The sequence below is a fragment of the Methanothrix harundinacea 6Ac genome (assembly GCF_000235565.1).
Classification (GTDB): domain Archaea; phylum Halobacteriota; class Methanosarcinia; order Methanotrichales; family Methanotrichaceae; genus Methanocrinis; species Methanocrinis harundinaceus.
In genome coordinates, this window is record NC_017527.1 from 336,790 (window position 1) to 447,011 (window position 110,222).

General features: G+C 62.7%; 117 protein-coding genes and 3 tRNA genes (2 of these 120 only partly in view). 60 read left to right on the forward strand and 60 right to left on the reverse strand.

The window, feature by feature from the left end:
* The 3 genes from MHAR_RS01640 to mutL form a co-directional block, all read left to right on the forward strand.
* Window positions 1-285, forward strand: the 3' portion of a protein-coding gene (locus tag MHAR_RS01640) for a hypothetical protein (protein WP_048144239.1). 87 nt of this gene lie to the left of the window's left edge; only the last 285 of its 372 coding nucleotides appear in the window; the start codon falls outside the window, past its left edge; the stop codon is at window positions 283-285.
* A 103-nt stretch (window positions 286-388) separates the two neighbouring features.
* Window positions 389-3,070, forward strand: coding sequence for a DNA mismatch repair protein MutS (mutS, locus tag MHAR_RS01645; protein ID WP_014585894.1), 2,682 nt, complete (start codon window positions 389-391; stop codon window positions 3,068-3,070).
* Complete coding sequence (mutL, locus tag MHAR_RS01650; RefSeq protein WP_014585895.1) at window positions 3,057-4,844, forward strand: DNA mismatch repair endonuclease MutL; 1,788 nt, start codon at window positions 3,057-3,059, stop codon at window positions 4,842-4,844. The genes mutS and mutL overlap by 14 nt, the downstream gene beginning before the upstream one ends.
* A gap of 79 nt (window positions 4,845-4,923) precedes the next feature.
* Here mutL and MHAR_RS01655 read toward each other — a convergent pair whose 3' ends face one another.
* Both MHAR_RS01655 and fdhF read right to left on the reverse strand, forming a co-directional pair.
* Window positions 4,924-6,084, reverse strand: a complete 1,161-nt coding sequence (locus MHAR_RS01655) for a Coenzyme F420 hydrogenase/dehydrogenase, beta subunit C-terminal domain (protein WP_014585896.1) — start codon at window positions 6,082-6,084, stop codon at window positions 4,924-4,926.
* Window positions 6,085-6,097: 13 nt separating this feature from the next.
* Window positions 6,098-8,173 (reverse strand): formate dehydrogenase subunit alpha, encoded by a 2,076-nt coding sequence (fdhF, locus tag MHAR_RS01660; RefSeq protein ID WP_048144240.1) that lies wholly within the window; start codon window positions 8,171-8,173, stop codon window positions 6,098-6,100.
* A gap of 194 nt (window positions 8,174-8,367) precedes the next feature.
* Here fdhF and MHAR_RS01665 point away from each other — a divergent pair, with 194 nt between their 5' ends.
* Window positions 8,368-9,696, forward strand: a complete 1,329-nt coding sequence (locus MHAR_RS01665; RefSeq protein ID WP_014585898.1) for an AIR synthase-related protein — start codon at window positions 8,368-8,370, stop codon at window positions 9,694-9,696.
* 210 nt (window positions 9,697-9,906) lie between these two features.
* Window positions 9,907-10,368: a transcription factor gene (locus MHAR_RS01670; protein ID WP_228369590.1), complete on the forward strand. Its 462-nt coding sequence runs from the start codon at window positions 9,907-9,909 to the stop codon at window positions 10,366-10,368.
* A 16-nt stretch (window positions 10,369-10,384) separates the two neighbouring features.
* Here the strand turns inward: MHAR_RS01670 and MHAR_RS01675 are convergent, their stop codons facing one another.
* Together MHAR_RS01675 and MHAR_RS01680 are read right to left on the reverse strand one after the other, a co-directional pair.
* Window positions 10,385-10,786 carry a hypothetical protein gene (locus MHAR_RS01675; RefSeq protein ID WP_014585900.1) on the reverse strand — a complete coding sequence of 134 codons (402 nt, stop codon included), beginning with the start codon at window positions 10,784-10,786 and terminating at the stop codon, window positions 10,385-10,387.
* Window positions 10,783-11,109, reverse strand: coding sequence for a DUF2551 domain-containing protein (locus tag MHAR_RS01680; RefSeq protein ID WP_014585901.1), 327 nt, complete (start codon window positions 11,107-11,109; stop codon window positions 10,783-10,785). The genes MHAR_RS01675 and MHAR_RS01680 overlap by 4 nt, the downstream gene beginning before the upstream one ends.
* A 318-nt stretch (window positions 11,110-11,427) precedes the next feature.
* Between MHAR_RS01680 and MHAR_RS01685 the strand changes: the two genes are divergently transcribed.
* Together MHAR_RS01685 and MHAR_RS01690 are read left to right on the forward strand one after the other, a co-directional pair.
* Window positions 11,428-12,066: a restriction endonuclease gene (locus tag MHAR_RS01685; RefSeq protein ID WP_187287838.1), complete on the forward strand. Its 639-nt coding sequence runs from the start codon at window positions 11,428-11,430 to the stop codon at window positions 12,064-12,066.
* 101 nt (window positions 12,067-12,167) lie between these two features.
* A complete protein-coding gene (locus MHAR_RS01690) occupies window positions 12,168-12,899 on the forward strand; it encodes a tetratricopeptide repeat protein (protein ID WP_187287839.1) in 732 nt (243 codons plus the stop codon).
* A gap of 21 nt (window positions 12,900-12,920) precedes the next feature.
* Here the strand turns inward: MHAR_RS01690 and MHAR_RS01695 are convergent, their stop codons facing one another.
* The 4 genes from MHAR_RS01695 to MHAR_RS01710 are packed head-to-tail and all read right to left on the reverse strand — an operon-like array spanning window position 12,921 to window position 16,616.
* Window positions 12,921-13,904, reverse strand: coding sequence for a lamin tail domain-containing protein (locus MHAR_RS01695; RefSeq protein WP_014585904.1), 984 nt, complete (start codon window positions 13,902-13,904; stop codon window positions 12,921-12,923).
* The gene (locus MHAR_RS12340; protein WP_014585905.1) at window positions 13,901-14,956 is read right to left on the reverse strand and encodes a tetratricopeptide repeat protein; all 1,056 of its coding nucleotides are present in this window, start codon (window positions 14,954-14,956) and stop codon (window positions 13,901-13,903) included. The genes MHAR_RS01695 and MHAR_RS12340 overlap by 4 nt, the downstream gene beginning before the upstream one ends.
* Before the next feature lie 48 nt (window positions 14,957-15,004).
* On the reverse strand, window positions 15,005-16,297 hold the full coding sequence (locus MHAR_RS01705) for a hypothetical protein (RefSeq protein WP_014585906.1): 1,293 nt from the start codon (window positions 16,295-16,297) through the stop codon (window positions 15,005-15,007).
* Window positions 16,275-16,616 (reverse strand): hypothetical protein, encoded by a 342-nt coding sequence (locus MHAR_RS01710; protein ID WP_014585907.1) that lies wholly within the window; start codon window positions 16,614-16,616, stop codon window positions 16,275-16,277. The genes MHAR_RS01705 and MHAR_RS01710 overlap by 23 nt, the downstream gene beginning before the upstream one ends.
* A gap of 146 nt (window positions 16,617-16,762) precedes the next feature.
* Between MHAR_RS01710 and MHAR_RS01715 the strand changes: the two genes are divergently transcribed.
* The gene (locus tag MHAR_RS01715; RefSeq protein WP_048144242.1) at window positions 16,763-17,155 is read left to right on the forward strand and encodes a hypothetical protein; all 393 of its coding nucleotides are present in this window, start codon (window positions 16,763-16,765) and stop codon (window positions 17,153-17,155) included.
* A gap of 112 nt (window positions 17,156-17,267) precedes the next feature.
* On the opposite strand, the gene MHAR_RS01720 is transcribed toward MHAR_RS01715, so the two are convergent.
* From MHAR_RS01720 to fae, 3 genes are all read right to left on the reverse strand, one after another.
* Window positions 17,268-21,176, reverse strand: coding sequence for a hypothetical protein (locus tag MHAR_RS01720; RefSeq protein ID WP_014585909.1), 3,909 nt, complete (start codon window positions 21,174-21,176; stop codon window positions 17,268-17,270).
* Window positions 21,173-22,069: a hypothetical protein gene (locus MHAR_RS01725; RefSeq protein WP_143763228.1), complete on the reverse strand. Its 897-nt coding sequence runs from the start codon at window positions 22,067-22,069 to the stop codon at window positions 21,173-21,175. Before MHAR_RS01725 ends, MHAR_RS01720 begins: the two co-directional genes overlap by 4 nt.
* 442 nt (window positions 22,070-22,511) lie before the next feature.
* On the reverse strand, window positions 22,512-23,018 hold the full coding sequence (gene fae, locus MHAR_RS01730) for a formaldehyde-activating enzyme (RefSeq protein ID WP_014585911.1): 507 nt from the start codon (window positions 23,016-23,018) through the stop codon (window positions 22,512-22,514).
* Between the two features lie 147 nt (window positions 23,019-23,165).
* Between fae and MHAR_RS01735 the strand changes: the two genes are divergently transcribed.
* From MHAR_RS01735 to MHAR_RS01745, 3 genes are read left to right on the forward strand one after another with little or no spacing between them, the layout of a single operon-like run.
* Entirely contained in the window at window positions 23,166-23,873 is a 708-nt protein-coding gene (locus MHAR_RS01735; protein WP_014585912.1) for a dihydromethanopterin reductase (acceptor), read from the forward strand.
* A 36-nt stretch (window positions 23,874-23,909) separates the two neighbouring features.
* On the forward strand, window positions 23,910-24,455 hold the full coding sequence (locus MHAR_RS01740) for a GMP synthase subunit A (RefSeq protein WP_014585913.1): 546 nt from the start codon (window positions 23,910-23,912) through the stop codon (window positions 24,453-24,455).
* On the forward strand, window positions 24,443-25,126 hold the full coding sequence (locus MHAR_RS01745; RefSeq protein WP_014585914.1) for a YkgJ family cysteine cluster protein: 684 nt from the start codon (window positions 24,443-24,445) through the stop codon (window positions 25,124-25,126). The genes MHAR_RS01740 and MHAR_RS01745 overlap by 13 nt, the downstream gene beginning before the upstream one ends.
* Window positions 25,127-25,144: 18 nt before the next feature.
* Here MHAR_RS01745 and MHAR_RS01750 read toward each other — a convergent pair whose 3' ends face one another.
* From MHAR_RS01750 to MHAR_RS01770, 5 genes are all read right to left on the reverse strand, one after another.
* A complete protein-coding gene (locus MHAR_RS01750; protein ID WP_048144749.1) occupies window positions 25,145-26,278 on the reverse strand; it encodes a pentapeptide repeat-containing protein in 1,134 nt (377 codons plus the stop codon).
* A gap of 47 nt (window positions 26,279-26,325) precedes the next feature.
* Complete coding sequence (locus MHAR_RS01755; protein WP_048144244.1) at window positions 26,326-26,571, reverse strand: RNA chaperone Hfq; 246 nt, start codon at window positions 26,569-26,571, stop codon at window positions 26,326-26,328.
* Between the two features lie 31 nt (window positions 26,572-26,602).
* Entirely contained in the window at window positions 26,603-27,343 is a 741-nt protein-coding gene (locus tag MHAR_RS01760) for a tRNA(His) guanylyltransferase Thg1 family protein (RefSeq protein WP_014585917.1), read from the reverse strand.
* Complete coding sequence (locus tag MHAR_RS01765; RefSeq protein ID WP_014585918.1) at window positions 27,327-27,593, reverse strand: PRC-barrel domain-containing protein; 267 nt, start codon at window positions 27,591-27,593, stop codon at window positions 27,327-27,329. The genes MHAR_RS01760 and MHAR_RS01765 overlap by 17 nt, the downstream gene beginning before the upstream one ends.
* Before the next feature lie 416 nt (window positions 27,594-28,009).
* The gene (locus MHAR_RS01770; RefSeq protein ID WP_143763229.1) at window positions 28,010-29,341 is read right to left on the reverse strand and encodes a hypothetical protein; all 1,332 of its coding nucleotides are present in this window, start codon (window positions 29,339-29,341) and stop codon (window positions 28,010-28,012) included.
* A gap of 773 nt (window positions 29,342-30,114) precedes the next feature.
* On the opposite strand from MHAR_RS01770, the gene MHAR_RS01775 reads away from it, so the two are divergent.
* Window positions 30,115-31,065 carry a DUF11 domain-containing protein gene (locus tag MHAR_RS01775; protein WP_048144246.1) on the forward strand — a complete coding sequence of 317 codons (951 nt, stop codon included), beginning with the start codon at window positions 30,115-30,117 and terminating at the stop codon, window positions 31,063-31,065.
* Between the two features lie 309 nt (window positions 31,066-31,374).
* Window positions 31,375-32,289, forward strand: a complete 915-nt coding sequence (gene guaA / locus MHAR_RS01780; RefSeq protein WP_014585921.1) for a glutamine-hydrolyzing GMP synthase — start codon at window positions 31,375-31,377, stop codon at window positions 32,287-32,289.
* 12 nt (window positions 32,290-32,301) lie between these two features.
* On the opposite strand, the gene MHAR_RS01785 is transcribed toward guaA, so the two are convergent.
* The 3 genes from MHAR_RS01785 to MHAR_RS01795 all read right to left on the reverse strand — a co-directional run bounded on the left by MHAR_RS01785 (window position 32,302) and on the right by MHAR_RS01795 (window position 36,707).
* Window positions 32,302-32,868 (reverse strand): imidazoleglycerol-phosphate dehydratase, encoded by a 567-nt coding sequence (locus tag MHAR_RS01785; protein WP_014585922.1) that lies wholly within the window; start codon window positions 32,866-32,868, stop codon window positions 32,302-32,304.
* An 80-nt stretch (window positions 32,869-32,948) separates the two neighbouring features.
* On the reverse strand, window positions 32,949-33,674 hold the full coding sequence (gene hisA / locus MHAR_RS01790; RefSeq protein WP_014585923.1) for a 1-(5-phosphoribosyl)-5-[(5-phosphoribosylamino)methylideneamino]imidazole-4-carboxamide isomerase: 726 nt from the start codon (window positions 33,672-33,674) through the stop codon (window positions 32,949-32,951).
* Between the two features lie 42 nt (window positions 33,675-33,716).
* Window positions 33,717-36,707 (reverse strand): DEAD/DEAH box helicase, encoded by a 2,991-nt coding sequence (locus MHAR_RS01795; RefSeq protein ID WP_014585924.1) that lies wholly within the window; start codon window positions 36,705-36,707, stop codon window positions 33,717-33,719.
* A 57-nt stretch (window positions 36,708-36,764) separates the two neighbouring features.
* On the opposite strand from MHAR_RS01795, the gene MHAR_RS01800 reads away from it, so the two are divergent.
* Entirely contained in the window at window positions 36,765-37,214 is a 450-nt protein-coding gene (locus MHAR_RS01800; protein ID WP_228369622.1) for a TIGR00725 family protein, read from the forward strand.
* Window positions 37,215-37,371: 157 nt separating this feature from the next.
* Window positions 37,372-37,803: a colicin transporter gene (locus MHAR_RS01805; RefSeq protein WP_143763230.1), complete on the forward strand. Its 432-nt coding sequence runs from the start codon at window positions 37,372-37,374 to the stop codon at window positions 37,801-37,803.
* A gap of 100 nt (window positions 37,804-37,903) precedes the next feature.
* Here MHAR_RS01805 and MHAR_RS01810 read toward each other — a convergent pair whose 3' ends face one another.
* Entirely contained in the window at window positions 37,904-38,158 is a 255-nt protein-coding gene (locus tag MHAR_RS01810) for a hypothetical protein (protein WP_048144247.1), read from the reverse strand.
* 348 nt (window positions 38,159-38,506) lie between these two features.
* On the opposite strand from MHAR_RS01810, the gene hisS reads away from it, so the two are divergent.
* Window positions 38,507-39,868: a histidine--tRNA ligase gene (gene hisS, locus MHAR_RS01815; protein WP_014585926.1), complete on the forward strand. Its 1,362-nt coding sequence runs from the start codon at window positions 38,507-38,509 to the stop codon at window positions 39,866-39,868.
* Between the two features lie 97 nt (window positions 39,869-39,965).
* On the opposite strand, the gene MHAR_RS01820 is transcribed toward hisS, so the two are convergent.
* The 10 genes from MHAR_RS01820 to MHAR_RS01865 form a co-directional block, all read right to left on the reverse strand.
* On the reverse strand, window positions 39,966-40,520 hold the full coding sequence (locus tag MHAR_RS01820; RefSeq protein WP_187287865.1) for a TATA-box-binding protein: 555 nt from the start codon (window positions 40,518-40,520) through the stop codon (window positions 39,966-39,968).
* Between the two features lie 166 nt (window positions 40,521-40,686).
* Window positions 40,687-40,781, reverse strand: a tRNA-Thr gene (locus MHAR_RS01825).
* Between the two features lie 55 nt (window positions 40,782-40,836).
* Window positions 40,837-42,075, reverse strand: coding sequence for an ornithine cyclodeaminase (locus MHAR_RS01830; RefSeq protein WP_048144248.1), 1,239 nt, complete (start codon window positions 42,073-42,075; stop codon window positions 40,837-40,839).
* A 76-nt stretch (window positions 42,076-42,151) separates the two neighbouring features.
* On the reverse strand, window positions 42,152-43,273 hold the full coding sequence (locus tag MHAR_RS01835) for an RNA ligase (protein WP_014585929.1): 1,122 nt from the start codon (window positions 43,271-43,273) through the stop codon (window positions 42,152-42,154).
* Complete coding sequence (locus tag MHAR_RS01840) at window positions 43,270-44,046, reverse strand: CBS domain-containing protein (protein WP_014585930.1); 777 nt, start codon at window positions 44,044-44,046, stop codon at window positions 43,270-43,272. The genes MHAR_RS01835 and MHAR_RS01840 overlap by 4 nt, the downstream gene beginning before the upstream one ends.
* A 2-nt stretch (window positions 44,047-44,048) precedes the next feature.
* Window positions 44,049-44,906, reverse strand: coding sequence for a CBS domain-containing protein (locus MHAR_RS01845; protein WP_014585931.1), 858 nt, complete (start codon window positions 44,904-44,906; stop codon window positions 44,049-44,051).
* Window positions 44,903-45,859, reverse strand: coding sequence for a CBS domain-containing protein (locus MHAR_RS01850; protein ID WP_014585932.1), 957 nt, complete (start codon window positions 45,857-45,859; stop codon window positions 44,903-44,905). The genes MHAR_RS01845 and MHAR_RS01850 overlap by 4 nt, the downstream gene beginning before the upstream one ends.
* Window positions 45,856-46,632, reverse strand: coding sequence for a CBS domain-containing protein (locus MHAR_RS01855; protein WP_014585933.1), 777 nt, complete (start codon window positions 46,630-46,632; stop codon window positions 45,856-45,858). Before MHAR_RS01855 ends, MHAR_RS01850 begins: the two co-directional genes overlap by 4 nt.
* Before the next feature lie 43 nt (window positions 46,633-46,675).
* On the reverse strand, window positions 46,676-47,236 hold the full coding sequence (locus tag MHAR_RS01860; RefSeq protein WP_048144249.1) for a CBS domain-containing protein: 561 nt from the start codon (window positions 47,234-47,236) through the stop codon (window positions 46,676-46,678).
* A gap of 105 nt (window positions 47,237-47,341) precedes the next feature.
* Entirely contained in the window at window positions 47,342-47,818 is a 477-nt protein-coding gene (locus tag MHAR_RS01865; protein WP_014585935.1) for a MogA/MoaB family molybdenum cofactor biosynthesis protein, read from the reverse strand.
* A 179-nt stretch (window positions 47,819-47,997) separates the two neighbouring features.
* Between MHAR_RS01865 and MHAR_RS12780 the strand changes: the two genes are divergently transcribed.
* From MHAR_RS12780 to MHAR_RS01895, 6 genes are all read left to right on the forward strand, one after another.
* Window positions 47,998-48,336, forward strand: coding sequence for a CGGC domain-containing protein (locus MHAR_RS12780; protein ID WP_048144751.1), 339 nt, complete (start codon window positions 47,998-48,000; stop codon window positions 48,334-48,336).
* Window positions 48,337-48,420: 84 nt separating this feature from the next.
* Window positions 48,421-48,999 (forward strand): Kae1-associated kinase Bud32, encoded by a 579-nt coding sequence (locus MHAR_RS01875; protein ID WP_014585937.1) that lies wholly within the window; start codon window positions 48,421-48,423, stop codon window positions 48,997-48,999.
* A gap of 77 nt (window positions 49,000-49,076) precedes the next feature.
* Entirely contained in the window at window positions 49,077-49,346 is a 270-nt protein-coding gene (gene albA, locus MHAR_RS01880; RefSeq protein WP_014585938.1) for a DNA-binding protein Alba, read from the forward strand.
* Window positions 49,347-49,375: 29 nt separating this feature from the next.
* Window positions 49,376-49,993 carry a phosphoribosylglycinamide formyltransferase gene (purN, locus tag MHAR_RS01885; RefSeq protein ID WP_014585939.1) on the forward strand — a complete coding sequence of 206 codons (618 nt, stop codon included), beginning with the start codon at window positions 49,376-49,378 and terminating at the stop codon, window positions 49,991-49,993.
* A 2-nt stretch (window positions 49,994-49,995) separates the two neighbouring features.
* Entirely contained in the window at window positions 49,996-50,484 is a 489-nt protein-coding gene (locus tag MHAR_RS01890) for an HIT family protein (protein WP_014585940.1), read from the forward strand.
* 95 nt (window positions 50,485-50,579) lie between these two features.
* Window positions 50,580-50,855, forward strand: a complete 276-nt coding sequence (locus MHAR_RS01895) for an amphi-Trp domain-containing protein (RefSeq protein WP_048144752.1) — start codon at window positions 50,580-50,582, stop codon at window positions 50,853-50,855.
* Between the two features lie 76 nt (window positions 50,856-50,931).
* Here MHAR_RS01895 and MHAR_RS01900 read toward each other — a convergent pair whose 3' ends face one another.
* From MHAR_RS01900 to MHAR_RS01930, 7 genes are all read right to left on the reverse strand, one after another.
* On the reverse strand, window positions 50,932-51,378 hold the full coding sequence (locus MHAR_RS01900; RefSeq protein ID WP_014585942.1) for a hypothetical protein: 447 nt from the start codon (window positions 51,376-51,378) through the stop codon (window positions 50,932-50,934).
* Window positions 51,375-51,818, reverse strand: a complete 444-nt coding sequence (locus tag MHAR_RS01905; protein WP_014585943.1) for a hypothetical protein — start codon at window positions 51,816-51,818, stop codon at window positions 51,375-51,377. Before MHAR_RS01905 ends, MHAR_RS01900 begins: the two co-directional genes overlap by 4 nt.
* A gap of 28 nt (window positions 51,819-51,846) precedes the next feature.
* A complete protein-coding gene (locus MHAR_RS01910; protein WP_048144250.1) occupies window positions 51,847-52,989 on the reverse strand; it encodes a formate--phosphoribosylaminoimidazolecarboxamide ligase family protein in 1,143 nt (380 codons plus the stop codon).
* Window positions 52,990-53,067: 78 nt separating this feature from the next.
* Window positions 53,068-53,838 carry a formylmethanofuran dehydrogenase subunit C gene (locus MHAR_RS01915; RefSeq protein ID WP_014585945.1) on the reverse strand — a complete coding sequence of 257 codons (771 nt, stop codon included), beginning with the start codon at window positions 53,836-53,838 and terminating at the stop codon, window positions 53,068-53,070.
* Window positions 53,839-55,524 (reverse strand): formylmethanofuran dehydrogenase subunit A, encoded by a 1,686-nt coding sequence (locus MHAR_RS01920; protein ID WP_014585946.1) that lies wholly within the window; start codon window positions 55,522-55,524, stop codon window positions 53,839-53,841.
* The gene (locus MHAR_RS01925; protein WP_014585947.1) at window positions 55,514-56,806 is read right to left on the reverse strand and encodes a formylmethanofuran dehydrogenase subunit B; all 1,293 of its coding nucleotides are present in this window, start codon (window positions 56,804-56,806) and stop codon (window positions 55,514-55,516) included. Before MHAR_RS01925 ends, MHAR_RS01920 begins: the two co-directional genes overlap by 11 nt.
* Window positions 56,803-57,201 carry a molybdopterin dinucleotide binding domain-containing protein gene (locus tag MHAR_RS01930; RefSeq protein ID WP_228369623.1) on the reverse strand — a complete coding sequence of 133 codons (399 nt, stop codon included), beginning with the start codon at window positions 57,199-57,201 and terminating at the stop codon, window positions 56,803-56,805. The genes MHAR_RS01925 and MHAR_RS01930 overlap by 4 nt, the downstream gene beginning before the upstream one ends.
* 125 nt (window positions 57,202-57,326) lie before the next feature.
* Between MHAR_RS01930 and MHAR_RS01935 the strand changes: the two genes are divergently transcribed.
* The 12 genes from MHAR_RS01935 (at window position 57,327) to MHAR_RS01990 (ending at window position 68,271) form a co-directional block, all read left to right on the forward strand.
* Window positions 57,327-57,815 (forward strand): 3-isopropylmalate dehydratase small subunit, encoded by a 489-nt coding sequence (locus MHAR_RS01935; RefSeq protein WP_048144251.1) that lies wholly within the window; start codon window positions 57,327-57,329, stop codon window positions 57,813-57,815.
* Window positions 57,812-58,939: an isocitrate/isopropylmalate dehydrogenase family protein gene (locus tag MHAR_RS01940; RefSeq protein ID WP_014585950.1), complete on the forward strand. Its 1,128-nt coding sequence runs from the start codon at window positions 57,812-57,814 to the stop codon at window positions 58,937-58,939. The genes MHAR_RS01935 and MHAR_RS01940 overlap by 4 nt, the downstream gene beginning before the upstream one ends.
* Before the next feature lie 70 nt (window positions 58,940-59,009).
* A tRNA-Lys gene (locus tag MHAR_RS01945) sits at window positions 59,010-59,101 on the forward strand.
* Between the two features lie 29 nt (window positions 59,102-59,130).
* Window positions 59,131-59,367 carry a DNA-directed RNA polymerase subunit H gene (locus MHAR_RS01950; protein ID WP_014585951.1) on the forward strand — a complete coding sequence of 79 codons (237 nt, stop codon included), beginning with the start codon at window positions 59,131-59,133 and terminating at the stop codon, window positions 59,365-59,367.
* Window positions 59,368-59,382: 15 nt separating this feature from the next.
* Window positions 59,383-60,873: a DNA-directed RNA polymerase subunit B'' gene (locus MHAR_RS01955; RefSeq protein WP_014585952.1), complete on the forward strand. Its 1,491-nt coding sequence runs from the start codon at window positions 59,383-59,385 to the stop codon at window positions 60,871-60,873.
* Window positions 60,866-62,680, forward strand: coding sequence for a DNA-directed RNA polymerase subunit B (gene rpoB, locus MHAR_RS01960; RefSeq protein ID WP_048144252.1), 1,815 nt, complete (start codon window positions 60,866-60,868; stop codon window positions 62,678-62,680). The genes MHAR_RS01955 and rpoB overlap by 8 nt, the downstream gene beginning before the upstream one ends.
* Before the next feature lie 8 nt (window positions 62,681-62,688).
* A complete protein-coding gene (locus MHAR_RS01965; protein WP_048144755.1) occupies window positions 62,689-65,319 on the forward strand; it encodes a DNA-directed RNA polymerase subunit A' in 2,631 nt (876 codons plus the stop codon).
* Window positions 65,316-66,452, forward strand: coding sequence for a DNA-directed RNA polymerase subunit A'' (gene rpoA2 / locus MHAR_RS01970; protein ID WP_014585955.1), 1,137 nt, complete (start codon window positions 65,316-65,318; stop codon window positions 66,450-66,452). The genes MHAR_RS01965 and rpoA2 overlap by 4 nt, the downstream gene beginning before the upstream one ends.
* 9 nt (window positions 66,453-66,461) lie before the next feature.
* Window positions 66,462-66,773 carry a 50S ribosomal protein L30e gene (locus MHAR_RS01975; protein WP_014585956.1) on the forward strand — a complete coding sequence of 104 codons (312 nt, stop codon included), beginning with the start codon at window positions 66,462-66,464 and terminating at the stop codon, window positions 66,771-66,773.
* A complete protein-coding gene (locus tag MHAR_RS01980) occupies window positions 66,766-67,197 on the forward strand; it encodes a NusA-like transcription termination signal-binding factor (RefSeq protein ID WP_014585957.1) in 432 nt (143 codons plus the stop codon). Before MHAR_RS01975 ends, MHAR_RS01980 begins: the two co-directional genes overlap by 8 nt.
* A gap of 77 nt (window positions 67,198-67,274) precedes the next feature.
* On the forward strand, window positions 67,275-67,703 hold the full coding sequence (locus tag MHAR_RS01985; protein WP_048144253.1) for a 30S ribosomal protein S12: 429 nt from the start codon (window positions 67,275-67,277) through the stop codon (window positions 67,701-67,703).
* Window positions 67,704-67,713: 10 nt separating this feature from the next.
* On the forward strand, window positions 67,714-68,271 hold the full coding sequence (locus tag MHAR_RS01990; protein WP_048144756.1) for a 30S ribosomal protein S7: 558 nt from the start codon (window positions 67,714-67,716) through the stop codon (window positions 68,269-68,271).
* A 149-nt stretch (window positions 68,272-68,420) separates the two neighbouring features.
* On the opposite strand, the gene MHAR_RS01995 is transcribed toward MHAR_RS01990, so the two are convergent.
* Window positions 68,421-69,533 carry an NAD(P)/FAD-dependent oxidoreductase gene (locus MHAR_RS01995; protein WP_228369592.1) on the reverse strand — a complete coding sequence of 371 codons (1,113 nt, stop codon included), beginning with the start codon at window positions 69,531-69,533 and terminating at the stop codon, window positions 68,421-68,423.
* 146 nt (window positions 69,534-69,679) lie between these two features.
* On the opposite strand from MHAR_RS01995, the gene aroC reads away from it, so the two are divergent.
* The 3 genes from aroC to MHAR_RS02010 all read left to right on the forward strand — a co-directional run bounded on the left by aroC (window position 69,680) and on the right by MHAR_RS02010 (window position 73,211).
* Window positions 69,680-70,771, forward strand: coding sequence for a chorismate synthase (aroC, locus tag MHAR_RS02000; protein WP_014585961.1), 1,092 nt, complete (start codon window positions 69,680-69,682; stop codon window positions 70,769-70,771).
* A gap of 44 nt (window positions 70,772-70,815) precedes the next feature.
* Window positions 70,816-72,627: a molybdopterin biosynthesis protein gene (locus MHAR_RS02005; RefSeq protein ID WP_014585962.1), complete on the forward strand. Its 1,812-nt coding sequence runs from the start codon at window positions 70,816-70,818 to the stop codon at window positions 72,625-72,627.
* A 113-nt stretch (window positions 72,628-72,740) separates the two neighbouring features.
* Entirely contained in the window at window positions 72,741-73,211 is a 471-nt protein-coding gene (locus MHAR_RS02010) for a hypothetical protein (protein ID WP_143763231.1), read from the forward strand.
* Here MHAR_RS02010 and MHAR_RS12785 read toward each other — a convergent pair.
* The 4 genes from MHAR_RS12785 to MHAR_RS02030 are packed head-to-tail and all read right to left on the reverse strand — an operon-like array spanning window position 73,129 to window position 75,807.
* Window positions 73,129-73,698: a GNAT family N-acetyltransferase gene (locus MHAR_RS12785; RefSeq protein WP_081472243.1), complete on the reverse strand. Its 570-nt coding sequence runs from the start codon at window positions 73,696-73,698 to the stop codon at window positions 73,129-73,131. The genes MHAR_RS02010 and MHAR_RS12785 overlap by 83 nt on opposite strands.
* Entirely contained in the window at window positions 73,699-74,700 is a 1,002-nt protein-coding gene (locus MHAR_RS02020; protein ID WP_014585964.1) for a DNA primase large subunit PriL, read from the reverse strand.
* The gene (locus MHAR_RS02025; RefSeq protein ID WP_014585965.1) at window positions 74,697-75,440 is read right to left on the reverse strand and encodes a DNA polymerase sliding clamp; all 744 of its coding nucleotides are present in this window, start codon (window positions 75,438-75,440) and stop codon (window positions 74,697-74,699) included. Before MHAR_RS02025 ends, MHAR_RS02020 begins: the two co-directional genes overlap by 4 nt.
* 55 nt (window positions 75,441-75,495) lie before the next feature.
* The gene (locus MHAR_RS02030) at window positions 75,496-75,807 is read right to left on the reverse strand and encodes a transcription factor S (RefSeq protein WP_048144256.1); all 312 of its coding nucleotides are present in this window, start codon (window positions 75,805-75,807) and stop codon (window positions 75,496-75,498) included.
* Window positions 75,808-75,908: 101 nt separating this feature from the next.
* Between MHAR_RS02030 and MHAR_RS02035 the strand changes: the two genes are divergently transcribed.
* Window positions 75,909-76,565: a DUF5612 domain-containing protein gene (locus MHAR_RS02035; protein WP_048144757.1), complete on the forward strand. Its 657-nt coding sequence runs from the start codon at window positions 75,909-75,911 to the stop codon at window positions 76,563-76,565.
* Window positions 76,566-76,617: 52 nt separating this feature from the next.
* Here the strand turns inward: MHAR_RS02035 and MHAR_RS02040 are convergent, their stop codons facing one another.
* Both MHAR_RS02040 and MHAR_RS02045 read right to left on the reverse strand, forming a co-directional pair.
* Window positions 76,618-76,875 (reverse strand): glutaredoxin family protein, encoded by a 258-nt coding sequence (locus tag MHAR_RS02040; protein ID WP_014585968.1) that lies wholly within the window; start codon window positions 76,873-76,875, stop codon window positions 76,618-76,620.
* A gap of 34 nt (window positions 76,876-76,909) precedes the next feature.
* Window positions 76,910-77,245 (reverse strand): hypothetical protein, encoded by a 336-nt coding sequence (locus tag MHAR_RS02045; protein WP_048144257.1) that lies wholly within the window; start codon window positions 77,243-77,245, stop codon window positions 76,910-76,912.
* Window positions 77,246-77,629: 384 nt separating this feature from the next.
* Between MHAR_RS02045 and MHAR_RS02050 the strand changes: the two genes are divergently transcribed.
* The 4 genes from MHAR_RS02050 to MHAR_RS02065 all read left to right on the forward strand — a co-directional run bounded on the left by MHAR_RS02050 (window position 77,630) and on the right by MHAR_RS02065 (window position 82,011).
* The gene (locus MHAR_RS02050; protein WP_014585970.1) at window positions 77,630-77,863 is read left to right on the forward strand and encodes a histone family protein; all 234 of its coding nucleotides are present in this window, start codon (window positions 77,630-77,632) and stop codon (window positions 77,861-77,863) included.
* A 34-nt stretch (window positions 77,864-77,897) separates the two neighbouring features.
* On the forward strand, window positions 77,898-79,790 hold the full coding sequence (gene gatE / locus MHAR_RS02055) for a Glu-tRNA(Gln) amidotransferase subunit GatE (protein ID WP_014585971.1): 1,893 nt from the start codon (window positions 77,898-77,900) through the stop codon (window positions 79,788-79,790).
* Window positions 79,791-79,916: 126 nt separating this feature from the next.
* The gene (locus MHAR_RS02060; protein ID WP_048144258.1) at window positions 79,917-81,053 is read left to right on the forward strand and encodes an ORC1-type DNA replication protein; all 1,137 of its coding nucleotides are present in this window, start codon (window positions 79,917-79,919) and stop codon (window positions 81,051-81,053) included.
* Between the two features lie 97 nt (window positions 81,054-81,150).
* On the forward strand, window positions 81,151-82,011 hold the full coding sequence (locus MHAR_RS02065; protein WP_014585973.1) for a phosphate ABC transporter substrate-binding protein: 861 nt from the start codon (window positions 81,151-81,153) through the stop codon (window positions 82,009-82,011).
* Between the two features lie 234 nt (window positions 82,012-82,245).
* Here MHAR_RS02065 and MHAR_RS02070 read toward each other — a convergent pair whose 3' ends face one another.
* Window positions 82,246-83,244, reverse strand: coding sequence for a PHP domain-containing protein (locus MHAR_RS02070; RefSeq protein WP_014585974.1), 999 nt, complete (start codon window positions 83,242-83,244; stop codon window positions 82,246-82,248).
* 269 nt (window positions 83,245-83,513) lie between these two features.
* On the opposite strand from MHAR_RS02070, the gene MHAR_RS13585 reads away from it, so the two are divergent.
* On the forward strand, window positions 83,514-83,651 hold the full coding sequence (locus MHAR_RS13585; protein ID WP_187287841.1) for a hypothetical protein: 138 nt from the start codon (window positions 83,514-83,516) through the stop codon (window positions 83,649-83,651).
* 293 nt (window positions 83,652-83,944) lie between these two features.
* Entirely contained in the window at window positions 83,945-84,118 is a 174-nt protein-coding gene (locus MHAR_RS13890; RefSeq protein WP_228369594.1) for a hypothetical protein, read from the forward strand.
* 282 nt (window positions 84,119-84,400) lie between these two features.
* On the opposite strand, the gene MHAR_RS02080 is transcribed toward MHAR_RS13890, so the two are convergent.
* Window positions 84,401-85,372, reverse strand: coding sequence for a hypothetical protein (locus MHAR_RS02080; RefSeq protein ID WP_014585976.1), 972 nt, complete (start codon window positions 85,370-85,372; stop codon window positions 84,401-84,403).
* A 601-nt stretch (window positions 85,373-85,973) separates the two neighbouring features.
* Between MHAR_RS02080 and MHAR_RS02090 the strand changes: the two genes are divergently transcribed.
* Together MHAR_RS02090 and MHAR_RS02095 are read left to right on the forward strand one after the other, a co-directional pair.
* Complete coding sequence (locus tag MHAR_RS02090; RefSeq protein ID WP_048144261.1) at window positions 85,974-86,801, forward strand: phosphate ABC transporter substrate-binding protein; 828 nt, start codon at window positions 85,974-85,976, stop codon at window positions 86,799-86,801.
* 176 nt (window positions 86,802-86,977) lie between these two features.
* Complete coding sequence (locus tag MHAR_RS02095) at window positions 86,978-87,856, forward strand: PstS family phosphate ABC transporter substrate-binding protein (protein WP_052300975.1); 879 nt, start codon at window positions 86,978-86,980, stop codon at window positions 87,854-87,856.
* A 50-nt stretch (window positions 87,857-87,906) separates the two neighbouring features.
* Here the strand turns inward: MHAR_RS02095 and MHAR_RS02100 are convergent, their stop codons facing one another.
* The gene (locus MHAR_RS02100; RefSeq protein WP_014585979.1) at window positions 87,907-88,170 is read right to left on the reverse strand and encodes an Lrp/AsnC ligand binding domain-containing protein; all 264 of its coding nucleotides are present in this window, start codon (window positions 88,168-88,170) and stop codon (window positions 87,907-87,909) included.
* A gap of 115 nt (window positions 88,171-88,285) precedes the next feature.
* On the reverse strand, window positions 88,286-89,545 hold the full coding sequence (locus MHAR_RS02105; protein ID WP_014585980.1) for an alkaline phosphatase: 1,260 nt from the start codon (window positions 89,543-89,545) through the stop codon (window positions 88,286-88,288).
* A 334-nt stretch (window positions 89,546-89,879) separates the two neighbouring features.
* On the opposite strand from MHAR_RS02105, the gene pstC (MHAR_RS02110) reads away from it, so the two are divergent.
* From pstC (MHAR_RS02110) to MHAR_RS02140, 7 genes are all read left to right on the forward strand, one after another.
* Window positions 89,880-90,797: a phosphate ABC transporter permease subunit PstC gene (gene pstC, locus MHAR_RS02110; protein WP_014585981.1), complete on the forward strand. Its 918-nt coding sequence runs from the start codon at window positions 89,880-89,882 to the stop codon at window positions 90,795-90,797.
* Window positions 90,798-90,910: 113 nt separating this feature from the next.
* Window positions 90,911-91,828, forward strand: a complete 918-nt coding sequence (gene pstC, locus MHAR_RS02115) for a phosphate ABC transporter permease subunit PstC (RefSeq protein ID WP_143763232.1) — start codon at window positions 90,911-90,913, stop codon at window positions 91,826-91,828.
* A gap of 1 nt (window position 91,829) precedes the next feature.
* Window positions 91,830-93,104 (forward strand): phosphate ABC transporter permease PstA, encoded by a 1,275-nt coding sequence (gene pstA / locus MHAR_RS02120; RefSeq protein WP_014585983.1) that lies wholly within the window; start codon window positions 91,830-91,832, stop codon window positions 93,102-93,104.
* Window positions 93,105-93,151: 47 nt separating this feature from the next.
* Window positions 93,152-94,546, forward strand: coding sequence for a bifunctional ADP-dependent NAD(P)H-hydrate dehydratase/NAD(P)H-hydrate epimerase (locus MHAR_RS02125; protein WP_014585984.1), 1,395 nt, complete (start codon window positions 93,152-93,154; stop codon window positions 94,544-94,546).
* 22 nt (window positions 94,547-94,568) lie between these two features.
* Complete coding sequence (gene moaC / locus MHAR_RS02130) at window positions 94,569-95,036, forward strand: cyclic pyranopterin monophosphate synthase MoaC (RefSeq protein ID WP_014585985.1); 468 nt, start codon at window positions 94,569-94,571, stop codon at window positions 95,034-95,036.
* 135 nt (window positions 95,037-95,171) lie between these two features.
* Window positions 95,172-95,387, forward strand: coding sequence for a hypothetical protein (locus MHAR_RS02135; RefSeq protein WP_048144262.1), 216 nt, complete (start codon window positions 95,172-95,174; stop codon window positions 95,385-95,387).
* A gap of 5 nt (window positions 95,388-95,392) precedes the next feature.
* The gene (locus MHAR_RS02140; RefSeq protein WP_048144263.1) at window positions 95,393-95,572 is read left to right on the forward strand and encodes a hypothetical protein; all 180 of its coding nucleotides are present in this window, start codon (window positions 95,393-95,395) and stop codon (window positions 95,570-95,572) included.
* A gap of 28 nt (window positions 95,573-95,600) precedes the next feature.
* Here the strand turns inward: MHAR_RS02140 and MHAR_RS02145 are convergent, their stop codons facing one another.
* Entirely contained in the window at window positions 95,601-96,908 is a 1,308-nt protein-coding gene (locus MHAR_RS02145; RefSeq protein WP_014585987.1) for a tryptophan--tRNA ligase, read from the reverse strand.
* 118 nt (window positions 96,909-97,026) lie between these two features.
* Between MHAR_RS02145 and MHAR_RS02150 the strand changes: the two genes are divergently transcribed.
* On the forward strand, window positions 97,027-97,692 hold the full coding sequence (locus MHAR_RS02150; protein WP_143763233.1) for a phosphoribosyltransferase: 666 nt from the start codon (window positions 97,027-97,029) through the stop codon (window positions 97,690-97,692).
* An 81-nt stretch (window positions 97,693-97,773) separates the two neighbouring features.
* A complete protein-coding gene (locus MHAR_RS02155) occupies window positions 97,774-98,163 on the forward strand; it encodes a hypothetical protein (RefSeq protein WP_014585989.1) in 390 nt (129 codons plus the stop codon).
* Window positions 98,164-98,171: 8 nt separating this feature from the next.
* Here the strand turns inward: MHAR_RS02155 and MHAR_RS02160 are convergent, their stop codons facing one another.
* The 3 genes from MHAR_RS02160 to MHAR_RS02165 are packed head-to-tail and all read right to left on the reverse strand — an operon-like array spanning window position 98,172 to window position 99,445.
* On the reverse strand, window positions 98,172-98,384 hold the full coding sequence (locus MHAR_RS02160) for a hypothetical protein (RefSeq protein ID WP_014585990.1): 213 nt from the start codon (window positions 98,382-98,384) through the stop codon (window positions 98,172-98,174).
* Window positions 98,381-98,515, reverse strand: a complete 135-nt coding sequence (locus tag MHAR_RS14025; RefSeq protein WP_266335530.1) for a hypothetical protein — start codon at window positions 98,513-98,515, stop codon at window positions 98,381-98,383. The genes MHAR_RS02160 and MHAR_RS14025 overlap by 4 nt, the downstream gene beginning before the upstream one ends.
* Window positions 98,516-98,554: 39 nt before the next feature.
* Window positions 98,555-99,445, reverse strand: a complete 891-nt coding sequence (locus MHAR_RS02165; protein ID WP_014585991.1) for a class I SAM-dependent methyltransferase — start codon at window positions 99,443-99,445, stop codon at window positions 98,555-98,557.
* Between the two features lie 80 nt (window positions 99,446-99,525).
* Here MHAR_RS02165 and MHAR_RS02170 point away from each other — a divergent pair, with 80 nt between their 5' ends.
* The 3 genes from MHAR_RS02170 (at window position 99,526) to MHAR_RS02180 (ending at window position 102,637) form a co-directional block, all read left to right on the forward strand.
* Complete coding sequence (locus MHAR_RS02170) at window positions 99,526-101,544, forward strand: DNA mismatch repair protein, MutS family (protein WP_014585992.1); 2,019 nt, start codon at window positions 99,526-99,528, stop codon at window positions 101,542-101,544.
* 31 nt (window positions 101,545-101,575) lie between these two features.
* The gene (locus MHAR_RS02175; protein WP_143763234.1) at window positions 101,576-101,791 is read left to right on the forward strand and encodes a hypothetical protein; all 216 of its coding nucleotides are present in this window, start codon (window positions 101,576-101,578) and stop codon (window positions 101,789-101,791) included.
* A 249-nt stretch (window positions 101,792-102,040) separates the two neighbouring features.
* Window positions 102,041-102,637 carry a transcriptional regulator gene (locus tag MHAR_RS02180; protein WP_014585994.1) on the forward strand — a complete coding sequence of 199 codons (597 nt, stop codon included), beginning with the start codon at window positions 102,041-102,043 and terminating at the stop codon, window positions 102,635-102,637.
* A 42-nt stretch (window positions 102,638-102,679) separates the two neighbouring features.
* On the opposite strand, the gene MHAR_RS02185 is transcribed toward MHAR_RS02180, so the two are convergent.
* From MHAR_RS02185 to pscS, 5 genes are all read right to left on the reverse strand, one after another.
* Window positions 102,680-103,084: a hypothetical protein gene (locus tag MHAR_RS02185; protein ID WP_143763235.1), complete on the reverse strand. Its 405-nt coding sequence runs from the start codon at window positions 103,082-103,084 to the stop codon at window positions 102,680-102,682.
* 175 nt (window positions 103,085-103,259) lie between these two features.
* On the reverse strand, window positions 103,260-104,177 hold the full coding sequence (locus MHAR_RS02190) for a UbiA family prenyltransferase (protein WP_048144266.1): 918 nt from the start codon (window positions 104,175-104,177) through the stop codon (window positions 103,260-103,262).
* Window positions 104,178-104,496: 319 nt separating this feature from the next.
* On the reverse strand, window positions 104,497-105,282 hold the full coding sequence (locus MHAR_RS02195; RefSeq protein WP_048144267.1) for a helix-turn-helix transcriptional regulator: 786 nt from the start codon (window positions 105,280-105,282) through the stop codon (window positions 104,497-104,499).
* Between the two features lie 495 nt (window positions 105,283-105,777).
* Window positions 105,778-105,852: transfer RNA gene (locus tag MHAR_RS02200), tRNA-Gly, on the reverse strand.
* Between the two features lie 35 nt (window positions 105,853-105,887).
* The gene (gene pscS, locus MHAR_RS02205; RefSeq protein WP_014585997.1) at window positions 105,888-107,036 is read right to left on the reverse strand and encodes an O-phospho-L-seryl-tRNA:Cys-tRNA synthase; all 1,149 of its coding nucleotides are present in this window, start codon (window positions 107,034-107,036) and stop codon (window positions 105,888-105,890) included.
* Between the two features lie 129 nt (window positions 107,037-107,165).
* Between pscS and MHAR_RS02210 the strand changes: the two genes are divergently transcribed.
* Window positions 107,166-108,095 (forward strand): glycerophosphodiester phosphodiesterase family protein, encoded by a 930-nt coding sequence (locus tag MHAR_RS02210; RefSeq protein ID WP_014585998.1) that lies wholly within the window; start codon window positions 107,166-107,168, stop codon window positions 108,093-108,095.
* Window positions 108,096-108,209: 114 nt separating this feature from the next.
* Entirely contained in the window at window positions 108,210-108,701 is a 492-nt protein-coding gene (locus MHAR_RS02215) for a hypothetical protein (protein ID WP_143763236.1), read from the forward strand.
* A 78-nt stretch (window positions 108,702-108,779) separates the two neighbouring features.
* On the opposite strand, the gene MHAR_RS02220 is transcribed toward MHAR_RS02215, so the two are convergent.
* From MHAR_RS02220 to MHAR_RS02230, 3 genes are all read right to left on the reverse strand, one after another.
* Window positions 108,780-109,592, reverse strand: coding sequence for a sugar phosphate isomerase/epimerase family protein (locus MHAR_RS02220; protein WP_014586000.1), 813 nt, complete (start codon window positions 109,590-109,592; stop codon window positions 108,780-108,782).
* A 3-nt stretch (window positions 109,593-109,595) separates the two neighbouring features.
* Window positions 109,596-109,874 (reverse strand): hypothetical protein, encoded by a 279-nt coding sequence (locus MHAR_RS02225; protein WP_014586001.1) that lies wholly within the window; start codon window positions 109,872-109,874, stop codon window positions 109,596-109,598.
* 72 nt (window positions 109,875-109,946) lie between these two features.
* Window positions 109,947-110,222, reverse strand: the 3' portion of a protein-coding gene (locus MHAR_RS02230; protein WP_014586002.1) for a nascent polypeptide-associated complex protein. The gene runs 78 nt beyond the window's last position; only the last 276 of its 354 coding nucleotides appear in the window; its start codon lies beyond the right edge, outside the window — the gene reads right to left on this strand; it ends in the stop codon at window positions 109,947-109,949.

Consider the following 110,222-nt stretch of genomic DNA (forward strand, 5'->3'; position numbering starts at 1 on the left):
CGGCCGGGAGAGGCCGCGGCCGAAGAGCGGTTCGAGCGAGGTTTGGGAGGCCCGTGGGTGGGGGGCGATCCCTGGCCGAGGGGCGATCTGTCGACCGGGCAGTCATTCGGCCATAGCCATCCGAAGTTCTACTCGATCTTCAGGCCGGGGTTCCCCTTTTCGGGATACCACTACTGGGGCGGGGTTCACATCCGGCCCTTCCGGGTCTGCCACCCGTTCAGCGACTGCGACTGCCAGTTCTATTATCCTCGAAACTACTACTCAGGATGGGTATTCCAGGGTTAACTCCCTCGAAGGCGATCTATGATCGGACCGCCTCAAATTCTTTTTGCTTCTGGTGAGCCGAAACCGATATGACCGGAGAGGTCCCATCAGCCTCGGATAGCCCATGGCCAAGATCTCACCTCTGATGGATCAGTACTTCGGGATGAAGGAGGAGTGCGGCGACGCCCTCCTCCTCTTCCGGATGGGCGACTTCTACGAGACCTTCGGCCCCGACGCCGAGATAGCGGCCCGGGTCCTCAACATCACCCTCACCTCCCGGCAGAAGGACAAGGAGGGAAACCGGATCCCCCTCGCCGGGATCCCCCACCACGCCCTCGACGCCTACCTCCCCAAGCTCGTCGCCGCCGGCTACAAGGTCGCCATCTGCGAGCAGGTGGAGGACCCCAGGAAGGCGAAGGGGCTCGTCAAAAGGGAGATCATAAGGGTGATCACCCCCGGGACGATCCTTGAGCCCTCGATGCTGGAGGAGGGGTCGAACAACTACCTGGCATCGATCGTCGAGGACGACGGCAAGATCGGCCTCTCCCTCCTGGACGTCTCCACCGGGGAGTTCCTGGCGACGGAGCTTCTGGCCACCGGCGGAAAGCTCTCAACGGAGCTTGCGAAGTTTCGGCCCGCCGAGTGCCTCATCCCCCGGTCCGCCGAATCCCTCGTCGGCGATGGAGAGGGGATGATGGTGCAGAGGCTTGATGACGCCGACTTCGCCCTCGTCGGAGCAAGGGCCCGCCTCGCCGACCACTTCGGCGGAGAGAGGGTGGAGAGATGGGGCCTCCCGGCCCACCCCGCGGCGGCGAGGGCCTGCGGTGCCGTCCTCACCTACCTCCAGTCGGCCCGCCTCCCGGCCCTGGACCACATCGCAGAGGTGAGGCTCTACTCGCCGGAGGATTTCATGGTCCTCGACGAGACGACCTTGCGGAACCTGGAGATATTCAGGAACATCCGCGACCGTTCCAAACGGGGGACCCTCGTCGATTTTCTGGACGAGACCACCACCCCCGGAGGGTCGAGGACCCTCCGGAAGTGGCTTCAGATGCCCCTTTTATCCCATGAAGATATAGAGCGCCGCCTCGACGCCGTCGAGGAGCTGGTCGGCGACCCCCTCTTGAGGGCGGACCTCCGGGAGGCGCTGAGGGGTGGAGGCGACCTGGAGCGGGTCGTCGGCCGGACCTCCTGCGGCACCGCCTCCCCGAAGGACCTGAGAGCCCTCAAGGGGTCCATCGAGGGGCTCCCCCGGATCGTCGCTATCCTGACGGCGGCGAGGTCGGAGGAGCTCGTCCGCCTCCGGGAGAGGCTCGAGATCGGCCCCCTGGGGGAGGTGGCGGACCTGATCGGGAGGGCCATCGCCGACGACCCCCCCTCGGCGATCCGGGAGGGGGGGATCATCCGGGACGGTTACGACCCCGAGCTGGACGGCTTGCGGTCCCTCCTGCGGGAGGGGCGGGGCTGGATCGCCAGGATGGAGCGGCAGGAGCGGGACCGGACGGGGATAAAGTCCCTCCGGGTCGGGTACAACAACGTCTTCGGCTACTACATCGAGGTGACGAAGGCAAACCTCTCGGCGGTGCCACCGGAGTACATCAGAAAGCAGACCCTGGCGGGGGGGGAGCGGTTCATAACCCCCGAGCTGAAGGAGATGGAGTCCCGGGTCCTCTCCGCCCAGGAGAGGTCGGCGTCCCTGGAGGAGGAGATCTTCATCTCGGTGAGGAGGGAGGCGGCGGCAAAGTCCCGGGAGATCCTGGAGAGGGGCGAGGCTTTGGGCGAGTTGGACGTCCTCGTCACCCTGGCGGCCGTGGCCGCCGACGGGGAGTTCGTGAGGCCCCAGCTGAACGACCGGGGGGAGATCTCCATGAGGGCCTCCCGCCATCCGATCCTGGAGAGGGCGATGCGGGGGGGCTTCGTCGCCAACGACGTCGACCTCGACGGGAGATCCAACCGCGTCATCATCCTGACGGGCCCCAACATGGCCGGGAAGTCGACCTACATGCGGCAGATCGCCCTCGCCATCATCCTCGCCCAGATCGGGTCCTTCGTCCCCGCCGCCTTCGCTTCCATCTCTCCGGTCGACAGGATCTTCACCCGGGTCGGGGCCTACGACGACCTCTCGGCGGGGCAGAGCACCTTCATGATCGAGATGACGGAGCTGGCGAAGATCCTCAGCTCTGCCACCTCCAAGAGCCTCATCCTCCTCGACGAGATCGGTCGAGGGACGAGCACCTTCGACGGCCTCGCCATCGCCTGGTCCGTCACCGAGCACATCCACAACCGGGTCCGGGGAAAGGCGGTCTTCGCTACCCACTACCACCAGCTCACCCAGCTCGCGGGAGTCCTCCCCGGCGTCAAGAACTACAACATGGCCGTCAAGGAGGAGGGGGAGACCGTCCTCTTCCTCCGGACCGTCGTCCCCGGAGCCACCGATCGGAGCTACGGGATCCACGTCGCAAAGCTCGCCGGGGTCCCCGAGGCGGTGGTGGCCAGGGCCAAGGAGATCCTCCGGGAGATCGAGGGGGAGGCGGTGATCGAGCCCCTGGCCGGGGGCCCCCGCCGGCGAAGGGGCGGCCCCAAGTACACCCAGCTGATCTTCTTCCAGGAGCCCAAGCCTCGGGCCGAAGGGGAGGACGGACCGGGCTTCATGGGGGAGGGTCACGCCCCCACCGACGGGGGGGGGGTCGAGATCCTGAAGGAGATGAGGGATCTGGACGTCAACGGCCTCACACCCCTCGAGGCGATAAACAAGCTATCAGAGTACCAGAGGAGGCTCCTGGAGGATTCAGATGGCGAGAATTAAGCTCCTCGACCAGGACGCCATAAACAAGATCGCCGCCGGAGAGGTGATCGAGAGGCCCGCCTCCGTCGTCAAGGAGCTCGTCGAGAACTCCATCGACGCGGGGGCGACGAGGATCCTGGTGGAGGTGGAGGAGGGGGGGAAGGGGCTGATCCGGGTCACCGACGACGGCTGCGGGATGGACCGGGAGGACGCGGCTCTGGCTATCGAGAGGCACGCCACCAGCAAGATCTCGGGTCCGGGGGACCTGGAGCGGATAGCCAGCCTGGGGTTTCGGGGGGAGGCCCTCTCCAGCATTGCCAGCGTCGCTGAGGCCCTCGAGCTGGTGACGAAGGTGAGGTCCGGCGGGATCGACGCCGTCGGGACGAGGTTGAGGGTCGAGGGCGGCAGGGTCGTCGACCTCCGGGAGGTGGGGGCCCCCGCCGGGACGTCGATCGAGGTCCGGGGCCTCTTCAAGAACGTCCCCGCTCGGCGCAAGTACCTCAAGAGCGGGAGGGCGGAGCTGGCGAGGATCGTCGAGGTCGTCACCTCCTACGCCGTCATCCACCACCGGATCTCCTTCGAGCTCTTCAGCGGGGAGAAGAGGATCTTCAAGTCCGTCAGGTCCGAGAGCTGGAATGAGCCCCTCCTCCGGATCCTCGGGAGGGAGGTCGCAAGAAACCTCGTCCCCTTCGAGGCGGAGGCGAGGTCCGTCTCCATCTCCGGGGTCGCCGCCCGGGAGACGGCCACCCGGTCCAGCCCCGACTGGATCATCACCTACGTCAACGGCCGCCTCGTCCGATCGAGGGCCCTCTCTCGGGCGGTCGCCGAGGCCTACCGGACCCTGATACCGACGGGCCGCCACCCCATCGCCGTCGTCTCCCTCCGGATCGATCCCTCTCAGGTGGACGTCAACGTCCACCCCGCCAAGACCGAGGTGAGGTTTCTGAGGGAGGAGGAGGTGGCGGCATTGGTCACCGATGCCATCAGGGCCGCCCTGATGAAGGCAGGAGAGGGAGGGCCGCCACCCCAAAGGGCGCGGCCCACCGAGCCGACGGTCTTCGGGACGGGGAAGGCGGATGATGCGGTCGCCAGCTCCGGCGCCGCGGGGACGGTCGGCGGGTCCGATCCCGCCCGCGGCCTTCTATCGGATCTTCAGAGGACCCTCCCGCTATATTCAGGGGGGGGGAGGCTCGACCTGGAGCTCGCGGCGGAGCCCCTCCCCGGCGGCCTGAGGCTCCTCGGCCAGGCCCTCCAACTGTACATCGTGGCGGAGGGGCCCGAGGGGCTCGTCCTGGTGGACCAGCACGCCGCCGCAGAGAGGATCAGGTACGAGATCCTATCAAAGAAATACGCATCAGGAACCATCTCCCAGGAGCTGATCGAGCCCGTCACCCTGGAGCTCTCGCCGAAGGAGGCGGTCCTCCTGGAGGAGTGGGGCCCGACGCTGGCGGAGATGGGCTTCGACGTCCAGCCCTTCGGCAAGAACGCCTACACCGTCAGGTCCGTCCCCGCCATCGGCCGGAGGCTCGATAGCCCCGAGGCCGTCCACGACGTCCTCCGGGATCTCTTCGCCCTGGGGAGGGTGGGGACGGGGTCAACGGCGAAGGAGGAGATCCTGAAGCTTCTCGCCTGCCGGGGCTCGATAAAGGCCGGCGCCGAGATGGGCTGGAAGGAGATGCACGACCTCCTCCGGGACCTCTCCACCTGCGAGAGCCCCCGGACCTGCCCCCACGGCCGGCCGACGGCCGTCACCCTATCCCCGGTGGAGCTGGAGAAGATCTTCGGGAGGAGGTGATGGCGGCGGCGCCAGGTCTGGAACCCCCCGCCTACTAGCCTCCTGTCGCCGCCTCCATAGGATCCGGGCGGGGCGGACCCTACGCCCCCACCGGCCTCCTCATCAGGGCGACGGCGGGCTTGGAGCTCTCCTCTCCCGCCCGGTAGCCGCAAAGCTCCTGGAGGTCGGTGGCGATGGCGTGCATGATCCTGGCATTGGGGATCTCCATGGGGCAGAGCTCCTGGCATTGGCCGCAGTTTATGCAGCTGTCGGCGACGTGGGCGTACCTCGTCAGGTGGAACTCTAGCCCCGGCGGCACTAGCCCCGGAAATGAGGTCCGATAGGGTCCGGTGGTGTTGAAGAGGGCGGGGCAGACCTCGACGCAGGCGTAGCACTTGATGCAGCGGGCCGTCTCCTCGATCACCGCCCTCATCCGGTCCCGGCTCCCCTCCAGGGGGGCGAAGTCCCTCTCCCTCTCCTCTTCGGAGAGGCCGATGATCAGGTCCTCCCTCCTCTTCCGGGCCTTGATGCAGGGCCCCTCGGGGGAGGCGATGCCGATCGCCCCCGCCTCCAGGGCCCGGCGGAGGAGGTCTCTTCCCCGGTCGGTCGTGACCTCGACGAAGGTCGCCTCACCCACCAGCTCCTCCCGGACCCCCCAGTTGCCGCAGGCGAGGTCGGCGCCCCTGGGGACCTTCAGCTTACACCGCCTGCAGTTCTCCCTTCTCCCGAGGCCTGCCCCTTCGATCTCCCGGATGGGGAGGTCCTTATGCTCCCCCCGGACGGTGATGTGGAACCGTCCCTTGTGGATCGTCTCCTTGGTGACGGCGGAGGGCTCCTCTCCGAAGGCCTCGGAGATGATCCGCCTCATCATGGAGGGGGCGATGGAGCCGCCGCAGTTGAGGCCGAAAAGGAGGAGGTTATTCCTATCGACCTCTCCCCTCTTCGCCTGCTCGAAGATCCCCATCAGGTCGCACCCCTTGACGACGGCCCCCACCTTGAACCCTCTAGCCCCGTCGAGGTACTTTCCGAAGAGCTTCGAGAGGAGGAGGGTCCCCCCGTGGATCGATCCCGCCATCTCCTCCACCTCCTTCGGGTCGGCCGTCAGGTGCGGCCTCCCGTCGGTGAGGTCCGCACCCCTCTTCACCCCCAGGACCGCATCGACGATCCCCTCCTCCAGGGCGAACTTCAGGAGGGCGGTGACCGCCCCCCCGGACTCGCCCCTCCTGCGGACCCCGGGGTCTGTAGCCCAGACGTAGATCATAACGCCGATCGTATCACCCTCCCCGGGGATGCTGCCACCCCCTCAACTTATCGACCCTGGCGGCGCAGGCCTTGAACTCGGGGATCTTCGAGACGGGGTCGAGGGCGGCGTTCGTCAACCGGTTTGCGGGGCACTCCGCGAAGTGGAAGGGGACGAATATCACCCCTCTCTTGATCTCGGAGGTCACCCTCGCCGGAAGCTCGATCCTCCCCCGCCGGGACGAGACCCGGACGACCTCGCCGTCCCCGATCCCCATCTCCTCTGCGTCCTCCTCGTTCATCTCCACCCAGCCTGTCTCCACCTCGCCGCCGAGGCTCTTCGAGCGGCGGGTCATCGACCCGGCGTGCCAGTGCCAGAGGGACCTTCCCGTCGTCAGGATCAGAGGGTAATCCTCTGAAGGCACCTCCGCGGGAGGCCTCCACTCGACGGGGGTGAAGTGGCCGAGGCCGTCGGGGGTGGCGAACCTCTCGACGTGGAGGATCGGAGTCCCGGGATGGTGGGGGCCGGGGCAGGGCCACTGGAGGGCGTGGGGTTCCTCCAGGCGGCGGTAGCTGATCCCGGCGTAGGAGGGGGTCGCCCTCGCGACCTCCTCGAAGATATCCTCCGCCCTCCGGTAATCAAACATCTTCCCGTACCCCATCGCCCTCGCCAGGCGGGAGAGGATCTCCCAGTCCGGCATCGCCTCCCCCGGCGGATCTATCGCCTTCCTCAACCTCTGGACCCGCCGGTCGGTGTTGGTGAAGGTCCCATCTTTCTCGGCGAAGGAGGCGGCGGGGAGGACGACGTCCGCCAGCTCTGTTGTTTCCGTCATGAAGATCTCCTGGGATACCATGAACTCCACGTTATCGAGGGCCCTTCGGACCCGGTTCTGGTCCGCCTCCGAGATCATCGGGTTCTCCCCCATCAGGTAGAGGGCCTTCATCCTCCCGGGCCGATCCGCCAGGATCTCCATCATCTCCGTCGATGTGATCCCGGCCCTCGCCTCCCCCAGCTCCTCGACCCCCCATACCCTCTTCATCCTCCGCCTGCATCCGTCCTCTTCGACGCTCTGATACCCGCTGAAGACGTTCGGGAGCGCTCCCATGTCGCAGGCCCCCTGGACGTTGTTCTGCCCCCGGAGGGGGTTGACCCCGCTCCCGGGCCGCCCGATGTTTCCGGTGAGCATCATCAGGTTCGCCAGGGCGAGGACGTTCTCGACGCCGGAGGTGTGCTGGGTCACCCCCATCGAATAGAGGAGGGCGGCGGGCTTCAGCGTCGCTATCATCTCTGCCGCCGCCTCGATATCGCCTTCGGGGACCCCGGTGATCCTCGAGGTCCCCGGGAGGGTGGACTCCTCCTTCATCACCGTCTCCCTCAGGGTTTCGAAGCCCCGGGTCCTCTCCTCGATGAAGCCCCGGTCCTCCCAGCCCCCCTCTATTATCCGGCGGACGAGGCCGTTTATCAGCGCCACGTCCGTCCCCGGACGGATCGGGAGGTGGAGGTCCGCCTCCTTCGCCGTGGGGGTCAGCCTCGGGTCGGCAGAGATGACCTTCGCCCCCCTCCTCCTCGCCAGGACTAGCCTTCTTCCGATCAGGGGGTGCTGCTCAAAGGTGTTGCTCCCGATGACGAAGATGCACCTCGCCTCCTCCAGGTCGAGGATCGAGTTGGTCATGGCTCCGGAGCCGAAGGCCTTCGCCAGGGCGGAGACGGTGGAGGAGTGGCAGAGGCGGGCGCAGTGGTCTACGTTGTTCGTCTTCATCACCACCCGGGCGAACTTCTGGAAGAGGTAGTTCTCCTCGTTGGTCGCCTTCGCCGAGGCGAGGAAGAATACCTCCTCCGGCCGGTAGGATGAGAGCCTCCTGGCGATCAGCTGGAGGGCCTCGTCCCAGCTGGCGGGGACGAAGGAGCCCCCCCTCTTTATGAGGGGGGTCTTCAGCCGATCCTCGCTGTGGATGAACTGGTGTGCGTACCTCCCCTTCTGGCAGAGCTTCCCCTCGTTTATCGGGTGGGCCTGCCACGGCTCCACCCCCACCACCCTCTCATCCCGGACGGCGAGGAGAAGGCCGCAGCCGACGCCGCAGTAAGGGCAGGTGGTGGCGACGAACTTCATATCTGGAATCAAACTAGCCCTCCCTGGAATGGTCCTCCGGCGCTGTCTTCCTCTGAGATCCTACCAATCGTCAGATCTGCCCAATCTTTCTCGCGGTCTTTGGATATATTCTTGTATCCCCGGCCGGGATTCAAGGCTGGATGGAGGCCTCTAGGCTATGGAGCTTTTTTATCCCGCGGCGTCCACCACCCTCCATGGACCTGGAGGGTTTTGCCAAGAGGGGCCTATCGAGGGGCCACCCCGACCTCGAGGAGAGGCTGGCCGAGATGATCGTCGAGGTGAAGGGGGAGAGGATAACCAGGGCTCACGCGGAGAGGCTAGCCAAAGCCGTTCTGGAAGAGGCGAGGGCGACTTTGAGCCCCCGGGGCGACGTCTTCGACCTACCGGTGGCGGGGGTCACCATGGGGGAGTTCGGAGTCGGCTCCCGGGGGCTCGGCGACTTCTACGCCCACGAGAAGATCGCCGAGGTGATCGGGGAGACGGACGCCGTCGTCGACTCCCGGCAGCTGGACGACTCGGGGGCGGTCGAGGCCGGCGGCAGGTACATCGTCCTCACCGTCGACGGGATGCACTCCCGCCTCAGCGACTACCCCTTCCTCGCCGGCTTCCACGTCACCAGGGCCACCTTGCGGGACATATACGTCATGAGGGCCCGCCCCGTCGCCATGTTCTCAGACATTCATTTAGCCGACGACGGCGACCTCAGCCGCCTCTTCGACCACCTGGCGGGGATCGCCGCTGTCGGAGAGCTGACGGGGGTCCCCCTCATCACCGGCTCCACCTTGCGGATCGGGGGGGACATGGTGATCGGAGATCGGCTGACGGGGTGTGTCGGCGCGGTGGGGGTCTCCGACCGGCTCTCGCCGAGGAAGGACGCCGCCCCCGGGGACGTCATCCTCATGACGGAGGGGGCGGGCGGGGGGACGGTCTGCGCCGCAGCCCTCTACTACGGCCGCCATGAGGTCGTCGATGAGACGATGAACATAAAGTTCCTGGAGGCGGCTTCCGCCCTCCTGGAGCAGGAGGTGGAGATCCACGCCATGACCGACGTCACCAATGGTGGGATCAGGGGAGACGCGAAAGAGATATCGAAGACCGCTGGGGTGAAGCTGATCTTCCAGGAGGAGAGGATGGCCCGGCTCGTCAACCGGCGGGTCCTGGAGATGCTGGAGGATCTGGAGATCGACTACCTCGGGGTCTCGATAGACGCCCTCCTCATCATCGCCCCCCCCTCCTCCGCCGGAGAGATCGTCCGGGCTGTGAGGGGCGCAGGCGTCGAGATCGACGCCATCGGCCGGGTCGAGGAGGGCCGGGGGGTGGAACTCCACGTCGACGGCGAGGTGATGGACTTCGAGCCCCGGTTCCGGGAGTCGGCCTACACCCCCATAAAGAGGGCGGTGGACGAGGGGCCTGCCCGGGAGTTCCTCGAGATGAGGGAGAAGGTCGACCGGGCCGCCGAGAGGGCGATAGCGAAGAAGAGGCGGTTCGTCGAGAGGATCGGGGGCGGTGGTCGGGCGGCTTGAGCCACCTCGACGACCGCCCCCTGGGACGACTGTCCATTCGAACCGAGAGCGGCTGGCCAGGGAAATCCCTATAAGCAATGGCAGCATATAAACTATAAACTAGGACGGCAAATAAATCGGGGCGCTAAGATCTGCGGAGGCGCGACTTAGCCCCCCGGGTTTCAGGGTGGTTTATTGGTTCTGATTGAGGATCCCATATATCGCGCATACTTGCGAAAGCTCGTGGGGGAGGAGGGGCTCCAGATCGTCGACTGCATGCCGGCGGAGGAGGTCACCGATGAATATGTGGCGGAGATCACGGGGATCAGCCTGAATACAGTCCGCAGGACCCTCTACCTCCTCTACGAGCACCGCCTGGCGAAGTACAGGCGGGAGAGGGATCCCGAAAGCGGCTGGCTCACCTACCTATGGACTTTATGCTCCGATAACCTCGATCGAGCCCTGGAGTCGGAGGCGAGAAAGCTTTTGAGGAAGCTCGAGGAGCGGCTCGCCTATGAGAAGGAGAACATATTTTACGCATGCGTTGGCGGGTGCGCCCGTTTCGTCTTCGACGAGGCGAGCGAGAACAACTTCATCTGCCCCTTCTGCGGCGCGGGGCTCGAGTACATGGAGAACGATCGGATCGTGACGACCCTGGAGAAGAGGATGGGGGAGCTCTCCGCCGTCCTGTGACCTCGTAAGCCGTCTTCTAGAGCGCCTCGGGGTCGTTTCTCATCACCGCCGTCCACCACCAGCGGGACATGTCGGCGAGGTCCCGGCTGAACATCCCGGAGAGCCTGTACTCCCCCGATCGGACGGCGATCAGCCCCGCCCCCAGGAGCTTGTTTCTCATGAAGTAGAAGGCGGACCGGGATACGCCGAGGTCTTCCATCATCCTCTTCCAGTCCCTGGTCTTGAGGGGTTCGCCCTTCCTCTGCCCCTCCTCCACCATGTTCAGAAAATCCCTGCCTCGGCGGGCCGTCCTCTCGTCCTGAAATAGGCGTAGCATCAGCTCAAGGTAAGGATCTTTCGACCGGCTGATCCAGTACTCCGACTTGGATCTGATCTTCAGGGTGGTTGCGGTTCTCGGAGCGTTCTTGACGTGGGTCATGAATCGCTGGGAGCCGGGAGGGTGGCATTGAGGACGGATCTGACCAGGTCAGCGTACTCCTCTTTCAGGACGTAAACCGTTGGCAGCCGGTAGGATTTCTTATGTGCGCTGAGGATTCCCAGCTTTGAGCAGATATAACCCAACAGCGACGCCACTACCTTGCGTGAGGTCTCGAACTGCTCTTTGACCGCCTTGTATAGAGAGCTTACTGTGATTTCGCCCGCTTCCAGGATCACTCCCAGAACGAAACGCCTTCTCCCATCCGTGTCCAGGTCCAGGAACTGGACAAGACGGCTGGCGATCTCAGATTGCATCGAACTCATATAACATCACCACCGTCCGAGTACATCCGGACAGCGCATTGAGGCCAGGCAATATATATCTTGCCGTGACGGAGCCGCCCTTCGGCCCCCCGGAGGATCGCGGCGGAGGAGCCCCGATCCGGGGACGGTCCGGGGCGAGACCGAACTCTGCCCCAACTATAAATAACCATACAATATCATAATATATAAGCTATTGGTCTCCTGGAACAATTTGGAGCTCTGGAGATCCCCCTTCGGGGAGATCTTCGGATGAATGGGCCAAATAATATCGCAACAGCTCAGGGATGGGACGAGGATGATGAGTGGGGGTCGGGACGGTTGAGACCATCGGTGGAGGGATCCGGGTTCGAGGAGGAGTTCTCCGATCTGATCGAGCTGAACGGCTACAAAGTCGCCAAGGCGGCGAGGTCCGAGGACGGCGGGTCGGAGCTCTTCGCTTCCAGGACCGACGAGGTGGGCCACCAGGTGACTTACGTCATCCACCTCAAGCCTTCCGGCGCGGCCGTCGACGAGGCGGCGGTCGAGAGGGCGGCCAGGGCCAGGGATAGGCACCCCGGAAGCATCTCCGTCGTGGTATCTCCCTCCTCGGAGTTCGCGAGGTCGGTGGTGGACCTCGCCGACCGGCGGGGGGTGAGGCTCTGGGGCGAGGAGGAGATCCGCCGGCTCCGCAGGAACGTCGCCGATAAGCGGGGGCTCCGACGGAGTGATGCCGCCGACGGCTCCGATCTGCGGGGCCGGAGGAGGAGTCGATCCCGGGCGAAGGTCGCGCTCCTCCTTGGGGTCCTCGCCGCCGCCCTCCTCTACGTGAACTTCTTCGGGACTGGAGCCGACCCCCTCCGGACTGCCCTCATCGATCTCGGAGATCGGGTGGAGGAGATCTGGAGGGTCGGGGCCCCTCCCCTCCGGGAAGGGCTCGGCCACTTCCGCGACCGTATCCAGGATCTCCTCCGGGGATGAGATGAGGAGGGGATGAGATAAGGCTTAACAACGTGGCCGGCGAGAGGTCTGGAGAGGGCCGAGATCAGAGTCTCCTCATCGTCGGCTCCGGGGGCGAGGGCTTGTTGGATCCTGACTACTGGTACAAGAGGGGGGCCGCCCACTATGGCTCTGGCCTCTTCGAAGAGGCGGCAGATAGTCTCGCGAGGGCGATAGAGGCCGACCCCATCTTCTTCGAGGCCCGCTACCTCCTCGGGGAGGCCCTTCGGAAGAAGGGCCGCTATCAGGCGGCGGTCGAATCTTACGATGCTGCCCTGGATTTGAAGCCGGACCACCCCCGGAGCTGGAGAGGGAGGGCGGTGGCCTTGAACGAGCTCGACCGGCACGAGGAGGCCCTGGAGTCGGCGGATAGGGCCCTTGGTCTCGACCCCAGAGATGCCCGATGCTGGATCGTCAAGGGATACGCCTTTCACGCTCTTGGAAGGTTCTCCGAGGCGGCCGAATCCTACGATAGGGCCCTCGAGATCGAACCCCTGGGGCCGAGGGCTGGCCGGGCGTGGAACAACAAGGGCGCAGCCCTCGACAATCTCGGCCGCCACGAGGAGGCCCTGGAATGCTACGACGAGTCGATCCTCATCGACCCCTTCGACTTCTACACCTGGAACAACAAGGGGGTCTCTCTCATCGCCCTCAAACGGCCCGAAGAGGCGGTGGAGTGCTTCGGGAAGGCGGTGGAGCTCTTCCCGGGGTACACCACCGCCTGGCGGAACAGGGCCCTCGCCCTGAAGTCCTTGGGGAGGGAAGGGGAGGCGGAGGAGGCCCTCGATAGGGCCCGGGACCTGGAGGCCCGTTAGAAGATCGCCCTCCACCGCCGTCTACTGGAGGAACTCCGAGATCTCCCAGAGGCCGTAAGGATCGCAGCCCCCCGACCCCAGGAGCCAGTTCTTCTCCTCTTCCTTCTGGTCGGAGGTGGTCACCTCCGACGGCTCCACCGCCGGGACGGGCCCCGCCGGGCTCGCCTGGACGAAGGCCCACTCTTCGCCGCCGTCGGGGTACCTGGACCAGCTGTTGTTGTCGTCCTCCCCATCATCGAGGGCCGGGGTTCTATCCACCTCCATCCCCGCGCCGTCTCTGAGGGTCACGAGCTCGTCATCGTTTCTGAGCCAGTACCCGTCGGCCTTCACCAACAGAAAACCCCCACCAACGAGGACCGTCCCGGGGGATATGCCGACGACGGACCCCCCCGCCGCCGTCAGGGTCCAGCCCCCTATGGCGGCCTCCTCAAACCCGTCGTTGTAGAGCTCCACCCACTCTCCTCCCTCGTCGCTCCCGGGGGGGTTCGCCTCCACCTCGTTTATCACGACCCTGACCCCTCCCCCGGCGGCGTCCGCCTCGCCGCTCTGCCACCATCCTCTCGGATCGAACTCGTCGGCTTCAAGGTCGCAGACCTCGGCGAGCCCCGCCTCCACCAGGAGCCTGTTGAGGGGGTGGCTGAGGTTCAGCCCTCCGGCGGGGTCGGAGAGGTAAACGACGGCGAGGAGCCTCCCCTGGGGGTCCCGGCCGCCTTCGGTCCGGTCGTCGATGTCCAGAGAGACCGTCCTGTTCTTGAGGAGGGATTCGGCAAACGTCCTCGCCACCTCCCACCCCTCCGATCCGTTGGGAGGGAGGGCCACGTCCGCGACTCTCACCGTCACCACCCCAGAACCCGTCCGGGGGTCTCCCCCGTCGATGGCCACCTCGAGGACGTCCCCGGCTATGACGGCGATCACCGTCCCGTTCGCCTCGTCAGGGGCTGCCGAGGCGATAGCCGCCGCCAGGGTCAGCATCATAATCATGGCAAACTTCGTCGTGATTCTCATGGTCCGCGCCTCCTCAGGGATCTGTCGGCGAAGATTATCAGCCTGTTGAGGGGCGACGAGAGCGGCTCTCGATGGAGCGCCCTGCCCTTACCCCCCAGGTTCGATAGGATCCCTGCCGCCAATATCGCAGCGATCACCGTGACGGTCCTCCAGCCCGAAAGCTTCTCGTTCTCCGTCTCCCCCCCGGATCCTCCGCCCTCCGAGGGGAGTGGGAACCTCTTCTCCGTCTCGACGTACATCCTCTCTCTGGAAAGGGCGAAGGCCTCTTCCGTCTCCTCATTGAGGGTGGGGACGAGGAGACCCCGGTTGTACCAGGCGTACTCGTGGAGCGGATCGAGAGCTATCGCCCAGCTGTAGCTATCCTGGGCCTCCTGATATCTGCCGAGCTGGTGGAGGGCCGACCCCCGGTTGTTCCATAGGTCGGGATCCTCGGGGTCGATCTCGATCGCCCGGTCGTAGCAGGCCAGGGCCTCCTCGGGACGGCCGAGCTGGAGGAGGATCGCCCCCTTGCTGTTCCAGGCGTCGGCGTCCTCCGGGTCCATCGCCAGGGCCGTATCCGTCGAAGCCAGGGCCTCCTCAAGCCGCCCGAGACGGGCGAGGACCGTCCCCCTCCCGTTCCAGGCGTCGGGGTCCTTCGAGTCGAACTCCGCCGCCCGGTTATAGCTCTCCAGCGCCTCTTCGTACCTGCCGAGGCTGGAGAGGGCGGAGCCGGTGCCGAGCCAGAGGTCGGGGTCGAAGGGCTCGATCTTCGCCCCCCGCTGGTAGCATTCCAGCGCCTCTTCGTACCTGCCGAGGCTGGAGAGGGCGAGCCCCCTGTTGTACCAGATGTCGGGGTTGTAGGCGTCCAGGGCCGTAGCCCGGTCGTAGCTCGCAACCGCCTCTTGGTACTCCCCCCTCCTGGCCTGGGCGTTCCCCATATCCGACCAATCCTTGGCGGAGAGGTCCTCGCCCACCGCCCCCAGAACCAGGAAGAGGACGAGGAATAAGATGATGGATGCTATCCGGCATCCAACCTTGAACCCCTCTGGGACGGCGACCGTTTCGGGCTCCATATATCCTCCTCTCCTCGACCCTTCCCCGCCGGGACGGCTCCTCGGCGATCAGCGGAAGCCGCTTGTGGGGGTCAACCCCAACCCCTGGCGGAAGTTCGATTCCAGATCGATCTTTTCAAACTCCATTATCATCACCGGTCTCTGGGTCCCGTTCTTATCTATCCCCATCCCCAGCCGATTCGCCGATCCGAAATTCTTGAACTCGGCATCGATAGCGATCCTCCCCACCGAGAGGTTTGAGCCGATCTCGGAGCTTCCATTCAGCTCGTCGGCCTCCGAGGGGGTAGCTACCACCGTCATATTCCCGGGCGGCACGCCGTCACCATCGACGCCTATCAGGTCGGCCCCCGAGGGGGCTTCACCCACCGTCATATCCGATCGGGTCGCCTCCCGGAAGAGGAGCTTCTTGACCTCCTCCACCTGGGCCCCCATCACCGGGGCAGGATCCTCGGGAGCCAGCTCCATACCCAAATCGGCCAGGCCGGGGGGCTCCAGGGACCCATCGGAGATATCCAGTTCCGGCGATGGGGGAGGTGACGTCGGCTCCGGTCCGGCGACGAGGTGCCCGGCCTCGCCCTCCATCCCCGAGGCCTCCGCCGGGGCTGGGGGAGCGGTCCCTTCCTTCTCCGGGTCACCGACCTCCTCCGCCCCCTTCTCCTCCGAGGGGAGACGCCTCGATGTGCTGGGGGCGGTCCTCTTCTCCCTGGCGACGTCGATGGCGGCAGCTCCGGCCACCTCGGAGGAGGTGGCCGATTTCGGGGCGGGTCCCGCTGCCAGATGGCCGGGGTCATCGGATCCTCCGCCCTCCTCTGGGGCTTCATACAAGGCCTCCGGTTCGGCTCTCTCCCCAGTCCTGGCGGAGGGGGTCCCAGATCCGGCCACCACTGGTCTCGAAAGGTCCGGGAGGGGCCTCTTTTCAGCCACCCCTTCAGAGGTCGTCTCCACGGATGGCCCGATGGCGACGGCTTCCTCCCCTGCAGGCTCCGGTCCGGCCGCCGGGGCCTCTGGCAAGGCCCCGGACTCTGAGCCGTCGGTCAGCCCGCCGCCCTCAGGTCCGGCGGTGGTATTGGAGGGGCTTACCTCGCCGATCCTGGGGCGATCGCGGGCGGATCCGGCCTTGTAGATCGTCGGGGTCTCATTAGCCTCGGGGGGGTGATGGTCGGGACCTTCCCCCTTCGAGGAGCCGCCGAGATCGTCGCGGACCCCCTCCCTCGCCTCGGCGGAGGAAGATCCTCCGCCACCCCCTGAAGATGCCCTCTTGCCGCTTCCTCCCGACGAGGCGAAGGCGGCGCCTCCCCCGAAGGCCCCGGACCGCCCCTCATCGACGGTCTTGGGGGTCATATCCAGCTTCTCCGAGGGGGGGGACCAGGAGGGGGCTCCCCGGGGTGGAAGGCCTCAGGCCCGAAGGGGAGAGGTTGCCAACATATCCGGAGCCACGATCGCTGGAGAGGAGGAGCCCCAAGCCAGGCGTCAGGAGGACGAGCCCCAGGACCATCAGGGCGCTCCAGACCCGGACCTGCTTTTTTGGGGGGACGTTAAGCCGCCTCAGCACCTCCATATCCCGGAGCTTACGGCTCTCTCCCCTCCGGGCGGCGTGGATCTTGTATGCGGAGTATCCGGTCAGGATAGAGCCGACGATGATGGCTGCCAGGGCTAACATAGCTCCCTCACCTATTTGACCAGTTGGATGATATATATTTTAGTTATATATCAGTTACGCATAATGTTATAAAAATACTTTTCGCAGGTTGTGGAAATGGTCAAACTTTTAAATCGACCTGCCTCAATAATGCCGAGGCCTTTAGCATGAGAGAAGAAGAGAAGTTCCAGATCATATGGGAGAACGCCCAGAGGATGCCGGATATGGAGAAAGCTCTATTCTACGAGCTTGAGCGGAAGAAGCCTGTGGTGGGACTTTTGATGGTCCTCCTCCTCTTTGCGGGGGGAGGTCTCATCTACGGGGGGAGGGCTGTCCTGGGACTGATGCTGGTCCTCGTCGATATCCTCCTCCTCGGAGCCCTCCTCGCCTTCCGCGGATTCGGACCCTTCGTCCCCGGCGAGGCTCTCCAGGCAGCAAGCCTGGTCCTGGTCCCTATGATCTTGGCCCTCTACCTCTACGCCGGATGGAAGGCCCTCACGGCGATCGAGGATTATAACGAGCGGCTGTACGTCACGGTCTTCGACCGGTCTCCCCGCTGAGGCTACGCCTCCAGAGGGCGGGCCCCTGGGGCCCAGGGATAATAAGAGGGTGGATCGGAGGCGAAGAGATGCCGCCTCCGCCCCAATCTCCAGATCTGAGGTCCAAGCCCGTTCAGGCCACCAGGACCGTCACCGTGCTCACAGCGCTGCACCCTGCGACGGTGGAGCTGACGGTGAAGGTCTTGGGACCCGCCGATCCGAATCGGGAGTCGAGGCTGTAACTTCCCGTCGAGACCTTCCGGAGGGTGCTTCCGGTGAGGTGGGCGTCGGCGGGGTTCCAGGTCAGCCTCAGGCTGGAGGGGTCGACGAGCGCCCCCGAGGGTCCGTAGAACTTCACAGTGAGGGTGTAGGGGCTGTTGGCCCTGGTGGCGCTGAAGTCCATGGACGACCAGCAGCTTGCCATCGATTCGAGGGAGGCTGCCGGCTGGACGAAGATGTTGCTCCCGGTCCCGTCCTGGAGGACGTAGGCCGCCCAGAGGAGGCCGTCGATGGGGCTATAGGAGAGGGACGGATAGACCTCGTCCCCCGGGGTCCCGGTGACCCTCGCCCTCTCGATGAGGGTCCAGCTGGGGCTGTATCTCTCCAGGTATAGGTCGTAGCTCCCACCTTCATCGGAGCTGTAGATCAGGTTGAACTCGCCGCTCTGCGCGATGAGGGATGGGTAGTCCTGGCTCGATGGGCTGGTGGTGATCCTCCTCTTCGGCTCGAGGGGGTTCAGGCTTCGGTCGTACTTCCTGACGAAGATGTCCAGGTTTCCAGACTCCTCAGAGGCGTAGGCGACATATATCCTGTCGTCGCCACCCAGGGCCAGAGACGGCCGGTCCTGGTAGCTCGCCTCGGTGGTCACCCTCACCTTCCGGATCGAGGTCCAGGAGGAGGAAAACCGCTCGATGAAGATATCCCCGCCGGAGGACTTCCCCGTCTCCCAGGACTGGTAGGCGAGGTAGAAGTCCCTCCCCGCCCGGATTAGGGATGGGCTATCCTGGTCCGCCGGGGAGGTGGTCAGCCTCCTCGTCTCGACGAGGTTCAGGCCGCCGTCATACTTCTTGACGAATATGTCCCAGTTTCCCGCCTCGTCAGATACGTAGGCTACGTAGTAGTACCCGTCGGCATATATCGCCGACGGGGTGTCCTGATATGCCGTATCGGTCGTAGCCCGGACCTTCTGGAGCTGGTTCCAATAGAGGTCGAAGCTCTTGAGGAATATGTCCCCGTTGAAGCGGGGGCCCGCCTCCCAGGACTGGTAGGCCAGGAGGTGGCCATCGGCGGAGCTGACGAGGGAGGGCCTGTCCTGGATCGCGTCGCCGGAGGTCAGCTGATAGATCCCCCAGGGGCTGATGAGCTGGTAGCCGCTGTATCCCACGGCGCTGTCATAACGGGTGGCAGGCTCGTGTTTTCCGTCCCGGACGTAGACGTAGAGGCTATATTCGCCGGCGTCGGCGGGAGCCGACGTCCACGTCCAGGCGCGGCTCGTCGACCAGTCCTGGACCACCTTCCAGGCGTTCCCGGTGGCGGGGCCCTTCAGCCAGAACCGATAGAGTATGGGGTCACCTTCCGGATCGGAGGCCGTCGCCGTCCAGACTATCGTCGATCCCGCCGTCTGCGGGCTCGGCCTGCTGGGCGAAAGGGCGGTCGCCGTCGGAGGCCTGTTTACCGTCACGGGCGGGGTCAGCTGATAGCCGCTGAAGCCCACGGCGCTGTCGTACCGGGTGGCAGGCTCGTGTTTTCCGTCCCGGACGTAGACGTAGACGTCATAATTGCCGACGTCCCCGGGGGTCGAGGTCCAGCCCCAGGTCCGGCTCGTCGACCAGTCCTGGACCACCTTCCAGGCGTTCCCGGTGGCGGGCCCCCTCAGCCAGAACTTGTAGAGGATGGGATCGCCATCCGGATCGCTGGCGGTGGCCGTCCAGGTTATCCTCGCGCCCGCGGTCTGGGGGCTCGGCCTGCTTGGGGCGAGGGCTGTCACCACCGGGGGACGGTTTACAAGGACGGGGGCCGTCAGCAGGTATCCACCGTATCCTTTGGAGCTGTCGTAACTGGTTGGTGGGCTGTGCCTTCCGTCCCGGACGTAGACGTAGACGTCATAGGGGCCTGCGTCGCCGGGGTGCGTCGACCAGGTCCAGATGTTGCTGGTGGACCAGTCCCTCACCACCGTCCAGACGTTCCCGGTGGCGGGCCCCCTCAGCCAGAACTTGAAGAAGAGGAGGTCCATATCCGGGTCTGCGGCGAAGGCCGTCCAGGTGATCGTCGATCCCGCCACCTGGGGGCTCGGCCAGCTCGGCAGGAGGGCGGTGGCCACTGGAGGCTGGTTGGGCGGCCTGATGGCGATCAGGTGGTAGCCCCTGTACGCCGTGCAGTCGTCGTAGCGGCTTGGAGGCTGGTGCTTGCCGTCCCTGACGTAGACGCAGAAGTCGTACTGGCCGATCTCCCCGGGGGAGGTTGACCAGGTCCAGGTCCTGCTGGTGGACCAGTCCCTGACGACCTTCCAGACGTTCCCGGTGGAGGGGCCCCTCATCCAGAACCGATAGAGGATGGGGTCACCGTCCGGATCGCTGGCGGTGGCCGTCCAGGTTATCCTCGCGCCGCCGATCTGGGGGCTCGGCCGGTTGGGGGTGAGGGCCGTGACCGTCGGGGGCCTGTTGGGCGTGGGCGCCGGGTTCACCTTGAAGGGGGTGATCTTGTACGCGTCCCAGCTGTCAGGTCCCGCATGCTTTCCGTCCCTTATCCATACGTTTACCTCGTAGTCGCCCTGCTGGGACGGCTTCCAGTCCCACCAGTTCTTGGTGCTCCATTCCTGGACGACCTCCCATGCGCCTCCCGTCGATGGTCCCCTCAGGTGGAACTTGAACTGGACGACGTCCCCCGGGTTCGGGTCGGTGGCGTCGGCGGTCCACCTGATCGTCGCCCCGACGTTCTGGGGGCTCGGCGGGTTGGGCGTCAGCGAGTTGAAGACCGGGATTTGGTTTGGTGCCGTCACCGTGTAGTCTACCACTTTGTAGTCGTCCCAGCTGTCAGCGGCCGCGTGGTTTTGGTCCCTGATCCAGACGTTCACCTGGTTATTTCCCTCATCGGCGGGAGTGGTCGTCCAGGACCAGGTGGGGATGTTGCTCCAGCCCCTCTTCTCGACCCAGTTGTTAGACGTGCCAGGCCCCTTGAGGAAGAACCTGTAGAATACGGTATCGCCATCGGTATCCGTTGAGCTGGCGGTCCAGACTACCGTCGTCCCGGCGCTCTGGGGGCTCGCCTTGTCCGGGATGAGGCTATCGACCTTGGGAGGCAGGTTTGGAGCCGGGGCCGGGTTCACCTTGAAGGGCGTGACCTTGAAGGCGTCCCAGCTGTCAGGTGCTGCGTGTTTTCCGTCCCTTATCCAGACGTTCACCTCGTAGTCGCCCTGCTGGGCTGGAACCCAGTCCCAGAAGTTCGTTGCCGACCAGTCCTGGACCTGCTGCCATGCGTCTCCCGTGGAGGGCCCCTTGAGGAAGAACTTGTACGATATGGGATCGCCATCTGGATCCGAAGCTGCAGCAGTCCACTTGATGGGGGTGCCGGCGTTCTGGGGGCTCGTCGGGTTCGGGTTCAGGCTTGTGACCGTGGGGGGCTGGTTAGCGGCGGGGGCCGGGTTCACCTTGAAGGGCGTGACCTTGAAGGCGTCCCAGCTGTCAGGTGCTGCGTGTTTTCCGTCCCTTATCCAGACGTTCACCTCGTAGTCGCCCTGCTGGGCTGGAACCCAGTCCCAGAAGTTCGTTGCCGACCAGTCCTGGACCTGCTGCCATGCGTCTCCCGTGGAGGGCCCCTTGAGGAAGAACTTGTACGATATGGGATCGCCATCTGGATCCGAAGCTGCAGCGGTCCACTTGATGGGAGTGCCGGCGTTCTGGGGGCTCGATGGGTTCGGGTTCAGGCTTGTGACCGTGGGGGGCTGGTTAGCGGCGGGGGCCGGGTTCACCTTGAAGGGCGTGACCTTGAAGGCGTCCCAGCTGTCAGGTGCTGCGTGTTTTCCGTCCCTTATCCAGACGTTCACCTCGTAGTCGCCCTGCTGGGGCTGGAACCCAGTCCCAGAAGTTCGTTGCCGACCAGTCCTGGACCTGGTCCCAGGCGTCTGGATGTGGCAGGCCCCTTGAGGAAGAACTTGTAGAGGATGGCGTCTCCATCGGGATCGGATGCGCTGGCGGTCCATATGATGGGGGTGCCGGGGTCCTGGGGGCTTGCGGCGTTCGGGTTGAGGGAGTTAGCCACGGGCGGCTGGTTTGGCGCGTTTATGACGAAGTCCGCGACCTTGAACGAGTCATACCCTCCGGGCCCCTCATGGTTTCCGTCCCTGACCCACACGTTGACCTGGTTTGCGCCCGCATCGGCGGGAGAAGTGGTCCAGGTCCATGTTGGAGACGGGTCCCACCCTCTCGTCTCGGCCCAGCTGTTGGATGTGGCAGGCCCCTTGAGGAAGAACTTGTAGAGGATGGCGTCTCCATCGGGATCGGATGCGCTGGCGGTCCATATGATGGGAGTGCCGGGGTCCTGGGGGCTTGCGGCGTTCGGGTTGAGGGAGTTAGCCACGGGCGGCTGGTTGGGGACGGGGGCCGGGTTCACGGAGAAGGGCGTGACCTTGAAGGCGTCCCAGCTGTCAGGTCCAGCGTTGAATCCGTCCCTGATCCAGACGTTCACCTCGTAGCTTCCATCCTGGGTGGGGGTCCAGTCCCAACTGTTGGTCCCCGACCAGTCCTGGACCTGCTGCCACGCATCGCCCGTGGACGGCCCCTTCAGGAAGAACCTGTAACTGATTGGGTCTCCATCGGGATCTGTAGCACTCGCGGTCCATTTTATGGCGGTTCCAACCTCCTGCGGGCTCCCCTTGTCTGGGGTGAGATCTAAGGCGGTCGGTGGAACGTTGGCCAAGGCCGCCGAAGTGAGTATCATTCCAAATATCAGCAGCGACAGAGCCAGGCGACGAGCTAAGGTTCGGCTCCGTTCCAAGAGATCCCCTGGGAGATCGACCCGTCTCTCCCAGGCGACCGGCTTTGATGAGGGATCTACCATATCGAACACCTTCCAATCTTCGACCGACAAATTCGTATCCAGACCAATCCGTCGATTTGGGATTTTAAGTACCTATTTTTCATATCAGAGTCTCGTGGCGCTAAATGCTCCAAACTCCGTTTCACGTGAACTGGATGTAAATTGCGTATGGACGCACAACTGGATAAGTTAGTATCTCCTGACAGTAAAGTTTGTCGGATGGAGAGAACCCCCGGAGGTGGATGGTGCCAAAAGCCTCCCCGGGGCCAGCCGCAGACCTTCGACCGGCACCGGGATAGCTTTCCCTCGGCCTGGGGACCGATTTTAAAAATCCCAAGCCATCTCAGGCGAAGGGATGCTTAGCCGAGTCCTTCCTCGCTAGGGCCTCTTTCACCGTCGGCTCTCCTTTCATCGCCCGCTCGATGGCGAGCTTCGTCGCCCTGTAGTTGTAATCGGCGACTTTCTTCTTATCCTCGGCGTCCCACTGGAGGAAGACTGAGACGATGATCAGCAGATCCTCGGCATCAGCCTCCGGGATAGTCCCTTCGGCCACCGAGTCCATCACCGCCTTGGCCACCGCCGCCTGAGCCGGGCCGAAGATCAGAAGCGCCTGGGTGGCGTTGGTGATCGTCACCTTGTTCACCATGAGGGTGGCGGGCTTGGGGATGAGGTTCGGCTCCAGGACGGCCAGGAGGGGGGTGTGCCCCATCCTCGGCGAGGCGAGGGCCGCAACGAAGGCATCTTCGACGGCGCTTCCCTTCCTCCCGATGACGAGGTCTATGTGGGCGACCTCGGGCCCTTCTCCTACCAGCGCCTCTCCGACGAGGGCTTTTTCGAAGTGGTGGGTCATGGTTCGTTCTCTCCAGGGCTGACATCGCGGCCAGCCCCTCTCAACTATTTGTGATGATGTTTTATATATTTTCGTTACAGGCGGCCGACCGCCGGGGTGATAAGCCGCCAGAGCCGTTGGTCTCTCATAGGAGGGGTGATCTGATCTATGAAGAACGTCGCCTGGGCGGTCACGGGGGCCGGCCACTACCTGGCCGAGAGCGTGGCTGCCATGGGGAAGATCTCGCAGAAGAACCGGGTCTGCACCTTCGTCTCCGAGGCCGGTGAGGAGGTGTTGAGGATGTACGGCCTCTTCGACCGGCTCAAAGAGATATCGGGGGGCGGATACCTGGAGGAGGTCTTCCTGGAGCGGGAGGAGGGGTCGAGCAGCCCAAAGGCCGGCCGGTTCATGATGAATAAGTTCGACCTCTTGATCGTCGCGCCGGCGACGGCCAACACCGTCGCCAAGATCGTCTGCGGAATCGCCGACACCCTCCCGACGAACGCCGCGGCCCTGGCGAACAAGGCGGCCGTCCCCCTCTACGTCCTCCCGACCGACGTCCTGGAGAGGGCGGAGACCGAGCCGCCCTTCACCATCGACAGGGATCTATGCCTCCGCTGCGAGGCCTGCGAGCCCCGGGCGGCGTGCCCTAGGGGGGCGATCGGAGAGCAGATCGACCTTTTGAGGTGCGACGGCTGTGGCATCTGCAGGGGCCTCTGCCCCCAGGGCGCCATAAGAAGGGGAGCGATCTCCGTCGCCAGCCGTCCCCTGGACAGAGAGAACATAGAACGGCTCGGGAGGATCCCCGGGGTCACCGTCCTCGCGGGGCCCGAGGATATCGAAGGGCTCGTCTCATCCCCCCAAAACGGGATGTAAGCTTTATCATCTCATGGCGAGATACGGCGAGCAAGAATGAAAGTCCTGGTAGTGAACAACTACGGTCAGTTTAACCACCTGATCCATCGGAGCATAAGGGACCTCGTCCCGGCGAGGATGATCTCAAACCAGACTCCTGCGGAGGAGATCGAGGCCGACGGGCTCATCCTCGGCGGAGGCCCCACCCTTGAGCGGGCCGGAAGGTGCTCGGAGTACCTGACCAGGCTCGAGATCCCCATCCTCGGCATCTGCCTCGGCCTCCAGGTGATGGCCGAGACCTTCGGCGGGAGGGTCGAGAAGGGCGCCGTCGGCGGGTACGCTGAGGTGGAGGTCGAGGTGCTGGAGGAGGACGATATCCTGAAGGGCCTCGCCCCGAGGATCAAGACCTGGGCCTCCCACGCCGACCAGGTCGTCTCCCTCCCGCCGGACTTCCGGGTTTTAGCGAGGTCGGAGGTCTGCGAGATCGAGGCGATGGGGCACAAGAAGCGGCCCCTCTATGGAGTCCAGTGGCACCCCGAGGTCGTCCACACCGAAGGGGGCATCAAGCTCCTGGAAAACTTCCTTGAGGTATGTCGGAGATAGAGAGGTCCGCCGGTCCCAGCGGCATCGAGGAGATGCTGGAGGAGCTGGCGCTCCAGCTGGAGGGGGCCGAGAGCCTCTCCGCGGAGACCATCGCCCGCGAGATCATGCGGATCGGCTTTCGTTGCCGGCGTTGCGGCGACTGCTGCCGGGGCGAGGAGAACAGCGTCGTCGTCTTTCCCTTTGAGATCAGGGTGATCATCGCCGACGAGACCGGGGAGAGCTGGCTCGAAGTCGCCGGGCCGCCCGAAGAGGGCGAATGGGACTGCGAGGGGAACTTTCACACCCTGGAGTGGCGTTTGAGAAAAACGGGCCGGGACTGCAGGTACTATTCTGAGAACGGCTGTCGAATTTATGGCGCAAGGCCCCTCCTCTGCACGACCTACCCGTTTTACCTGGAGGGTGGACGGCTCCTGTGGTCGGAGTGCCGGGGGCTCGGGGGCGAGATCGGGACCGAGGACTCTCTGAAATTGGCCGAGCTTCTCAAAAGAAGGCAGATCGTCGAGATCCGGGAGGCGATCGAGCTTCTCCTGAAGTATGAAGACTTCGAGAGGGGCGAGCCCTCGCCTTTCGGCAGATGCATCGTCCACGACAGCGAGGCCGTCCACGAGGTCGCGTGGTCTGAGATTCCGGGGGCCCTCGGAAGGCGGCTTCGAAGATCGCAGAAATGGTGAAAGCGTCGGATGCTATCTCTATGCTGCTTTAGGATGGCCCAGTTCCTCGAATCTTCTCCGGTAAAGCTCTTCCGCTTTTTGTTCTGATGGGTCGATCACTTCGGTTTTGAAATTGGTGAGTAAGTGCTCCAGATTTTTATATTCATACGTATTGAGAAGAGACCTGTGGTTTACCCTGAGATTGCGTAATGTTACAAGCTCATGGTTCTCCGAGCCATCTAACAACAGCGGCTTCACTGGAACTGCAACATTATGCACGATATGTGGGATCTCTTCGATAACAATTCTTGGATCTGTGACGTCAGCAACTACGAACCTTGAGATATGGGCTAAAGTGGACACGGTTTCTATGAAGTCTCTACTGTCCGGTCTCTCAAAGTAGAAGAGTATGGGCAAATAGCCTTGTTTCCTCAATTCATCCCGGATGGCGTTCAGCACTACCATTCGCTCAGGAGTAAATCGGCCGAGTATGAGAACAGCCTTTTTAGCTATGGTGTCTATAGCATCGCGGATTTTCTGGCTGTGGAGGAGCAGGTAAATGAACTGGGCAACTTCCAGATTATCAACGGTTATGACTGGCTCATCGTAGTGGGTGATTATAAGGTTTGACTGGTCTTTAGGTTTGCCTTCTAATCCCCAGGCAGAGATTCCATATACTCGACAGTTCGTAAATAATGCGCCCTCAACTCTTGTTTTAACCAGCTGGGCACCCTCCAGGTTAGCCTCACTCAGATCAGCAAACTCCAGGTCAGCCTCCCGTAGGCTAGCCTCCATCAGGGCAGCTTTGCTCAGGATTGCTCCACCCAGTTTCGTCAAAAACAGTTTAGCAAAAATCAGGTCAGACTTACTCAGATCAGCCGCATTCATATCAGCATCACTGAGATCGGCAAACCTCAGGTAAGCTCTCCGCAGGTTAGCTTTGCTCAGGTTAGCCCCAATCAAGTTAGCCCCACCCAGTTGTGCCTCGCTGAGGTTAGCCCCGCTCAGGTTAGCCCCAACCACGTGAGTATTAAACAGCCAAGCTCCGCTCAGATTGGCCCCACTTAGATTAGCTCCGCTCAGGTCGGGAATTGTAGTAGAATGGCTTCCTCTCCACCGATTCCATACTTCCACACCTTCTTCGAGGATCCGAAGATGCTCCTCATTAGCCACCTGGCCAACCCCCACCAGTCCCTCTAAAAGCCCACGAAACGGGCCGTTCACCTACCCTCATCCTGGGCCTCGTACTCCAGGGTGCCGATGGCGTGCTTGAAGACTATCATCTTCTTCCCCTTCCCCAGGTCCAAGAGGAGCTCGTAGTTGTTCTGCGCCTCAAGCTTCGCTATCAGGGGCCTCCCGTCCAGAAGCCTGATCGTCACCTTCTGGCCCAAAGCCCGGGGGATGAACTGTTTCGGCTTCGCCGTATCCTTCTTCCCCTCTTCCTCTCCCTTCTCATCCAAGAACATGATCTTCCGCTCCTAAAATGATACCCAGCTCCTAACGATTCCGAATTGTCCCGTCGAGGATCCGCCTTCCCTCCTCCGACCGGAAGAGGGGAGGCTCCCACTCCTCGACGATCTTCGTCCTCGCCCTCTTCTCCTCTCCTCCCGTCCCTTCGCCGCCTGCGTCCCCGATCTCGTCACCGACCCAAACCCGGCGGATCAGAATCCCCCTCCTCTGCCATGCGGGGCTCTTGGCGAGGTTAGCGCCCCTGCGAAAGAGCATCTCATGGATCTCGGCCTCCTTCATCCCCCGCAGGCGGCCCATCGCCTCGCGGGGGGCGAAGCCTTCGGCGACGAGGGCGTAGAAGCCGCTGGAGAAGACGTGGTTTCTCCAGGCCTCGTCCTGCCTAGCCGCGAAGTACTCGACGACCTCTTCGGGGCAGAGGGGGATCGACCTCGCGTCCATGGCCACGGCCTTTCCGAGGCCGATGGAGAGGAGGCCCGAGAGGGACCCCGCCACCACCGAGTCGATCTTCTCCAGCCGGCCGTTGAAGGGCGCCTCGCCGAAGAGGAGGCTGACCTCGTCGGAGAAGGTGAAGGCGATGGCGGGGGCGAGCCCCGACCCCTCGACGAACGCCCTTGCGGCCGTCGCCATCGCCCTCGCGAATTCGAGGTCGTAGGGCTTATTTGCCTTCCGGAGGAGCTTTCCAAAACCTCTTCCGTCGGCCCGTACCACCAGGGGGGCCCGGACCCGGAGGTCGGCGTAAACCTCCCGGCGATCAGCCCTTCTTTTCATCGCTGTAAGGCACGGGCACGGTGCCGAAATGCTTGGTGATTATGATGTCCCCGACGGCGGTGACCCCCCGGTAGGGTATGATGATGCCCCTCCCCTTCAGGTCGAGGAAGGACCTGTTGACGTTCCCCAGGGCGAGGCCGCTCACCTCCCCCACATCCGGATCGAGGACCACGTCGTCGACCCTTCCGACGAAGATCCCCCGCTGGGTGTAGACGTCCTGATCCAAAAGTGCTGTGATCTCTATCTGCAATCTAGTCCCCTCTTCATCGGTTGTTGCTCTTTAATCTTAAATCTTCTGATCAGTTCGGCGGAGGAGAGGGTATCGCCACCATAAACTGTCTCGGATCGGGCTGAGGGCGTCCCTCGCGCGAAAACCCCCGGCGGGGGCGGAGAAGTGGCTTCAGGCCAAGCTCTGAATCTGCGGGCCGGTCCTGGATGATACAAAAGAGGCGGCCTCTGGCCGGGGGAGATGCCGGTCAAGGTGATGGAAAGTTGGGAGGGGAGCCCCCCTCCCAACGCCCCCCTTCATCGATCCACCCCTCCCTTTGGGGCGATCTATATCATATCGATTCTGGGAGGCGAAGATCCTCCCAGCGCCAGCTTTCTCTTATCGTCGTAAGGTAGGAGGATCAGCGGATTCTTCCGATCCCTCCGGCGGCTTAGGGGTCACCAGGTTATGGTGAACTCCTTCACCTGGTAGCTGTCCCAGCTGTCGTATCCGGCGTGGTTTCCGTCCCTGATCCAGACGTTCACCTGGCTCGTTCCCGCGTCGGAGGCTGTCGTCTGCCAGGTCCACCTGTTGCTCGCCGTCCATCCCGTCATCTCCCTCCAGGCGTCTCCTGTAGAGGGCCCCCTCAGCCAGAACCGGTAGAATATCTGGTCCCCGTCGGGGTCGACGGCCTTCGCCGTCCAGGTGACCGCCGAACCCGCGACGAGGGGGCTTCTCCAGTTCGGTTCAAGGCCCGTCGCCGTCGGGGGCCTGTTCGCTCTGGGGGCCGCCACCTGGAAGTCCCTCACCTGGTAGCTGTCCCAGCTGTCATATCCGGCGTGGTTTCCGTCCCTGATCCAGACGTTCACCTGGCTCGTTCCCGCGTCGGAGGCTGTCGTCTGCCAGGTCCACCTGTTGCTCGCCGTCCATCCCGTCATCTCCCTCCAGGCGTCTCCTGTAGAGGGCCCCTTCAGCCAGAACCGGTAGAATATCTGGTCCCCGTCGGGGTCGGTAGCCGTAGCCGTCCAGGTGACGGAGGCGCCCGGGAGGGCGGGGCTTCCCCGGCTGGGGGAGAGGCCCGTCGCCGTCGGGGGCCCGTTCGTCCTGGGGAGGGCGACGGTGAACTCTCTTGTCAGGCTGCACTTGGAGCCGTCGGGGCCCGCGTTCCGCCCGTCCTTGACGCTGACGCAGACCGAGCTCGTCCCGGCATCCGAGGGGGCCGTCCTCCAGGTCCACCTGTTGCTCGCCGTCCATCCTGTCATATCCTTCCAGGCCCAGCCCGTCGAGGGGCCCTTCAGCCAGAACTTGTAGAGGATGGCGTCACCATCGGGATCCGTCGCCATGGCAGTCCAGGTGACGGCTGTCCCCGCCGGCGCGGGACCCGCGACGTTCGGATAGAGGTCGGTGGCCACTGGTTGCTGGTTATACCAGCTTCTGCCCGGCCGCGGGCTCGTCCAGAGGCCTGAGGTCCAGGGGTCGCGGCCTTCTGGGGGCACCTCAGGCCAGAAGTAGCTTCCGAAGCTACTCCTATGGTAATATGTCCCATCAGGAACGGGGGTCGGAAGGCCGTAGCCGGACCAAGAGATGGATGAATAGGTCATGCCGGAGCCCGTGCTCTGAATAGTCGCGATGCCAGCGGCGTTGGCGGAGGATACCGCCGTAGCCAGAACCATCAATAGGAGCGAGATCGTCCCCATGACGTAAGGAAGGTTCTCCTTGACGAGCGCCTCCCGCCCTAACCTTCTCAGGGACTCCTCTCCCAGTTTAGTCGTAACCAACCCCCCTACCATGCTCAATCACCTACATCTTCAGCGCATCTTCAGCGAACCATACGCCAACCAAGCCTGGCCTGGGAAATTTAAAAGCCTATTTTTCATGTTGGGTCCCTGTTAGTCGATTTTTGCTCGTCTCGGTTATGTGAACCGCCTGTGAAACTCGTATAGGCGTCCGGGGGATGGAGGGACGAGAAGGCGGCGGATGGAACATAGGTCATTTTCAACGAATTAGGGGGAGACGATCTCTCAAATACAGATTAGTTTTTATACTAGAGTTATCCCAATAGTCGACCATGAGACTTCTAACTATATTCGATTTAGTTCTGATCCTCTCTTCGACGGTCATGGTGGCTGCTGGGTCTTACGGCCTTAAATATGATATCGGAGGCAAGGGGGAACCATTTGGTGGGGACGGTTTTCATGGAGCCCATTCGGTTCGATTAGATTACGATCAAAAAATAAGGTATGTCAGGATCGATTTTTTGGAGCCAATATCTTTTGATGATTTAGATGAGTTCTGTATGCATATTAAGCCTCTCACCGATAGTGGTTATATTTATATAGAATTATGGCTTGATGGTGATGGAGATGGAAAGTGGACCAGTAGCAGCAAATCCGACTTAAAGCTATTTACGTCGAGATATGGCGTCGAAGGTATGGGATTGGAGATCGATGAATGGACAGAGCTCAATAGCCTGGACCTCGAATATGGGAGATCCAGAGCAAATCCTCAGAAATTCAGTATTCAAGAATGGATTGATGAGACAGAAAATTTAAATTTAATACGATTGTATGTCAGGTTTGAGACATCCTCGAAAAAGCTTCCGTCTGAGGGTGCCATCTGGCTCTTCGATTACTTCAGCATAAACGGCATGATCGCCAGCTTCGAGCCGGGCGAGGGCTCCTACGTGAAGGAGGGAAAGCCGAGCAGGATAAGCCAGGGGGGCAAGATCACCTACACCATAACCTACGGCAACGACCTATTGGAGCCGATAACAAACCTGGTGATCGTGGAGGATTACGACCCGAGGATGTCCATCGTCTCGGCAGACCCGCCGCCTGACCCGGGGACCAGTAACGTCTGGACGATAGGGACCCTCCTTCCTGGAGAATACGGCCAGATCGTCGTGGTGATGAAGATGGTGAAGCAGAACTTCGTCGCGGAGGTGGATGGAGCGGTCTCTGGGGAGGGGTTCGTCTCCGTCCGGCGGAGGTTCACCACCAATCGAGAGCCCACATTGATAGTGAACCAGGTGAGGATATCCTGCGACCAGTTCGAGAGGCGTGGGCGGGTCGCGACGCCGGTGAAGGCGATCGTCGGGACGACCCTCAGCTTCGCTGAGCACGGCTCGGGAAGGTACAGGTCGGAGGAGGTCCTCAGCTACAGGACCTCCAGGATGAAGATGGAGCGGTCCTTCGACGCCGTCAAATCCCCGACGGCCTTCGCCCTCCCCCTGGGCCGCGCCATCCGCTTCGACTCCGCGTGGAGCGCAAGCCACCTCTGCATCGACGAGAAGCGGGGCTCGATGATCCGGGAGCGGTACCTTCGCGCCGACCGGCTCAACTCCACCGGCCAGGCTGAGGTCAGAAGCACGAGGCTCCGGCTCAGCTCCGAGGCGAACTTCACCGGGATGGCGATATACGAGATCGAGAGCCACACCGATGAGAGGGATGCCGCCATCACCAGCGTCTTCGATGGGAGCTACTCATTGAAATGCGGGAGCGAGGTCTACAAATGATAGGCAGAGACGGATATCGATGCGGGGCCTGAAGATCGTCGCTTCATTGGGTGAATGAAAAGGCAGGAAGAAGAATAGATCACCAAATGAGCAAAAGGGACGATGGATGAGAGGGCGGAGGGAGATGCCCTCTCATCCTCATAGGAGGTCTGGCGATCTGTTGTTTCCCACTCCCCTTCCCGCAGGATACCCTAACACCCGCTCCTTTAAATGATTATTTTTCACGTGCGGTTCACGTTGGTTTCATCTGAAATCCGGACCGCCGATAACCGCAACCCTATTATCCTCGGAACCGGCCAAAAGGCCCCTATGGGCATCAACGTCCCCCAGTTCATCGATGAAGCCATAGCAGAGATTCGCCGCACAGTAAAGGGAAGGGCGGTCATCGGCCTCTCAGGGGGCGTGGACAGCTCCGTCTGCGCCTTTCTAGCCCGGGAGGCCCTTGGGGATCGTCTCATCCCGGTCTACGTCGACAGCGGCCTGATGCGGCTGAACGAGTCGAAGAAGATCGCCGAGATGTTCTCCGACTTCAACCTGATCACCGTCACCGCCGAGGACCGGTTTTTGGGCGCCCTCGCCGGGGTGACCGACCCCGAGGAGAAGAGGAAGGTGGTGGGCGAGACCTTCATCCGGGTCTTCGAGGAGGAGGCGAGGCGGGTCGGCGCCGAGTACCTGATCCAGGGGACGATATACCCGGACCTGATCGAGTCGGAGGGGGGGATCAAGTCCCATCACAACGTCGGGGGCCTTCCGCTCCATATGGATTTCAAGGGGATAGTCGAGCCCCTCCGGGACCTCTACAAGGACGAGGTGAGGGCCGTCGCCCGGGGGCTGTCGATGCCGACGGAGATCTGCGAGCGGATGCCGTACCCCGGCCCCGGCCTCTCCGTCAGGGTCCTCGGCGAGGTGACCCGGGAGAGGCTCGGGGTCGTCCGGATCGCCAACGCCATCGTCGAGGAGGAGCTGAAGGGGTTTTTGCCCTGGCAGGCCTTCGCTGCGGTCCTAGGGAAGGCGACCGGCGTCAAAGGTGACATCCGGGCCTACGGTTACGTCGTGGCGGTGAGGGCCGTCTCCTCCCGGGACGCCATGACCGCCGACGTTATCGAGCTTCCCTGGGAGGTTCTGAGGCGGATATCCCACAGGATCGCCGGGGAGATCCCCGAGGTCTCCAGGGTGGTCTACGATCTGACGCCAAAGCCGCCGGGGACGATCGAGTTCGAGTGATCTCCTGGAGTTTCAGAGGACCCCTTTGGTGCTGAGGACGAGGGTACCCTCCCTCCTCATAGCCTCCTTCAGAGCGAGCCCCAGGGCCTTGAAGATGATCTCGGCCTGGTGGTGGTCGTTTTCGCCCTCGAACCTGATGTGGAGGGTGATCCGGCCCCCCTCCGTCAGGGCTGAGAGAAACGCTGCCACATCCTGAGTCGGCAGGTCCCCGACGAGGTCGCCGGCAAACTCGCCCCTCATCACCAGGTAGGCCCTCCCGCTCAGGTCTAGGGCCGCCGAGGCGAGGGCCTCATCCATGGGGGCTGCCGCCCAGCCGTACCTTCTTATCCCCCGCTTATCCCCCAGGGCGGAGGCGATCGCCTCCCCCAGGGCGAGCCCCAGGGCCCTCGACCTCTGGGCGGAGATCCCCCCTCCGGCCTTAGCCGAGAGGTCGATCCCGCTCATCCTCGCGAGGGCGCTCAGCATGTGGTCGAGGAACCCCGACCCGGATTCGAGTACCGAGTTCCCTTGGCCATCCAGGTCCAATTCGACGACGGCTCGCGCCCCTCCGACCTCGGAGCTTCCCTCACCCCTCCTCAAGACTCCACCTCCACGCCTCCTCCATAAACCCTAGATCGATCTCCATGAAATCTCCACAAACCCTCCATGACCGATCAATATCAGGATCGGAGGGCCGAGAGGGCCTCTCTGAAGTCGAGCTTTCCCGTATATATCGCCGTCCCGACGACCGCTCCCGCGGCGCCCGCGCCTCTCAGGACCAGGAGGTCCCCGACGGTGGTGACCCCTCCGGCGGCGACGACCGGGATCTCCACCGCCTCCACGAGCCTCCTCGTCGGCTCGGGGTCGATCCCCCGGACCTGACCTTCGACGTCGATGTTGGTGAAGAGGATCGAGCCCGCCCCCCGCTCCTGGAATAGGAGCCCAAGCTCGATCGCCCCCTTCTCCAGGTTCCGCTGCCACCCCTCGGTGGTCACCTTCCCGCGCCTCACGTCCAGGGCGACCATCACCCTCTCCTTCCCGAACTCCTCCGCGACCTCCGTCACCATCTCAGGGCGGGCGAGGGCCGCCGTCCCCAGGATCACCCGGTCGACGCCCAGGCCGAGGAGCGAAGCCGCATCCTCCGGGGACCTGATCCCGCCCCCCACCTGGATGAAGAGGTCGAGGGTCTCGACGATCTCCTGGAGGATGGGGCCGTTGATCCGGACCCCCTGGATCGCCCCGTCCAGGTCGATGATGTGCAGGGTCGAAGACCCCATCTCGGCCCACCGGACCGCCTCCGCCAGGGGGTCGTCGAGGGATACCACCTCCGTTCCCGGGACGCCGCCGACGAGCTGGACGCATCGGCCGCCGCGGAGGTCGACGGCAGGGAAGAGATCGAAAGCCATGGATAGGACCTAGACCTTCGGAGGGCTTAAGTTTTGGGGCTCCTAGGACCAGAACCTCTTCGTCCTGGCGTACTCCCGTTCCGCCTTCAGGATGTCGCGGTAGAAGTCGGCCTCATCTCTCCTGAGGTTCCGCATCAACCTCGCCGCCGTCTCGGGGCCTAGGCCCCGGCTCGCCAGGGCGACGGCGGCGGCCTTGCCGTAGGTGAGGACGAGGTTTGCGTTTCTGTAGACCCGCTTCGTCCTCCGCCGGTCCTCGGGGGTCTTCGCCGCTTCCGGCTTCTTGACGATCCTGATCTCCTCCTCCTCCCAGGGCTTGAGGGCCGCCACCATCCGGGAGCCGCAGACGGGGCACTCGGGGACCTCGGGGACGTTCTTGACCATCCGCAGCGACTTCCACCCCTTGCATTGGACGCAGAAGAGGATCACCCGGTCGTTCATGATCCGGTCTTTGAGCAGGTCGATGACGGCACCGTCGGCCCGCTCCGGGGTCGTCACGTCCCTCCCGCCCCGCCTTCCCTCGGCGCCGATGGGGCTCGCCGAGGAGGTGGTGATGGCGATCTTCCCCGCCCTAAGACCCTCCAGAACCTCCCTCGCCCGGTCGGCGTCGATCCTGTCGAAGAGGACCTCCCGCATCGCCTCCTCGCCGATGACCCCGTCGACGAAGAGGCCGAGGACCCTCTTCAGGCTCACCACCTCCCGGTCGAGGTCCCGGCGGAGGGCCCCGAACCTCCGGGCGACGTGGACCATCCTCCAGGTGAAGAGGGAGGTGTTCTTGAGGGTCATCTCCAGGATCGGGGCGAGGTGGTCCGGGTCCGTCCCGGCGAGGAGGGCTGCCACCTCCTCAGGCAGAATCGGCCTCGGCGTCTCCAGGCCGATCCGATAGGGGTCGACGTCCAGGGCCACGGAGGTCCCGAGCCTCGCCGAGAGGAGGGCGGTCAGGACCCTTCCGAGGGCTTCGTTGGCCTGGTGGCCGAGGCAGGCGTTGATGGTGATGTAGGTCCCGTCCCCCTCGACGACGATCGTCCTCTCATCGGGGACAGGGAGATGGGTCGCAAGCTGCCTTTTTATCAACTTAACGAAGGCCGAGGCCGCCTCCTCCTCGACGGGGTAGCTCTCCATCAGGAAGGCCAGGGCCGCAGCCTCGCCACCACCTCCCCCGCCATCGCCGCCCGCCTCACCTTCCAGGTGACGGGCAACCCTTCCCCGGACCTCTCCCGCCTCCTGGGCCACCTCCCAGGGGACGGGGATCTCCTCCCCCGACCAGGAGGGGATCTCGCCCCCCCTCTGGATGGGGGCGACCCTGATCTCCGCCTCCTCGTCGACGACCTCCACGATCTCCCACATCTCCCCCCTGGAGACGAAGGTCGCGCCCGGCTCGGCGAAGTTGACGACGAAGGCCTCGTCGAGGGTCCCCACGGGCTTCCTCCCGACGACGTCGTAGACCCGGTACCTCTTCTCGTCGGGTATCATCGAGAGGTTCTGGTAGTAGTACTGCCAGGACTTCCTCCTCCGCCGGAGGATGCCGCCCTCGAAGAAGACGAGCCGATGGCCAGCTATCTCCGCCGCCACCTCCTCCAGCTCCGGGAAGGAGAGGTCCCGGAAGGGGCGGGACCTGGTGACGATCTCAAAGCACCTTTTGAGGGCGACCTCGCCGAAGTCGAGGGCGAGCCCCACCAGCTGGTTTGCCAGGACGTCCTTCGGCCTCTCGTGGAGCCTCGTCCCCTCCAGCACCCGAGAGTTCGCCCTCCTCGCTATGGCGGCGGCTTCGGCGACGTCGTCGGGGGATGTGGCTATGATCGTCCCCGCCGAGGTCCTCCCCACCCGGTGGCCGGACCTTCCCACCCGCTGGACGAGGCGGGATACCTCCCTGGGGGAGCTGTACTGGATGACGTGCTCCACGTCTCCTATGTCTATCCCCAGCTCCATCGACGAGGTGCAGATCAGCCCCCGGAGCCTCCCCGCCTTGAAGGCCTCCTCCGCCTCGATCCTCGCCTCTTTCGAGAGGCTCCCGTGGTGGACCCCGATCCTCTCGCCGAGGATCCTGAAGCTCGACCCCAGGACCTCGGCGGCCTGGCGGGTGTTGACGAAGACGAGGCACCTCTCCCTCCGAACAGCCTCCCGGATCACCCGGATCTGGGCGGCGAGGCTCGGGTCGCACTCCAGCTCCTTTGCGAGGGCATAGTCGCCTGCCTCCGGCTGGGGGGATATCACCCGAAACCTCGCCTCCCTCTCCACGTCGGTCTGGACGATCCGGCACCTCCGGCGGGGGCCGACGAGGAACTCGGCGACGACCTCCGGGGACCCGACGGTCGCGGAGAGGCCGACCCTCTGGAACTCCCCCGCCACTTCCGCCATCCTCTCCAGGACGAGCGCGAGCTGAGACCCCCGCTTTGAGGCCGCCAGCTCGTGGACCTCGTCGATGACGACGGTCCTGACGCCCCGGAGGGACTCCCGGAGCCGCTTTCCGGTGAGCATCACCTGGAGGGTCTCCGGCGTCGTGATGAGCAGGTCGGGAGGCCGCAAGGATTGGGCCCTCCGCTCCGCCTGGGTCGTATCGCCGTGGCGGACGGCGACGGATACCCCCAGCTCTTCTCCCCAGGACCGGAGGCGGGAGAGCATGTCCCTGTTGAGGGCCCGGAGGGGGGTGACGTAGATGGCGGAGATCCGGCCGGGGCCCTCATCCTCGTCGGTTCCGGGGCGTTCTCTTCCCTGCATGCGTCCCCTGGACCTCGTCTCCCACCGCATCCCGTCGCCGTCTCCGGGGGAGGACCTCTCCTCGCCCCTCGGGCGGCCCCCCCCCGCCTCCATCCCGGCGGTCCCGGCCCGGGGCCTGGCCCTATCCCGGAGGATTCTGTTGAATAGGGGGAGGGCGGCAGCCTCGGTCTTGCCGGTCCCGGTGGGGGCGATGAGGAGGAGGTGCTCTCCGGCCAGGATCAGGGGTATCGCCCTCTCCTGGGGAGCCGTCGGCTCCGCTATCCCCTGGCGGGCGAGCATCCCCCGGATCTCCGGCCGGAGCCTCGAGAAGGCGGTCACAACCCATAAGTCCACCCTGCTCTAATAATAGCCTCGCGTGGAGGAGTTTTTTTGCAGGTGGCGGTAGTCGGAGCCGGAGATTACGAGGAGAGGAGGTGCTCCCTCGCGATGGAGCTGGGGAGAAAGATCGCCGAGGGCGGCCACGTTCTGATCACCGGGGGCCTGGGCGGTGTGATGGAGGCGGCCTGCCAGGGGGCGCGGGAGGCGGGAGGCGTCACCGTCGGGGTCCTGCCGGGGGAGAAGGAGGCGGCCAACCCCTTCGTCGCGGTGGCGATCGGGACCGGGATGGGCCACGGGAGGAACGCCATCCTCGTCCGGAGCGCCGACGTCGTCATCGCCCTTCCGGGGCTTTACGGCACCCTCTCCGAGATCGCCCTCGCCCTGAAGATGGGAAAGCTGGTCATCGACCTCGGCGACTGGAACGTCGATGGGATGCGGAAAGCCGAGAGCCCCGAGGAGGCTATGCGGATCGCGGAGGGGAGGGGGGGCGAGGGGTCGAGGAGATGAGCTCTCCGGCGGAGGGGAGCTTCGGGGCGAATGGGCCTTCCATCTTCTCCGCCGGGAAGGGGGAAGGCCCCGGCCCTCGTCCCCCAAGCCCCGGATCCTCGGGGGCCGGCCCTCCCCTCTCGGAATCCTTATAAAGTCATCCGACGATCGGCCGTCCATGTCCAGATACAACTGGGTTTTGGCGCTCTTCCTCGTCTTTGCCGCAGCCTTCGCCTGCGGCTGCGTCGGCGAGGATGGGGCGGAAGAGGCAGTTCATGGCGCCGAGGGCGTTGCCGCCGAGGCTGCGGGTGCGGCTGAAGAGGCAGTTCACGGCGCCGAGGGCGTTGCCGCCGAGGCTGCGGGTGCGGCTGAAGAGGCAGTTCATGGCGCCGAGGGCGTTGCCGCCGAGGCTGCGGGTGCGGCTGAAGAGGCAGTTCACGGCGCCGAGGGCGTTGCCGCCGAGGCTGCGGGTGCGGCTGAAGAGGCAGTTCATGGCGCCGAGGGCGTTGCCGCCGAGGCTGCGGGTGCGGCTGAAGAGGCAGTTCATGGCGCCGAGGGCGCTGCCGCCGAGGCTGCGGGTGCGGCGGAAGAGACCGCAAGCGGTCACTGATTCAGAACCTCGTTCAGAAGCACGAGTTGAAGCCTCCCCTTTTATCCTATTTTTCCGCATCGTTCTCAAAAGGCCCCAATCTCCATCGCAAGATATTCTTCTACCGTCTCCAGTAAGGCGGCTCTACCCCCTGCACCGGTCTCTTCGATCTTCCGGACGGCAGCTCAGGACGGCTCGCCTTCACCTCCACCTTCCAAATCCTCTCCTCCTGGGCGATGACCGCCTCCTCCAGATACTGGAGGATCTCGGCCTGGTGCACCATCTTCAGCCTCGACTCGATGCTCAGCTGGAAGGCGATGGTGCTGAAGATCAGGGTAAGAAGGGCGATGGCCATCGCGCAAGCTGCGGCGATCATGATGGCCCCGCGTCAATCTCCACCGCCACCATTCCATCTCACCGATAAAATAAATGATCGCCGGCCCATAAGGTCAGTCGCTTTATATCACAATTCTTCGCGCGGGCGCTACCTGCTGACTACGTCCGGCGGAATAAGGGAGTTTTCCGGGAGAGGGAAATGAAGGGGGATTTTGGGGGCCTCTCCCGGCCTCGGTCATATCATGGCAACTGAGGCCGCGCCCTTTGGGCTTTTGCCTCACAACCCATACTTCTACTCCGCCCTACAAAAGGTCTGACCCCGGGCGGCGAAAGTATTCCCGGGGTTCCCAAAAGCTATAAGGGGCCTTGAGGCAAGGGCGGAGGTGGCATGACGATCCAGAGACCGAGAGGGACGAGGGACTTCCTCCCGATGGACTCCTTCAGGAGGAACGCCGTCAGGAGGAGGATGCAGGAAATCCTGGAACAGTGGGGCTACTCCGAGGTATCGACCCCCACCTTCGAGCATCTGGAGCTCTTCACCATAAAGTCGGGGCCTTCGATCATCGATGAGATCTACGCCTTCCAGGACAAGGGCGGCCGCGACCTCGCCCTCCGGCCGGAGCTGACGGCTTCGGTGATGAGGATGTACGTCGGGGAGCTCCAGAAGGCGGCAAAGCCCCTCCGCCTCCACTACTTCGGAAACTGCTTCCGGTATGAGCGCCCCCAGCGGGGCCGGTTCCGGGAGTTCTGGCAGCTGGGGGCGGAGCTCGTCGGAAGCGACCGCCCCGACGCCGAAGCGGAGGCGATTGCCCTGGCGCAGGAGCTGATAAAGAGCGCCGGAGTCTCGGGAGACCTCCACCTCGGCTACCTCGGCCTGATCCGGGCTATGATGAGGACGATCCCCGCCTCCGAGCGGCCGACGTTGATGAGGTTCATCGACAAGAAGGAACGGACCCTTCTGGCCGAGAAGCTCCAGGAGATTGGAAGAGACCACCTCGGCCTTCTGGAGCTTATCGACCTCAAAGGGCGACGGGCCCTGGATCGGGCGGCCGAGATGGCCGAAGACCTGGCCAAGATGTCAGACGCCCTCCTGGACGATGGGGTGGCAGCAGGCGATTCGGATACTGCATCCGCTGCCGGGGATCGCGCCGCAAGGTCGGATAGGGCCGCGCCAGCAGACCTGGATTTAGCTCACTTCGCAGAGCTGGTGGACCTTCTCGCTACCTACGGCGTCGAGGCTACGGTGGACTTCGAGATCGTCCGGGGTCTCGAGTACTACACAGGAACCGTCTTTGAGATCTACGCGACGGGGCTCGGCGCCCAAAATCAGATCTGTGGCGGCGGGACCTACAGCCTCGCGGCCCTCCTCGGCGGCCAGGAGACGAGGTCGACGGGCTTTGGGATCGGCTTTGATCGGATCATGGAGATCGTCACCCTGGAGGAGAGGCCGCCGGCGCCCGTGGCCGTCGTCTTCGTCCCCCAGGTCCGGGCCGAGGCTATCAGGGCGGCTAGGGCCCTCCGGTCCTCCGTCCCCCAGCCCATCGTCCTGGACGTGATGGGCCGGGGGCTCGGCGCCCAGCTGAAGCAGGCCTCCGCCATCGGGGCGAGCTTCGCCGTCATCGTCGGCCCGAAGGAGGTGGAGGAGGGGAGGCTCACCCTGAGGGAGATGTCGACGGGATCTCAGGAGAGCCTCCGCCTCGGAGAGGTGGCGGAGAGGCTGGCCCGGCGGAAGGAAGGCGGAGTCCCCTGAATGGGGGTGCCCGGGGGAGGAGGCCCAACCTCAGGGGTGCTGGCCCTCCTGCCGGACCGATGAGAGACGGCCCCGGCCTGGATAAGGGAGGAGAATATCAGAGGAGCCCCAGGTTCTCCAGCTGGACCCGGACGATCTTGACGCCCTCCTCGCACTCCTCGGGGGACTTTCCTCCGGTCACCACCAGTTTTCCGGAGCTGAATATGAGGACCACCACCTTCGGCGTCTTGATCCGATATACGAGACCCGGGAACTGCTCCGGCTCGTACTCGATGTTCTCCAGGCCGAGGCCGAGGGCGATGGCGTTCGGGTTCAAATCGGTCTTGAGGTCGGCGGAGGCGACGATGTTCTGGACGTGGATCTCGGGGTCGAGGTTGACGTCCTCAAACCCGATGGACTTGAGGGTCTGGGCCATGTTGGTGATCACCGTCCTCACGTCCTCGACGTTCTTTGCGCCGGTGCATACCACCTTCCCCGAGGTGAAGATCAGAAAGGCCGCCCGGGGCGATTTGACCCTGTAGACGAGCCCCGGAAACTTCTCCTTGTTGTATTCGGCGCCCTCCAGCTCCGCCTCGATCTTGATCAGATCGAACTCCTCGGCGAGCTTCGTCGAGGCGACGACGTTCTCTATGTTGATGGTGGACTCCATAATCGCGTCTCTCCGGAACGCCCCTTTTTAAACTGAGGGTATATAAAGTATTGTGGAGTTGACAGAACGCCGGAAGGTGGAGGTCGAGGACGACAACGGCATCCCCCTTTTCCTCCAGAGGAGGTAGGTTGCGGCAGTCCCGCCTTCGAAGAGGGGGATAAAATAGAGAAGCCGCCGATGGGATTCGAACCCATGACCTGCTGATATATCGGGCCAAAACCAGCCTTACGAATCAGCCGCTTTACCGGGCTAAGCCACGGCGGCACAGACCCCGCGGCCCTATTAGCGGCCGCTCTCAATTTAAGCGTTGCGATCTTCCTCAAGCCCCGGAGGCATCTGCCTCCCCGGCGAGGCATGAGATCTCTTCGGCCAGCCTGGGGAGGAATATGCCTATATCGGTGACCAGGCCGATCGCCTGGGCCGTCCCCCGGTCCATCAGCTTCGTCACCGTCGAGGGGTTGATGTCGACGCAGATCGTCTTCACCCGGGAGGGGAGGAGGTTTCCGGTGGCGATGGAGTGGAGCATCGTCGCCATCATGATCACCATGTCCACCCCCCGGAGGGCCTCGAACATCGCCTTCTGGGCGAGGACGGTGTCGGTGATGACGTCGGGGAGGGGGCCGTCGTCCCGGATCGACCCCGCGAGGACGAAGGGGATGTCTCGCCGGATGCACTCGTACATGATCCCGCCCTTCAACTTTCCGTCCTCCACCGCTTGGCGGATGGAGCCGCTGGCTATCACCTCGCTGATGGCGTAGATGTGGTTTCGATGGCCTGCGGAGGTGAGGTTGCCGTGAGGGTCCATCCCCAGGCTCGTCCCGAAGAGCTGCCGCTCGATGTCGTGGACGGCGAGGGCGTTTCCCGCCAGGAGGAGGTCGACGTACCCGTCCCGGATCAGCCCCGCCAGGGCCTCCGCGGCTCCGGTGTGGATTATGCCGGGACCGCCGACGACGGCGATCTTCCCCCCCGCCCTCTTCGTCGCCAGGATCTCCTCGGCCAGCTGCTTGACGATCTCCCCCGAGGGCCTCTCCGAGGAGACCTCGTTGGACATGAACTCGAAGAAGGTCTTCTCCCGGGGGCGCTCCGGCGGGACGACCCTCACCCCGGCGGTCCCGACGACGACGGCATTCCCCTTCTCGATCTGCCCTATGGGGACGCATACCGCCCGGCCGTCCTTGACGACGATGAGGCAGTCCATCTGGATGTCCTCCACCTCCAGCCAGGCGCCGCGGTGGCGGACGTGGGTGAGGTGGTTGGTGGTGGAGTAGAAGCCCCGGGGGACGACCCGGTCCTGGGGCGCGATCTCGAGGTGGACGTCCTCGGCCTCGATCACCCGGGCCCCCAGGGGGTGGAGGGCGAGGAGGATCCGGTCGAGGTGGTCGGAGTCCTCCCCTGAGATCGCGATCATCACGTAGCTGGTATCGTGCTTCTTCTTGCCCACCCTGAACTTCTTGATCTCAAACTCGCCGCCCATGCTCATGATCTTGTCCAGAGCCTTGGTCAGGGTCAGGGAGTCGATGAGGTGTCCTTCCATCTCTATATCGCAGGTTTCGCTCATGGTGACCAGCCTTTAATTTGGATCTATTACCCTAATAACCATTCCATCCGATCCGAAGATCTTGGCCGTCGCGGGGTCACCAGAGCTGACCCTCGACGATCGACTCCGTCTTGTCGTTGGTGCTCAAGACGAGCCTCTTTATCTTCACCAGGTGGCCCCCCCGAGAGTTCCGAGGCGGGTCGAAGATCGCCCTGACCCCCATCCTCCGAAAGTGCTCTTCGAAGTCCCGGGCCGTCTGGAGGTCTCTCACCAAAATCTCCACCTCCTGGACTATCGGCTCCCCCACCATCTTCGCCTCCACCGTCTCCCTCATGGGGGTGAGCATCGACCTTCCGAGCCGGAGGCACCTCTCCAGGAACTCGGCCTCCCCCTCGGCCCACTCCGCCGCCTGGAACCCCTCCCGGACGACCCGGGAGAAGAAGAAGTCCTGGCCGTAGTCGTTGTAGTAGCGGAAGGCGTACTCCAGGTCCCGGCAGTTGCTCTCGGAGCTGGTGTACTTGATGGGGCGTGCGAGGTTCTCCGGGTCCTTGACGATCACCCCCTCCCGACCCCGGGCCCCCAGATCCCGGACGATCTCTCTTATCTCGGCCGCTGCCTGCTGGAGGCCGAACTCGCCGAAGAGCCGGACGGCCCGGATCCCGTACTCCTCGGCGAGGGCATGGGTCCGGAGGGGACCCTCGAGATCCCTCCTCCCCTTCCGGGAGGTGTCGAAGAGGTAGAAGTCCATCGCCTCAGCAGGGTAGACCTCCTTCGGGACGTAGGGGTTCTTCGGCCCCACCATCTCCCCGGAGAGGACCAGGTCCGGGTGGTCCCTGAAGATCTCGGGGGGTATCTGCTCCCGGGCCACCTCCGTCGAGTAGGGGCAGATGAACCCCCCCCGGGTTAGGGCGACGGTACTTTCCCCCACCCTTGCCACCCGGACGTTGTGGCCGTTCATCTTCTCCTCGACGAGGACCCCGGAGGAGAAATGTCTCCGGAGGGCGGGGTCGAGCATCATCGCCCGCCTGATCTTGGGGTAGCCGAAGACGATCTCGTCCTCGTCGAAGACGACCGTCCCCGCCTCGATCCCGGCGACGGCCTTGTCGAACCTGAGGAGGCGGGGCGGCGGCCAGTCGGAGGGGCGGACGATCCGTCCTAGGATCTTCTCCATCCTCTCCGCTGAGATCCCGAGCCTCTCCGCCACGGCCCCGAGGTTCATTTCGGCTTCACCAGGTAGTCGAAGAAGCACCTCCTGGTCAGCATCCCCACCAGCTCGTTGTTCTGGTTCAGGACCGGCATCCCGCCCAGGTCCTCCTCCAGCATCATCTTCCTCGCCTCCTCCAGGGGGGTGTCGATCATGATCGACTTGACGCCCCGGCTCATGACGTCCGAGACGAGGAGGTTCTTGATCCTCGCCTCCTGCTGGCTGCTGGGGACGAGGTCCCGGAAGGCCCGGAGCGACTTTGCCACGTCCCGCTCTGATATGATCCCCACCAGCTTCCCGTTCTCCATCACCGGGAGCCTCCCGACGTCCCGGTCGAGCATCACCCTCCGGACGTGGATCAGCCGGTCGGAGGGGGTGGCGGTGAGGGGAGTCCTCATGGCGTCTGCGGCGAGCCCCGTCATCCGGAGGGCCTTCAGCATATCCTTCGGCCTCACCCATCCCAGGATCTCCTCTTCTTCCATCACCACCAGGACCGAGGTCTTCTGGAGGAGGACGACCGCCTCCTCCACCTTCATCTCGGGGTGGACTTTGGTCACCGTATCCGAGGTGGCGGCGGTGACGTGAAGGGACGAGGCTGGCATCCCCATCCTCTGTCTCGTTCCCAGGACCCTCGCGATCTGTCTCATGGTGATGGTGCCGGCGAGCTTGCCGTCGGAGGTGACGAGAAGCCTCCGGAGGTCGTTCTTCTCCATGACGTCCAGAGCGTGGGCGATCCTCTCCGACTTGTCTATGGTCACCGGCGTCGACATGATATCTTTTACCAACATGATTACGACCACCTGGCCACTTCTGCGGTTATGTCCCGGGTCGAGAAGAACCCCACCACCTTCCCGTCGTCCACCACCGGGAGGCCGCATATCTCCTTCTCCAGGAGGATCTTGGCGGCATCTATGGCTTTGACCTCGGGGCCGGTGAAGATGATCGGGTAGGACATGACGTCCTCCGCCACCAAGGGCACCACCTTGACGTACCTGTACTCCTTCCTCCCGGCGGTGCTCTCCTTCCTCGTCATCTTGATGTTCTTACTCTTCAGCTCGTCTTTTGCGTCGGACAATCCCGATATTGCGAGGTTGGTGTGGGTTATCACCCCTACGGGGGTGGCGTTGTCCTCACAGACAACGACCCTGTCGACGCCGTTCTCCACCATCTCATCGAGGACGTGGTCGATGGTGTGGTGCCTGTGGACGCTGACGACGCCCTGGGCCATCAGGTCGCCCACCTTCGAATCGGGGATCTTACCCACAAAGTATGATAAGAGATCCCTCGAGGTTATTATGCCCACGATCTCTCCCTCGTCCCTCTCGACGGGCAGGCCGTCGATGCCGTTCTCGGCCATGATCTCCGCGGCCTGCTCTACGGTGGCCCCGGGGTAGATGGTGATGGGACGTTCGGTCATCACCAGCCTGACGGGTACTTTGCTGATGGGCCTCCTCCGCCATTCGGGGGCTGCCTGGCTCAGTCGGTGTGAAATGTCGTGTTTTGTCACAATCCCCGCCAGCCTGTCTCCGTCCATCACGAGGAGCCTGCTGATGTAGTGCTTCAGCATCAGGTTCCTCGCCCTCTGGACCGGCTCCTCTTTATCGATGACGTAGACGGGAGATTGCATGTAGTCTTTTACCTTGCTCATGGAATGATCCCTCGTTTCTCCTCAGCAAATGCCCTGATGAAATCCCTCTTGGTGATGATCCCCAGGAGGGATCCCCTGTCCATGACCGGAAGGGCGCCGACGCCCTTATCCATCATCGTCTCCGCCGCCCAGCCGAGATCCGCATCCTTCTCCGTGGAGACGATGTCCCTCCGCACCAGGACCTTTATGGGCTGGCTCATCACATCGCCGATGTCGCCGGTCACCACCTTCTCGAACGCCTCGCCGCTCCCCAGGTATCTCATGATGTCGGAGGCGGTCACCATCCCGATCAGGATGGAGTCCTGGACGACCGGGAGCTTTCTGAAGCCTCCTGGCTGGACCATGATCTTCGTCGTCTTCTCGATCGAGATCTGGCCGTTGGCGGTGATGACCGAGGGGCTCATGAACTCCTCCACCTTGATCCCGGTGTTCACCCCGGCGACGAGCTTGGCGAAGTCGTGCTCGGTGACCAGGGCCTTTATCCTCCCCTCATCGTCGACGACCGGAAGACCTCCCACGTTCTTCTCGTACATCAGCCTCAGGGCTTCCTCCACGGAGGCCTTCTCCCCGATGGATATGAGCCTGGGGCTCATGATCTCCCGGATGTCGGCGTTGATGGCGGCGAGGATATTTCTCTCGTACTTCTTCTTCAGGAGGTTGTGCCTTATGCCGCCTCCGAGGAAGTCTACGACGTCCACGCCGGTGACGAAGCCCAGGAGCCGTCGGGTTCCGGCATCGGCTATCGGCAGCCTCCCGAAGCCGTAAGACGTCATGATCTTTATGGCGCCGATGATGGTGGTGGTGGGAGGAGCCGTCACCACCTCATTGGTTGCTATGGTGAGAACGTCCCCTGCGCGCTTGGCAACTCTGGAATCGAACTGGACCGGTCCCCTGTCCATCGCTCCCGGCATTCTTATCTTGGAATCCTTCCGATCCTCTGAATGTCTCTTCATTGTCCCTCACCAAAGATGGCTTTGATCACGTCGTATCTGTCGATTATTCCGACGAGCTTTCCGTCCTCCACCACGGATATCCTCCCTATCTCGCGGTCGAGCATCAGCTTCGAGGCGTCGCGGAGGCTCGACTCCGGAGCTACGGTGAAGAGGGGGGTGCTCATCAGCTTCTCCACCTTCATCACGTCCTTGGTGTCTCTCCCCATCCGGGCGCCCCCCGTCTTTATTATGTCGAACCGGGTGATCATCCCCAGGGGCCTTTCCCTCTCGTCCACCACCGGCATCCCGGTGAAGTCGGAATCGACCATGGCGTCCCAGACCTTCGTCACCGGGTCCTGGGGAGAGCAGGTCTTCGTCTCCCTGCTCATGGCATCCTTCGCCCTCTTTCCGGCGAGCTTCTCCGGGTCGATCTTCTTGAAGATGTCGATGGGGCTGACCACCCCCAGGAGCCGGCGGTCCTCCGAGGACGGGACGACTGGGAGTATCGCATAATTGGCCGAAAGGAGGAGCTTCGCTGCCTCTGCCATATCCGTCTTTGGGGTGACCAGGGGGGCCTCCACGGAGAAGCCGGAGACGGTGACGTTAGACCTGGTGGACGGTACCTTCAGCATATCCCGGTCGGTGACTATCCCGACGACTCGCCCCTCGCCGTTGAGGATCGGCAGCCCCCTGAGCTGGTTGTCGCGTATAAGCTGTCGCGCCCGGGTGACGAAGTCTCCTTCCTCTACGCTGACCGGGTCCTTTGACATGATCTCTTCAACTGAAACTCCCATATCTAACCCTCCTCCTCCTCAATTCCGGATGACTCCAATAAGCTCATCTATTCCCGTCTCTGCAGCTCCAGCAGAGGAGCTCGCCGTTCACCGACTCCAGAGAGTCTGATATCTGGCCGCACCGCTCGCAGATCCCTCTTATCATCTCCCTCTGCTCCTCGAAATGGACGCTGTCCCTGTGCATCTCGATGAGATGGCTGAGGATCTCGCCCATCCCGATGGAGGCCGACCCGGAGACGAGGTCGGTGTCGGTGATGATCCCCACCAGCTTTCCGTCGCTGGATATCACCGGGAGCCTCTTCACCCCCGATTTGAGCATCTTTATCGCGGCTTCGCTCAGGCTCACGTCTGGATGGACGGTGATCAGGGGCGAGGACATCACGTCCCTCACCTTCACTTCTCTGGGGTTTGCGGCTCTGGCGACTATCTTCCCGACCAGGTCCCGCTCAGTTATGATTCCCATCGGCTGGTCGTCGTGAATCACGATCAAGCTGCCCACGTTTGCGGAGAACATCTTGTTCGCAGCCTTCACCACATCAACCTTGGAATCGATGGTGATCACAGGTCGGGCCATTATATCCCGCACCGGAATCTCTGTTTCCATGGTACTCACCTCCGCGGCAGATCGCCGCTCTTATTAAAGAGATTCCCCCTATAAAAGGATCACTGCATCCTTTTCTCTCAAATTTAAAATGTATTATAATTTTCGTCATTCTGAAATGTGGTGGAGGATGTGATCGACCTCGGCGAGGATCAGGTCGATCCCGAGGCTGGCCGCCGACGGCGACCCCGGGAGGCAGAAGACGGGAACGCCGCCGACCACCCCGGCCGCCGCCCTGGTGAGGATCGCCCTCGTCCCCACCTCCTCCTGGCTCCTCTGCCTGAAGATCTCCCCGAATCCGGGGATCGTCTTATCGAAGAGGGGCTCCGCCCCCTCGATCGTCATGTCGCCGGGGGCGAGGCCGGTCCCGCCGCAGAGGACGACGACGTCCGCCTCCGACTCGAGGATCGCCCTCCTCACCTCCTCCGCCCCATCGGGGATGAGCCTGTAGGTGAAGCTCCTGCCGGCGGCCTCAAGCCGGTCCAGGATCGCCCTCCCCGAGAGGTCCTCCGCCCCCTTCGGCTCTGCTGCCGCCCCAAACCTCCGAAATCGGGAGGTGCTCACGACGACGACATCTATGATCACGATCAGTTATCCGTCCTGGAAGGATAAAGCTCTTCTCTCCAGCACCAGGGGTCTCCTCTGGGAGGGTCGGCCCGGTCCGGCCGCTCCCTCCCCCGGGATGCCCAAAGGATATAAGGGGAGGATCTCCAAGATCTCATCCCGCCAAAGGCCGGAAGGGAAGGCCAGAAGGATGCGGGTTGATGCAATTGACCAGAATTGGGCTCATCCGATGTGAAAGTGCTATGAGAACATGCCCCGGCACCTCTTGCTTTCGAGCAATAAAGGAGAGATCAGGGAACTTTGCTCCTTATTCGGGCGAGGAGATCGATATAATCGGAATGGCCTCGTGTGGAGGATGCCCCGGGAGAGACGCCGTCCGCCAGGCGAAGGAGATGGTGCGGAGGGGCGCCGAGGTGATCTTCCTATCCACCTGCATGACGAAGCCGATACCCTCGGAGCCGGCGTGCAGGTACTCTGAGGAGATCGCCGGGGCCATAAGGAAGAACGCCGGCGTTCCGGTGGTGATGGGCACCCACTGACTTGGCGAGACGGGTCAGAGCCGCCGCCGGAGATAATAAACGATCCAGAGGATGCAGAGATAGAGATGGGGGGATTGGCGGTAGATGGCTGAGGAGATCGGGAGGGGCGCCGAGGCGGTGATCACCAAGGCGGGGGAGAGGGTGACGAAGTGGAGGCTTCCCAAGGGGTACAGGATGGCGGCCCTCGACGAGAGGATCCGGCGGGAGAGGACGGTGATGGAGTCCCGGATCATCTCCGAGGCCCGCAGGTGCGGCGTCCCGACGCCGATCGTCCTGGATGTCGATTCGTTCAGCCTCACCATGGAGCACGTGGAGGGGGTGAAGCTGAAGGATCGGATCGATCCGGCCCTCACCGAGGGGGTGGGGGAGCTGGTGGGAAGGCTCCACGCCTGCGGGATCGTCCACGGCGACCTCACCACCTCCAACATGATCCTCCAGGGGGAGAAGATCTACTTCATCGACTTCGGCCTCGCCTTCCACGACCAGGGGATCGAGGCCCAGGGGGTGGATGTCCACGTATTTTTTCAGACCGTCAGGAGCTGCCACGACCGGCCCGAGGAGCTGATCTCTGCCTTCGGCCGGGGCTACGCCCGAACCTATGCCCGGGCCGGGGAGGTTTTAAGGAGGGTCGGGGAGATCGAGGCCCGGGGTCGGTATCTCTGACCAAATCATTAACTTTATGTAGTAAACGATCCCTATCAACCTCCGCAGTGCTATTAGTTCCCAAGTGGTGATGGTACATGGCAGAAGATGATGTGGTATTCGTCGGCAGCAAACCAGTGATGAACTACGTACTGGCGGTGGTCACCCAGTTCAACAGCGGCGCCGGAGAGGTGAAGATCATGGCCAGGGGACGAGCGATATCAAGAGCAGTGGACGTGGCAGAGGTCTCAAGGAGCCGCTTCCTCGGCGACGTCAAGGTCAAGGACATCCAGATCTCCACCGAGACCCTGAATACCGATCGTGGAGAGACGAACGTCTCGGCCATCGAGATCACCCTCTCGAAGTGAAGTTCTTCCCTCCTGGAGCGCGGTTGGCGTTGACCACCAGGATCGGGGTCATATCCTCGGGGCGGGGGGAGAACCTCCGCCACATAATCGAGGCCATAAGCTCGGGACGCCTCCCCGCGGAGGTGGCGGTCGTCCTCGCGGACCAGCCCGAGGCCGGAGCCCTCAGGATCGCCCGGGGAGCCGGGATCGAGGCCGCCTTCGTCGACCCAACGGGCCTCGGCCGGGCCGAGTACGACGCCAGGCTCGCGGAGCATCTCGACCGGGCGGGGGTGGACCTCGTCGTCCTCACCGGGTACATGAGGATCCTCACCCCGGAGTTCGTGCGGCGCTTCCGGGGCAGGACGATCAACATTCATCCCGCCCTTCTGCCGTCGTTTCCGGGGCTGGACGCCTTCCAGCAGGCCCTCGACTACGGCGTCAAGGTGACGGGGACGACGGTCCACCTCGTCGACGAGGAGGTCGACCACGGCCCCATCATCCACCAGGTCGCAGTGGAGGTGAGGGAGGACGACACCCACGAAAGCCTCAAGGCGAGGATCCAGGAGGCGGAGTATCGGGCCTACCCCGAGGCTCTGAGGCTCTTCATCGAGAGGAGGCCGAAGGTCTTGGGAAGGAAGGTCGTATTTGGAGGAAAGGAGGTCGAGTGAAGTTGAGGACTTTATGGGCTCCCTGGAGGATGGAGTACATCCGGAGCGAGAAGGCGGGGGCTTGCATCTTCTGCGAGAAGATCGATGAGGACCGGGATGCTGAGAACCTGATCCTTCACCGGGGCGTCCATCACTTCATCATCATGAACGCCTACCCCTACAACAACGGCCACCTGATGGTCGTCCCCCGCCGCCATACCTCGACCCTCGCAGGCTGGAGCTCCGAGGAGAGGGCGGAGTTCCTGGAGCTCGCCGACCTCGCCGTCGCCATTCTAAAAAAGACGATGAACCCCGACGGCTTCAACATCGGGATCAACATGGGCGAGTGCGCCGGGGCGGGGATCGCAAGCCACATACACCTCCACGTCGTTCCCCGCTGGTCGGGAGACTGCAACTTCATGCCCGTCTTTGCGGATACGAGGGTGATCCCCGAGCACATCCAGGAGACCCGGGAGAAGCTGGCGGCCGCCCTCGGCGAAGTACTGGGATGACCGTCTCTCCCGAATAGGCCCACCGTCCAGGATCGAGCCTATCGATATAGAAAGTATTTTATCGGCAAGGCGGCAGATTAAACCTGGTGATCTCCATGGTCAGCATAAACGGAAGGCTCGGCAAATCCAAGGGAAGCCCCACGGGCGGAGAGAAGTTCGAGCAGGAGTTCTACATGACCGCCGCCGAGGTGGCGGCCACCCTCCGGAGCCTCGCCGATGAGATCGAGGGCCTCGGAAGGGTGGAGGCCTCCACCGGGGATTGGACCCTGGGCGTGAGCCCGGCGGATCCGATGAAGCTCGAGGTGCAGTACAAGCACGATCCGGCGAGGAGGGAGCTGGAGTTTCAGCTGAAGCTCAAAGAGAACCCCTAGCCTTCGGTCAAAGCCGGAAACTGCATCTGATCTCGCTGCCTATTCGGGGCTGTCCGGCAGGGCGGCCCCGGGGGTCTCACTCTCCACCGCCCGCCTCTCGGAGGCGGAAGGGGACGCCCCTTTTTCCAAGCTCCAGAGCCACCTCCTCCATGAAGATCCCCATGCCGGAGACGTGGTCGTGCTCCTGAGGCCGGATTCTTCCGCCGGTGTAGCCCTCCGTCGTCGAGGCTGCGCCGCAGCTGGGGCTCTTCGCGACGCCGACGACCTCGATCTTGTGCCCCTTCTTCGCGAGGAGCTCGATCAGGTCCGCCTGGTGGGCGAAGACCTGGCGGCAGTATCGCCGGTAAGAGGGGACGTCGATCTGGTTTTTCGTGACCTCCCACCGGTCGAGGCCGAGGTGTCCGGCCTCGGGGCAGGGGAGCTGGATGATCGGCGGCTCAGGGGCGAAGGGGACGGGCGGAAGGCCCCGAAGCCTCGTTTCGGGGTTGAGGAGGCAGTGGGCGACGACCCGGATCGTCGTCATCCTTCCTTTCCCGCCTCTTTTCTCAGGTCCCGCTCATCGAGGGCGGCTTTGATGTGGCGGTAGAACCGCACCCCTTCAATCTCGTGGTAGAACCGGACGGCTTCGGCGGCCTCGCCGATCCTGATCTTCAGGGTGTTGTCCTGGAACTCCTTGACGTACTCGATCCCCGTTATGCGAGGGAGGGAGAACCGGTCGACCCTGTTTCTTATGAGGCCGGCCCGGATGAAGACGACCTCCCCCTCCGTGGCCACGATCCAGGAGGAGATCTTCGCCTCGTCGAAGGCCCCCATCCGCGCGAAGGCCTTCGCCTTCTCGTCCTGGTACCTCTGCGGGACCGCCGGAAAGGCCATGACGGGGGCCTCCCCGCTCTGCTCCAGCCTCTCCAGCTCCTTCCTGACCCTCTTGGGCAGCCTCTCCGGGATCATCTCTCCTTCAGTCATACCGGATCATATTCCTTCGGCGGTCCGACTAGGTCACGATCTTCTCGAGGGCGTCCTTCTCCAGGGCGATCCTCACCTCTCGCATCAGCCTCCTCCCCGTGCTCATGGAGGTCCTCCAGAGGGCGTTCCCGTAGGGGTGGCCGACGGCCATGTGGACGTTCGTCCCGCCGCCGATCCGGGGAGCGACGTCGTAGATGGAGAAGTTCAGGTCCTTGTCGACGCAGGTCTGGAGGCAGAAGGGGCCTATGATCCCGGGGCTGTAGTGGACCTTCGTGGCCTCGACGTATTTTTCGGCGAGATCGAAGGCCTTCTCCAGGAGGGATTCGCGGAGGGTGGCGGAGTTGTGGCCGCAGACGGTGTACTCGGGGCTGACCTGGGCCTCGTTGAGGGTCAGCTGCTGGGGGGCGGGGATCCGGACGTGGCCGTCGAGGGAGGACTCAAACCGCCAGTCAATCCCGAGGAGCTCTACCTGGTCCAGGATCGGGGAGTAGAAGAAGTCGAGGTTGAAGACGGGGCCGATGACGTACCTCTCGATCCGCGCGAGGTCGAGGCCGTCCTGATCGATCACCCCGTGCTTGAGGAGGAGCTCCGACTTCTCCCGGTACTCTTCGCTGCTCGCGGCGGTGAAGAACCCCCTCTCCAGGGTCTTGACGGCATGGGGCAGCTTCACCATCACCAGCTCGTCGATCTCCTCCGGCTCCACCGTCTCGGGGAAGGGGAGGCCCGCCTTCTCCAGGATCCAGTAGTAGTCCTGCTCCTCCCCCCGCTCCTCGGACCGGAGGAGGTTTCTGCTCCCCAGGAGGGGAACCTCGAACTCGTCCTCCACCGAGTCGATCCCGCAGTAGGAGGTGAAGGACCGGTTGGGGACGAAGAGGACGTTCTTCGAGATGAGGGCGTCCTGCTGCTCGCTCCGGACCAGGTCAGAAAACCTGTTCAGGATCCGGACCTCGTCGACGACGCCGCTTGCGACCCGGCCGCCGACCCTCGTCGTCCTGAAGTACTTGGCGTAGGTCTTCTCCCTCCCCTTCTGGCATACTGCGAGGGTTCGAAACCCCTCCTCCACCGCCCCGTCACAGGTGTCCAGGGCGGAGTGGGAGGCGACAACCCCTATCATAGGGTCGCGGAGGTCGTACCCCTCCAAAACCTCCAAAATTTTGCTCCGGTCTATCAATTCTCAGCACCCCAAAATAATCTCGATCTCAATTCTGGACTAGAGAGGTACTCACTTATCAAGGTGACTGTCATGGCCTCAGGCCTCCAGGGAGGCGACGTAGAGCTCCCCCTTACCGCCGTCGACGAGGTCCCCCAAAAACTTCTTGAGACTCCTGCCGTCGATATCCACCGTATCTTGGTACTGGTAGGATGGGAGGACCCGGGCGCGGCCGAAGACTGTGATGGTCCCGCTCGCCATCTCCGCCCCGGGGAGGTGGGCATCGCCGCCGATGATGATCACCCCTCCCCGGTTGGCGATCCCAGGGAAGTCCCCGGCATCCCCGAGGACGGTGATCTTCCCGCCGCAGAGGTGCTCTCCGAGGTAGTCCCCGGCGTCCCCCTCGATCCGGATCTCGCCGCCGCGCATCCCGCAGCTTTCGCCCCGGTATCCGGCGCCGACGTAGTCGCCGGCGTCGCCGGAGACGTTGATCAAGCCTCCCCGCATCTCCCGGCCGAGCCAGTCTCCGGCTCCGCCCCTTATCGAGATCTCGCCGCCGGCCATGCCGTTTCCGGCGTGCATCCCCAGGTCTCCATCGACCTCAATCATGCCGCAGGTCATCTTCTCCCCGATTCGCTTCACCCGGGAGAAGTCCCCGCGGAGGAGGAGATAAGCATCCTCCGCCTCCCCGGGGCCGTCGTCCCCCTCGATGGCGAAGAGGTCGGATAGCCTCGACCGCCGGTTCCCCTCCCAGACCTCCAGCCTCTCGATATCTTCGAGGGTCAACGGCGCGAGGACGTCGGGGCTGATCCCCTCCGCCTCTACAGGGACCAGAAACCTCCGCCGCGGCTTTATCCTGATCTCCCTCATCTAGACCACCCCCGCCCTGACGACCCTCGGCCGGGTGACGTAGGCGTCCTGGACCATGTAGTTGGAGAGCTGGACGCTGTAGTACCTGGTGAACTTATCGACGAGGTCTGCCCTGACCTTGGCAGCCTCGTCCTCCGGAACCGAGGCGTCGACCCAGTAGGTCCTCCCCTGGGGGACGGCGACGATCTCCCCGTCCCGGACGACGACCTCGCCTCCCTTGATGGTGTACTTCGCCCTCGAGAGGGCCGCCTTCACCCTTTCGTGATCCTTCGAGGGGTCTAACTTTTTCGGGTCGATGTCGTAGATCGAGACGTCCCCATCCGCCCCGAAGCCCAGGTGCCCCTTCTCGGGGAGCCCCAGGATCCTGGCGGGGCCGGCCCTGGTGACGATGGCGATATCCTCCCAGCCCATCTCCCTCTCTATGGAGGGGAGGGACGACCTCGAGCTCGCAAGCTCGTGCAAGCTCGCAAGCTCCTCCTCCCTCTTCGCCCGGCTCATCAGGAGGGCTATCACCTCCGGGTAGTTGACAAAGGGCCCGCCGTTGGGGTGGTCGGTGGTCATGATCACCTGCCAGGGGTCCTCCGTCAGGAGGGCGAGCTCCAGGCCTATCGCCCACTGGATGGCGTTGATCGGCATCTTCCTCCCGTAGACGAGGGGGACGACCCCGCTCGACTCCTCCAGCTCTATGTCGTGGTTCGACCACTTCGCCTTGAGGAGGCGGGCGTTCCCGTACTCCAGGGGGGCGTCGGCGGTCATGGTGGTGGCGGACCCGAAGATCAGCTGGCCCATGTCCATGGTGAACTGCTGGTGTCTATTGAAATAACCGGCGATCTCGGGGGCCTTCGACTCGAAGTCTTTCCAACCTGTACCGCCGTAGGCGGAGAACTGCATGTGGGTGACGTGGAGGACCTGCCGGTCCCGGCTGGCAGCGATATCCTCGACGGCCCGGAGGGTCTCGAGGGTCGTCTCGTAGTTTCCGGGCTTCCCCAGGTTGTTCGTATGGAGGTGGACGGAGTGGGGGAGGCCGAGGGCCTCGTTCGCCCTCATGAGGCCCCTTATGATCTCCCGGGGGGTGACCCCGAAGTTCGGGACGGGATCGTCGATCCCCTTGACGTTTCCGCCGAAGCCCCAGGCCTCGCCGCCGCCGGGGTTGACCACCTTGACCCCGTAGCCGCGGCTGGCGCGGAGCCCCCAGGCGACGAAGGCCGCGAGCTTCCCGAGGTCGCCGTCCCGGACGCACTCCAGCACCTCCCAGTTGTTCCCGAAGAGGGTGAGGGCCCCCTTGTCGACGATGGGGATCTCCTCCAGCTCCTCGTGGGTATGCCTCGCCTCCAGGATCGGGGTCGCCGCCTCGAAGGCGGTGGTGTAGCCGAGCCGAGCGTAGCGGTAGCCTATGGCGTAGCAGTTCGGGACGGTGTATCCGCTCTGGGGCCGGAGGAGCTTCGTCCTCGCCTCAGCCCCCCGCCTCCCGTCCTCGGGGCGCATGATCCTCCCGGTGTTCACCTTCGCCCCCGCGATGTGGGCGTGGGCGTCGAGGCCCCCCGGCATCACCAGCATACCCCGGGCGTCGATCTTGTCGCCATCCCGGGACTCTTCGACGACTCTGCCGTCCTCGATGGAGATATCCATCTCCTCGCCGAGGACCCCGTTCCTTGGATCGTAGACGATCCCGCCCTCAATTATCATCGCCGAGCCTCCTCACTCGATCGAGGATCTCCCGCACCGCCTCCTCGTCCGTCGGATAGGGGGAGTCCACCACCTTCTTCATCCGCAGGGATAAGCCGTCCATCCGGTAGGCGGTCCCCTCCGCCTCGATCCCGCAGACCGCCGTGGGGATGACCACGTCGGCTAGGAGGGTCGTGGGGTTGGGGAAGGGGTCGATCTGGATCACCGGGATCTCCGCCATAGCCTCCACCGTCGCCCTCGGGAAGTTTGAGGCGGGGTCGGCGGCGACGACCATCAGGGCGTCCGCCTCCTTCCTCGCCAGGAGGTCGCAGGCCGCCGTCTCCCCGGGGTTGAAGTAGGGAGCCCCCCGGGAGAGGTCTACGGCCATGGGAAAGCCCGTCGACCAGGCGCAGACCTGGCCGAAGCCTGCGACGTTGTAGTGCCCCCTCATCGCCATCACCACGAACTTGGTGAAGCCGTTGAGGTCCGCCACCAGGGAGAGGGCGTTGTCGACGTTCTTGTACCTGCCCCGGCTGTGGGTCAGGCCGAGGCCTATGAGGACGACCCCGAACTTCGCGGCCATCATCATCGCCGCCGCCTCTTCCAGGTCGGATTTGGCGACCCCCGCCACCGTCTCCGGGACGATCTCGCCCTTCCCTTTGACGATCATCCGGAGGGCGGAGAGGACCTCGTAGTCGGTCCCGGGCCTTATGAGGATGAACTTATCGGCGTTCTTCGCCGTCCTCGTCTCCCGGACGTCGACGACTATCACCTTCCTCCCCCCTCTCCCCTCGGGGGTGAACATCCCTCGAGCGTTGGAGGAGTAGCGGCCGGTGTGGCGGGGATGGGCCTCCGCGGGGTTTGCGCCCCAGAAGACGATCAGGTCGGCCCGGTTCTTAATCTGGCCGAGGGTCGCCCCCGCCATCCCCTTCTCCTCGATCCCTATGATGGAGGGGCCGTGGCAGACGGTGGCGGTGGAGTCGACGACCCCTCCCACCTCCTCCGCGAGAAGGATCCCCAGCTTGGCGGTCTCGCAGACCGTCGAGCACCAGCCGTAGAGGAGGGGCCTCTTCGCCTCCTTCAGGATCCGGGCGGCCCGGTCGTACGCCTCCTCGTAGGTCGTCTCCACCAGCTCACCGTCCCCTCGGACCATGGGGGCCGCCGTCCTCTCGTGCCCCAGGATCTTGCTCGAGCCGAGCCTGCAGGCCCTCTTCACCCCGACGATCTTTCCCTCCTCCACCTCGACCTTGACGTCGTCGCAGAGGCAGCCGCAGAAGGGACAGAGGACGTCCTCGACGATCATGCCGGCCCCTCCGGCGCCAGGTCGGCGAAGAGCTCCCGGACGCCCTTCACCCTCCGATCCGTCCTCGCCACCTCCACCTCGACTCCCTTGAAGAGGGGGGTCCCGCAGCCGCCCGTCTCCGGCCCCACGACGGCGTTAGCCCAGGGGCCCATCGGTATGAAGATGAGCCCCGGGGGGAGGCCCCCGTCCCTCTTAGCCGAGACGACGACCTCGCCGAACCCGTTCCTCACCAGGACGTTCCCGTCCTCGGGTATTCCCAGGGCGTCGTAGTCCGAGTCGGCGAGGGAGCAGGTGGATGTGGCCCTGAAGAACTCGGGGGACATCTTCGCCTCACAGGTGGCACCCTGGCCGAGGGTGCGCCCGGATATCATGATCGCCTTCAAACTGATCACCATCAGATTCAAACTCTATCCCCTCCCCTCCCCAGGGCTAAATATTGTGCGGTCGTACCCTGGGGACGGTCACTTTAATATACTGCATTGGCATTCTTTGCTAGTCCACAGACGTTTGGGGGATGGCTTTGGCAGGCAGGGCTTGGAAGTTCAAGGATGACGTCGACACCGACGCGATCATACCCGGTCGCTACCTGGTGATCAACGACCCAGAAGGGCTCGCTAGATACGTCTTCGAGGGGGTCCGTCCCGAGTTCGCCGGGGGGGCGGAGCCCGGCGACTTTGTGGTGGCGGGAAGAAACTTCGGCTGCGGCTCCTCCCGGGAGCACGCCCCCCTCGGCCTCAAAGGCGCGGGGGTGAAGGCGGTCGTCGCCAGGTCCTTCGCCCGGATATTCTTCCGAAACGCCATCAACATCGGTTTACCCCTCTTCATCTCCCCTGACGTGGAGCGGATCCGCGACGGCGACGAGATCGAGATCGACGCCGACGCCGGGGTCATATTCAACCGGTCCCGCGGCGAGAATTATCCGACGACGCCCCTCCCTCCCTTCCTCCAGGAGATCGTCGAGGCGGGGGGGCTCGTAGAGTATACTAAAAGGATGGTGAGGTCTGCTTGAAGTACAAAGTCCCCGTCATTCCCGGCGACGGGATAGGACCCGAGATTGTGGCTGAGGGGCAGAAGGTAGCCGAGGCCGCGGCGGAAAAGCACGGTTTTGAGATAGAATGGACGACGTTCTCCCTGGGAGCAGACCATTATCTTGAGACGGGAGAGCTCGTCGGCGAGGACACCCTCAAAGACCTCTCCCGGTATCGGGCGATATATCTGGGCTCCATAGGCGACCCTCGGGTGAAGCCCGGGGTGCTGGAGAAGGGGGTCCTCCTAGCCATGCGGTTCTACTTCGACCAGTACGTCAACCTCCGCCCCGTCAAGCTTCTGGAGGGGGTCTGGACCCCCCTCAAGGATAAAGGGCCGAAAGATATCGACTTTGTCGTCGTCCGGGAGAACACCGAGGACTTCTACATCGGGATCGGAAGCCGGGCCCGGGCGGGGAGGAGCCGCGCCGAGTTCGAGGTGATCCGGACCCTGTACCAGGTCAAGTTCGGCCTGGACGTGGACTCCGAGAGCGACGAGATCGCCTACCAGATAGGGATGATCTCGAAGGAGGGGACCCGGAGGGTGATCAAGTACGCCTTCGACCTCGCCACGGCGCGGAGAAAGCACCTCTCCAGCGTCGACAAGGCGAACGTCCTCTCCGACATCTACGGCTTCTGGAGGGAGGAGTTCGAGGCCCTCGCGACCGAGTATCCGGAGGTATCGACCGACTTCAACTTCGTCGACGCCATCACCATGTGGTTTGTCAAGAATCCGGAGTGGTTCGACGTCGTCGTCGCCCCCAACATGTTCGGCGACATCATCACCGACCTCGGCGCCATGATCCAGGGCGGCCTCGGCCTCGCCCCCGGGGCCAACATCAACCCCGAAGGGACGAGCATGTTCGAGCCGATCCACGGCTCCGCCCCCAAGTACAAGGGGCAGAACAAGGTCAACCCCATCGCCACCATCTGGGCGGGGGCTATGCTCCTGGAGCACTTGGGCGAAGGCGAGGCCGCCGAGGACGTGGTGAGGGCGATCGAGACGAACATAAAGCGGGGTAAGGTCAGGACCTACGACATGGGCGGGAGCGCCACGACCTCGGAGGTCGGCGACGACATCGCGGCGATCGTCCTCGGAGAGATCTGATCGGAAGGCGAAAAGGTTTTATGCCGGATGACCATCTCTTGAACAGTGGTATGGGCTGATCTGCTCATGGGGGCTCGTAGCTCAGTTAGGCAGAGCGTCTGGCTTTTAAGTTTTTTGAACGGAGATACCAGGTGGTCGAGGGTTCAAATCCCTTCGAGCCCGCTTATCGCATAATTCTGGGAAGTGGCTGTATGAAGAAGTTCGCACTGCAGGATCACGATCTGGTGCCGGAACACATCCTCCTCACCCCCGAGGAGGCGGAGGAGGTATTCAGGGCGTATGGCGTCGATTCTGCTCAGCTCCCGAAGATCCACGCCACCGATCCGGTGGTGAAGGAGATCGGAGGAAAGGTGGGCGACGTGGTGAAGATCAAGAGGAATAGTCCCACGTCGGGGGAATCGGTCTTTTACAGGCTGGTAATCGATTAAGGGGTGTTTTAAAGTTTGCTGGACAGAGAAGTTCTATACAAGGCCTATTTTACCAAAGATAAGCTGGTTCACCATCACATAAACTCTTTCAACGATTTCATCGACTCGGGCCTCCAGAAGGTGATCGACGAGGTGGGGATCATCGAGACGAACATCGAGGAGACCTACGTCAAGCTCGGCTCGATCCGGGTGGAGAACCCCACGGTCACCGAGGCCGACGGCTCAGTGGAGCGGCTCTACCCCAACGACGCCCGCCTACGAAACCTCACCTATGCATCCCCCCTCCGGCTGGAGATGACGATCGTCGAGGGGGAGACGGAGAAGGAGCCGGTGGAGGCGATGATCGGGATGCTGCCAATCATGATCATGTCCCAGGTCTGCAACCTATCGGGGCTGTCTCGCGACGAGATGATCGAGTTCGGCGAGGACCCCCTCGACCCCGGCGGATACTTCGTCGTCAACGGTTCCGAGAGGGTGATCATGACCCTGGAGGACCTCTCCCCCAACAAGATCCTGGTGGAGTACAACCAGAGGTACGACGACTTCATCGAGGTGGCGAAGGTCTTCTCCCAGAGGCAGGGGTATCGATCTCTGGTGATCGTCGAGCGAGGCCGAAGGTCGATTCTGGAGGTCTCCTTCCCCTCCGTCAGCGGGAGGCTCAACTTCGTCACCCTGGCGAGGGCCCTGGGCCTCGAGACGGATATGGAGATCGTCCAGGCCGTCTCCGAGAACCCCGAGATCATCAAGTTCATGCTCGAGAACCTGGAGGAGGCGGAGGTGGCGACCAAAGAGGAGGCCCTGGAGAAGATCGGAGGCCGGGTCGCCGCCGGCCAGGCGAAGGAGTACCAGAAGAAGAGGGCGGCCTACGTCCTCGATCGGTACCTCCTACCCCACATCGGCGTCGATGAGGGGGACAGGTACGCTAAAGGGCTCTTCCTCGCGAGGATGGCGGAGGCCTGCTTCGAGCTCGCCCTGGGGAAGCGGGGCGAGGACGACAAGGACCACTACGCCAATAAACGTCTGAAGCTCTCCGGGGACCTGATGGAGGACCTCTTCCGGGTCGCTTTCAGTCGGCTGACGAGGGACATCAAGTACCAGCTCGAGCGGGCGAGCATGAGGAACCGGGAGCTGAACGTCATCACCACCGTCAGGGCCGACGTCCTCACCGAGAGGATGATCCATCCCCTGGCCACGGGGAACTGGGTCGGCGGCAGGACGGGGGTATCCCAGCTCCTGGATCGGACCGACTACATGGCAAGCTTAAGCCACCTCCGGAGGGTCATATCCCCCCTCTCCCGGTCCCAGCCCCACTTCGAGGCGAGGGACCTCCACCCCACCCAGTGGGGCCGGATCTGTCCCAGCGAGACCCCGGAGGGGCCGAACTGCGGCCTCGTCAAGAACTTCGCCCAGGGGGTAGAGCTCTCGACGGGGGTCGAGGATTACGAGGACGTGAAGAGGATGCTTCTGGATCTGGAGGTCGCTCCTGTAGGTGGTCGGTATGAGTAGCGCGAGGGTATTTGTCAACGGGGAGTTCGTGGGGACCAATTCCGACCCCATCAGCCTCGCCAAGGAGATGAGGCGGCTCCGGCGGGGCGGCAAGATCAGCAACCAGATCAACGTATCTTACTTCGCGAGGACTAACGAGATCCTGATCAACACCGACTCCGGCCGAGCCCGGAGGCCCCTCATAGTGGTGGAGGGCGGCTCCGCCCTCGTCACCGAGGAGCACGTAGAGAAGGTCCGGCGGGGCGAGATCACCTTCGACGATCTCGTAAGAGAGGGGCTCGTCGAGTACCTCGACGCCGAGGAGGAGGAGAACGCCCTGGTGGCGATCGAGGAGATGGAGATAACCCCCGACCACACCCACATGGAGGTGGACCCCTCCCTCGTCCTGGGGATCTGCACCGGTCTCGTCCCCTACCCCGAGCACAACGCCAGCCCCCGAAACACCATGGGCGCGGGCATGATCAAGCAGTGCCTGGGGACGCCGCTGGCCAATACTAAGCTACGACCGGATACCCGGGGCCACTACCTCCACTACCCCCAGAGGGCCCTCTGCAGGTCCAGGACCGCCGACGCCGTCGGCTTCGACGAGAGGCCCGCGGGCCAGAACTTCGTCGTCGCCGTCCTCGTCTACGAGGGGTACAACATCGAGGACGCCCTCATCCTCAACCGCGGCTCCATCGAGCGGGGCCTAGGCCGGAGCCACTTCTTCCGGGTATCGGAGGCGGAGGAGCGGAAGTACCCCGGCGGCCAGGAGGACAAGTTCGAGATCCCCGACATGGAGGTCCGGGGCGCCCGGGGGACGGAGGCCTACTCGCAGCTGGATGACGACGGCCTCGTCAACCCCAACGCCGTCGTCGCCCCCAACGACGTCCTGATAGGGAAGACTTCGCCGCCCCGGTTCCTGGAGGAGCCGACGGAGTTTGGGATCACCCCTCAGCAGAGGCGCGAGACCTCCGTGACGATGAGGTCGAACGAGAAGGGGGTGGTGGACACGGTCATCCTCACCGAGTCCTCGAACGGAAACCGGCTCGCCAAGGTTAAGACGAGGGACCAGAGGGTCCCGGAGCTGGGGGACAAGTTCGCGTCGCGCCACGGCCAGAAGGGGGTGATCGGCCTGATCGTCCCCCCGGCGGACATGCCCTTCACCGAGGCCGGCCAGGTCCCCGACCTGATCGTCAACCCCCACGCCATCCCCTCGCGGATGACCGTCGGCCACGTCCTGGAGATGATCGGGGGCAAGATGGGATCCCTCGAGGGGAGGTTCGTAGACGCCACCGCCTTCCTGGGGGAGGAGGAGACCGACATGAGGGCCGCCCTCACCAAGTTCGGCTTCTCCCACACCGGGAGGGAGGTGATGTACAACGGGATCAACGGGGAGCAGATCATGGCCGACGTCTTCGTCGGAGTGATCCTCTACCAGAAGCTCTACCACATGGTCGCCGGAAAGATGCACGCAAGGTCGAGGGGACCCGTCCAGGTCCTCACCCGGCAGCCGACGGAGGGTCGGGCCCGGGAGGGGGGGCTCCGGTTCGGAGAGATGGAGCGCGACGTCCTCATCGCCCACGGGGCGGCCCTCGCCCTCAAGGAGCGGCTCGTCGACGAGTCCGACAAGGTGACGGAGCTCGTCTGCAGCCGCTGTGGGATGATCGCCATCCACGATAAGAGGAGGAACGTCGACTACTGCTCGGTCTGCGGCTCGGACACCGAGATATACCCCGTGGAGATGAGCTACGCCTTCAAGCTCCTGCTGGACGAGATCAAATCTCTCGGCGTCGCCCCTCGGCTGGTTCTGGAGGACGCAGTTTAGGTGTGAACATGACCGTCCCGAAGAGAATAGGCAAGATAAGTTTCGGGCTCATCTCTCCCCAGGAGTTTCGGAGGATGAGCGTGGTGAAGATAATAACCGCAGACACCTACGACGACGACGGCTTCCCCATCGAGATGGGGCTGATGGACCCCAGGCTCGGCGTCATAGATCCGGGCCTCCGTTGCAGGTCCTGCGGCGGCCGTCCTGGTGAATGTCCGGGCCACTTCGGCCACATCGACCTCATAGCTCCCGTCATCCACGTCGGGTTCGCAAAATTGATAAGAAAGATCCTCCGGGCGATCTGCCGGGACTGCTCTCGGCTGATGCTCCTGGAGAACGAGAAGAGGATGTACCTCGAGCAGATCGAGACCCTCGTCAGGCTCGGCCAGACCACCGACGACGTCGTCAACAAGGTCTTCTCCGAGGCGAGGAAGCACAAGGTATGCCCCTACTGCGGCGCTCCACAGCAGGAGATCAAGTTCGAGAGGCCCCTCGCCTACGTCGAGGAGGGGCACAAGCTCACCCCCTCTGATATAAGGGACCGGTTCGAGAAGATCCCCGACGAGGACATCAAGGTTATGGGGATGAACCCCGACACCGCCCGCCCCGAGTGGATGCTCCTCACCGTCCTGCCGGTGCCCCCGGTGACGATGAGGCCCTCAATCACCCTCGAGAGCGGCCAGAGGAGCGAGGACGACCTCACCCACAAGCTCGTCGACATCATCAGGATCAACCAGCGGTTCCAGGAGAACCGGGAGGCGGGGGCCCCCCAGCTCATCATCGAGGACCTCTGGGAGCTCCTCCAGTACCACATCACCACCTTCCTCGACAACACCGTCTCGGGGGTCCCCCCCGCCCGCCACCGGAGCGGCCGGCCCCTCAAGACCCTCTCCCAGAGGCTGAAGGGGAAGGAGGGCAGGTTCCGAGGGAGCCTCTCCGGCAAGAGGGTGAACTTCAGCGCGAGGACCGTCATCTCCCCGGACCCGAACCTCAGCATAAACGAGGTGGGGGTCCCCCTGGAGATCGCCATGGAGCTCTCCGTCCCCCTGGTGGTGAACGGAAGGAACATCGAGGTGATGCGGGACTTCGTCCGGAGGGGCGCAGATAAGCACCCCGGCGTCAACTACGTCACCCGGGCCGACGGCAGAAGGGTCAAGGTCACCGACAGAAATGCTGAAGAGGTGGCAGATCAGCTCGAGCCCGGCTGGAAGGTGGACCGGCAGCTGATGGACGGGGACATAGTCCTCTTCAACCGGCAGCCATCCCTTCATCGGATGTCGATCATGTCCCACCGGGTCATCGTCATGCCCCACAAGACCTTCAGGCTGAACCCGGCGGTCTGCCCTCCCTACAACGCTGACTTCGACGGGGACGAGATGAACCTCCACGTCCCCCAGACCGAGGAGGCGAGGGCGGAGGCCGAGATCCTGATGCGGGTCCAGGAGAATATCCTCTCTCCCCGGTTCGGAGGGCCGATCATCGGAGGGATCCACGATTACGTCACAGGAAACTTCCTCCTGACCCACGGCGATCGGAGGATCAGCCGCATCGAGGTTATGGAGGTCTTGAAGAAGCTCCACCACCTGGAGATCCCTGAGCCTGTGGGATGGAACGAGGCGGGGGAGCCTTACTGGACCGGAAAGCAGATCTTCAGCCTCATCCTCCCCAGGGGTCTCAACCTGGAGTTCAAGGCGTCCTTCTGCAAGAACTGCGACTCCTGCAAGAGGGAGGCCTGCGACGACGACGCCTACGTCGTCATCCGCGACGGGAAGATATTGACAGGCACCATCGACGCCGCGGCTGTGGGGGCCTTCAAGGGGAAGATCACCGACAGGGTGATCAAGGAGTACGGTCCGACGGTGGGGGCGGGCTTCATCGACGGCATGACCCAGATGGCTATCCGGGGGATCATGCTGGCAGGCTTCAGCTTCGGGATAGACGACGAGGACATCCCAAAAGATGCTGAAGACCAGATCGAGGACGTCCTGAACGCGGCGAGGGAGAACGTGACGAAGCTGATCGACGCCTACAAGGCCGGAGAGCTGGAGCCCCTACCCGGGAGGACCCTCGACGAGACCCTGGAGATGAGGATCATGCAGACCCTCGGCAAGGCCAGGGACAACGCCGGCTCCATCGCCGGCCGTTACCTGGGGATAGATAACAGCGGCGTGGTGATGGCGGTGAGCGGAGCCCGAGGGTCGATGCTGAACCTCACCCAGATGGCGGCCTGCGTCGGGCAGCAGTCCGTCCGGGGCGAGCGGATCCGCCGGGGCTACGAGGGGAGGACCCTCCCTCACTTCCGGAGGGGGGACCTGGGGGCCGAGGCCCACGGCTTCGTCCAGTCGAGCTACAAAGAGGGGTTGAACCCTACCGAGTTCTTCTTCCACGCCATAGGCGGTAGGGAGGGGCTCGTCGATACAGCGATAAGAACCTCCCAGAGCGGCTACCTCCAGAGGAGGCTGATCAATGCCCTCCAGGATCTGGAGGTCCAGTACGATGGGACGGTGAAGGAGACGAGGGGCATCATAGTTCAGTTCAGCTACGGCGAGGACGGGGTAGACGCCTCCAAGAGGGATTACGCCAGCCCCGAGAACGTCCATCGGATCGTCCAGCGGGTCCTCGGGAGGGCGGGAAGGTGAGCCTCCCGGAGAAGGAGATCCAGAAGAGGATCGAGGATCTGCCCCTCCCCCAGAGCATAAAGAGGGCCCTGGAGGGGGAGCTACGGGGGATAGAGGTCTCCGAGGAGGAGTTCTGTGAGGTGGCAGACCTGGTGCTCGCCGACTACGAGCGGTCCAAGGTCGAGCCCTGTGAGGCGGTGGGGGTGGTGGCCGCCCAGTCCATAGGCGAGCCCGGCACCCAGATGACTATGAGGACCTTCCACTATGCGGGGGTCGCCGAGATCAACGTCACCCTCGGCCTTCCGAGGCTGATCGAGATCGTCGACGCCCGGAAGATCCCCAGCACCCCCACCATGACGATCCGCCTCGATAAGGAGTACGCCCTCGACCGGGACATCGCCCGGGAGGTGGCTTGGTCGATCGAGTCGACGAACATCCTCCACCTGGGGTCGATAGCTACCGACCTCGCCGAGATGAACGTGGTGATCGACCTCAACGAGGAGGCGCTCCTCCAGAGGAAGATCACGGCCTCGGAGGTGGCGGAGAGGCTCGCGGAGGGGACGAAGCTCTCGGCGGATCAGCGCGGAAACCAGATCATAATGACGCCGCCGGAGCCCTCCTACCGGGACCTCCTCCAGCTCGTGGAGAAGATCAAGACGATCTCCCTCAAGGGGATCGAGGGGATAAAGAGGGTCGTCATCAGGAAGGAGGGGGACGAGTACGTCCTCTACACCGAGGGCTCGGCCCTCAAGGACGTCATCCAGTTCAAGGGGGTCGACCCCACCAGGACGAAAACAAACAATATAACCGAGATAGGGGATGTCCTGGGAATTGAGGCGGCCCGGAACGCCATAATAAACGAGGCCACCGACACTTTGAGAGAACAGGGCCTCTCCGTCGACGTGAGGCACATCATGCTGGTGGCCGACATCATGACCTGCGACGGCGAGGTGAAGCAGATAGGACGCCACGGCGTCTCGGGGGAGAAGGCGAGCGTCCTCGCGCGGGCCGCCTTCGAGGTGACCGTCAACCACATCCTCGACGCCGCGGTCCGGGGAGACGTGGACGATCTCAGGGGAGTGACTGAGAACGTCATTGTAGGCCAGCCGATCCAGCTGGGAACGGGCGACGTTCAGTTGGTCGCAAAACGGTGAGGTAAAAGGATGATAAACATTGATAGAGCGCTCAGAAGTTCGATAAGAACCGGCAAAGTTGTTCTCGGCTCAAATCTCGCCCTGGAAGCCGGGGCCAAGGGGCAGGCTAAGCTCATCATCAGCGCCGTCGACTGTCCGGAAGAGGTGGCTGCCGAGCTGAAGAGGGCAGAGGTCCCCGTATACAGCTATTCGGGCCGGGGGAAGGATCTCGGCTCTGCCTGCGGAAAACCCTTCTCAGTCGCGGCTCTGGCGGTGATAGAGCCCGGCGAATCGGAGATCATGGCGCTTCTGAGGGAGATCAGGGGTAACGAGGATGAGTGAGTTCAAGCTTACCACCGAAGGGATCAGGTATATCGCCCTCTTCGAAAGCTTGACCGGCGGCGTCGCGAGAGACTGCATCATCGACGATGAGAACGACCGGATTATATTCGTCATCAAGAAGGGTGACATGGGGGCTGCCATCGGGAGGAAGGGCAGCAACATCAACCGGGTCAAGAAGTCGATAGGAAAGCAGATCGAGATCGTGGAGCACAGCGACGACGTCAAGGAGTTCCTGGAGAACGTCTTCCAGCCCGCCTCGATCAAGAACGTGACGATCGTCTCGAAAAACAATAAGCGATTGGCTTATGTAGAAGTAGCAAATAGGGACAAGGGCATCGCCATAGGCCGGGATGGCCGCAACATATTAAAGGCCAAGATGCTCTCTTCGAGGCATCACGGCGTTGATGACATCATCATCCAGTAAAAAATTAGCCGACGCTCGACTGAGGTCGGATTTGGCCAACGGTTGGCGATGGACATAGCATTCAACTAGGTGAAATAATGGGAAAGGGAATGTACGCGGCCAGGAAACTGGAGAGCGACCGCAAGAGCTTCCGGTGGAGTGATATGAACTACAGCCGGAGGGCACTGAAGCTGAACGTCAAGGCAGACCCCCTGGGTGGCGCGCCGCGAGCCCGAGGCATAGTCCTGGAGAAGGTCGGCGTCGAGGCCAAACAGCCGAACTCCGCGATCAGGAAGTGCGTCCGCATACAGCTTATCAAGAACGGTAGACAGGTCACCGCCTTCTGTCCGGGGGACGGTGCCATCGGGTTCATCGACGAGCACGACGAGGTCGTAGTGGAGAGGATCGGCGGCAGGATGGGCGGGGCGAAGGGGGATATCCCCGGAGTCCGGTTCCAGGTCGTCGCCGTCAACAACGTGGCCTTGAACGAGATGGTCTCGGGACGGAAGGAGAAGCCCGTAAGGTGATACCGTGAACGTGAAGATCTTCAACAAATGGGACCCCGAGGAGATCGAGGTGGGGGACCTGAGCATAAAGCGCTATTTTAACCTCCGCCCGACGGTCGTCATGCATTCGGGCGGGAGGCACGCCAGGCAGCAGTTCAAGAAGTCCGAGCAGCACATCGTCGAACGGCTCATCAACAAGATGATGCAGGGTGAGGACAACACCGGCAAGAAGATGAAGACCTACAAGATCGTAGAAGAGGCCTTAGACATAGTCCACCAGAGGACGAAGGAGAACCCCCTCTCGGTCTTGGCGAAGGCGATCTCCAACGCCGGCCCCCGCGAAGAGGTGGTCCGTCTCAAGTACGGAGGCATCACCGTCCCCAAGGCCGTCGACACCGCCCCCCAGCGGAGGGTCGACGTCGCCCTGAACTTCATCGCCACCGGAGCCCAGAGGTCGGCCTTCAAGTCCAAGCGGTCGGCGGCCAGCTGCCTCGCCGACGAGATCATCGCCGCCTCGAAGGGCGACGTCCGGTCCTTCGCCATGAACAGGAAAGACAGCGTCGAGAGGGTCGCCAAGGCGGCCCGGTGAGGGGTCTTTGCGAGGGACCGTTCCCCGCCCGGAGCGGGGCGCGGCCTTCCGCCCCCTCATCCTCTCATCTTTTCTCTCCGCCCCCCCCCTGGGGCCGGGGTTTTCATCCTTCAAGCCCGCTGGGACGTTGCCGCCCCCGGACCGGCCTCTCACTTGAACCGTTTGACGAAGGACTTGTCGATCCAGCTCTTGAAGGTGTAGATGATCCTCTTGGGGATGGGGACGCAGAGGTCTCCGTATATACCGACGGCGCAGCCGCACCCCGTCGAGATGAGGGCGACGGGGCTATCGGTGGACGCCCTGACCGAGTAGGGCTTGAGGGGCGCCCCCCTCGCGAGCCGAGCCAGGTTTCTCGCGGTGTGCTTCGCCTGGATCTCCGCCTCCATACCCGTCTTGGTGGCGAGCTTGCCGTCGATCTCGATCCAGGCGCCGTCTCCGAAGGCGAAGACGTCCTCTCGCCCCTGGACCCGGAGGTACTGGTCGGTGAGGAGCCATCCTTTCTTCTTCGGCAGGTCGAGCCCCTCGATCAGGGGGGCGGGCCGGATTCCGGCGGTCCAGATAGTCATCTCGCAGTCCAGGGAGGTGCCGTCGGCGAAGGCGACGCCCCCCTCCCGGATCGAGGAGACCCTCTTTCCCGTCAGCACCTCCACCCCCTTCCCCGAGAGGATCTTCTCCATCAGGATCGAGCTGTTCTTCGAGAGGGTGGGGAGGAGCCGGTCCATCATCTCGACGATGGAGATCTTGGAGCCGGGCCGGGCCGCCAGGAAGCAGACCGTCTCTACCCCGGTGGGCCCCGACCCGATCACGGCGATCCTCTCCGGGCGGGCCCTCTCGATGAACCTCCTCGCCCTCACCGTCTCCTCCAGGGTGTTGATGGTGAAGGCCTTCTCCGCCCCTTCGACCCCGAAGTAGTTCTGGACCGCCCCGGGGACGAGGACCAGGATGTCGTAGTCGAGGTCGTTCTTCTCGCAGGTCACCCTCCTGTCGGCGAAGTCGACCCGGAGGGCCCGGTCCCTGAGGTGGGCGGCCCCCATCCTCCTGCAGAAGGGGTCGAGGGGGGCGGTCATCTCCTCGACCCCGATCTCGCCGCCGAGGTAGTCGGGGTAGAGGGCCTGGCACTCGATCCTATCCTTCGGCTCGACGAGGACCAGCTCCAGCCCCTCCTTGGTGGCGGCGTTCCTCAGGAGCTCCGCTCCGCCGATGCCGCCGCCGACGACGACGACCCGCAGGAGGTCCCGCCTCTTCAGGTCCATCCGCCTCATAACCACCCCTGACTGATCCGGACTTACCCTCTGGTCAATGGTCATAAGCCCTTCGATGGGCCCCCGCCAGAACCCGGCGGAGCGGGCCTGCCGGCCCCATCACCGGAACCAAAGATGGATATCCCTTCGGGTCGGAGGGTATCGGCATGGCAGGGAACTCTTTCGGCACCGTCTTCAGGATCACCACCTGGGGCGAGAGCCATGGCAGCGGGGTTGGGGTCGTCGTCGACGGCTGCCCCGCCGGGCTCGCCCTCTCCGAGGAAGTCGTCCAGGGAGAGCTGGACCGGAGGAGGCCGGGGCAGAGCTCCATCTCGACCCAGCGGAAGGAGGAGGATCGAGTCGAGATTCTGAGCGGCACCTTCGATGGGGTTACGACGGGAACTCCCATCTCGATGCTCGTCTGGAACAGGGACGCGAAATCGAGCGCCTACGACGCCCTGCGAGACCGGCCGAGGCCCGGCCACGCCGATTTGACGTACCTTGCGCGTTACGGGGTCCGGGACCACCGGGGCGGGGGGCGGGCCTCGGCGAGGGAGACGGTGGGGCGGGTTGCCGCCGGAGCCGTCGCGAAGAGGCTCCTGGCCGAGAGGGGGATTCTGGTCGCCGGCTACGTCCTGGAGCTCGGGGGGGTCCGGGCCGACCTTCTCGAGGGCCTCGATCTATCGGCCCTGAGGGAGGGGGCGGAGAAGAACCCCGTCCGCTGCCCTGATCAGATCGCCGCAGCGAAGATGGTCCGGGCCATCGAGGCGGCCCGCGAGGCGGGCGACAGCCTCGGGGGGATCGCCGAGATCGTCGCCGTCGGCGTTCCCCCGGGGCTGGGGGAGCCGGTCTTCGATAAGCTCGACGGAGACCTCGCCCGCGCCCTCATGGGGATCGGGGCGGTCAAGGCCGTCGAGATCGGGGCGGGGGTCGAGGCGGCCCGGATGCGCGGAAGCGATATGAACGACCCCATCCTCCCCGGGCCGGAGGGACCGAGGTTTGAGACTAACAACGCCGGCGGGATCCTCGGCGGGATCTCTACGGGGGCGCCGATAGTCTGCAGGATCGCCGTCAAGCCGACGCCATCGATTTCCAGACCCCAGAGGACGGTGGACTTATCAAGAGGCGAGGCGGTCGAGATCGAGATCAAGGGACGGCACGATCCCGTGATCCCCCCCAGGATCGTCCCCGTCGCGGAGGCGATGGTCGCCCTGGTCCTCGCAGATCACCTTCTGAGGCTCCGGGCCGCCAGGATCTGAGATCCCGGCCAAATTTTATATCGGCTGCCAAAAGATCGACGGTCATGCAGAAGGAGTTTCATTCCCTCCTCTCCCTCGACGAGGCGATAGAGATCGTCCTCGCCGCCGTGCCGGAGGCGGGAGCGGAGGCCGTCCCCCTGGAGAGGGCCCTCGGCCGGGTCCTGGCCGAGAGGGTGGCTTCGGGGATCGACGTCCCGGGCTTTCACCGGGCTGCCATGGACGGCTACGCCCTCAGGTCCGCCGAGACGGTGGCGGCGAGGGAGGACCGGCCCATCGCCTTCGCCCTAGTCGGCCGGGTCCCCATGGGACGGGAGCCGGAGGTGGTCGTCGGCGAGGGGGAGGCGGTGGAGGTCTCCACCGGCTCGATGATGCCCGGAGGGTCGGACGCCGTCGTCATGGTAGAGCACTCCGAGGTCGACGGCTCATCTCTCCTCATAAGGAGGCCGGTCCACTTCGGGGAGAACACCCACCGGGCGGGGGGAGACGTCGCCATGGGCGAGACGGTCCTCCTCCCCGGAAGGAGGCTCTCGGCCCGGGAGATCGGCCTCTTGGCGGCGGTGGGGCGGAGGGACGTGAGGGTCCGATCTCTGACGGTGGGGGTCGCCTCATCCGGAAACGAGCTCGTCCCTCCCGGCTTCGGCTCGGAGCTTTCGCTGGGCCAGATCTACGACATAAACTCTTACTCGATAGCAGCGGCCGTGGAAGATTGCGGCGGGACGCCCCGGATATATGGGATCCTCCCCGACGATCCCGACTCCATGGCCGAGGGGCTCCTCGCGATGGCCGAAGAGTCCGATCTCGTCCTCGTCTCCGGCAGCACATCCGCGGGGATCGGCGACATGGTCTACAGGGTAGTCGAGGAGTTCGGGGAGGTGGTATTTCACGGGATCAACCTCAAGCCCGGAAAGCCGACCCTCTTCGGGTCCGTCGGAGGAAAGCCCTTCATCGGCCTTCCCGGATACCCGACCAGCGCCCTCACCGTCTTCGGCCTCCTGGCGGCCCCGGCCATCCGGAGGGCGGTGGGGACGGAGCACCTCGCGCCTTCGGCGGCCGGCAGGCTCGCAAGGCCCGTCCGGTCCGAAGGCCGGCGTCAGATGCTGGCGGTGGCGGTCGTCGGGGATTGGGTGTACCCGGTCGACAAGGGGAGCGGCTCCATCACCACCCTCGCCGCCGCCGACGGGGTCGTCGACATCCCGAGCTCCGTCGAGCTCCTCGACCGGGGGGAGGAGGTGACGGTCCATCTATTCGGCGACGTCCAGAAGGCCTCCCTCCTCCTGGAGGGGGAGGACTGCCCCCGGCTCGAAACTATCCTCGCCGCCCTCCCCTTCCCGGTCAGGTTCGTCCCCACCGGGAGCCGCCGCGGAGCCATCTCGGCGGAGGATGGCGTCGCTGAAGTAGCCGTCGTATCGAGATCGGTGGGGCAGGAGCCCGGCTGGGATGAGTCGGTCCTTGAGCCCGTCGGCGGCTATAGCCGGGAGCTGGTGATGATGGCAAAAGATCCGGAGATCCTCGACCTCGCCGGGGCCGAGGATTCCAAGGTCGTCGGCTGGTCCAGGGATTCGGAGATGAGCCGGATCTTGGGCCGGGTCCTGGCGGAGTCGGGCTCAGAAAAGGCGAAGCTCGTCGGCACTGCCCGGACCCACGCCGCCGTCGCAGCCGCTGTCAAAGCCGGTCGCGCAGACCTCGGCCTCGCCGTCCGGGAGGCGGCGGAGGAGGAGGGGCTCGCCGCGAGGAAGGTGGCGGAGGACGAGATCCTCTTCCTGGTCCGGCCGGAGAGGATGGGAAGAGAGGCAGTTCGGGCCTTCCTCGAGGCATTGGGGGAGGGAGAGCTTTGGCGGCCCTGCCCCAAGAACTGAATAAATAATAAATATCAGAAACTATGATCAAAGCCTGGAATGGACTTTTTCCAGGCAGGGATCTCGATATGGGAAAATTGTATCAGGCTTCAGCTTGCTTATGCATCGCGGTCTTGGTCTTGGCTGCCACCCTTCCCGCCCTGGGCCAGGACGGCGAGAGGACCGAGACGGGCACCTTCATCAAGGACTCGGAGAGGGACGGCCACGGCGTTCTCGTGGTGGAGAACAACAACCCGTTGAATGATAACGAAACCAGGGACGCTGTCGCCATCCTCATCGATGCAAATGATACTCCAACCTTTGCCGTCTATGTCCGGGAGGGCGAATCCTTCGAGGTCCAGGGTATCGAGGACGGGGTCTACGACTTTTACTTCACCGTCGGGGAGGTCTGGGACGGCGAGCTGGCCGCGTTCTTGGAGCCGGAGTTCTATCGGACCGAGAACCCCCTCCCCTTCGAGACGGAGATCAAGGATGGCCAGGTGATATACACCCAGTGGACCCTCACCCTCGAAGAGGTCCCCGGCGGGGATGAAGAGAAGATTCCCGTCCCCGAAGAGCTCTTCCCGAGTCTGAAGGAGGACTGAGGGGTGGATCTCTATCCCCCCTCAATACCCCAAGGTAGAGGACCATAGGGATAAGACGGCAGTGGCCTGTAGCTACCTCATCCCCCGACTTCCGAAACCCGAGCCTCTCATAGATCGCGACGGCCTTCGGCGAGGAGTTGACGGTGGCCTTGGTGAGGTCCGGCCTTCTCCTCCTAGAGATCGAAAGGCTCCTCCTCAGAAGCTCGCCTCCGACCCCTTCGCCCTGGTGCTCGCCCTCCACGAAGAAGAGGGCGACGTGGCCGTCGTCCCTCACCTCGATCATCCCCGCGATGGCGTCTTCGGCGACGGCCAGGAGGACGAGATGGTTCCACCGGGACCGGAATCGGAGGAGGAGGGGGTCGGAGTAGCTTTGAAACTCTCGCCGAGCCTGGGGGGATAGCTGGTCCGCGACGAAGCCGTCATAGACCCGGAGGGCGAGTTCGGATACCGCCCTCTCCTCGCCGGGCCTCATCAGCCGAAACTCCATTCATCCGCCCCTGTCCCGCTTCACCTTCTTCTCGTAGTAGCTCAAGGGGTGGCTCACCCACCGGCAGAGGCCGTCCATCCCGGGGCAGTTGCCGTAGGTGGCCATGGTGGCGCAGGAGGGGGGCTTGTAAGCAGTCCCGCCCTTCCCCGCGATGTGCTCGACCTGGTAGCGGGTCTTCTCCTCGTCGAAGTCGGGGCTTCTGCCGAAGACCCCGACCACCTCGTCCACGTTCATCCCCACGGCGAGGAGGAAGGTCGTCAGGGCGAACCGGGCGGTGTGGGCGAGGTTTGCACCATTCGCCACCGCGGCGAGGAAGCCGCGGATGCAAGGGGGGAAGGCCCCCTCCGTCACCTCCCCCAGGTCGACCCTCTCCTCCGCCCTCCTCTCCCGGAGCTCCTCCACCACCTCGGCGAGGTCCGGCCGGAGCTTCTCGCATACATCCGGGGATACCTTAAGGGGGAGCCCCCTCGCGACCCGGTCCCTGGCCCTCTCCTCCAGGAGGCGGGCTAGCTCGGAGCCGGTGACGGCAACCCAGCCAGCCTCCAGGGAGCGGTTGACGAGCTTCCAGCCGGGGCTCTTCATCCTAGCTGCCGCCTTAAGGTAGTCGGAGAAGGGGACGCGGAGGCCTTCCTGATCGGTCCGGGGATCGACCTCCAGGTCCCGGGCGAGGAGGATCAGGCCGGGGAGATCCTCCCGGGCCATCTTCCGGCTTGCGAGCTTCGCCTCGGCGAGGGCGTACCTCCTCGCCAGGAGGTCGTCGTCGAGGCAGGAGACCATAACCCTAGCCAGGGGGTAGGATAGAAGCTCCGCCAGGGGGTGGGTCCTCTCCTCGGGGATCTCCCCCCTCACCGCCCCCAAGACCCTCTCTTTCGCCCTCCTCCTCACGAGGCGGGAGAGCCTGGGCTCCCGGTTCGGCTCCGCCAGGATCCCCTCCAGGGAGTAGCCCGCCTCCTTCACCCGGGCCGCCGCCTCTCGGGAGAAGGGGTAGTCGGCGAGGCTCATTCCTGCTCTATTCTCGGTGCGAGGAGGTAGTTGATCTCGACGCCCTGGCCGAGCTTGAAGCTGATCCTCAGGGGGTAGTCGACCCCCATCTCCAGCTTCACCTCCTGGGCCTTGCCGATAGCCTTGCTCATGTCGGCGAGGTAGTCCAAAGAGAAGAGAGACCTCGCTTTTCCTGGCTTCAGCCCCAAGAGCTCCGCCCCCGGCATCTTCAGCTTGAGGGAGTCGATATCCCCCTTCGCCTCCATGTAGAACTGGTCCTCGGGGTCGTCGGTGACGCCCAAAACTACGTGGTCGGAGACCTTCTCGGCGGCCCTGACCGCCTTCCGGAGGTGGGCTCCGGGAAGGATGACGTGGGCTGGGAGGTCCAGCTCCGGCACCCGGGGCTCTTTTCTTATGGCGCTCGGGTCGATGAGGCTCAAGGTGTACGAGAGGGAGTTCACCCCTATCTTTAGCTTGTGGTTCTCCTCGTCCAGCTCGAGGGTGACGTTCTCGCCCCGGTCGGCCATGGAGAGGACGTCGGCGAGCCTCACCAGGTCGACGCCGATCTCGCCGGGGGTCGCCTTGAAGTACTCGAAGGCCTCGGAGTTGAGCCGGAAGGAGACCATGGCCACGTTGGCGGGGTCCACAGCCTTCAGCTCAACGCCGTTCTCTGACAGGGTGAACTTCACCTCGTCGACAAGAGACGAAACCGCCTCCACAGCATCCCGCAGGGTTTCTGCGCTTATCACTGCCTTGAACATCCTCGTAGCCCCTCCTTCGGAGAGAACAATTTTATCTTAAATATAGATTATCCCCTCAGTCGTACTCTCTCCAGGTGAAATTGCACTTTGTGCATCTGAAGAAGCGGACCTCGCTCTCGTCGGCGGACCGGAGCTGCCGGAGCCACCAGTAGGCGGTGTCGTTGCCGCACTCAGGACACTTGTACTTGGTGGTGGGAAGGCCCGCCCCCTCGGAATCCTCGATCACCGTCATGGTCCGCCCTCTCTGCTCGGTCCTGCTGACGAGGCTCTCGCTCCTCTTCATCTCCAGCCTCTTGCCGCACCTCCGGCAGATCAGGACCCCCTCTGACGGGACCATTATGCTCTTACAATCGGGACAAAACTCCATCAGAGGACGAGTACTCACTCGTCATATTAAAGTTTACCAGTTGAGTAATGGGGGAGGATGGCGAAGGGATTCGCCGGAGCGGCTTCATCTGCGAGGTGATCATGAGCACTGCATTGAACTTGATCTGCGAGAACAGGCCCGGGGTGCTGAGGGACATAGCCGGGGTCGTCGCCAGCCTCGGCGGGAACATCGAGTACACCCAACAGTTCGTCCTGGAGCGGGGCGTCCATAGGGGGAAGGCCACCGTATACATGGAGATCGACCAGCTGGCTGCGGGGATGGTGGAGGACCTGGAGGCCCTCCCCTCGGTGATGGAGGTCACCGTCCATCAGTCCTTCGACGAGATCTACGGCTCGAGGGTGATCATCATAGGGGGCGGAGCCCAGGTCGCCCAGGCGGCGGTCGGGGCCGTCAACGAGGCGGACCGGCACAACCTCCGGGGGGAGAGGATCAGCGTCGATACGATCCCCCTGGTGGGAGAAGATCCCATAGCCGACGCCGTCAACGCCGTCGGCAGGCTCCACAGGGCCTCGGTCCTGGTCCTGGCGGGAGCCCTCATGGGCGGCAGGATCTCCGACGAGGTCCAGAGGCTCCAGGAGGAGGGGATCCCGGTGATCGCCCTCAAGATGGCGGGCTCTGTGCCCCGTCGCGCAGACCTGGTGGTCACCGACCCGATCCAGGCCGGGACCTTCGCGGTGATGCACGTCGCCAAGACTGCGATCTTCGATATAAACAGGGTCCGGGGGATGGAGTTCTGAGGGAGAAGGGCGGGATGGTGAGGATCAGATAAAATGGGCCAAACGGGGCCGGTCATCCCCGGAGGCCCATAGCCTCCAGGTCCCTGATGGCATCGCCATCGAAGAGCTCCTCCACGGTGTAGAACTCCTCCCCCGCCATGAGGACGGGGGCGCTGAGGGTGAAGACCCCGTTGACCCGCAGCTCCGTCAGGGCCTCAGCGGTGGCCATATCCACCGTATCGAACTCGGCCCCCCAGCCAGCGAGGACCCTCTTGACCTGCTCGCACCGGGGACAGTCGGCGGTGGTGTATACGACGTACTTCAGATGCATCCCTCCTTCTCCGAAACCAGGGCCTTCAGCCGGCTCATCTCAACACCATCGGGTAACCCTTCTCCGCCCGGACGGCGTAACCCTCGTCGACGGCCCGGTCGGCGCACTCTCGGCAGCAGGAGAAGTTGGCGAGGTAGGTCACCCCCCCCATCTCGTGCTCGAAGATGTTGTTGCAGCTGAGCCCCATCACCCTCCTGCAGTCCAGACCCCGGCAGAACTCGTGGTCTTCGGCGACGATCGGAAACTCGTCCTCAAACCAGATCTTCGGGAGGAGGACCGGGAGTATCGCCATGTCCATGCCGCATCCGCAGGGGCCGTAGGTATCCTCGGGGCCGTCATAGACGACGGCCCTCTCCATCTTATGGTCCATATATTCCGCCACCCCATCTCAACCACCATCACAGCCAGAAACCTAAATAACCTTTTTCGTCTCTGGACCGGCGGAAGGGGATCGGCGATTGAAGGGGGGGCCGGAATGAAAAATCGGCTCGGCCGAGACCGTTCCGCTCCGTCCCCGTCGGGGCGCTCTCGGAACGAAAAATAAGGCGTCGTCATGGGGATTTTGGCCGAATATGCTTATAAATTCATTTTTCTTTGATTTATCGGTATAATATTGCCTCTGAGTTTACGAAAATTATATATAGAGACCTGATGGACAACCTGGTATCTAATAGGCTCTTTGGTCGGAGAAGAACGGGTTTTAATCCTTTTTCTGACTGTAAGGGCCGCATTCGATCGGAGGAGAGGATCAAAAATGCCGATACTTCCAGTGGCACCGGTCAGCAGACTCATCCGCGAGGCCGGAGCAAAACGGGTCAGCGAGGGGGCGAGGGACGCCCTGGCAGAGGTTCTGGAGAGCTACGGGATGGAGGTGGCCGAGGAGGCCGTCGAATGGGCGAACCACGCCAAGAGGAAGACGGTGAAGGCCGAGGACATCCGGGAGGCGGTCAAGAGGGTGAGGCCCCCCCGGGCCCCGGGGACCGACTGAAATTATATAACCCTGGAGGTAGGGTCGTCCATCTATGCCTGGAAGCTTAGACTACGCCTCCCTGGGTCTGGTCTGCGGCATCGAGATCCACCAGCAGCTCGATACCGCGGCCAAGCTCTTCTGCGGCTGTCCCACCAGGATCCGAGAGGTGGAGGAGTCGGACCATCAGTTCTTCAGGTACCTGCGACCGGCGCGAAGCGAGCTGGGCGAGATCGACAGGGCCGCCCTGGAGGAGGTTCTGGTCACCCGGAAGTTCATCTACAAATCTTACGATTCTACCTGCCTTGTGGAGGCGGACGAGGAGCCCCCAGGGGAGCTGAACCCTGAGGCCCTGGAGATAGGGCTCATCGTATCGAGGCTCCTCTCGATGAAGATCGCGGACGAGGTCCATACCATGAGGAAGATCGTCATCGACGGCTCCAACACCTCGGGCTTCCAGAGGACCGCCTACCTCGCCTCTCACGGCTCGATCGATACCTCCTGCGGGAGGGTAGGGATGGAGACGATCTGCCTCGAGGAGGAGGCGGCCCGGATCGTCGAGGACCGGGGCGACGAGGTAGTCTACTCCCTCGACCGGCTGGGGATACCCCTCGTCGAGATCTGCACCTCCCCCGACATCGTCTCCCCCGCCCACGCCCGGGAGGTCGCCGGCCGGCTCGGGATGATCCTCCGGTCGACGGGGAGGGTGAAGAGGGGGCTGGGGACGATCCGCCAGGACGTCAACGTCTCCATCCGGGGCGGGGCCCGGGTGGAGATCAAGGGGGTCCAGGACCTGAACCTGATCGAGACTATCGTGGCGGTGGAGGCGGAGAGGCAGCACCTCCTCCTGGAGATAAGGGACGAGCTCCTCCGGCGGGGGGCGATGGTCAGCGACCGGGTCGCGGACGTCACCGGGATATTCGGGCCCACCGAGTCGAAGGTGATCCGGAGTGCCCTCCGGAAGGGGGGGGCCGTCCTGGCGGTGAAGCTGGCTGGCTTCGCCGACCTCATCGGGGCGGAGATCCAGCCCGGCCGGAGGCTCGGCTCGGAGCTATCGGACCGGGCGAAGAGGGCGGGGGTCGGCGGGATCTTCCACTCCGATGAGCTTCCAGCCTACGGGATCACCACGAAGGAGGTGGAGGCGGTCCGCTCCGAGCTCGGAGCCGGGGAGGGGGACGGCTTCGCGATGGTGGCCGCACCCCTGGACCGGGCGGAGGCGGCGATGAAGGCGGTCCTGGAGAGGGCGGCGGAGGCCCTGGTGGGGGTCCCCGAGGAGACGAGGCGGGCCCTCCCCGAGGGGACGAGCGAGTACATGAGACCCCTTCCCGGATCGGCCAGGATGTACCCGGAGACGGACGTCCCCCCGGTGGTGGTATCCCCCGAAGATGTGGCGTCCCTTCTCCTCCCCGAGCTCTTCGACGAGAGGGCGGCGAGATACGAAGGAGAGTACGGCTTAAACCGCGAGTTTGCGACCCTTATGGCCCAATCGCCGTACAACCGCCTCTTCGAGGAGGCGGTCCGGGATCTATCCCTCCCCCCGGCTCTGGTGGTGAGAACCCTGGAGATGATACCGAGGGAGCTGGAGGGGGTCGGGGTCCCCGTATCGAGGCTGCCGGAGTCCAGGCTCAAAGAGGCCCTCGCCCTCGTCGCGGGGAGGAGGGTCGCCAAGGAGGGGATCCCGAAGCTTCTGGAGGCGATGGCGATGAACCCCGGCCTCTCCGCCTCGGAGGCGGCGTCAGCCACCGGCCTATCGGGCGTCGGCGAAGGGGATGTGGAGGCGGTCGTCGCCGCCATCGTCGCCGGCCGGGAAGAGTTCGTCCGGGAGAGGGGCGAGGCGGCCCTGGGACCCCTGATGGGCCTCGTCATGAAGGAGCTTCGGGGGAAGGCCGACGGAGCCCTCATCAGCGCCGCCCTGAGGCGGGAGATCGAACGGCTTTTGGCCGATTGAGGGGCAATGAAGCGGTCCGAACCCCTTGGGGGTTCGGACCAGGGAACCCTATTTATTTCTGACCGATCCAACTAACATTTTGTCTGTTGAGATCAGCCTCTGGGGGCTTGAGATACGAAACGGGAGATCCTCCTCTGGGACGAGACGATCTTCAAGGACCGGGAGGTCCTGGAGTTCGACCACATGCCGGAGCACTTCGCTCACCGCGAGTCGCAGATGGAGGCCCTCAAGTTCTGCGTCAGGCCCGCCCTCCAGGGGGGGCGCCCCGTCAGCGCCCTCTGCCTCGGCCCCCCGGGGACGGGGAAGACGACGGCGATCTTCAAGCTCTTTTCCGAGATGGAGGCCCACTCCTCGAAGGTGGTCCCCGTCCACGTCAACTGCCAGATGGACCATACGAGGCATGCCATATTCCTGCGGATCTACAGCAAGCTCCTCGGCCACTCCCCCCCGGCGAGCGGCGTATCCTTCAAGAGGGTCCTGGAGAGGATAGCGAAGACGCTGGCCAAGGATAACCGGGTCCTGGTGGTGGCCTTGGACGACGTCAACTACCTCTTCCCCGAAAAGGAGGTGGACCGGGTTCTATACACCCTCCTCCGGGGCCACGAGGCCTTCCCCGGGTTCCGGGCGGGGGTGATCGCCGTCCTCAGCGAGCCGGCCTTGAACTACGTCTTCGATCCCCGGGTGGGGTCGGTCTTCCAGGCGGAGGAGGTGTCTTTTCCCCTCTACACCCTGGAGGAGATCCGGGACATCCTGGGGCGGCGGGCGGGAATCGGCTTCTACCCGGGGGTGGCTTCTGGGGAGATCCTCGACAAGGTCGCAGACCTCACCGAGCGGGCCGGGGACCTCCGGGTCGGGATCGACCTCCTCAAGAGGGCGGGGATGGAGGCGGAGAGGAGGGCCTCCCGGAGGATATCCGACGAGGACGTCGACCGGGCCTACGAGAGGTCGAGGCTCGTCCACCTATCGAGCGCCCTCAAGCCCCTCCGGGAGGAGGAGCTCCTCCTCCTAGGCCTTGCGGCGGAGATGGAGTCTGCGAGGGCGGGGGACCTCTATGAGCGGTTTCAGGCCTCCACCGGATCGGGGTACACCCGGTTCCACGAGATTCTGAATAAGCTGGACGCCGCCAGGCTCGTCGACACCGACTTCAGCGGCCCGGGTCACCGGGGGCGGTCCCGGGTCGTCCGGATCAGGTACGATCCGAAAGAGGTGCTGGCGAGGGTGAAGAAGGAGAGAGATCCACCGGGCGACGGAGAAAGTATATAGAATATATAATGAACAATAGTGTAATCTGGGATAATGTAGTCTATTTATCCTATTGTCATAAATCTTATAGCAGATACCTGTAAGCAGATCTTCCCTGATGAATAGATCGTCATTTGTCCTTTTGGTCGCCCTCTTGGCGACGGGATCGATCCTGGGATTATCGGGATGCATAGGCGGGGATGAGGGCGGCGCTCCCGCCCCGAAGGCGGCCGGCGTGACCGTCGCCGGATCCACCACGGTGATGCCCCTGGTGGAGGCCGCCGCCGAGGAGTTCAACCGGATCCAGAAGGAGGTCCGGGTCTCCGTCACCGGTGGAGGCACCGGGGTCGGGATCAAGAACGTCGCCGGGGGGACGGCGGATATCGCCATGGCCTCCCGGGATGTAAAGCCCGAGGAGATCGCCGCCTACGGCGACGGCTTCCAGGAGCATCTCGTCGCCTACGACGCCATAGCGGTGGTCGTCAGCCAGCCGATATACGAGGGCGGGATCACCGACCTCTCTCGGGAGGAGGTGCTGGCGATCTACAGCGGAGATATAACAAACTGGAAGGGGCTGGGGGGCCCCGACGAGAGGATTTACGTGGCAGCGAGGGAGGTGGGCTCCGGGACTAGGGACACCTTCAACGAGATGGTGATGGGGACTGTCGAGGCCGAGACCCCCGGGGTCACCACCTATCACGGGAGCAACGCCGAGGTGAAGACCGCGGTGACGGGGAGCAGCAGGGCCATCGGATACCTGGGGCTGAACTACCTCGAAGGCGGTGCCCTCCGGGCAGTGGCCCTCGGGGGTGTGACCCCCTCCCCGGAGACGATCAAGGATGGCCAGTACCCGCTTTCGAGGGCCCTGAAACTCTACACCTTCGGCGATCCGGCCCCCGGGGCCGAGAAGTTCATAGACTTCCTCCAGAGCGCCGAGGGGCAGAGGATCGTGGCGGAGTCGGGTTTCGTTCCGGTCTGATGACCCGGTAGAGAATCAAAGGCTACAAGTTAGGCTGGCTTCGTAGGCCGGCCTATTAATCCCCTTTCCATCCTTCATCAGAAAGCCCGGGAACCCAAGGCCCGCCGCTGATGAAGATGGGCGGCTCTTGGTCCTAGGTCTTCATCCGCCTCGATCTCGATAGCCCTGCTGGGGGCGGGCCGCCGCATTATAGCTCAATCTTCGCTCCTCTACATCGTCTTTCGATCACCGAGATCAAAGGAGCCTCGCCATCATGAAATCCTCAATCTGGGGGACGATGGAGTTCTCCATCCTGAGGTAGATGGAGGCGGGAATTCCAGTGTTCGAGAGCCGTCGGCTGAGCCTCTCGAGGGTCCCGTAAACCCGGGGGCATCCCCTCAGCCTATCGCTGGTGAGGGCCCTGATCAGCCGGTCGAGGTTGCCGAAGCCGGTCGAGAAGTCGGATATGTCGATCCTAGCCAGATCGAGGTTGAAGATGAGCTCGATCCAGGCGTTCACCTCGTCGATGAGATCCTGCATGGTGAGGTCGCTGGTCACTATGTGGGAGTTGCCCTCGGCGATGTTCCTGAAGTACTCCCTGAAGGAGTCGCCCTTTGAGAGGGTAAGGACCTTTCCGATCATCCCCGAATGGGTATCGGTCACGGCCACTAGACCCTTCTCGTATCTCTGGGCCATCGCCATCGCGAGCTCGTTTTTTTTCGTCACTCGATGCATATTGTACTCCACCACGGGGAATAGCTCGACGATCTCGGGTATCGCCCTCAGGTTTGGCCTCTCCCCAGGTTCGAACCAGAAGGGATGGTTGTATGTGAAGGGAAGCCCTCTCCTCTTGAGTAAGCCTACAAAGGCCCTCAAATCACCCTCCAACTCCGCTATCTCCTCCAGCTCCGCAAACTCCTCCTCATCGAGGTCGTAGACGTTTACGTGGACGGTGTGGCCTACCAGCTCTGGATCCATGATCCTGATCTCGACCCCTGTCACCAGCCCGTCCCTATCCCCCAGGACCTGGTGAGCCCTCATGGTATCGTGATCCGTGAAGGTGACGTATCCCATCCCCATCTTTTTGGCCTTCCTGTATAGCGCTTCTGGGTGAAGGGACGGAACGGGGAGGACGTCGTGAGAGAAGAGGGTGTGGACGTGAAGGTCCGCCGAACGCCATCCCTGATCCTCCAGCTCTGCCTCCTCCATCCGGGCGAAGGTCCCATCATCAAAGCCCTGTAGCTCGAACTTCATCCTGATCGGTCCGCTTAAAGATGTGCAAAATCATATACCTTCCCCACTTTTTGTATATAGCGGTCGGGGATGTATTGTCCTAAATGGGGGATCGGGATCCCCCCCTCAACCATCGCCTTTCAATAGCTTCCGTTAAGGCGGATCCCATCTTTGGCGCGGGCTATGATGCTGCGGGATATATAGACTATATTTGAAGGGTATACCTTTGTAGCTCTATTTATTATATGGTGAAAAATTTTATATCTGCTCTGGTTTCTGGTGTAGGCTGTATGATTGAGTCAATAAATATGGGGAAGGATGGCGGACTCGGCCATTTATCAGAAGATTCGGAGCTGGAGCCGATCAGGGTTCAAGGGAGAGCAGAGCCTCAGATAGACCCGGTTGACCGCTGGTGGCTCGACGCCTGAAACCTGATGATCATCGAGGACTTCAAAGCCCGATCACAGAATTCCGGCGTCCATAAATGTTGGTAGAGGAGAATTGATTCAACTCCGGAGGATCTATGTTGCGAAAGCAGTTCACCATGAGGCCTTCTGTTTATCAGGCTCTTCTGATCGAAGCTCGGCATAGGCAGCAGGACCTCGGGGCGGTCCTGGAGGATATGATCCTGACGTCCATCAGTCAGGAGTCCCGAGAAGCTCTTGAGAGATGGAGGCGAGATATGGAGTCCAGGCCTCCCCTGGAGGAAGACCCGGAGGCGATGGAGGCGATCAAAGATTTATGGGCCAGCTATCCGAGGCTATCCACTTTAGAGATAGGAGAGCGGATAGGTTATCCTTACGAGGCGGTCAGCGGCGCCATCAAACGGATGCTCCAAAAGGGCGATCTTGAGCCCAGGGGGCATTTGGCATCAAAGCCAAAGAAGGGAGTATGAAATCTATCGGCAATTTATCATCATAATCATAAGGCACTGGGGCCAATCCGGGGATCTATACTACCGAGATGCGGCGGGAGCATCCGGCTTTATCGGATTTGTCGGGATAATCGCCTCGAAAAGCGGCCTCGAAGCATCTAATTTACGAGATATCACCTCTGGTGGTTACGATATCAGGCGGCAGGATATGGCGGAGCATTGGCTTTCCCAGCGGTATTATGAAGCCGAAAATCGGAGGGAGCAGCGCTGGCGCAAAAAGTGCCAGCGCGACTCTGCTTATCGTCAAGATTTGAGAGGATATCTTCCGTAATTTGGCATATTGAGGGACTGTTCTCTGGATTTGTCCCCCCAAGACTTCCCCCACGCAACGTCGCGACAGGTGCAGTCGAAGATCCCCTTCTCGTCCCATAACTTGTCGTCTCCGTCCATGGAGCCGTAGCCGCCTATGCAGCAGGAGAGCCAGTCAGCCCTCAAACTCGATTTGGGCTTGCAGGCTAAATATTCCATGTTCTTCTGGATCTTGAAGGTGCCCACATAGTTCTCATCGATCTCGATCTTGGGATTCTTCCATCCATTGTTGCCCTTACAATCGTCCCCTGTACCTGCCACCAGCTCGCCGATGTGGACAGTACCTTCTGTAACCTCTTCTTCGATCCTCATCCTGGCAAGGCCGTAGCCGTCTTCAGGCGATGAGGTGTAACCTGCTTTAGATCCGACCACATCCCTACATTGGAGATCGACGCCGATGTCCTTCACGAAGGCTGAAGCGTACTCGATCTGGTGATGCATCGAGACCCCCATCCCATCCTGGCGGTTCTTCCCCCAAGTCTTCTCCTTCAGCTTCGAGTTGTAGATTATGGGGTTCTCAGCGTAGTAGCCGGTCCCATAAGCCATAGCCACGGGGGCGTATACCATCTCGTTCTGCTCCAGGAAGGAGATGTTGTTGCTATACGCTTTCTGTTTATCACCCAGATAGACGTGGGAAATTCTATCCTGCTTACAATATTCGTTCATGCTCTTGTTCGAGCTGATCAGCGTTGCAGCGTCTATGGTGCCGCTTCCGTGCATATAGTTCAGAAGCTGGAGGTTTTCTGCGTTGACGCTATGGCGGACCATGGCGAAGCCCTCTCCTTCTACGTCCTGCTGGAAAGTGTGTTCGTATTGTTTATCCCAGGCCGCGGATGCGGATGCTGCCATTAGTAGCAGCAGGGCGACCGAAATACCAGCTTTGATAATCTCTTCAAACTTTCTCATACAATCCCTCCTGACCCGGCGGGACTGGGGGACGGTGGGCCTTCGGCACCGCTCCGATCCTCTGAGGCGAGGGGGGCCTCTGAAAAAGAGATTGTTAAGGGTGCATCGAAGTCGTCATATACTTCGTTGGGTGCCGATCGACAGCCTCCTCCAGCCCATTCGAGATCGAGGCGGTGGCCGTCATGATCAACGGCGGCCAAGGATGGGGCCGAGGCCATCAGCCCCACCATCAGGCCCGCCCAGATCACCATCAGGCCTGCCCAGATCTTCATCATCGTCCCTAAACCCCTCATAAACATCCCAGTTGACGGATCTGCCCCCTCGAATCCCGACCATCGAGCCGGCAGATACTCCCCCCGGGCGGGGTTACAATATAAAATTAATCACAATAATATAAATAGATCTACAGGCCAGGAGTATCGAACTTTCCTGTATATATCGACAATTTAAGTATATATTCTCAATACCATGCTCCCGATCCGGCTTTAGTATATAGAATATATGTCGAATCATCGTCTATATACGCGAAAGTTGGGTGGGGGCATCTATTTATTTTATTGCGAATAAGTTTATACGGCAATCCAGCAGGGTGGGGGGCTGTATGAGCATCAAGTCAAAATCCGTCTTGACCGGCGTCCTCGTGGCGGCCTTGCTTTTGGCCGCCGGAACCGCCGCAGCTCTGTCGGTATCGGGGTCGACCACCGTCCTGCCCTTCGGCGCCTCCTGCGCCGAGGAGTTCAACGCCGCCCAGAGCGCCGTCCAGGTCTCCGTCACCGGGGGCGGCTCCGGCGTGGGGATCAAGAACGTAGCCGAGGGGATCAGCGACGTCGCCATGGCCTCGAGGCCCGTCAAGGACTCCGAGAAGGAGGCTTACCCTGACGAGGAGTTCGTCGAGGTTCTGGCGGCCTACGATGCAGTCTGCATCGCCGTCAGCCAGGCGGTATACGACGCCGGCGTCACTGAGCTCTCCGCGGAGGAGGTCCGGGCTATCTACAACGGCGAGATCACCAGCTGGGCCCAGCTCGGAGGCGATGATGAGAAGATCTACGTCCTCGGCCGCGAGGTCGGCTCCGGAACGAGGGACACCTTCAACGAGATCGTGATGGGGAGCGACAAGGCCGAGACCCCGGGGGTCACCACCAGCCACGGCAGCAACGCTGAGGTGAAGACCGCCCTGACCAAGAGCGACCGCGCCATCGGCTACCTCGGCCTCAACTACATCATGGATGGAGCCCTTGCTGCCATCGCCTTCGAGGGTGTTGAGCCTTCGGCTGAGACGATAAAGGACGGGTCCTATCCCCTGGCAAGAGAGCTCTACATGGTAACCTATGGCGAGCCGACCGAGGACGCCCAGGCCTTCCTGGACTTCGTCACCGGTGATGATGGTCAGGCCATCGCCGAGGAGCTCGGCTTCGTCTCGATACTCTGATCTTGAATAGACGATGATCGCCAGCCCGGGGCCTCTTGGGCTTGGGCCCCGGGCCCTCCCTCTGCATGGAGCCGTTTTTTCTTGATTCTCGCAAAGTCAATCCATCTCTCCGAGCCGACGATCCGGTGCTTCTTCCGATGGGTGAAGGGCGGTGGCGGGGAAAGATTGATATTATTTTGAGAGAGGTCTTGAAGAGGATGACGAGGCCCGAATCGGTCTTGACCTGGGTTGTGGTGGCCGTCTTCGTCGCGGCCGGGGCGGTCTTATACCTCATCGCCGGGGATGAGCTCCTCCGCGACCACCTTGAGGGGGCATCTTCGACCATATCGGTGGCGGGCTCGACCACCGTCCTTCCTTTGGCCGAGGCCTGCGCCCGGGAGTTCCATAAAGGTCAGAGGGACGCCGTCGTCACCGTCGCCGGGGGCGGGACCGATGCGGGGATCGAGGAGCTGGCGGCGGGGAAGATCGATATCGCCATGGCATCCCGAAAGGTCGGAGAGGGCGAGATGGAGGGGCTGGGCGCCAGCTTTGAAGAGCACCCCATAGCCCTGGACGGCGTGGCCATAGTCGTCAGCCGGCCCATCTTCGAGGCGGGAGTGGATGAGCTGAGCCGCCACCAGGTCTCGGCGATCTACAGCGGAGATGTCGCCAGCTGGAAGGATCTTGGCGGCCCCGACCTGGAGATCGTCGCCGTATCGAGGTCTCATGGGTCTGGGACCGGCGAGATCTTCAGCGAGAGGGTGGCAACCCCCGGAGTCTCAATATACCTCGATAGCGGCGCCGATGTGGAGCGGTATGTGGCAAGAAGCGACAGGGCGATAGGGTATATCGGATTGAACCTCGCCTTTGACGACGAGCTCGGGGTCATAGCCTACGAGGGGGTCGTCCCCTCGGCGGCATCGGTGAGGGATGGTTCTTACCCCCTCGCGAGGACCCTCTACATGTACACCCTGGGGGAGGCCGACCCGGAGGAGGTGGCGTTTCTGGAGTTCGTCACCGGAGAGGGGGGCCGATCGATCGCCGAGGATCTGGGCTTCGTCCCGATCTCGGCGTAGCCTCGGCTGGAGCACTCCCCCCCCAATTAATCCGATCGGCGAACCCCGATTCAGCAGGCCTCCGTTCCTGGGGGGCCGCACCTCTCGAAGGCGTGGGCGAGGATCGTCCTGGTGGCGACGACCCCCTCCACCTCCCGGACTGTATCGACGAGGCCGTTGAGGGCCAGAAGTCCCTCCACCTGGACGTCCAGCAATAGATCGAAGTCTCCAAAGAGGATGTACATCCTATTGATCCCGGAGAGGCCCCGGAGGGCGGCGTGGACCCTCCTCTCGTGGCCGGGGACCGTCTTCAACATGATTATGCCGTTTACCATTTTTCATCCACCTCAATGTGAAATAATCTGAAGATAGACCCTTTTTGTGAACCCTTAATCCCTTCTCCTCCCAAAATCGAGGGCCTCAAAAAGGGGAGATCCGGCGAGGAGCTCTTCAGAGCCCCATCGCCGCTTTCAAGATTTCGAAGACCTCGGTGTTGTCGATGAGCCCCCGGGAAAATTCGATCGCCCCAGGGCCGCTCGCGAAGATGGGGACGTCGGTGGCGGTGTGGGATGCCTCCTCCAGGATCTGGAGGTCGGCGTAGGAGTCGCTGACGGGGTAGGCTCCGGATCCGAAGTTGGGGGCCCAGCCCTCGATGTACTCGCTGCTGTTGGCTCCCAGAACCAGGCCTCCGCACTCGTGGTCAGCGGTGACGACCACCAGGGTCTCAGGGTTTTCGGCCGCGTAGTCCAGGGCTACCTTGACGGCCTCGTCGAAGGCTAGGGTGTCACCGACCGCCCTCTTGTAGTCCCGGGCGTGGCCGGCGTGGTCTATCCTCGCCCCCTCCACAATGAGGAAGAAGCCGTCATCGTCCCTGGAGAGGATTTCGATGGCCTTCTCGGTCATCTCCGCCAGGCTCGGCTCGGCGGCGGGGTCTCGATCCAGCTCGTAGGACATATGGGAGTCGGTGAAGATTCCGAGGAGCCTATCGGTGGAGGCGGGGTCCACCGCTGAAAGCTCCCTCCCGTTTCTGACCACAGTCCATCCCAGGGAGGGTGCCTCTTCCAGGAGGCTTCTGTTGTCGAAGGAGAACTTGCTCGCGCCGCCTCCCATGGCCACCTCCATATCGCTCTCGATGCACTGCTCTGCGATCTCATCCTCCCAGTCCCGGAAGGCGACGTGGGAGTAGTATCCGGCAGGGGTGGCGTGGGTGATCCTGGAGGTGCTGACGACGCCGGTGGCCTTTCCTGCCTCATCGGCCATCTCCAGGATCGTCTTCAGGGGAACGGCGTACAGAGTGGCGTTATTCCGTCCCATGATCTCGCCATGAGCTGTGATGTTGCCGACGCTGATGACGTCGTTGTAGGTCTTCTGGCCGGTGGCCATGGCCGTCACCGCGGCGGCGGAGTCGGTGATCCAGCTGTCCAGGGAGTGGGTGGAGATGTGCCCAGCATACTCCATCCCGTCCATGTACAGCCTGGTAGTCTGGTAGTTGTCCAGGGTGGGCTGGTAGCCGGGCTGGTCTCCGCCGGCCTTCTCCCATCGCGCGGCGGTGAGCTGGGCGTATCCCATGCCGTCGCCGATCAGGAATATGACGCTCTTTGCACCGTCTGCTGTTTCCTCTCCAACCTCCGCTCCCATGGCCGTCATGGGAAGCGAAGCTGTAGCGAACAATATCGCCAAAACCCAGAGGGTTGAATGGTTCCTTCTCATCCCTATACCTCATCAGTCAGTTTTCGCGGCGTTTCTGCGGCACAAGTCAGTCATTTCAGAAGGGGGCTCCGCCATCGCCGCGATCGACTGAAGGAGATGGGTCTATGTAAGAGTTGCACAAATATAATAAATAGTCTTACTTATTTCATAGTCTCCATATTTTCTATATAGATCGGGCCCCCTGGACCTGTAACCGGGTCGCCCTCCTCCCCCTGAGCAGAGGTTGGATAAAGGTCAGCCCAGCCCACGTATTGTATATAGAATATATTCCCGAATTTTCTCTATATATTTAATGTGGGCAAGTTGCTTATAGCAGGGGGCCCTCGACGCCTCCATGGATCTTTCGAAGAAGAGAAGAGGACCAATCCGCCGCCAGGTCGGCGAGCGGATCATCGAGTCCTCCTTCTTCTTCGCCGCCATCGCCTCGATCCTGGTGATGGTCCTCATCTTCTACTTCCTGATCCGCGAGAGCCTTGTAGCCTTCCAGGAGGTGGGTGTATTCGACCTCGTCTTCGGGATGAAGTGGCACTCCGCCGGGGAGATCTTCGGTATGACCCCCATCATCGTGGGATCGATCATGGTGACCCTCCTCGCCCTCATCATCAACATCGCCGTGGGGGTTCCCCTGGCGGTGTACCTCTCGGAGCTGGCCGGACCCAGGAGCCGCTCGATATTGAAGCCGGCGATAGAGCTCTTGGCCGGGGTCCCCTCCATCGTATACGGCTTCCTCGGGGTCCTCATTCTCGTCGCCTACCTGGAGCGGAGCTTCGATATGCTGACGGGCCGGTCGATCCTGGCGGGGTCGATCCTCCTTGGGATCATGTTCATCCCCGCCCTGACGACGATCTGCGAGGACGCCCTCCGGGCCGTCCCCCGGGAGTTCAAGGAGGGGTCCCTGGCTCTGGGGGCGACCCGGTGGCAGACGGTCCGGCGGGTCACCCTCCCGGCCGCCTCCTCCGGGATCATCGCCGCCGTCGTCCTCAACGTCGGGAACATCATCGGTGAGACGATGGCCGCCCTCCTGGTGGTGGGGAACGTGGCGCGGCTGCCTTCCCCCATCTTCGACGTCTTCGACCCCAGCGCCATCTTCACCTCCGTCATCGCCGGGGAGATGGGGGAGGTTCCCCACGGATCGATCCACTACCATGCCCTCTTCGCCGTCGGTTTCGTCCTCCTCGCCATCGTCACCCTCCTCAACATCTCGGCGGACCTGGTCAGGGCTGCCATCAAGAAGAAGTTCGGTGGATATTGACGGAGCTGCCGACGATCTCCGCCGATCGGGACCCAGATATATAGCGGTACCTACCCTATATAGTGAATATAGATAAGTGCTTTAAGCGATGAAAGATCGGTCAGATGAATAGCATGGACCACCCAGAGAAGCGGAGGCCGCCCCGGTCTCGCAGATACGGCGATCGCTTTGTGGAGGCGCTCCTATTCTCTGCCGCCATCACCTCCATCCTGGCGATGCTTCTGATCTTCTACTTCCTCACCTTCGAGAGCTTCCTCGCCTTCCGGGAGGTGGGGGTCTTCGATATGCTCCTGGGGCAGAAGTGGCATCCCGCCGGGGAGGTCTTCGGGATGGCGCCGATCATAGCGGGCTCAGTCCTCATCACCACCATCGCCCTCATCATAAACATCCTGGTGGGGGTGCCCCTGGCGATATACCTCTCGGAGCTCGCGGGCCGCCGGTCCCGGGAGTTTCTAAAGCCGGCGATAGAGCTCTTGGCCGGGGTCCCCTCCATCGTCTACGGCTTCCTCGGAGTCCTCGTCCTGGTGGTTTACCTGGAGCGGAGCTTCAACATGCTGACGGGCCGGTCGATCCTGGCGGGGGCGATCCTCCTCGGGATCATGTTCATCCCCGCCCTGACGACGATCTGCGAGGACGCCCTCAGGGCCGTCCCCAAGGAGTTCAAGGAGGGGTCTCTGGCCCTGGGGGCGACCCGCTGGCAGACGGTCCGGCGGGTCACCCTCCCGGCCGCCTCCTCGGGGATCATAGCCGCCGTCATCCTCAACGTCGGCCGGATCATCGGGGAGACGATGGCCGCCCTCCTGGTGGTGGGGAATGTGGCCCGTCTGCCGTCCCCCATCTTCGACGCCTTCGACCGGGGCGCCATCTTCACCTCGGTCATCGCCGGGGAGATGGGGGAGGTGGCCCACGGATCGATCCACTACCACGCCCTCTTCGCCGTCGGTTTCGTCCTCCTCGCCATCGTCACCATCCTGAACATCTCGGCGGACCTCGTCAGGGCGGCGATCCAGAAGCGGTTTGGAGGGTACTGATATGAAGAAGATCAGGCCAGTTCCCCTGGCCTCGATCGCCGTCGCCCTCGTCATCCTCACATCTTCTCTCGTCTACCTCGTCCTCCAGCCCGGCAAGATCCCCCTCGTCTCCTTCTGGATGGGGGGGCTCCTCCTCAACCTCCTCCTCATCTCCGCCTCGGCCCTCGCCCTCCGCCGGGAGGCGCAGGATGGTGCCCCCTCCCTCTGGACCGCGGGACGGCTCCTTCCGCTGTCGGCAGATCTCGTCTACATCCTGGCCGTCGTCCTTTTGATCTCCTCCGGCCGGGTCGGCCCAGACCTAAAGCTCGAGCTTCTGGGGCTGAGCGCCGTCTTCACCTACCCCATCGTCCTCCCCTTCCTCGTATTCATCGGGAGCTTCCTTGCGATAAAGGACTCCATCAACCTCCTCTACGGTTACAGCTCCCGGGGGAGGGAGGTCCTCGTCTTCTCCATGGTCCGGCTCTCAGCGGTCTTCACCCTCCTCCTTCTGGGGGGGATCATATCCGTCATCCTCTTCCGGGGGATCGGGGCGATAAGCTGGGAGTTTCTGACCCAGCCTCACTTCCGCCTCGGGACGGAGGGGGGGATCAGCACCTGCATCCAGGGTACCTTCTGGCTGGTGATGGGGGCGATGCTCATCTCCGCCCCCCTGGGGATCGGGGCCGCCATCTACCTCAACGAGTACTCCAGGCACTCCGGGCTGAAGCGGGTCGTCACCATCGCCGTCGGCTGTCTCAACGGCGTCCCCTCCGTCGTCTACGGCCTCTTCGGCCTCGCCTTTTTGGTCGCGACCTTCGGCCTCTCGCTCTTGGCGGGGTCGATCATCCTGGGGCTGATGAACCTGCCGACGATCATCCTCACCAGCCAGGAGGCGCTGAAGAGCGTTCCAAACTCCTTGCGGGAGGGGAGCGTCGCCCTGGGGGCTAGCAGGTGGCAGACGGTGAGGAAGGTGGTCATCCCCTCGGCCCTCCCCGGGGTCCTGACGGGGCTGATCATCGGAGTGGCGAGGGCCGCCGGCGAGACGGCCCCGATTATGTGGACCGCCGTCACCTTCTCCGCCACCCCCGTCACCATGTACTACGGCGTCGTCCCCGACGTCACCCAGCCCGTCAACAACCTCTGCTACCACCTCCTCAACCTGATCTACTTCCTGGGGGCCTGGGACGTGGAGGAGAAGGCCTGGGGGACGGCCCTCGTCCTCCTGGCCCTGGTCCTATCCATCAACATGGTGGCGATCTTCGTCAGGAACCACTACCGAAAGAAGATCTCGTGGTGAGCCCCCACCCCAGAACTTTTATCATTTCAGCGGCATAAGAGTCGGGCATGATACCGATCTCTCCCGACGAGATGAGAGCCGTCGACGCCAACTGCACCTACTTTGGGCTCCTCCCAATACAGCTGATGGAGAACGCCGGGTCAGCCCTCGCCTCGGAGGCGAGGAGGAGGGCTCGCGGCAAGAAGATAGCCGTCGTCGCCGGGCGGGGGAACAATGGCGGGGACGCCCTCGTCGCCGCGCGGCACCTCGCCGACCTCGAGGTGACGGTCTTTCTCCTCGGCAGGTCGAGGGAGATCGCCACCCAGGAGGCGCGGCAGAACTGGGAGATTCTGGAGCACCTAAACTTCGACCTCCGGGAGGTCCGGTGCTCGGAGGAGCTGGAACCCCTCTCCCGCTACGACCTGATCCTGGACGCTATCTTCGGGACGGGAGTCCGCGGCCCCGTCCGGGGGCTGGAGGCGGAGGCGATCGACGCCATCAACTCCTCGGGGAGGCCCGTCCTCTCGGTGGACGTACCGAGCGGCCTTGGTACCGAGAAGGCCGTCGAACCCGACGCCACCGTCACCTTCCACCGGCCGAAGGTGGCCATCCCCGGGGAGGTGGTGGTGGCGGGGATCGGGATACCTCCGGCAGCGGAGTTCTATGTGGGGCCCGGGGACCTAGGCCTCGTCGCCCGCCGGGCCTCCGAGAGCCACAAGGGGGAGAACGGCCGGGTCCTGGTGATCGGGGGCGGCCCCTATTCCGGGGCTCCTGCCCTGGCGGCGATGGCCGCCCTCCGGGCCGGGGCGGACCTCGCGACCGTCGCCGCCCCCAGGAACGTCGCCGGGATCATCGCCGGCCTCTCCCCAAACCTGATAGTACGCCCATTATCCGACGACCACCTCTCCCCCGGCGACCTGGACCTTATCAGGGAGCTCTTGCCCCGCCACGACGTCGTCGTCGTCGGGATGGGGCTCGGAAGGCACCCGGAGACGAGGGAGGCCCTGGCGGAGCTGATCCCCGAGTGCGGCAAGGCGGTCATCGACGCCGACGCCCTCCTCCCGGGGATACCCCTCCAGGGGATCATCACCCCCCACGAGAGCGAGTTTAGGAGGGTGAGCACCATCAGGGTGCCGCCGGGGCGGGTCGAGAAAGAGACGTTGATGAGCTTCGCCCGGGACATGACGCTCACCGTCCTCCTCAAGGGGAAGGTCGACCTGATCACCGACGGTTCCGTCGTCAGAGGGAATGCCACCGGCAATGCCGGCATGACGGTGGGCGGCACCGGGGACGTCCTCGCCGGGATCGCCGGAGCCTTCTACTCCAAGGCCCCGCCCCTCCGGGCCGCCGTCGCCGCCGCCTTCGTCAACGGGACCGCTGGGGATCTCGCCTTCGTCGAGAAGGGCTACTCCCTCCTCGCCACCGACGTCATAGAGAAGATCCCTGCCGCCATGAGGCTCTGACTTCTGGAGATGGGATCGGATCATGCCGTTCGGGGACCGGTGGGGATCAAGGGGCGGGATGGTGGAGATCACCGAGAAGCCCGTCGTTGGGCGGAGGGCCGTAGCCTCCGGCATCATCCGCCTGAAGGGGTCGACGGTCGAGTCGATAAGAGAAGGCGGGGTGAAGAAGGGGGACGTCCTCACTGTGGCGAGGGTGGCGGCGATCCAGGCGGTGAAGGAGGCGCCCCGGACTATCCCCCTGTGCCACCCGATCCCCATCACCGGGGTAGAGGTCGACTTCGTCCTCCTCCCCGCCGCCGTCAGAGCGACGGTTGCCGTCACCTCCGTCGGGAGGACCGGGGTCGAGATGGAGGCCCTCGCCGGGGTCTCGGCGGCGCTCCTCAACGTCTGGGATATGGTAAAGTACCTGGAGAAGGACGGGACGGGAAACTACCCCTCGACCTCTATCGAAGAGATCCGGGTGGTGGAGAAGAGGAAGGGGGTGGGTTGAGGAAGGGGTCAGGGGAGCTCTCCATCCCGGATCGTCTCCTCTTCGGATGGGGGTCCGGATATCTTCTGTCGGCGGGGATCTTCGGAATATAGATCAGGTGAAATAGATAATTATTTATAGAATTTCCTCCAAAACATGGAACTGCCGTTGGAGTCCGCCCCCTGCCGGGACGATTTATCCATCGGTTTATGGGCGGAGGGGCTGGACGGGATGAAGCTGGACGCTCAGATCCCGCCCGTCTCGTCTTTGATCCCGCGGGTCGAATCGATCTGCCCAGATGGAGGGATGTGGATCAAGCCGGCGGTGGAGGGGAGCGCTCCGCCGTCCTGCGGTCGGATGATTCGGGGGTAGAGACGATGAACCCAGAGTCGGTCCTGAATAAGAGCTTAATTGCGATCTACGGGACGGTGCTGCTGATCGGCTTTTTATTGATCTTCATTCTTCCGCCGATCGGCTTCGTGATAGTACTTCTATCTGCCGTCCTCCTGGTCATCTATGCCCTCCTCTCCGGTCGAAGAGGCGGGCCTCGGCAGTGATCCTCTCCCGCCGGATATTTCGTTTTTATTATCCCTTAAGCCCGTACTCCGGGAGCCTCTCCCGGGCGGCCTCCCTCTCCCGCTGGTGCTCGGTCAAAAAGGCCTTGATCCTCTCCGCCGCCTCCTTCTTGCATGACCCGCAGGTTCTCGTGCCGCTCTTGCATCCATCGAAGACCTCTCCAAGCTCCGCATCGTCCTCGGAGAGGTGGAAGAGCAGAAGCTCGTAGACGGTGCACTTCTCCGGCTCGCCCCCCAGCTTCTTCTGCTCGACGAGGGACTGCCTACCGCCGGTGACCGCCTTCATCACCTTCTTTCTCGCCTCTTCGGGGTCCTCGGTGAGGGCTATGTGGCTCTCGGGCCGTGAGGAGGACATCTTGCCGCCGGTGAGGCCGGTCATGAACCGATGGTATAGAGACGCCGGAGGGACGAAGCCGTAGCCTCCCGCCTCCACCTCCAGGCTCCTCATCGCCTCCTCGACCCTCCCCGAGTCCTTCGCCAAGGCGTCGAAGACGTCGATGTGCTCCTCGTACCGCTTGACCTTCCTGTAGCCCATCTCCTTCAGGCGCGCGGCGGCGGCATCGATCAGCTCGGTCCCCGCCGCCTTCCCCCGGAGGCTGATGCGCCCCTCCCTCTCCTCCACCAGGAACTTTCTCATCCTCCCGGCCAGGTCCCGGGTGAGCCGGATGTGGGCGTCCTGATCCGAGCCGACCGGAATCACCACGGGCTTCGGCCCCCCGTTCTCGGGGAGCTGGGGGTGGAGGATGTCGGCGCTCTGGACCATGACCGAGACCATGTGGGCGACGTTCGTCTCCCCGGAGAAGCCGTATATCGCCGCCAGCTCCGAGAACCGAGCGGCGGCCGCCAGCTCGAAGGCGAGGTCCCGGACGGCCCCGCATTCCGACTGGAAGTATATGGTCGCCGACGGCTCGAGCCCCAGGGCGATGATGCTGAGGATGTACTCCTCGATCCCCATCTCCCGACACCGCTGCCAGCTGATCCCCCGGACCGAGTGGGCCTCCATGTCGGCGATGGCGACGAAGGCGTCCCCCCCGTGCTTCTGGTGCCAGATGATCTCCTCCATCACCATCTTGCCGCCGAGATGGACCCTCCCGCTGGGCATGAACCCGCTCATCACGGCGAAGGGGCTCTTCTCCTTCATCGCCTCGACAACCCTATGATAATCGCGGTGGCCAAATATTATATGCCTCTTCATATATGCATGGGGGTCATCGATCTGGGGCAGGAGATCCTCGAAGCTCGATATCCCGAACTCCTCGAAGAGCTTCGAGTAGTCGTCTATCGAGACTGCGCCCCAGGGGTCCAGCTTCGTTGCCATAAGTCCAGGCGATGCAGAATATGGTATATTTACCTTCTCGTCATCCTCAGAAGGCCGGTGGTCGGGGGGGAGGGTCCCAGCTAAAATTATTTAAATCAAGGAGTCGATGATACTTTCGATGGACCAAGACTCCTTCCCCTGCGATCTCGTGACCTGGAATGAGTTCTACGACCTTGCCCGGACTTTATCCAGGATCATCAAGGCTTCGGGGTGGCGCCCCGACCTGGTGGTGGCGATAGGCCGGGGCGGCTACGTCCCGGCCCGGGTCGTCTGCGACTTTCTTGTCCACGACCTCCTCACCAGCATCAAGGTCGAGCACTGGGGGATTGCGGCTCAGAGGAGGGAAAGGGCATCGGTCCGTTTCCCCCTGGCGACTGCAGCCTCCGGCCAGAGGGTCCTCGTCGTCGACGACGTCACCGACACCGGGGAGACCCTGGCGGCGGCGACGGGGTACTTGAAGAGCCTGGGGGCCGGGGAGGTGAGGACCGCGGTCCTCCAGCACAAGGCCAGCTCAACGATCGAGCCGGACTACTACGCCGAGAGGATCGATCTATGGAGGTGGATCATATACCCCTGGGCGGCCCACGAGGACCTGGTGGGTTTCACCGGACGGGTCCTCTCCGGGGCAGGTCGCCCCCTCTCGAAGGGGGATATCATCGCAGAATTGAAGAGGAGGTTTGAGATCGATCTGGATCAGGTGGAGATGGCCGAGGTCCTGGAGGACCTCGTCTCCCTGGGGATGGCCATCAGGTCTGGATCGGTTTATACCGCCACAAGATGCTGATTAGATTGGGGATTTGGATAAACAAAAATAACCTATTTATATGAGAATGATTTTGTAACCAGAAAAATAGCTGTGGTATTTATGAGACAATTTTCGGTCAAAGTCTTGGACGACGACGACCGGGAGTTCGTCGAGGTCCTCCGGGACCTGGGCATCCCCCGGAACGTCGCCAGCATGATCACCTACCTCGCCAACGTCCAGGAGGCTACCTCCCGGGAGATCGAGATCGGATCCAACCTCCGCCAGCCCGAGGTAAGCATCGCCATGAGGGCCCTTCGGAACAACGGCTGGGTCGAGGAGCGGGAGGTCAAGAAGGACGGGAAGGGGAGGCCGATGAAGGTCTACCGGCTGATAAGATCTCTTGAGGAGATCATAACCCACTTCGAAGAGGAGAAGAGGCTGGAGTCTACACGGGTTATGGAAGACATTGGCCGGCTGAAGGATCTGAGCGGAAGGCTCAGCAGCATCTGAAAATCTCCTCATCCAGAGGAGACGACCCGGACGATCTCCAGGTCTTTGGCCTCCACCAGATCGTCGGCGGGAACGGGGTGGCCCTCCAACAGCGCCACCACCGTCTCGGGGTTTATGTTCAGAAGCATGAAGAGCTGGTCGTAGGTCAGGTCCCTATCGAGATCGACGGTCCTCTCAGTGACGAGGCCGTCGGCGCGGATCCGGATCTTGAGGGCTCTCACTCCTCCTTCTCACCGCCTGGGCCCACGAGATCGTCGAGGTTCTCCTCTATCAGCTTCTTCTCCAGGTTCTCCGTCTTCTTGTCGCCCTTCCTCTCTACGTCCCTTTTCTTGAACTTGGGCACCAGCATCACCCCTCCGTCCTTTCGATCTCGGGCGGTATTAACCTTTCGTCACCCTAGCCTCCGTCCTAGGAGAGCCCACTGGTCGTAGATCCCCAGGTCGTCGGGGTTCGCCGCCACCTCGGCGGCCCATCCGACGGACCCGAGGGCTTCGGCGACGATCCGGGCCTCCCTCTCGGTGTAGGTGGTGTAGATCACCATCTTCTCCGCGAGCTTCGACGAGCTGACGAGAACCTCCCTCCAGAGGGGCCAGTTGACGTCGTCGATCAGCCCCACCATGAACCCCACCACCACATCGAACCGCCGGGGAGGGAAGAACCGGTCCAGGAGCCGGGCGTCCAGGACCATCGCCCTATCGGAGTCGAGGTGGCCCGCCTTCAGGGCCATGCAGATCTCGCAGCTGTCCAGGTCCTCGGTCCAGGGCCGGAACCCGAGCCTCTTCAGGGCCTGGGTCCCCATCCCGCTCCCGCAGCAGACCTCCAGAACCTCGCTTCCGGCGGGGAGGAGGGGCCGCAGGAACCTCTCCAGGCCCTCGATCCTCTCGGGGACGAAGAGGGGGGGGCTGGCCACGGGGCAGGCGTCGCAGAAGAGCTCACTTCTGAGGGAGATGGCGAGGGCCTCCACCACCCCCTCCAAAAACTTCTCTTCCTCCACCCGGACGACTCTGGCTGCACCGTCCTGGAGGTAGCCGTCCAGGGCCCGGGAGCCGGAGTAGCGGTCCGTGAGGAGGAGCCAGGTATCTGCGGGCTCCGTCAGCCTCAGGGCGACCCCGAGCCGATGGGCTCCGCCCCCCTCCTCCACCACCTCGATCAGGTCTTCGACTTTCAGCCCCGACCGGAGGATCTCCGAAGTGACCGGGAGGCTAATCAGGTCGGCCAGGGACTCTTCGGCGAGGAAGACCCCCTCCCCGCCGTCGATCTTCAGCATCTCGTGGAGCAGCACGATCAGAAGATCCCCGCCCTGGGGATATCAAGGTTTCTTCGGGGAAACGGCTATATGGTCTCCTGGCGATTCGTCTGTGGTTGAAGCTATTGGACGTTCCAGGGGTGGGCTCGAAGCTTTCGGAGCGGCTCATCACCCGCTACGGAGACGAAGAGGCAGCCCTCGAGGCCCTCCTGAGGGGGGACGTGGCGGGGCTCATCGAGATGAGGGGGATGAGCGAGCGGCAGGCGACGGCCCTCGTCCAGCGGGCGCGGGGGGCGAGCTACGGCGTATCCCCCGCCGCCTTCCTCGCCACGGAGGAGGCGGCGAGGATCTACTCATCCCTGATGGAGCTCCTGGTGGAGGAGGCCCATACCGACCGCGCGAGGCAGAGGCTCTTGACTTTATTTCCCTCCTCCAGCCGGGAGATGATCGAGGAGAACAGAAGGCTGGCGGAGGAGGCGGTGGCCACGGCAAAGAGGCTCCAAAATACCGGCATCGCCGATCATCTATCTCGGTTGAGGCCGTTGCGGAGGGGCGCGGGACCTCGGGTCCGGAGTCGGTCGGTGGCGACCGATTCGGCCACCACCTTCCGGGCCCTGAAGGACCGGGGGATCGATAGAACCGTCGACCTCCACCTCGTCGAGAGCTCGAGGGACCTCCGGGACCTGGCCCAGGGCTACGACCTCGTGACCCTCCTCGGCCGGAGCATCGACAGCCTATCCCTCCCCGAGGTCGAAGAGGCGGTGGGGGAGGAGGAGTGGTACCTCGTCCCGGAGCGGGTCCTCCACCACTACCAGGAGAACGAGACGACGATCGATGCCCTCCTCAAGGCCGCAGAGATCCTGGAGGTGGCGGAGGTGGCCAGGTTCGAGGGGTTGGAGGGGCTTTCTCTCTCCATGGCGAAGCTGGCGGAGGAGGGAGACCCCGAGGTCCAGAGGCTCGAAAGGCTGATGGCGGAGGTGGAGGGGAGGGCGGAGGAGGCGGTGGCCTGGGCGAACCGCGAGCTGAAGACGAGGATGGAGAGCTGTTCGGTCACCCTCGCCGGGGACGACCTCCTCCTCGCCCTGGGGAAGGGGGGGGACCTCCGGGACGTCTTCCGATCCCGGATGGGGGAGACCTTCGCCGCCGTCCTGAGGTCTGCCCGGGAACGGGCATCCTCCGGCCTCCACCTGAAGGGCTCCGAGGGGGCGAGGCTCGAGGAGTTGATCTCCCCGGAGGTCCGCTACCCCCTGGAGGTGGACAGGGCGGCCCTCGCAGTTTTCGTCCAGGAGATGCGGAAGAGGGCGGAGGCGAGGAGGCTCAAGGCCCGTCGGGAGGTGGCAAAGGAGCTATCGGGGATGTGGGAGCTGGTCGTGGCCCTCCACGAACGCCTCCTGGACTTCGACTTCATCTACTCCCTCGGCTCCTTCGCCTTATCCCGGGGGCTGGCGATGCCCGCCTTCGTGGAGGAACCCTGTATAGGCTTTTTGGAGGGAAGGAGCCTCTTTCTGAAGGACCCGGAACCTGTCAGCTACTCCGTCGGCCATACGGGGCTTGCCGGGGGCGGGGAGACGACGGCGATATTGAGCGGCGTCAACTCCGGGGGCAAGACCGCCCTCCTGGAGCTGGTGGCCCAGGTGGCGGTCCTGGCCCACATGGGCCTCCCCGTCCCGGCGAGGTCCTGCAGGCTATCCCTCTTCGAGAGCCTCTACCACTTCGGCAAGAGCAGGGGAACCCTGGGGGCGGGGGCCTTCGAGGCGACGATCCGGAAGTTCTCCGCCCTCGCCGGGGAAGGGAGGAAGCTCGTCCTGGCGGATGAGCTGGAGGCGATGACGGAGCCGGGGGCCTCGGCGAGGATCATAGCCTCCCTCCTCGGCGAGCTCTCCCGGGGAGGCTCGGTCGCCATCTTCGTCAGCCATTTAGCCGAGGAGGTGGCGAGGTTTGCGGAGACTGCCGTCAGGATCGACGGGATCGAGGCCCGGGGGCTCGACGAGGAGTACCGGCTGATCGTCGATAGAAGCCCCCGCTACCGCCACCTGGCAAAGAGCACCCCGGAGCTGATCCTCGAGAGGCTCGCCAGAACTGCCGAGGGCGGAGAATCTGAGTTCTATGGGAGGCTCTTATCGAAGTTCCGCTGAAGTTTTATACTTGCAGGTCTATTTATATCTCATGGGACCCCCTTACCACCTGGAGATCTGGCATATCGCCGTCATCTGCCTCTTGATGCTCCCCGCCTTCTTCATCGCCAACTACCTCCTGGTGAAGAAGATGGTCCAGGAGAGGAGGATCAGGGAGGATAGGGTGGAGAGGTTCGTCGCCGCCAGCGTCTCCCGGGATATGAGCCCGGAGAATAGGTCCAGGAAGAGGCCGAGGAGACGGCTCTGATATCTTCCGCCTCCGGCGGCTCGGCCAAGGGCGCGAGGAGCGGGGCGGCGGCATCCTCCTTGCGGACTGGAGATTGAGATGCCCTCTTCTAGAGGAGGATGGGAGGCGTAACCAGGACGCAAATGGCTGGCAGGCCCCGGATATATAAAATTTATATATAAATATATATCTATCTTATGGCGGGTCGAATATTATGGGAAACCTCTTTATAGTATAAACAAGGGAGTTATCGTCGGGGTGTGTACTCGAATGAGCGATAAGACGGAGCAGTTGAAAGAGCTGTTCTTGAAGATCTCAAGCAGCACCAAAGTGGTCGAGAAGCAGGCCACGCTACACGGCGATCTAAAGGGGAGCGAAGAGATCGAAAGCAGGCTTCAGGTGGTGGTATCCGATATGGCCCAGCGATACAACATCCAGACCAAGCTCACCCCCCAGCAGCTGGCCGCCGTGGTGAGGCTATTTTATAAAGGGCTCAGCGACACCGAGATCGCCGAACAGCTGGGAGATCGAGCCCTCAACAAGACCGTCAGTCGCGCCAGGATCAAGCTCCATCTCTTCCGGGAATCCGACCTGAAGCCCCCCTTCGAGAAGCAGGAGTTTCTGAGGCTCTCCGCGGCCGGTCACTCGGTGAAGGAGATGAGCGAGAGGCTGGGGGTCGCCCCCTCCACCATCAGCGAGTACAAGAACATCTTCGAGTGCCAGGCGGCGGCCGAGAGGGACGGATTCACCAAGCGGTTTGAGGATATCATCTCAGACCAGGACGTCTCCGAGAGGATGGTCACCCACATCTCCAAGGACGGGCTCCAGGACACCATGGATACGGATTACGAGACCGCAGAGGCTTGAATAGGGGGAGCCTCCTTCAGAGGTCCCCCCCACCCATGAAGCTCAGATCCTGGTGGCCTCGTAGGGTCCCGATAGCTCCAATAGTTCGCTGTCGCGATAGTAGAACTCTCCCCGGATCGTCCGATCGTCCACCACCCGCCCGTCCGTAAAGGAGATCGTCGTCAGTGGATCCTCCCCGTCGGAGCCCTTTATGGCAAGGTAGAACGCCTTGATAGCGCCACCTTCGATCGTCCCAAAGACGATTCCGCCGTACCCGTCACCGGAAGGGGTGATCTCCACCGAATATGATCCGATTATGCTCTCTCCGATCTGCTGGATCTCGGCGGTCATCACCTCTTCGACCTCGCCGAAGTTGTACGTGGACTGCCATCGTCCGGTTACGTCGACGTCGCCGAAGGCGATGCAAGGGGTGAGGAGAATCGCCAATGTAAGCAAGAGCCTTCTCATATTGATCACTTCCTTAATCTGTCCATCTATGCTACGTGTTAGCTACTATAATATTTATCCTCTTTGGGTACGTAGGATATTTTATATCAACGGCGGCCGCCCATGTCAAATAATTATTAAAATATTAATAATTAATTCACATCACACCCCAGCAGGCTAGAAATAGAATCCTATATTAAAAATATAATAATTTTAATCTGAATAAGTTGTATAAGATACTGAAGAACATCCACTCACCGTCAGCGAATAGATCCAGGATCAGGGGGTTACGCCTCTTCCTGAAATATATAATGCAAAAGTATCCGTATAGAATCATTGCCATTAACAGTGATCTGATGGGCTGATTTATGAAAGCCAATATGGCCGTAAGTGCGCTGTTTATAACTAGAAGTAACATTGTGGTCCTCGGAGTGTTAAGAAGGCTGGGGATCGTCTTTACCCCCGCAACTCGGTCGCCTTCTACATCTCTTATGTCATATAATATTGTGTTTATGAAAACTTTCACCAGCATAAAATATAGGACCAAGAGGATCGTAGCCATCGGCACGTTGGATATCTCCACAGAAGGAAGTAGCGTGCAGACCAGGGCCCAAGATATCGCAACAATTACGTTCTTCATAACAGGTATATCCTTCAACCTTGGAATCCCAGGAAGCAATTTTGAGCCATACAGAAGATTTGCCAGTATGGGTACGAAAACTATCGGGACGGCCAGGGGTGCGGCGAAAAATACCAGTGGGATTGATAGCAGATACGATCCCAACGCAGTTATAAGGATAAATTGTTTTCTGCCATAAATAAAATTTATCCTTTCGGGCACGTTAATGGAATCTTCTGCCATATCTGTGAGCTTGTTTAGGCTATAGGTGCTAAAAGTAATTAAAAACACTGCCATGCATATCAGAGGGTTCGGAGTCGCTCCGAGGAGGATGTAGCCCATGAATGTTTGGAAGAAACCCGTAGCACCCACGAAGATCGAGCTTACTGTCAAGAAGGTAAATACATCACTTGACCGCACCCTGACGCTATTTATAATTTCTATGGCCGTAGAAAAAAATGATAAAATGGAATAGGACATACCATTCGCCGCCATATTAGGCTATACCATTCTATCGGATTTCAGCATTACCCTCAGGATGATTAAGTGATCCAGCTCACCGAAAATTAAATAAATATACAATATAACATAATATAATTTCCTTTGACCCGTTATTGATATTCCTCGTCGGTATATTCAGGAAAGTTCGGTACGCCAGCCCGGGAGATCTATTCATATGATTAAGATTAATTTTATATTGCAACCCCGCCCGGGGAGTATCCGCCATCTAGAAGGTCGGGATCCGAGAGGGCAGATCCGTCGCTGGGATCTTTACCAGAAGGTCAACACCGAATATCTCCAGATCAAAAAATAACTAGACATTTTCTACTAAGCGGGATTTATTACGATAGTAGTCAAATAGCTCTCTGCCCCATTTGACCGCAGATTCTCCTATGCATATAAGATCGCAACTTAGGTCATAAGTGCCATCAGATCTATAAGCCCCGAAATCTAGGATCTTTTCTGTAACTGTAAACGCAAGAGTAACGTATTCCTGAATCTCATAAAGTTTAAAATTACTCTTTTTCATAAGATCTTTTATCAAATATTCATGGTCTCTGAAAATTACTTCTAATATCTCAGATGTCACAATCAGCTCTATCTCTGCATTATTGCGAACACAGTGGGCAATCACTTCAGCATACCCTGGGACAATTATCGGCGAAACACCCTGGATTCGATTAGATTTTTTCAGCTCGGCAATAAAATAATCCACAGTTTTTAAGAGTTCTGAAGAATCGGCTTCGATGATCTCTGACTTATACAGCCTGCCCATCTTCACTAGAAGTTCATCGGGTATTCCACTAATGTCATGATTCACCCAGAAATCGCTATATTTTTCCATAACCAGGACGAAGTCGATTATCTCGGAGAGCATGGAGGCCTGCATCCTTCCTAGGTTCGTCAGTCCATACCCCTTCTCGGCCCTGGTCACCAGCTTCGACTTGATCATCTCCTTGATGGCGTGGAGGATCGTGGTATTTCTGATCCCCATCTCCTCCTCCAGATCGCTGGTGCTCTTGTTTCCCTCTTTAAGGAGGAGAAGGATCTCTGTTCTAACCTTGGAGCGCGTGAAGGACTTCAGGGACTCTTCCGCCATCTCGTACCTATCGGATGATCTGGCCATATTCCGCCTTCTAACCCCTCGGGGATTGCACTGTATTCATCGCATAATGGCGCCCTTACGGCAAATGCCTCTTCGCGCCGATCTCCTCTCCTCATCCTCCCAGAAAAATGGGCGTCAATCTGGAGATCATGGCATTCAGAGATGAGAACGTCTGATAGTACAAATATCTATCGATCTTTCGGCGGTTAAATTTATACTGTCATCTCCGGGGACCTCAGTGGTGAGCTTTGGAGATATCGGAATAATCTCGCAGAAAACATCCGATCGCATCGGGGTGATCCCCCGGGATCCCAAATAATCGCTGTCAATTGATCGGCGCCGACGGGGCTCGATAAGATAAAAATTTTCACCATTCCCATGAAGCCGGATGGCCGGAGGACCGATGCCGTCCTACTCGAGGTCGATGGCTAGGGGCCTCTAGCTAGCGATGTATCAATTTCTCAAGCATCGCCCCCCGGAGAAAAAGGTTGGTGCGGCTGCCGGGAATCGAACCCGGGCTACAAGCTTGGGAAGCTCATGTCCTAACCCCTGGACCACAGCCGCTCGTTCCCCCTTAATGGGGCCATCTCTCATAAAGGTTATGCTTTGGGGTGGTTTGAGACGATCTCCTCGAAGGCTGAGAGGACCGTCTCCAGCTCCTCCCGGGATAATTGGTAGGAGCTCAGCTTGAACTGTCGGGTGAGGCCGGGCTTTATGCCGAAGATATTCCTCTTCTTCAGCTCCCGATATAGGAAGTACCGCCCCTTCTTCGCCGTCTTGGAGATCTCGTAGAGGATCTCGCTCTTGAAGAACATGAGGTCGTGGCCGTGGGGCTGGTCCCCCTGGAGGTCCATGCCCAGCCTCTCCATCTCGCCGGCAAACCAGCGGGCCTTCTCCACCTCCTCGTCCCACCTCCTCGTCCTCTCGACGACGGCAGGGAAGCTCGCCATCATCGTGAGAATCCCTGCGCCGCGGAGGGTGCAGCCGAGCATCTCGAGCTCCTTCTTGGGGACGAGCTTCGACCTCCGGAATATCCTCGTCGCGAGCTCCTCGGTGGCGCCGATGATCCCAATCGGTCCGGAGGAGGCCATCGACTTGTGGCCGCTCCCGACGATGACGTCGGCGCCCAGGCTCTTCGCGGAGACCGGCATCCTCCCCACGGAGTAGGCGCCGTTCACCGCCAGAGGGAGGCCAGCGTCGGTGCAGATCTCGGAGACCGCCTTGGGGTCCACCAGGTTTCCGTAGTTTCCGTCGGGGTAGGTGAGGACCGCCATCGCGACCCTCTCCCCGCGGCCCCTCGCCCGCGAGATCGCCTCCTGGTAGCCCCCGGGGTCGACCCGGTACCCCGGCCCCTCGCTGGCGGGGACGAGCTCCACCTTCAGCCCCGCCAGCTCCGCGGCGAGGAGGGTGGTGTAGTGGGCGTTGCCGTCGGCGATCACCGTCTCCCCCCCCTGGCAGAGGGCGTGCATCGCCGCGAAGATCCCCTCCCTCGCCCCGTGGCTTATCCTCACCTCGTCGACCTCGAGGAACTGAGGAAGGGCCTCGCGGACGAACTCCTTTATCGGGGGGGTTTGGATCTCCTCCAGGGACCCGGTACAATAGTCGCAGACGGAGTAGCCGTCGGCCCACTCCAGGATTGCCTCTCTCGCCTCGGGGGTGAGGATCCCCCCTCGCTGGAGGGGGTCGATGTTTATCGCCCCAGCCGTCCCCCTCTTCAGGCATTTGAAATGATCGAGATTGTCCAGCATTCCTTATGGGGTTGGTAGATCCTGCGGTATAACCCTTCCCCTGAGCCGGATCTTCGAACCGTCGACGAGGGCAGATCCGAGGCACCACCAAAGAAAGGGTGATATATCTTCCCCGAGGACCTCCCTTAGATGTCAAGAGTCATCGGCCACCGGGGCGCGAGGTCCATCGCCCCCGAGAACACCCTCGCCTCCATCCGCGCGGCCGGAGGGTGTGGCGCCGATCTCGTGGAGGTGGACGTCCGCCTCACGAAGGACGGCTTTCTGGTGGTGATCCACGACGCCTCCGTCGACAGGACCACCGACGGCTCGGGGAAGGTGGAGGAGATGGCCCTGGAGGAGATCAGAGCCCTCGACGCCGGCCAGGGGGAGAGAGTTCCGACCCTCGCGGAGGCTGTCCGCCTCGCCGAGGATCTGGACCTCGGGATCGTCGTCGAGATGAAGGAGGAGGGGCTGGAGGATCTCGTCGTCCGGGAGCTGGAGGGGAGGAGGGCGATCGTCACCTCCTTCTTCCACGGATCGGTCCGGGAGGTGAAGGAGCTCGGGGGGCTCAAGACCGGGATCATCATATCTTCCCTCCCCATAGACCCCGTAGACCTCGCCCTATCGGCGAAGGCCGACTCGATCTTTCCCCAGTTGACAAACCCCAACCTCTTCATCGCGGCCCGGAGGGCGGGGGTCGAGGTATACCCCTGGACGATAAACGACCCGGACGAGGTCCGCTGGCTGAACCGGCTTGGGGCCGCCGGGATCGTCACCGACGATCCCTGTGGGGTCCGGGAGGCGGCCGACGACCCGGTCACGAACGTCAGAGCCGGCGAGTGCCAGTATTATCCCTGCCACCATTTCGAGGGGCAGGACTGCACCTTCTGCTTCTGCCCCCTCTACCCGTGCAAAGACCCCGAGCTGGGAAGGTTCATCAGGTCGAGGCGGGGAAAGAGGCTCTGGAGCTGCGTCGACTGCACCCTGGTCCACAGGCCTTCCGTGGCCCGATACCTTTCAGACCACCCCGCCGCCACGACCGAAGAGCTGAAGAGGGTCGATAGAGCTGGTGGCGACTGAAATAGATATCATGGGACCCTGCCGGAAGGAAGGGGCCCCCATCAGCCGTAAGTCGGAGGGTCTGGGTCCAGCGACGGAAAGATTTATGCACGACCGGTGTATAAGGGCCGGATTATGAGAACGAATCTAGCATTGCTGATCGCAGCTCTTGCCCTCCTGCAGGTCTGGTCTGCTATTGGGCAGGATCTAACCCTCAGTTCGCCGGTGGAGGCCCCTGCGGCCCTCACCGACTTCCTGAACGAAACGCCGAATGCCACCGTAAACGACACCGCCAACGGAACCGCGAACCAATCCATAGTCGATACCAACCTTTCGACCACGGCTACCCAGGGCGCTTTCCTCGACCTGCCTGTCAACGAGAGCCAGATCGACACCAACATGACGACTACGGCCAGCCAGCAGGCCTTCCTCGACCAGCCCGTAAACCAGAGCAAGATCGACATCCAGCCTTCCTGGACGAGCAGCATATACGCCTTCCTGATGGATGAGCCGATGGACGAGCCCGTCTCTATCTACAAGAGGGGCCAGCTGATGAGCGACGAGCCCTCATCAGAAACGCCGGATAGTCCCTACAAGAGGGGCCAGATGATGGGGGACTTCGATTAAACTTCCTGGGGTAACCCCCCTTTAAAATTTGCTATTTAGAGGGTATGGATCGCGAGGCTGACTAATCGCTCGCAAGTTTCAGTCCCATATCGACTCCAAGTGTAGCCGCTCTCTTCTTAGGACCCCGACCTTGTCCTTCGTCGACAGGGTCGCGGGAAATTTCTTGTCGTCCAGCTCCAGGGTGAGGGGTCCACTGTATCCAGAGTCCCGGAGGGCCTTCAGGATCGGGTCGACGGATCCAGAGCTCACAGGAAGGTGTCGGACTCCGTCGATGGTCGCGCTGACGTGGACGTCCAGGATCCGATCCCCCAGGGCCTCGACGAAGGCCAAGGCCCGGGATGGAGGGGGGGTCGCGTGGGAGATGTCCAGGGTCATCCCCAGGCGGGGGTGCTCGTCCAAGAATCGGCCCATCTCATCGGGCTCGGAGCAGAGGTTCCAGGGGGCGGGCTCCAGGTTCTCCAGAGCCAGGAGAACCCCCTCCTCCACCGCCCGGTCGAGGCAGACCTCCAGATAGCGGCGGAGCTTCTCTCGCTCCTCCTCCCTCGCGGGGCGCTTCGCCGTCCTCTTCCCAGGATGGACGACCACCACCCTCGCCCCCAGAAGCCCCGCCAGGCGGATGGCGGATATGCCCTCCTCCATCGTCGCCAGGCAGACGAGGTCGTTGTAGGATGAGGGGTTGAGGTCCATGACGGGGGCGTGGAGGGTCGTTATCCTCCTTCCCAGCACCTCTCGGATCAGCTCCGCCCCCTCCGGCCGCCTCCCTCCCTCCCAGTACCAGGGGGTCTCGGCCCAGAACTCCATCTCACCGACCCCCGCCTCGGCGATCACCTCGGCCATCCTCCGGGGGTCGAGGTCCCAGAGGAACATGGAGGAGGCGGATACCCTCGCCATCCTTCACCGCCTCAGTTCCTCTATCAGCCGCTCGATCCTCGCGAGCCGCTCCATCTGGACCTGCATCCTCCGGAGGAGGACCGGGGGGGTCTCAGCCGGAGCGGTACACTGGTCGGTCCAGCCGTCCACTTCCCTCGTGACCTTCTCGACGATCCCCTCCAGCTCCCCGGGGAGCCTCCCCTCCTCCCGGAGGGCCTCGACCCCCTCCATCACCGCCGCCCGGATCTCCGCCGTCTTCAGCAGCACCAGGTTCAGCTCCAATTCAATCCTGGCCTGATCCACACGTCTTCCTCCTCAGCCGTCCTTCCGTCGATCGCCATCCTGGAGAGGGGGATCGGATACAAGCCTAAGCCTTCACCCCGAACTGAGCTTCAATATCGCCTCTGCCAGGTCTCCACCCGCATCCTTCAGGGCTGCCTTCGCCTCCTGGGGGGTGGAGCCTGTCTGGGCCACCACCAGGTCGACGTCGGAGTCGGGGATCGATATATCCCGGCCCCTCTCCTGGGCGGTGCCGACGACCTGGTAAGACCTGTTCCCCTGGGCGTCCATCACCGTCACTGAGGCGTCCTGAAAGAAGATCTCCCGGTCCGCCGTCCTGAAGATCACCTCTTCGACCCCCTCGATCTCCTC

Bases quoted from the DNA above. Each gene is read 5' to 3' on its own strand.
- mutS (WP_014585894.1), top strand. From the start codon at position 389: ATGGCCAAGATCTCACCTCTGATGGATCAGTACTTCGGGATGAAGGAG.
- mutL (WP_014585895.1), top strand. From the start codon at position 3,057: ATGGCGAGAATTAAGCTCCTCGACCAGGACGCCATAAACAAGATCGCC.
- MHAR_RS01655 (WP_014585896.1), bottom strand. From the start codon at position 6,084: ATGATCTACGTCTGGGCTACAGACCCCGGGGTCCGCAGGAGGGGCGAG.
- fdhF (WP_048144240.1), bottom strand. From the start codon at position 8,173: ATGAAGTTCGTCGCCACCACCTGCCCTTACTGCGGCGTCGGCTGCGGC.
- MHAR_RS01665 (WP_014585898.1), top strand. From the start codon at position 8,368: ATGGACCTGGAGGGTTTTGCCAAGAGGGGCCTATCGAGGGGCCACCCC.
- MHAR_RS01675 (WP_014585900.1), bottom strand. From the start codon at position 10,786: ATGACCCACGTCAAGAACGCTCCGAGAACCGCAACCACCCTGAAGATC.
- MHAR_RS01680 (WP_014585901.1), bottom strand. From the start codon at position 11,109: ATGAGTTCGATGCAATCTGAGATCGCCAGCCGTCTTGTCCAGTTCCTG.
- MHAR_RS01695 (WP_014585904.1), bottom strand. From the start codon at position 13,904: ATGAGAATCACGACGAAGTTTGCCATGATTATGATGCTGACCCTGGCG.
- MHAR_RS12340 (WP_014585905.1), bottom strand. From the start codon at position 14,956: ATGGAGCCCGAAACGGTCGCCGTCCCAGAGGGGTTCAAGGTTGGATGC.
- MHAR_RS01705 (WP_014585906.1), bottom strand. From the start codon at position 16,297: ATGACCCCCAAGACCGTCGATGAGGGGCGGTCCGGGGCCTTCGGGGGA.
- MHAR_RS01710 (WP_014585907.1), bottom strand. From the start codon at position 16,616: ATGTTAGCCCTGGCAGCCATCATCGTCGGCTCTATCCTGACCGGATAC.
- MHAR_RS01715 (WP_048144242.1), top strand. From the start codon at position 16,763: ATGAGAGAAGAAGAGAAGTTCCAGATCATATGGGAGAACGCCCAGAGG.
- MHAR_RS01725 (WP_143763228.1), bottom strand. From the start codon at position 22,069: ATGATACTCACTTCGGCGGCCTTGGCCAACGTTCCACCGACCGCCTTA.
- fae (WP_014585911.1), bottom strand. From the start codon at position 23,018: ATGACCCACCACTTCGAAAAAGCCCTCGTCGGAGAGGCGCTGGTAGGA.
- MHAR_RS01735 (WP_014585912.1), top strand. From the start codon at position 23,166: ATGAAGAACGTCGCCTGGGCGGTCACGGGGGCCGGCCACTACCTGGCC.
- MHAR_RS01740 (WP_014585913.1), top strand. From the start codon at position 23,910: ATGAAAGTCCTGGTAGTGAACAACTACGGTCAGTTTAACCACCTGATC.
- MHAR_RS01745 (WP_014585914.1), top strand. From the start codon at position 24,443: ATGTCGGAGATAGAGAGGTCCGCCGGTCCCAGCGGCATCGAGGAGATG.
- MHAR_RS01755 (WP_048144244.1), bottom strand. From the start codon at position 26,571: ATGTTCTTGGATGAGAAGGGAGAGGAAGAGGGGAAGAAGGATACGGCG.
- MHAR_RS01760 (WP_014585917.1), bottom strand. From the start codon at position 27,343: ATGAAAAGAAGGGCTGATCGCCGGGAGGTTTACGCCGACCTCCGGGTC.
- MHAR_RS01770 (WP_143763229.1), bottom strand. From the start codon at position 29,341: ATGGTAGGGGGGTTGGTTACGACTAAACTGGGAGAGGAGTCCCTGAGA.
- guaA (WP_014585921.1), top strand. From the start codon at position 31,375: ATGGGCATCAACGTCCCCCAGTTCATCGATGAAGCCATAGCAGAGATT.
- hisA (WP_014585923.1), bottom strand. From the start codon at position 33,674: ATGGCTTTCGATCTCTTCCCTGCCGTCGACCTCCGCGGCGGCCGATGC.
- MHAR_RS01805 (WP_143763230.1), top strand. From the start codon at position 37,372: ATGTCCAGATACAACTGGGTTTTGGCGCTCTTCCTCGTCTTTGCCGCA.
- MHAR_RS01810 (WP_048144247.1), bottom strand. From the start codon at position 38,158: ATGATCGCCGCAGCTTGCGCGATGGCCATCGCCCTTCTTACCCTGATC.
- hisS (WP_014585926.1), top strand. From the start codon at position 38,507: ATGACGATCCAGAGACCGAGAGGGACGAGGGACTTCCTCCCGATGGAC.
- MHAR_RS01830 (WP_048144248.1), bottom strand. From the start codon at position 42,075: ATGAGCGAAACCTGCGATATAGAGATGGAAGGACACCTCATCGACTCC.
- MHAR_RS01835 (WP_014585929.1), bottom strand. From the start codon at position 43,273: ATGAACCTCGGGGCCGTGGCGGAGAGGCTCGGGATCTCAGCGGAGAGG.
- MHAR_RS01840 (WP_014585930.1), bottom strand. From the start codon at position 44,046: ATGTTGGTAAAAGATATCATGTCGACGCCGGTGACCATAGACAAGTCG.
- MHAR_RS01845 (WP_014585931.1), bottom strand. From the start codon at position 44,906: ATGAGCAAGGTAAAAGACTACATGCAATCTCCCGTCTACGTCATCGAT.
- MHAR_RS01850 (WP_014585932.1), bottom strand. From the start codon at position 45,859: ATGAAGAGACATTCAGAGGATCGGAAGGATTCCAAGATAAGAATGCCG.
- MHAR_RS01855 (WP_014585933.1), bottom strand. From the start codon at position 46,632: ATGGGAGTTTCAGTTGAAGAGATCATGTCAAAGGACCCGGTCAGCGTA.
- MHAR_RS01860 (WP_048144249.1), bottom strand. From the start codon at position 47,236: ATGGAAACAGAGATTCCGGTGCGGGATATAATGGCCCGACCTGTGATC.
- MHAR_RS12780 (WP_048144751.1), top strand. From the start codon at position 47,998: ATGCAATTGACCAGAATTGGGCTCATCCGATGTGAAAGTGCTATGAGA.
- MHAR_RS01875 (WP_014585937.1), top strand. From the start codon at position 48,421: ATGGCTGAGGAGATCGGGAGGGGCGCCGAGGCGGTGATCACCAAGGCG.
- albA (WP_014585938.1), top strand. From the start codon at position 49,077: ATGGCAGAAGATGATGTGGTATTCGTCGGCAGCAAACCAGTGATGAAC.
- MHAR_RS01895 (WP_048144752.1), top strand. From the start codon at position 50,580: ATGGTCAGCATAAACGGAAGGCTCGGCAAATCCAAGGGAAGCCCCACG.
- MHAR_RS01900 (WP_014585942.1), bottom strand. From the start codon at position 51,378: ATGACGACGATCCGGGTCGTCGCCCACTGCCTCCTCAACCCCGAAACG.
- MHAR_RS01905 (WP_014585943.1), bottom strand. From the start codon at position 51,818: ATGACTGAAGGAGAGATGATCCCGGAGAGGCTGCCCAAGAGGGTCAGG.
- MHAR_RS01915 (WP_014585945.1), bottom strand. From the start codon at position 53,838: ATGAGGGAGATCAGGATAAAGCCGCGGCGGAGGTTTCTGGTCCCTGTA.
- MHAR_RS01920 (WP_014585946.1), bottom strand. From the start codon at position 55,524: ATGATAATTGAGGGCGGGATCGTCTACGATCCAAGGAACGGGGTCCTC.
- MHAR_RS01925 (WP_014585947.1), bottom strand. From the start codon at position 56,806: ATGATCGTCGAGGACGTCCTCTGTCCCTTCTGCGGCTGCCTCTGCGAC.
- MHAR_RS01930 (WP_228369623.1), bottom strand. From the start codon at position 57,201: ATGGTGATCAGTTTGAAGGCGATCATGATATCCGGGCGCACCCTCGGC.
- MHAR_RS01950 (WP_014585951.1), top strand. From the start codon at position 59,131: ATGAAGAAGTTCGCACTGCAGGATCACGATCTGGTGCCGGAACACATC.
- rpoB (WP_048144252.1), top strand. From the start codon at position 60,866: ATGAGTAGCGCGAGGGTATTTGTCAACGGGGAGTTCGTGGGGACCAAT.
- MHAR_RS01965 (WP_048144755.1), top strand. From the start codon at position 62,689: ATGACCGTCCCGAAGAGAATAGGCAAGATAAGTTTCGGGCTCATCTCT.
- MHAR_RS01975 (WP_014585956.1), top strand. From the start codon at position 66,462: ATGATAAACATTGATAGAGCGCTCAGAAGTTCGATAAGAACCGGCAAA.
- MHAR_RS01980 (WP_014585957.1), top strand. From the start codon at position 66,766: ATGAGTGAGTTCAAGCTTACCACCGAAGGGATCAGGTATATCGCCCTC.
- MHAR_RS01985 (WP_048144253.1), top strand. From the start codon at position 67,275: ATGGGAAAGGGAATGTACGCGGCCAGGAAACTGGAGAGCGACCGCAAG.
- MHAR_RS01995 (WP_228369592.1), bottom strand. From the start codon at position 69,533: ATGAGGCGGATGGACCTGAAGAGGCGGGACCTCCTGCGGGTCGTCGTC.
- aroC (WP_014585961.1), top strand. From the start codon at position 69,680: ATGGCAGGGAACTCTTTCGGCACCGTCTTCAGGATCACCACCTGGGGC.
- MHAR_RS02005 (WP_014585962.1), top strand. From the start codon at position 70,816: ATGCAGAAGGAGTTTCATTCCCTCCTCTCCCTCGACGAGGCGATAGAG.
- MHAR_RS12785 (WP_081472243.1), bottom strand. From the start codon at position 73,698: ATGGAGTTTCGGCTGATGAGGCCCGGCGAGGAGAGGGCGGTATCCGAA.
- MHAR_RS02020 (WP_014585964.1), bottom strand. From the start codon at position 74,700: ATGAGCCTCGCCGACTACCCCTTCTCCCGAGAGGCGGCGGCCCGGGTG.
- MHAR_RS02025 (WP_014585965.1), bottom strand. From the start codon at position 75,440: ATGTTCAAGGCAGTGATAAGCGCAGAAACCCTGCGGGATGCTGTGGAG.
- MHAR_RS02030 (WP_048144256.1), bottom strand. From the start codon at position 75,807: ATGGAGTTTTGTCCCGATTGTAAGAGCATAATGGTCCCGTCAGAGGGG.
- MHAR_RS02035 (WP_048144757.1), top strand. From the start codon at position 75,909: ATGAGCACTGCATTGAACTTGATCTGCGAGAACAGGCCCGGGGTGCTG.
- MHAR_RS02040 (WP_014585968.1), bottom strand. From the start codon at position 76,875: ATGCATCTGAAGTACGTCGTATACACCACCGCCGACTGTCCCCGGTGC.
- MHAR_RS02045 (WP_048144257.1), bottom strand. From the start codon at position 77,245: ATGGACCATAAGATGGAGAGGGCCGTCGTCTATGACGGCCCCGAGGAT.
- MHAR_RS02050 (WP_014585970.1), top strand. From the start codon at position 77,630: ATGCCGATACTTCCAGTGGCACCGGTCAGCAGACTCATCCGCGAGGCC.
- gatE (WP_014585971.1), top strand. From the start codon at position 77,898: ATGCCTGGAAGCTTAGACTACGCCTCCCTGGGTCTGGTCTGCGGCATC.
- MHAR_RS02065 (WP_014585973.1), top strand. From the start codon at position 81,151: ATGAATAGATCGTCATTTGTCCTTTTGGTCGCCCTCTTGGCGACGGGA.
- MHAR_RS02070 (WP_014585974.1), bottom strand. From the start codon at position 83,244: ATGAAGTTCGAGCTACAGGGCTTTGATGATGGGACCTTCGCCCGGATG.
- MHAR_RS13585 (WP_187287841.1), top strand. From the start codon at position 83,514: ATGATTGAGTCAATAAATATGGGGAAGGATGGCGGACTCGGCCATTTA.
- MHAR_RS13890 (WP_228369594.1), top strand. From the start codon at position 83,945: ATGGAGGCGATCAAAGATTTATGGGCCAGCTATCCGAGGCTATCCACT.
- MHAR_RS02080 (WP_014585976.1), bottom strand. From the start codon at position 85,372: ATGAGAAAGTTTGAAGAGATTATCAAAGCTGGTATTTCGGTCGCCCTG.
- MHAR_RS02090 (WP_048144261.1), top strand. From the start codon at position 85,974: ATGAGCATCAAGTCAAAATCCGTCTTGACCGGCGTCCTCGTGGCGGCC.
- MHAR_RS02100 (WP_014585979.1), bottom strand. From the start codon at position 88,170: ATGGTAAACGGCATAATCATGTTGAAGACGGTCCCCGGCCACGAGAGG.
- MHAR_RS02105 (WP_014585980.1), bottom strand. From the start codon at position 89,545: ATGAGAAGGAACCATTCAACCCTCTGGGTTTTGGCGATATTGTTCGCT.
- pstC (WP_014585981.1), top strand. From the start codon at position 89,880: ATGGATCTTTCGAAGAAGAGAAGAGGACCAATCCGCCGCCAGGTCGGC.
- pstC (WP_143763232.1), top strand. From the start codon at position 90,911: ATGGACCACCCAGAGAAGCGGAGGCCGCCCCGGTCTCGCAGATACGGC.
- pstA (WP_014585983.1), top strand. From the start codon at position 91,830: ATGAAGAAGATCAGGCCAGTTCCCCTGGCCTCGATCGCCGTCGCCCTC.
- MHAR_RS02125 (WP_014585984.1), top strand. From the start codon at position 93,152: ATGATACCGATCTCTCCCGACGAGATGAGAGCCGTCGACGCCAACTGC.
- moaC (WP_014585985.1), top strand. From the start codon at position 94,569: ATGCCGTTCGGGGACCGGTGGGGATCAAGGGGCGGGATGGTGGAGATC.
- MHAR_RS02135 (WP_048144262.1), top strand. From the start codon at position 95,172: ATGGAACTGCCGTTGGAGTCCGCCCCCTGCCGGGACGATTTATCCATC.
- MHAR_RS02140 (WP_048144263.1), top strand. From the start codon at position 95,393: ATGAACCCAGAGTCGGTCCTGAATAAGAGCTTAATTGCGATCTACGGG.
- MHAR_RS02145 (WP_014585987.1), bottom strand. From the start codon at position 96,908: ATGGCAACGAAGCTGGACCCCTGGGGCGCAGTCTCGATAGACGACTAC.
- MHAR_RS02150 (WP_143763233.1), top strand. From the start codon at position 97,027: ATGGACCAAGACTCCTTCCCCTGCGATCTCGTGACCTGGAATGAGTTC.
- MHAR_RS02155 (WP_014585989.1), top strand. From the start codon at position 97,774: ATGAGACAATTTTCGGTCAAAGTCTTGGACGACGACGACCGGGAGTTC.
- MHAR_RS02175 (WP_143763234.1), top strand. From the start codon at position 101,576: ATGGGACCCCCTTACCACCTGGAGATCTGGCATATCGCCGTCATCTGC.
- MHAR_RS02180 (WP_014585994.1), top strand. From the start codon at position 102,041: ATGAGCGATAAGACGGAGCAGTTGAAAGAGCTGTTCTTGAAGATCTCA.
- MHAR_RS02185 (WP_143763235.1), bottom strand. From the start codon at position 103,084: ATGAGAAGGCTCTTGCTTACATTGGCGATTCTCCTCACCCCTTGCATC.
- MHAR_RS02190 (WP_048144266.1), bottom strand. From the start codon at position 104,177: ATGGCGGCGAATGGTATGTCCTATTCCATTTTATCATTTTTTTCTACG.
- MHAR_RS02195 (WP_048144267.1), bottom strand. From the start codon at position 105,282: ATGGCGGAAGAGTCCCTGAAGTCCTTCACGCGCTCCAAGGTTAGAACA.
- pscS (WP_014585997.1), bottom strand. From the start codon at position 107,036: ATGCTGGACAATCTCGATCATTTCAAATGCCTGAAGAGGGGGACGGCT.
- MHAR_RS02210 (WP_014585998.1), top strand. From the start codon at position 107,166: ATGTCAAGAGTCATCGGCCACCGGGGCGCGAGGTCCATCGCCCCCGAG.
- MHAR_RS02215 (WP_143763236.1), top strand. From the start codon at position 108,210: ATGAGAACGAATCTAGCATTGCTGATCGCAGCTCTTGCCCTCCTGCAG.
- MHAR_RS02220 (WP_014586000.1), bottom strand. From the start codon at position 109,592: ATGGCGAGGGTATCCGCCTCCTCCATGTTCCTCTGGGACCTCGACCCC.